We start from the raw sequence: 113,244 nt of genomic DNA on the forward strand, positions 1-113,244 counted from the left end.
GAAGTCCAAGCTTTCTCTGGCACGCCCCGGAAATCTTGCACAGGCAGCGCGTGTTGATGGGATGACACCCGCTGCTCTCGCGTTGCTCCTGACCTGGATCCGACGTGTTCCAGAGGCACGTCAAGCATGAGCGGCGAGGCCGGTTCTTCTGCAAACTTGGATGTTTCACGTGAAACAATGGATCGCTTGAACCGATTTGTGGCTGTGCTTGAGAAGTGGAATCCACGAATCAATCTGGTTTCGCGCAACAGCATTTCAGAGGTCTGGACGCGCCATATTGCGGATTCTCTTCAGGTTTTTCGATGCACAACCCCGATCGGGCATTGGGTTGATCTGGGCAGTGGCGGTGGATTTCCGGGCCTTGTTATCGCTATTCTCGCGCAAGAGATGGCCCCGGATTTGCGCGTAACGCTGGTTGAAAGCGATCAGCGAAAATCAGCCTTTTTGCGGACGGCGGCCCGTGAAGCGGGGGTCCGTTGCACAGTGATTACCGAAAGAATTGAAACTTTGGAGCCGCAAGAGGCAGATATCCTATCCGCCCGTGCCTTGGCCGATCTTGAGACGTTGATGGACTATACCCAGCGGCACCTGAAACCCGGTGGCGTGGCGCTGTTTCCAAAAGGCGTCACCTGGAAAAAAGAGTGTGTCGCGGCGCGCCAAAGATGGAATTTCAACGCTGAGCAGATTACCAGTAAAACAGATCCCGATGCCGTGATCCTGAAAATCGAAGGAGTGTCGCGTGCCTGACCTGTCCCGCCCACGAGGGCCGAGAATTATCGCCGTCGCCAACCAAAAGGGTGGTGTTGGCAAAACGACGACGGCGATCAATTTGGCAGCAGCGCTGGTCGAAACTGGAAAGCGGGTTCTGGTTGTGGACATTGACCCACAGGGCAATGCCTCGACCGGGTTGGGGATTGAGCCGTCAGAGCGTGACATGACGACGTATGAGCTTTTGGTGGAAGACCTGCCGCTTGACGAGGTAATCCAACCCACAAAAATCGATGGCCTGTCGATCATTCCGGCCACGGTCGACCTTAGTTCGGCGGATATCGAGCTGATGTCGAACGAAAAACGCAGCTTTCTGCTTCATGACGCCCTGCGACAGCCGGCAATGGATGGCTTTAATCTCGATTATGTCCTGATTGACTGCCCGCCGTCTCTGAATCTTCTGACGGTCAACGCGATGGTCGCCGCACATTCTGTTCTGGTTCCGCTTCAAAGTGAATTTTTTGCGCTCGAAGGGCTATCACAGCTGATGTTGACGATTCGCGAGGTGCGGCAAACAGCCAATCCAAATCTTCGGATCGAAGGTGTGATTCTTACCATGTATGACCGGCGCAACAATCTTTCCCAACAGGTGGAGCAAGATGCGCGGGAATATCTGGGTGACTTGGTTTTCAAGACGGTGATTCCCCGCAACGTCCGGGTGAGCGAGGCGCCTTCATATGCGATGCCAGTATTGAGTTATGATACCGGGTCGCAAGGGGCGATTGCCTATCGTGCTTTGGCGCGGGAAATGATTGGAAAGCACGAAAAGATTGCCGCCTGAGTGGCGCGGAGGGGAGCATAATGGCCGAGAAAAAGAATAGACCCCGTGGGCTTGGGCGTGGATTGTCGGCGCTGATGGCAGACGTCACCTCTGATCCGGCACATTCGGCGGATCAGGCGCTGCGTCGTGCCGATGGCCAGGTGCCGATCGAACAGCTCAAACCAAATCCAAATCAGCCGCGTCGGACTTTCGACCCCAAGAATTTGGAGGATCTCGCGGCCTCTATCCGTGAAAAAGGCATCCTTCAGCCTTTGATTGTGCGCCCGGATGCGAACGGTGGATATGAAATTGTCGCTGGCGAACGCCGTTGGCGCGCCGCTCAGCAGGCGCAATTGCATCAGGTTCCGGTTCTGATTCGCGACCTGGACGACACCGAAGTGTTGGAAATCGCGATTATCGAGAATATCCAACGCGCTGACTTGAACGCGGTCGAGGAGGCCTCTGGATACCGCCAGCTTATGGACAAGTTTGGTCATACGCAGGAAAAGCTGGCCGAGGCGCTTGGAAAAAGCCGAAGCCATATCGCTAACCTGTTGCGGCTGTTGTCTTTGCCCGAGGATGTGCAATCTCTGGTCAAAAATGGCGAGCTTTCGGCTGGCCATGCGCGGGCGCTGATCACGCTCGATAACCCTTCGGAACTGGCCAAGACCGTGGTGCGAGACGGATTGTCTGTCCGTGCGACCGAAGCGTTGGTCAAAAAACAACAGCAAGGCGATGCCGCGCCGTCCATCTCCAAACCGCGGCCCGGTAAAGCGTCGGAAAAGGATGCAGATACCCGCGCGCTTGAGGGGGATCTGTCAGCGATGCTGGGTATGAACGTGGCAATCAACCACGAACCGGGCGGCGAGGCGGGGGTCGTTACGATTCGCTATACCACGTTGGATCAACTGGACGATCTTTGTGGGCGACTCAGTCGTTAGGGCGGGTCCAGATAAAAATCAGGACGCCGCTCAGAACTAGCGCCTGAATCGCCAAGAGCGTGATTGAGAGCCCGAATAGCAGCGAAAGCATGAAAACGGCGACGATGGAGAGCGTAGCCAAGCGTTTCGCCCTTGGGTGAATTGCACCGCTGCGCGTCCAGTCTTCGATCACGGGCCCAAAACGAGGGTGGCTGAGGATCCAGGTATGCAAGCGGGGCGAGGATCGCGCGAACAAGAAACTGGCCAGCAGCAGGAATGGTACGGTCGGAAGCAGCGGCAAAAACACCCCGATCAGGGCGAGCCCGACGCAGAGTGTTCCCAAACCGGCCCAGACAAAGCGCATGTTTTACACCGCCAGTAGCTCGCGAAGGATCGCGTTCAAAACCGGGCGACCCTGTTTTGTGACTGTCAGCCGGTTTCCAGACAGCTGGGTCATACCCAAGTCCTCAAGATCGGCGATCCGGGCAGCGGGCAGGGCGGTGCCCGTAATCGCTGTGTACCGATCAATATCTATACCTTCAGTGAGTCGAAGACACATCATGACGTATTCGCACCCCTGATCTTGTGGTGAAAGGCTATATCGCTTCAATTCTCCGGTCTCACGGGCGACTGAATCGAGCCATGCGGTGGGGTTTCGGACTGATTCAGTCGCAAATCGGGCTGAATTCCGCGAGATCCGTCCGTGAGCCCCCGGCCCGACGCCGACATAATCGCCATAGCGCCAGTATACCAGATTATGTCGCGATTCTGACCCCGGCCGCGCATGGTTCGACACTTCATAGGACGGCATTCCGTGGTCTTCGCAGATCTCCTGCGTGGCGAAGTACATATCGGCAGACAGGTCGTCATCGGGCAGTCCGTGCAGTTTTCCGGCATTATACCGATCGCCAAACGCCGTTCCTTGTTCGACGGTGAGTTGGTAGAGCGACAGGTGATCGACCGCCATCGACAGTGCCTCGGTCAATTCTGCCCGCCAATCTGCCAGTGTTTGCTCTTGCCGGGCATAAATTAGGTCGAAACTGACCCTATCAAAGCAGTTCTGCGCGATATCAAACGCAGCACGGGCTTCTGCAACTGTATGGATTCGACCCAGCCGGCGCAGGTCGGTGTCATTCATCGCCTGGATGCCCATCGACACCCGGTTGACGCCAGCGTCGCGGAACCCGGCAAAGCGTCCGGCTTCGACAGATCCTGGATTGGCCTCCAGCGTGATTTCGATGTCGTTGGCGAAAGACCAGTGGTGACGGGCGGATTCGATCACGGCCGCGACGCTGTTGGGGGCCATCAAGCTTGGCGTTCCACCACCAAAATAGATCGAGGTTAAAACCCGGCCCTGGGTCTCGGTTGCTGCGCGCTCTAGCTCCCTCAGATAGGCTCTAACCCAGGCGGATTGGTCGATTTCACGTGAAACATGGCTGTTGAAATCGCAATAGGGGCATTTGGCCTGACAAAACGGCCAATGCACATAGAGACCAAAGCCCCCAGTGCGCCAATCTTCAACCAAAACAGCCGGCAACGAACTTCTCGACCGCGCGGGCGCGGTGACTGATCTTGTTCTTTTCCCAACGGTCCATTTCGCCAAAGGTGGTGTCATAGCCGTCCGGCACAAAGATCGGGTCATAGCCGTGGCCCTGATCGCCGCGCATTGGCCAGACGACCTGACCGGGCATCACACCCTCGAACACTTCGTCATGACCATCGGGCCAAGCCAGCACCAAGGTGCAGCGAAATTGCGCGCTGCGCGGGTGGGGGGCGTTGCAGGCTTCAAGCTCGTCATGGGTGCGGGTCATGGCCATGATAAAATCGCGGCCAGTGGGAGTTTCGGCCCAATCCGCAGTATAAACCCCCGGCGCACCGTTCAACGCGTCGATGCTGAGGCCGGAATCGTCCGACAGCGCCGGCAGATTGGTGGCCTTGGCCGCGGCATGCGCCTTGATCCGCGCATTGCCGACGAATGTATCTTCGGTCTCTTCCGGTTCGGGAAGGTTCAATTCACCGGCGCCCACAACCGAGACGCCAAACGGCGCGAGAAGCGCGCGCATCTCGTCGAGTTTGCCGGCGTTATGGGTCGCGACCAGCAGCCGATCACCGGTGAATTTCCGGGTCATGCGCAGGCGGCTTTTTGCAGTGCGACCAGTTCACTCACACCTTTTTCGGCGAGATCCATCAGTTGGTTCATCTGATCGCGGTTGAAGGTCGAGCCCTCGGCGGACATCTGCACTTCGATCAGGCGCCCCGATCCGGTCAGGATGAAATTGCCATCAACCCCGGCTTCGCTGTCCTCGGGATAGTCCAGATCAAGCACGGTTTGTCCGGCATAGATACCGCAGCTGACCGCCGCAACCGGGTCTATCAGCGGATCAGAGATGACATCGCCGGCCTTCATCAGCTTGTTCACCGCGAGCCGCAGCGCGACCCAACCGCCGGTGATCGAGGCGCAGCGGGTGCCGCCGTCGGCCTGAATCACGTCGCAGTCAATGGTGATCTGCCGTTCGCCCAGGGCCACGCGATCGACGCCGGCCCGCAGACTGCGCCCGATCAGCCGCTGGATTTCAACGGTGCGTCCGCCTTGCTTGCCTGCTGCGGCTTCTCGACGCATGCGGGTGTTGGTGGCGCGCGGCAACATGCCGTACTCTGCGGTGACCCATCCGAGGCCAGAGCCTTTGACAAAAGGGGGGACGCGCGCTTCGAGGGTCGCGGTACACAGCACATGGGTGTCGCCCATGCGGATCATGCAAGAGCCTTCAGCATGTTTTGTTACGTCCGTTTCGATTGAAACTGGCCGTAGTTCGCTTAAATCTCGTCCAGAGGGTCGCATGGGAATTCCTTTTCTGATCGGCGTCGGGATACAGTTGTGCCCGACCGGGATGCAACCCCGATTGACCTTCTGTATATGTGGTCTTTAATGGCGCACCGCCAGAGGTGACGCAGATGAGCGAAACACAAAGCATACTGCAAGAGCTGAACGACCGTTCGCGCGAGGTGTTCCGCCTAGTGGTGGAGTCGTATCTCGACAGTGGCGATCCGGTCGGCAGCCGGACGTTGACGCGGTCGCTGAACGAAAAGATCAGCGCGGCCACGATCCGCAACGTGATGCAGGATCTGGAATATCTGGGCTTGCTCGACAGTCCGCATGTCAGCGCCGGGCGCATCCCGACCCAGATGGGGCTGCGGATGTTTGTCGATGGCTTGCTGGAGGTCGGCGACCTGACACAGAGCGACCGGCAGAAAATCGATGCCACGCTGACCAGCAGCAATTCCAATGACGTGGGCGGCGTTCTTGATCGCATCGGCGCGGCGCTTTCGGGGGTGACTCATGGCGCGTCGCTGGTGCTGGCCCCCAAACACGAGGCTGAGATCCGGCATATCGAGTTCGTCTCGCTTGCGCAGGATCGGGCGCTTGTGGTGTTGGTGCTGGCGGATGGTCATGTGGAAAACCGTCTGTTCACGCCACCGCCGGGACAGACGCCCAGTTCGATGCGCGAGGCGGCGAATTTTCTGAACACCGTGATCGAGGGCCGCACGCTGACCAATGCGCGCGCGGTGATCCGCACCGAGATTTCGGCGCGGCGACAGGAAATCGACAGCCTTGCGCGCGAGATGGTCGAAAGCGGCTTTGCCGTCTGGGACGAGGGCGATGGTGATTCGGCGCGCCTGATCGTGCGTGGTCGCGCCAATCTTCTGGCCGAGAATGGCTATGGCGACGAACTGGATCGCATCCGCACCCTGTTTGACGATCTGGAGCGCAAGCGCGATATCGAGCAGTTCCTTGACCTGACTGAAGAGGGCGAGGGGGTGCGAATTTTTATCGGCTCCGAGAACAAACTTTTCTCACTTTCGGGTTCCTCTTTGGTTGTCTCTCCCTATATGAACGCAGATCGAAAAATCATCGGCGCGGTCGGCGTGATCGGCCCGACCCGCCTGAATTACGGACGAATTGTGCCCATCGTGGATTATACGGCGCAACTGGTCGGCAAGCTGATCGCTGACCGGAGTTAGAGGTGAAATATGGCAGAGCCCAAGAACGACGACTTTCTGGACGATATCGAAGCTGCGGAGGCAGAGGAGCTGTTGGAAGAGATGGCCGAGATTGATTCCGAGGCAGCCGAGATCGATGCATTGCGGGCCGAGCGGGATGAGCTGAAAGACCGGTTCATGCGCGCTTTGGCCGATACCGAGAACACGCGCAAGCGCTCTGAGAAGCAACGCCGCGAGGCGGAGCAATATGGCGGTTCGAAACTGGCCCGTGACGTATTGCCGGTTTATGACAACCTCAAGCGCGCGCTTGAAGTGGTCACCGACGAGCAAAAAGCCAGCGCCGGGGCGCTGATCGAGGGCGTCGAACTGACGCTGCGCGAGTTGTTGAATGTATTTGGCAAGCACGGGATCGAGCTTATCGCGCCCGAGGTTGGCGAAAAATTCGATCCGCAGGTCCATCAGGCGATGTTCGAGGCACCGGTTCCCGGAACCAAATCCGGCGACATCATTCAGGTGGCCGCCGAAGGGTTCCTGCTGCATGACCGGTTGTTGCGTCCGGCGCAGGTGGGCGTTTCGTCAACCCCGGCGACGTGATCTGAACGCGCCCCCGTTGGGGGCGTGTGCCTCCGGCGGGAGTATTTGGAACAAGAAGAAATGGCGCACGCGACTGGGGTCGGGGCGCCATTTGTCGTTTCTCGTGCTCAGCTCTTGGCCGCGTCTTTCAGCTTGTACAGCAGATCCAGCGCGGCGCGGGGGGTAAGCTCGTCCGGGTGGATCTCCTCCAGCATTTGCACCACGGGTGCGGCTGGTTTTGGCGTAGCGGGGGCCGGGGCTGGCATCGCGGCAAAGAGCGGCAGATCGTCGATCAGCGCCTTTTGGGTTGCACCGCCTTCGCGCTCGCCCTGCTCCAGCGCGTCAAGCACCACGCGCGCCCGTGCCACGACCGAGGCGGGCAGCCCGGCAAGCTGGGCCACCTGCACCCCATAGGAGCGGTCGGCGGCGCCCTTGCGTACCTCATGCAGGAAAATAACTTCGCCGTCCCATTCGCGCACGGCAACGGTGGCGTTTTCCACGTGATCAAGCTTGCCTGCCAGCGCCGTCAGCTCGTGGTAGTGGGTGGCGAACAGGGCGCGGGAGCGATTGACGTCATGCAGATGCTCCAGCGTTGCCCAGGCGATCGACAGCCCGTCATAGGTTGCGGTGCCGCGCCCGATCTCGTCAAGGATCACCAGCGCCCGATCATCGGCCTGATTCAGGATCGCGGCGGTCTCGACCATTTCGACCATGAAGGTGGAGCGCCCCCGCGCCAGATCGTCGGAGGCGCCGACACGGCTGAAAATCTGGCTGACAAGCCCGATATGGGCGCTGTCGGCGGGGACATAGCAGCCGATCTGCGCCAAAAGCGCGATCAGGGCGTTCTGGCGCAGAAAGGTCGATTTACCGGCCATGTTGGGGCCGGTCAGCAACCAGATCGCGGCACCGTTCTGTGCGGAGAGGTCGCAATCATTGGCGACAAAGGGCGATCCGCCCTGTTGCCGCAGAGCCTGTTCCACCACCGGATGACGTCCGCCGACAATATCGAAGGCGCGGCTGTCATCGACACGGGGGCGGCACCAGCTTTCGGCCCGCGCTAGATCGGCGAGCGCGGCGGCGAGGTCCAGCTCTGCCAGCCCGCGTGCGGTGACATTGAGGCGGGGCGCATGGTGCAAAATCGCCTCACAAAGCCCTTGGTAGAGCCGCTTTTCGATCTCCAGCGCGCGATTTCCGGAGTTCAGGATTCGGGTCTCGATCTCGGAGAGTTCGACGGTGGTAAAGCGGATCTGGTTCGCCGTGGTCTGGCGGTGGATATAGGTTTCTGACAGCGGCGGTTTCAGCATCTTTTCCGCGTGGGCCGCCGTGGTCTCGATGAAATAGCCCAGCACGTTGTTGTGTTTGATCTTCAGCGCGGAAACACCTGTGTGTTCGCTGTATTTCTTTTGCAGCGCCGCAATGACCGAGCGGCCCTCGTCCCGCAGGGTGCGCGCCTCGTCCAGATCTGTGTCATAGCCGGGGGCGATAAAACCGCCGTCCCGCGCGAGCATTGGCGGGTCGGCGACAAGCGCGGCCTCGAGCAGGGCCGAGAGATCGTCGAACCCGGTCAGCCCTTGGACCGCATCGGCCAGAAGCGGCGGCAAGGTGCGCGCGGCGCAGGTCTCGGCTAGGGCGGCGGCTTGCGCCAGCGCGCCCCGGATCGCGGTCATATCGCGGGGGCCGCCCCGCTCCAGTGCCAAGCGCGACAGGGCGCGGTCCAGATCGGGTGTTTTTCGCAGAGCGTCGCGCAGATCGGCCGTGAAGGTGCTGTCATCGACGCAAAACGCGATGCCATCCTGTCGGGCATGGATCGCGTTCAGGTCGCGCGAGGGGCTGGAGAGCCGTTGTTCCAAAAGGCGCGCGCCCCCCGGTGTGACGGTGCGATCCATGACCGCCAGCAAGGACCCGGCCTTGCCCCCTGACAACGCCCGCGTCAGTTCCAGATTGCGCCGCGTTGCGGCGTCGATCTGGACGATGCGATCCTGCGCCTCGCGTTGGGGCGGTTGCAGCAGCGGCAGCTTGCCTTTCTGGGTGATGTCCAGATAGGCGATCAGCGCCCCCATCGCCGAGATTTCGGCGCGGGTGAAACTGCCAAAGGCATCCAGCGCAGAGATGCTGAACAAGTCCAGAATGCGCTTTTCCGCCGAGGTGCTGTCGAAATTCGTGCGGGGAAGCGGTGTCAGCGCGATGCCCAGATCAGAGACTAACCCGTGCTTTTCCTGCTCGATCGTCTCTGGCACGATCAATTCGGACGGGGCAAGGCGGGCCAGTTCGGGCGACAGTCGCACCGGTGTCATCGCCATCACGTGAAACGCCCCGGTCGAGATATCCGCCCAAGCCAGCGCGGCCTGATCGCGGATCTCGCAATAGGCGGCAAGGAAATTGTGCCGCCGCGCCTCCAACAGCGATTCCTCGGTCAGCGTGCCGGGGGTGACCAGCCGGACCACATCGCGGTGAACCACCGATTTAGAGCCACGTTTCTTGGCCTCGGCCGGGCTTTCCATCTGTTCGCAGACGGCGACGCGAAACCCTTTGCGGATCAGCGTTAGAAGATAGTTTTCAGCGGCATGGACCGGCACGCCGCACATCGGGATATCCTCGCCCGCATGTTTGCCGCGTTTGGTCAGCGCGATATCAAGCGCCTCTGATGCGGCCGCGGCGTCATCAAAGAACATCTCATAGAAATCACCCATGCGATAGAACAACAGCGCATCGGCATTCTGGGCCTTGATTTCAAGGTATTGCGCCATCATCGGCGTGACGGTGGACAAGGCGGGCCTCCCCTCGGCTGATGGACCGGCGCGACCTTACAAATGCCGCCGGCGCAGCGAAAGGCGAAAACGCATTGCCGTTGAGATGCTTTGGCCCCTAGGCTAGAAGGTCTGCGCCCACCCGAGGAGACAGGTAGCATGGCCAAGATGAAGATCACCGATGATGAGGCGCTTGCCTATCATATCGAACCCACGCCGGGAAAATTCGAGATCCGCCCGACGGTCGCGATGACAACCCAGCGGGATCTGTCCTTGGCCTATTCCCCCGGTGTCGCGGTACCCTGCGAGGCCATCGCGGCAAACCCAGAAACTGCCTTTGATTACACCAACAAGGGCAATCTTGTCGCGGTGATCACGAACGGAACGGCGGTGCTGGGGCTTGGCAATCTGGGCGCGCTGGCCTCGAAACCGGTGATGGAGGGCAAGGCGGTTCTGTTCAAACGCTTTGCCGATGTGAACGCGATCGACATCGAGCTGGATACCGAAGACCCCGACGAGATCATTCAGGCGGTCCGATTGATGGGGCCGACCTTTGGCGGCATCAATCTTGAGGATATCAAGGCGCCGGAATGTTTCATCATCGAGCAGCGGCTCAAGGAAGAGATGGATATTCCCGTCTTTCACGACGACCAGCATGGCACGGCGGTGATCTGTGCCGCCGGGCTGATCAACGCGCTGCACCTTTCGGGCAAAAAGATCGAAGACGTGAAGATCGTGCTGAATGGTGCCGGCGCGGCGGGCATCGCCTGTCTTGAGCTGCTCAAGCGCATGGGCGCACGGCACGACAACTGCATCATCTGCGACACCAAGGGCGTGATCTACCAAGGGCGCACCGAGGGGATGAACCAGTGGAAATCGGCCCATGCCGTCAAGACAGAGCTGCGGTCTCTGGACGAGGCGATGGTGGGTGCGGATGTGTTCCTTGGCGTCAGTGCCAAGGGCGCGGTGACGCAGGACATGGTTGCCTCGATGGCGGACAATCCGGTTATTTTCGCCATGGCCAACCCTGATCCGGAGATCACCCCAGAAGAGGCGCATGAGGTGCGCATGGACGCCATCGTCGCCACCGGGCGCAGCGATTATCCCAATCAGGTCAACAACGTGCTGGGATTTCCCTATCTCTTTCGCGGGGCGTTGGACATTCATGCCCGGGCGATCAATGACGAGATGAAGATCGCCTGCGCCCACGCCTTGGCCGAACTGGCGCGCGAGGATGTGCCGGACGAGGTGGCGCTGGCCTATGGCCGCAACCTGAGCTTTGGTCGAGATTATATCATTCCCACGCCGTTCGATCCCCGGTTGATCCATCGGATCCCGGTCGCGGTGGCCAAGGCGGGGATGGATACCGGCGCGGCGCGGCGCCCGATCATCGACATGGATGCCTATGAGTTGGCGTTGAAAAGCCGGATGGACCCGACCGCCAGCATCCTGCGCAGCCTGAACGCGCGGGCCCGTGCGGCGCAGGCGCGGATGATTTTTGCCGAGGGCGACGACCCGCGTGTTCTGCGCGCGGCCGTTACCTATCAACGGTCGGGCTTTGGCAAGGCGCTGGTGGTCGGCCGGGCCGAGGACGTGAAAGCCAAACTGGAAATCGCCGGTCTGGGCGACGCGGTGCGCGAGATCGAGGTGGTGAACGCCGCCAACACCTCGCATTTGGACAGCTACAAGGCGTTTTTGTATAAACGGCTGCAGCGCAAAGGGTTTGATCAGAAGGATGTGCACCGGCTGGCGGCGCGCGACCGCCATGTGTTTTCGGCATTGATGCTGGCGCATGGGCATGGGGATGCTGTGGTGACCGGGGCGACGCGGAAATCGGCGCATGTGCTGGCCCAGATCAACCACGTGTTCGATGCCGACGCCGAACATGGGGCGGCCGGGGTGACGGCGCTGTTGCACAATGGTCGGATCGTTCTGATCGGTGACACCTTGGTGCATGAATGGCCCGAGGCCGAAGATCTTGCCAATATCGCGGAACGTGCGGCGTCGATCGCGCGCGGCTTGGGGTTGGAGCCACGGGTCGCCTTTGTTTCGTTTTCGACCTTTGGCTATCCGGTGTCGGAACGGGCAGAAAAGATGCATCTGGCCTCGGACGTGCTGGAACGGCGTGGCGTCGATTTTGAGTATGAGGGCGAGATGACCGTGGATGTCGCGCTGAACACGCAGGCGCAGAAATCCTATCCGTTCTCGCGGCTGACAGGGCCGGCAAACATCCTGATCGTGCCGGCGCGGCATTCGGCCAGCATTTCGGTCAAGCTGATGCAGGAAATGGGCGAGGCCACGGTGATCGGGCCGATCCTGACCGGCGTCGACAAGCCGATCCAGATCTGTTCGACGGTTTCAACCACCAATGATATCGTGAACATGGCAGTTCTGGCGGCCTGCGGGATCGGCTGAGCCGTGGCGATCTGGAACCTTGGGTCGATCAACGCCGACATGGTTTATGCGGTGCCGCATCTGCCGGCACCGGGCGAGACCTTGGCGGCGGTACGATATCAGAAGTTCCTTGGCGGCAAGGGGGCGAACATGTCGGTCGCGGCGGCCCGCGCGGCGGCCCATGTGCATCATCTGGGCGCCGTCGGCCCGGATGGCGGCTGGGCGGTCGAGCGGTTGTTGGAATATGGCGTCGATACCCGCCATATCGCGCAGGTCGACACCGCGACGGGGCATGCCATCGTGATGGTGGAGCCGGGCGGCGAGAACCAGATCGTGATCTATCCCGGCGCCAACCGAGAGATCCCGCAGTCGCTGGTTCAGGCGGCGCTGTCCGAGGCGGGCGCGGGCGATACGCTGTTGATCCAGAACGAAACCAATGCGCAAGCGCTCGCGGCCCGGATCGGGCGCGATTTGGGGCTGCGGGTTTGCTATGCGGCGGCGCCGTTTGATGCGGATGCGGTGTGTGAGGTGCTGCCGTTTCTTGATTTTCTGATCCTGAACGCGGTTGAGGCCGCACAGTTGCAGCAGGCCACCGGCCTGACGCCCGAGGCACTGCCGGTGCGCGATGTGATCGTGACGCTGGGGGCGCAGGGCGCGCGCCATTTCGACACGAACACAGGGGAAACCCGCGATTATCCGGCGCTCAAGGTGGTGGCGGTGGACAGCACCGGAGCGGGCGATACCTTTACCGGCTATGTGCTGGCGGGGCTGGATCGTGGGATGCCGATGGCGCAGGCCATTGCGCAGGCGCTGCGCGCGGCGGCCATCATGGTGACGCGGCATGGCACCGCCGATGTGATTCCGGATCTCAAGGACGTGCAGGCTGGTCCCTAGCTGCCAGCGAACGGGGCCGCCGCGCCCCAAAGCGCCCGCACGCGGGCATCGCGCCCACAGCCCTTGCGATACAGTTTATACGCAACATCCTGTCGCTTTGGGCCAAAGCGGGTCAGGACCAGTTTGGTTCCCGTGTGGTAATCCTGATGATAGGCCTCGGCGGGGTAAAACCGGACGGCGGGCAGGATCGGGGTGACGATCTTTTGGCCCAAATCGGCCTCGGCCTGTGCAATGGCGGATTTGGCCAGCGCTGTTTCCTCTGGGTTAGAGACGAAAATGGCACTGCGATAGCTGTTGCCGCGATCACAGAACTGCCCCCCCGCATCGGTGGGATCGACCGAACGCAGGAACAGCGCCAACAGGGTTTCGCGACTGACCGTTTCGGGATCAAAGGTGATCTTGACGGCCTCGTAATGGCCGGTGCCACCACGGGTGACCTGTTTATAGGTCGGGTTCGCCACATCTCCTCCGGTATAGCCCGAGACCGCATCGCTGACCCCGGCGACCGTTTCGAAATCGGCCTCGACGCACCAGAAACAGCCGCCAGCGACGACCATCACTTCGGTTCCGCCGGCGCGGGCGCCGCTGTGGCTGAGCAAAGTGCCGATGGCGATGAAAAACACCAGCGCGCAGGTTTTGAGCATTTCGAGCGGTTTCATACACAACACTCCTCAGGTGTCGAAAATTCGACTGTAGCCTGCCCCCGTCGGGTGAACCGGGCAAGCCGTTGTCATCGAATGTCACGAACAGGTGAGAGGATTTTACTGCTTGGGAGGGGCTTTGGGGGCCCCTGCGCGGGTGGGAGTCCGGGTTGCGCTTCCTTTACTATGAGGCGCGGGAAAAATGACAAATTTCCCCTTATTAGAGTCTATTTCAGCAGCGATCCCAGCTTCATGGCGACAGCCGGATTACCGCTGACCTTCAGCTTTCCCATCATCACGCCGGTCATCGGGTTCAGCTTGCCCTTGAGCAGCTTTTTCAGGTTCTCGGGGCTGAGTTTGATGGTGCAATCGGCATCGCGGTCTTGCGTGCTGGCGCGTCCGTCGGCCAGTACCAGCACCCCGTCGGCGCCGCAGTCGAATTTCAACGACCCGTCAAAGCTTTTGCCGTTGATGGCCTCGTTGATGGCGTCTGCGATCTTGTCCAGCATGTCTGGTCTCCGGTTCTGTGGGGGCTGCAATCAGGACATCAGACGGGTGCATCCCGCACCCCGCAAAAGAAAATGCCCGCCTCGATAAAGGCAGGCATTCTCGATCCGTTTCAATGGTGACGTGGGTGCAGGGGTTAGCCTTTGACCCGCGCGTTGCGCACCGCGATCAGTTTCAGGCGCAACGCATTGAGGTTGATGAACCCTTGCGCGTCTTTCTGATCATAGGCGCCTGCATCCTCTTCAAAGGTCACATGGGCCTCGGAATACAGCGAATGGTCCGACCAACGCGCCACGGTACGTGCCGATCCCTTGAACAGCATCAGCTTGACGGTGCCGGTGACATGTTCCTGGCTTTTGTCGACCAGGGCTTGCAGCATTTCACGCTCGGGCGAGAACCACAGGCCGTTATAGATCAGCTCGGCATAGCGCGGCATGATCGAATCCTTGAGGTGACCGGCGCCGGAATCCAGCGTGATCTGTTCGATGCCGCGGTGCGCCTCGAGCAGGATGGTGCCGCCGGGGGTCTCATAAACGCCGCGCGATTTCATGCCGACAAAGCGGTTTTCGACGAAATCCAGCCGCCCGATGCCGTGCTTGCGACCATAATCGTTCAGCTTGGTCAGGATCGTGGCGGGCGACATCGCCTCGCCGTTGATCGAAACCGCGTCGCCCTTTTCAAAGCCGACTTCGATGTATTCCGGGGTGTCCGGGGCGGTAACCGGATCGTCGGTGCGCTGATAGACGTAATCAGGCGCCATCTGGCCCGGATCTTCCAACACCTTGCCCTCGGACGAGGTGTGCAACAGGTTGGCGTCGACCGAGAACGGCGCCTCGCCGCGTTTGTCCTTGGCGATCGGGATCTGGTTCTGTTCGGCAAATTCCAGCAAGCGCGTGCGCGAGGTCAGCGACCATTCCCGCCACGGTGCGATCACCTTGATGGCCGGGTTCAGCGCATAGGCGCAGAGTTCGAACCGGACCTGATCATTGCCCTTGCCGGTGGCGCCATGGGCCACGGCATCGGCGCCGGTTTCCTTGGCGATTTCCACCAGCCGCTTGGAAATCAGCGGCCGTGCGATCGAGGTGCCGAGCAGATACAGCCCCTCATAAACAGCATTGGCGCGGAACATCGGGAAGACGAAATCGCGGACGAATTCCTCGCGGACATCCTCGATAAAGATGTTCTCGGGTTTGATCCCCAGAAGCTCGGCCTTTTTGCGGGCGGGGTCGAGCTCTTCTCCCTGACCGAGATCGGCGGTAAAGGTCACAACTTCGCAGCCGTATTCGGTCTGCAGCCATTTCAGGATGATCGAGGTGTCGAGGCCACCGGAATAGGCCAGGACGACTTTCTTGGGCGCGGACATGCGAATTTCCTTCTGCGAGAACCGCATCGGGGGTTACCGGGTTTTGTGCTGGGGGGCAAGGTGGCGGAAACAGCGGGCTTGCATCCGGCCCGTATCTTGGCGAGAGAAGCATATGACCGACATGAATGACGCCTTTCATACCGGAGCGCGGGCCGCGACAGAGGCCATGCGCGCGGTATTCCCGCCCACGCCGTTGCAGCGCAACGCGCATCTGTCCGATAAATTCGGCGCGGATATCTGGCTTAAACGCGAAGATCTGAGCCCGGTCCGTTCCTACAAGCTGCGCGGGGCGTTCAACGCCATGCGCAAGCAGCAGGGACAGGATCTGTTCGTCTGCGCCAGCGCTGGCAACCACGCCCAGGGCGTGGCCTTCATGTGCAAGCATATGGGCGTGAAGGGTGTGATCTTCATGCCGGTCACGACGCCGCAGCAAAAGATTCAAAAGACCCGGATTTTTGGCGGCGATCAGATCGAGATCCATCTGGTGGGCGATTATTTCGACGACACGCTGAGGGCCGCGCAGGACTGGTGCGCCCGCGAGGGCGGGCATTTCCTGTCGCCGTTCGATGATCTGGACGTGATCGAGGGGCAGGCCTCGATCGGGGTGGAGGTTGAGGACCAATTGGGTCGGATGCCCGATCACGTGATCCTGCCGGTGGGTGGTGGTGGCATGTCATCCGGTGTGTCGACCTGGTTCGGGGACCGGACCCATTGTGTTTTCGTTGAACCGGCGGGGGGCGCCTGTCTGCGCGCGGCGCTGGGGGCGCGGCAGCCGGTGACGCTGGACCATGTCGATACCTTTGTTGATGGCGCTGCGGTGGGGCGGATCGGCGAGAAGACATTCGAGCTGTTGCGCAACACGCGACTGTCGGATGTTCTGGTGCTGAGCGAGGATCGCATCAGCACCACCATCATCGAAATGCTGAACCTTGAGGGCATCGTGCTGGAACCCGCCGGGGCGCTGGCGGTCGAGGCGGTGGGCGATATCGCCAGCTTTGTGCGTGGGCGCACGGTGGTGTGCGTCACCTCGGGCGGGAATTTCGATTTCGAACGTCTGCCAGAGGTCAAGGAACGCGCGCAGCGCTTCAACGGGGTCAAGAAATACTTTATCCTGCGCCTGCCGCAACGGCCCGGCGCGTTGAAGGATTTTCTTGAGATCCTGGGGCCGGAAGACGATATCAGCCGGTTTGAATACATGAAGAAATCGGCGCGCAATTTTGGCTCGGTCCTGATCGGGATCGAGACGCAGCGCCCGGACAACTTCGCCCATCTGTTCGCGCGGCTTGATGCGGGGGGCTATACCTATACCGACATCACCAACAATGAAACGCTGGCCCAGTTCGTGATCTGAGCCAGCGTTTCAGGCCGCAAGATGTTCGCGCATCCCGTCAAAGAAGCAGACCTTTGAGCGGTCATAGCCGGTGACAATGGCGGCAAGATCAACGCTGTCGGCCTGTCCTGCGGCCGAGAGCCGTTCACCATCCTGACAAAGATCTGAAAACGCCGAGAAGCCGAGATTGAGCGCGCTGCCCTTGAGAAAGTGGAGATCCTGCTCCAACTGGCTGCGGTTGGTATCCGCGCGCAGCCGCTCAATCACCTCCTCGACTTCTTCCAGAAAGAGGTCGACCACCTCTTTGAAATCGTCGGGCCCCACTTCGTCGCGCAATTCGTTCACGCGTGACCATCGAATCATGACACACCCATTTATCTGAACCCCAACCCGGCACCGAGGGTAGGGCCGGGGGGTAAACAGCCGGTTAAGCCGGGAGAGCGCAACCGCAGCATCGGGTTTCACGCCCTGTTAATCGCTTGGCCCGATAGTGCCTGATGGGGATGATGAGATGGAAAGGTGATTCTGCGGGGCATGTTGGTGAAGAGCGATACAGGTCCGGCCACGGATGCGATCCAGCGGGTTCTGGTGGTCGATGACAGCCGGTTGCAGCGCCATATTCTGATCAGCTCGCTCAAGAAATGGGGGGTTGAGGTGATCGAGGCGGAAAGCGGCGAGCAAGCGATGGAGATTTGCCGCACCGCGCCCCCCGATGTCGTGCTGAGCGACTGGATGATGCCGGGGATGAGCGGGCTGGAGTTCTGCCGCGCCTTTCGCGCCCTGCCGAATGAGGGTTACGTCTATTTCATCCTGCTGACCTCCAAGAGCGAGAAGAACGACATCGCCAAAGGACTGGATGCGGGGGCCGATGATTTCTTGATCAAGCCGGTGAACTCCCATGAACTCAGGGCGCGGATCTCGGCCGGGGCGCGGATCCTGAGCATGCAGCGCGAACTATCGGAGAAGAACCGGGTGATTTCGGAAACGGTGGACAAGCTGCGCAAGGCGCATGATGCCATCGACAAGGACCTGATCCAGGCGCGCAAGATCCAGGAATCGCTGGTGCCGGAACTGACGCGGGACTTTGGCGCCTCGCGCGTGAGCCTGTTGTTGAAACCCTGCGGCCATATCGGCGGCGATCTGGTTGGCATGTTCTCGCCCGGTGGGGCGCGGATCGGGTTCTATTGTATTGACGTGTCCGGCCACGGTATTACCTCGGCGATGATGACGGCCAAACTGGGCGGCTATCTGTCCAGCACCTATTTCGATCAGAACGTGGCAATGGAAAAGCGGCACGAGAGCTTTTATGCCCTGCGCCCGCCGGCCGAGGTGGCGCGGATCCTGAATGATCGGGTCACCGCCGATGCTGGGGTCGAGGAATATTTCACGATGATTTATGGCACCGCCGATCTGCGCTCGGGTCATGTGGATATGGTGCAGGCGGGGCATCCGCATCCGTTGATCCTGCGGCGCGACGGCAGTGCGGCGTTTCTGGGCGATGGGGGCGTACCGATCGGGTTGTTGCCCGATCTGGACTATGACCAGTTCGAAACCGTGCTGGCGCCGGGCGACCGGCTGTTATTTTATTCCGACGGGTTCACCGAATGCAATCTGGCCTGTGGCGGGATGCTGGACAGCGACGGGTTCCAGAAATTGGTGCAATCCTGCGACGCCGGGCAAACCGGGCAGGAATTTCTCGACGATCTGTTCTGGCAGCTTCGCCAGATCATGGCGCCGGGGCAGGGCATGGAAGATGACGTCTCTGCCACCTTGTTTGAATATTGGGGGCCCTGACCGGGCCTTAGCCCGTGCGCAGTTGTCCCAACGCCAGACGGGTGGCGAAATGGCGATCGCCAGCATTGCCCAGCCGCTGTGCGGCGTCGACGGTGTCCAGCCAAACCGCAGCATGACCCGCCTCGGTCGGTGGGCCCATCGGGCGGATCGGGCGGGCGACATAGATCAGGCAGATCTTTTCCGCCCACAGATCATACTCTGGCATATAGGCAAAGCGGCGAAAGGCCCCGACCCGGCGCGGGGCGGCGATGCGCCAGCCGGTTTCCTCGAATACCTCTCGGTGCAGCGCGGCGGTGGGGGACTCACCGGGATCTATCCCGCCGCCCGGCAGTTGCAGATCGGGGCCGGTTTCGGTGCTTTGTTCGGTCACCAGAAGACCGCCCGCTTGCGGCAGCAGCGCATAGGCGCCGACGCGGCGGCGATAGGTTTGATCGGGGCGGGGTGTTTCGCCAAACCGTCTGATCATGCAACTGGCCCTTTTATCGCGAGGCGTTCCGACTATATTGCGCGGGTATGCCAACCCGTGGCGCGTAAGGAAACCCCATGACCATCGGATCGAAACTCGCGTGGGACGATACCGTCCTGCCCTTCCAACTGGACGTTTCGGACATGCGCGGGCGCGTGGCCCGGCTGGACGGCGTCTTGGACGGGATCTTGAAACAGCACGACTACCCGCCTCAGGTCGAGGCGCTGGTGGCCGAAATGGCGTTGCTGACGGCGCTGATCGGGCAAACCGTAAAGCTGCGCTGGAAGCTGTCTTTGCAGGTCCAGTCCAAAGGCCCGGTGCGGATGATCGCCACCGATTACTATGCCCCCACCGAAGAGGGCGAGCCGGCCAAGATCCGGGCCTATGCCAGTTATGACGCCGACCGGTTGTCGGGGGCAGAGCCCTTTGCGCAGATCGGGACGGGGTATTTCGCCATCCTGATCGATCAGGGCAAGGGGATGACGCCCTATCAGGGGATCACACCGCTGGAGGGGGACTCGCTGCGGCGCTGTGCCGAGGCCTATTTCGCCCAGTCGGAACAGTTGCCGACGCGGTTCAAGCTGAACTTTGGCAAATCCACCGAAAAGGGCGGTCGCGAGCATTGGCGCGCTGGTGGCGTGATGTTGCAGCATATGCCCAAGGCGTCGCCGTTCGCGGCGAAGTTGGAGGGCAGCGGCGACATCCTGCGGCCCGCCGATCTGGTTGACGGGGAAGAGGGCGAGAACTGGAACCGGGTGAATATCCTGCTGGATTCAGTAGAAGAGCTGGAACTGGTCGGGCCGGTGGTCACCCCCACCAGCCTGCTGGTGCGCCTGTTCCACGAAGAGCAGCCGCGGGTGTTTGACGCGCAGCCGGTGCGTTTTGGCTGCACCTGTTCCGAGGATCGCGTCCGCCAAAGCCTGTCGATCTATTCTGCCAAGGACATCAAGACGATGACCACGGACGAGGGGACCGTGACCGCCGATTGCCAGTTTTGCGGCGCCCATTATGTTCTCGACCCCGCCACCGTGGGGTTCGAGGCCGAGCAGACCGGGAATGCGTGATCCGATCGACATCTTGCAGGCCGCCTTGGCCCGACCGGGCGCTGAAACCTCGGATTTCGAGCTGAATCCGGGGTTCTTGCCCCCTGCCGGGCGCAAGTTGCGTCCTGCGGGCGTGCTTGTCCCGGTGTCGCTGGTCGGGTCGGAGCCACGGCTGATCCTGACCAAACGCTCCTCGGCGCTCAGGCATCATCCGGGCCAGATCGCCTTTCCCGGCGGCAAGCAGGAAGAGGCGGACGCCGACGTGACCGCCACCGCCCTGCGCGAAGCCGAGGAAGAGATCGGTCTGCCGCGTGGGCTGCCCAAGATCCTTGGCCATCTGTCCGAGCATGAGACCGGGACCGGGTTCAAGGTCACGCCGGTTCTGGCCGTGCTGGAGCGGGCGTTTGACCCGGTGTCCGAACCCGGCGAGGTCGAAGACGTGTTCTCGGTACCGCTGGCGCATGTGCTGAACCCGGAAAACTATCTGATCGAATCGCGGCAATGGCAGGGCGGGCGGCGCTATTACTTCACGGTGCCCTGCGGCCCCTATTATATCTGGGGCGCAACCGCGCGGATGCTGCGCGGGCTGGCGCTGCGGGCGCAGGCATGACCCGGATCAGCGAAGACTGGCTGTCCGAGCCCGCGACACAGGCGGTCTGCGCCGCGCTCGAGGCGGGCGGCGCGCAGGCCTTGTTCGTGGGCGGCTGCGTGCGCAACGCGCTGATGGGGGTGGCGGTCAGCGATATCGACATCTCCACTGATGCGGTGCCCGAGCGGGTGATCGCGCTGGCCAAGGCGGCCGGGATCAAGGCGGTGCCGACGGGGATCGACCATGGCACGGTAACATTGGTCAAGGACGGCATCCCGCATGAGGTGACCAGTTTTCGCAAGGACATAGAGACCGACGGGCGGCGCGCGGTGGTGGCCTATTCCACCCGTATCGAGGACGATGCGGCGCGGCGCGATTTCACCATGAACGCGCTTTATGCGCGGCCCGACGGCACCGTGTTGGACCCGTTGGGGGGCTTGCCCGATCTGCGCGCGCGGCGGGTGCGTTTCATCGGCGAGGCGCGCGACCGCATCCGCGAGGATTATCTGCGCAGCCTGCGCTATTTCCGTTTTCACGCTTGGTATGGCTGCGACGCACTGGGGTTTGACCCCGAGGCACTGGCGGCGATTGCCGACACGCTGGACGGGCTTGCCACGCTGTCGCGTGAGCGGGTGGGGGCCGAGCTGTTGAAACTGCTTGCAGCCCCTGATCCGGCGCCCTCGGTGGCGGCGATGCGCTCGACCGGGGCGCTGGGGCTGTTTCTGCCCGGGTCGGATGACCGAGCGCTGGCACCCTTGGTGCATCTTGAGCGTCAGGCGGGCGTTGCACCGGATGGGCTGCGGCGGCTGGCGGCGCTGGGCGGCGTCGATGTGGCCGAGGCGCTGCGGCTGAGCAAGGCGAAAGCGCGGGCGCTTGCGGCGATGCGCGAAGCGGCGGCGGATACGGCCGGGCCGAGTGAGCTGGGCTATCGGCTGAAAGGGTCAGCCGGGCGCGATGCGCTGCTGTTGCGCTGTGCCTGGTTGGAGCAGAACTGGCCCGAGGGCGCGGGCGCGCAGATCGACCACGGCGCGGCGGCGAAATTCCCGGTGATCGCGCGCGATCTGATGCCGGAATATACCGGCGCGGCACTGGGTAAACGCTTGGCCGATCTTGAAAAAATCTGGATCTCCGCAGGGTTTACCGGGGACAAGGTGGCGTTGCTTTCGGGTGACAGCGGGGCCGACTAAATACATGTCAAAGGCATGTAATAGGTGACAAGCCGATCGTGATTGGCTAGCCAAAGCATCGAAACCTTGTTGGAGGATGCGCATGTATCACGGGATCTGGAACAGCTAACGCTGAACGACCGGACCTTGTGCGGGTGGTGTTCAGTGCCGCCCTTATTGCATCTGCATTCTTTTCGCTCTGCCGGAGTAGTCCGACATGTTTCGTTTCTTTGAAAATCTCGTCGACCCCTATTGCGCCTATACGCAGGAGGATCGCCCCCCGACCCGGCTTTGGCCGTTCCTGCGCGCCTATGCCCGGCCGTTTCGCCGGGTGTTCATCTGGGCCGGGCTGTTGTCAGTTGCTGTCGCGGCGATCGAGGTCTGGCTGATCTATTATATGGGCCGGGTGGTCGATATTCTGGGCGGCACCCCGGCGCAGGTCTGGGCCGATCACGGGCTGGAGCTGCTGCTGGTCGTAGGGTTCATCCTGTTCCTGCGTCCGCTGATCCAGCTGTTGGACGTGTTGTTTCTGAACAATGCGATCCTGCCCAATTTCGGCACGATGATCCGGTGGCGCGCGCATAAACATGTGTTGCGCCAGTCGGTCGGCTGGTTCGAAAACGATTTCGCCGGCCGCATCGCTAACCGGATCATGCAGACCCCGCCCGCAGCGGGCGAGGTGGTGTTTCAGGTCTTTGACGCGATTTCCTTTTCTATCGCCTATTTCATCGGCGCCGGTGTGCTGCTGATCACGGCAGATGCGCGGCTGCTGGTGCCGCTGCTCGGTTGGCTGGTGCTATATGGTGTGCTGATCGGCTGGACCGTGCGCCGGGTTGGCCCGGCGTCCAAGGCGGCCTCGGACGCGCGCTCGGCGATCACCGGGCGGGTGGTCGACAGCTATTCCAATATCCATTCGGTCAAGATGTTCGCCCATGATGATCGTGAGTTGAACTATGCCAAGGACGCGATTGAAGAATCGCGCCGCACCTTTCAGGCCGAGATGCGGATCTTTACCATCATGGATGCGACATTGGTGATGCTGAACGGGTTGCTGATCGTCGGCGTGGTCGGTTGGGCTATCTGGCTTTGGATGCAGGGGCAGGCGAGCGTCGGGGTGGTCGCCGCCACCACTGCGCTGACCCTGCGGCTGAATGCGATGACCGGCTGGATCATGTGGGCGCTAACCACGTTTTTCCGCCAACTCGGCGTGGTGGCCGAGGGGATGGAAACCATCGCGCAGCCGCTTGATCTGGTGGATGCACCCGATGCGCGCGAGTTGGTCCTGACCAAGGGCGAGATCGAGTTGCGGGGCGTTTCGCACCATTACGGGCGCGGGGCGGGCGGGCTCGACTCCCTCGACCTGACGATCCGGCCGGGCGAAAAGGTTGGGCTGATCGGGCGCTCGGGGGCGGGAAAATCGTCGCTGGTGAAGCTGTTGTTGCGATTCTACGACGTGGAAAGCGGGCAAATCCTGATCGACGGACAGGATATCTCCAAGCTGACGCAAGACAGCCTGCGCAGCCAGATCGGCATGGTGCAACAGGACAGCGCGCTGATGCATCGCTCGGTGCGCGACAATCTTCTGTATGGGCGGCCCGAGGCGAGCGAGGACGAGATGATCGCCGCCGCCAAACAGGCCGAGGCGCATGAGTTCATCCTTGATCTTGCCGATCCGCAGGGGCGGCGCGGCTATGACGCCCATGTCGGGGAACGCGGCGTGAAACTGTCGGGCGGGCAGCGGCAACGGGTGACGCTGGCGCGGGTGATCCTCAAGGATGCGCCGATCCTGCTGCTGGACGAGGCAACCTCGGCGCTGGATTCCGAGGTCGAAGCTGCGATCCAGAAAACCCTGTATGGCATGATGCAGGGCAAGACCGTCATTGCCATCGCGCACAGGCTTTCTACCATCGCCGAGATGGACAGAATTCTGGTGATGGACCGGGGCCGTATCGTGGAACAGGGCAGCCATGCAGACCTGCTGGCCAAGGGCGGGCTATATGCCCGGTTCTGGGCGCGGCAATCGGGCGGGTTTCTGAACCCGGAGGCGGTGGAATGAGGCTTGGGCACTGGATCGACCCGTTTCGCCCGGCCGAGGGGGCGCCGCCGCAGACGCTGTTGGCGTTTATCCTGTGGTGCCTCAAGGGCGCTGGGCCGACGCTGATTTTCGCAACGGTGGTATCCTGCGCCGCGGGCGCACTGGAGGCTGGGACCGCGTATATCCTTGGGCTGGTGGTGGATACGGCGGTGAGCGGCGGGCCGGATCACCTGTTTGATCCGGCGAATATGGTGAAGCTCGCGGTCGCGGTGGGGTTTTTTCTGATCCTGCGGCCGCTGCTGTTCGGGCTGTCGTCGGCGGCCAACGCGATCGCGGTGGGGCCGAACGTGAACCCGATGGTTCTGGCGCGTCTGCATCGCTGGACGTTGGGCCAGTCGGTGCAGTTCTTTGACGATGATTTCGCCGGCCGGATTGCGCAGAAACAGATGCAGGCGGCAGGGGCTGTCACCAATGTGGCGGTAGAATCAATCAATGTCGTGGCCTTTGCCCTGGCCTCGATCCTTGGCTCGCTGGTTCTGATGACCTCGATCAGCTGGCATGTGACGCTGTTGTTCCTGCTTTGGCTTGTCCTCTATCTGATCATCATCCGCTGGTTCCTGCCCCGGGTGCGCGAACGTGCGGCGGGCCGGGCCGGGGCGCGGGCGGTGGTGTCGGGCCAGATCGTCGACACCATCACCAATATCAAGACGGTGAAATTGTTTGCCCATGCCGATCATGAGGATCGCGCGGCGCTGGGCGCATTGCGCGGCTTTCGCGATCGGGCGCTGCGCTTTGGCCGTTTGGCGGCGCTGTTCCGGTTCTGCCTGATGGGGCTGGCCGGGGTTTTGCCGGTGCTGCTGATCGGCGCGACGTTGCTGTTGTGGCGGCAGGGGCTGGCAAGCGAGGGCAATATTGTCGCCGCCGGCGCGGTGGCGATCCGGCTGTCGCAGATGACCGGCTGGGTCAGCTTCGCGCTGATGGGCATCTATTCCGACATCGGCGAGATCGAGGATGGTATGCGCACCTTGACCCCGCCGGTGCGCTTGCACGATGCGCCGGGGGCGACGGCGTTGCAGGTACCAGAGGGCGAGATCGTTTTCGACAAGGTGAACTTTGCCTATGGGCGCGAGGTTGGCGGCGTGTCGGACATCAATCTGACCATTCACGCGGGCGAAAAACTGGGCATCGTTGGCGCCTCGGGGGCGGGAAAATCGACCTTGGTTTCGCTGCTGTTGCGGCTCTATCAAGCGGAAAATGGGGAAATCCGCATTGATGGCCAGCCGATCCAGTCGGTGACGCAGGAAAGCCTGCGGCGCCAGATCGGCATGGTCACGCAGGAAACCGCGATGTTCAACCGCTCGGCCATGGACAACATCCGCTATGGCTGGCCCGATGCCACCGATGACGAGGTGATGCGCGCCGCCAAAAAGGCCGAGGCGCATGAGTTCATCCAGACCCTTGGCGATCATATGGGGCGCAAAGGCTATGACGCGCATCTGGGCGAACGCGGGGTCAAGCTTTCGGGCGGGCAGCGGCAACGGGTGGCCTTGGCGCGCGCCATTCTCAAGGATGCGCCGATCCTGGTTCTGGACGAGGCGACCTCGGCGCTGGATTCCGAGGTCGAGGCGGCGATCCAGACCGCGCTGGAACGGGTGATGCAGGGCAAGACGGTGCTGGCCATTGCGCACCGGCTTTCAACCCTGTCCGAGATGGATCGTATCATCGTGTTGGAGGCGGGGCGCATCGTCGAACAGGGCAGCCATGAGGTGCTTTTGGCGCGCAATGGACGGTATGCCCAGTTCTGGGCGCGGCAATCAGGCGGGTTTTTACGGACCGAAGAAACGGAATAGGGACTGTTGCCGCAGGGCCGCTGCGGCTATCACGCGCATATGACAAAGCAATTCACGATAGAACGGTTGGGCCATCAGGGCGACGGCGTGGCGCAGGGGTCGATCTTTGCGCCGCGGACACTTCCCGGTGAGGTGGTCAGCGGTGTGGTCGAAGGCGACCGGTTGACCGAAATCCGGATCGAAACGCCATCATCTGATCGGGTGAAGCCGGTTTGCCGGCATTATCAGGGGTGCGGTGGCTGCCAGTTGCAGCACGCTTCCGAGCCCTTTGTCGCGGGTTGGAAACAGGAGGTGGTGCGCCGGGCGCTGATGGCGCAGCGGATCGAAACGGTGTTCCGCCCGATCCTGACCTCGCCACCGCAATCGCGGCGGCGGGCCACGTTTGCCGCGCGGCGCACCAAAAAGGGCGCGCTGGCCGGGTTTCACGGTCGCGCCTCGGACAGCATTGTCGAGATTCCGGACTGTCAGCTGTTGCTGCCGGGGCTGCTGGCCGCCTTGCCGGTGGCCGAGGCGCTGGCCATGGTGGGCGGCAGTCGCAAGGCGGTGCTGGCCGTCACCGCGACGTTGTCAGAGGTCGGGCTTGATATCGCGGCGAGCGGCGGCAAACCGCTGGACGGGCCGTTGCAGGTGGTGCTGGCCCAGCTGACCGAACGCCACGGGCTGGCCCGCCTTGCTTGGGATGGTGAGGTGATCGCCATGCGCGCAGGTCCGGTGCAGCGGTTCGGTGCCGCCGCCGTGGTGCCGCCGTCGGGGGCCTTTCTTCAGGCCACACAACAGGGCGAGGCGGCGCTTTTGGCGACGCTGCGCGAGATCGTTGGCCCGGCCCGGCGCATCGTCGACCTGTTTGCGGGCTGCGGCACCTTTTCGCTGCCGCTGGCCGAGCGGGCCGAGGTGCACGCGGTCGAGGCCGACAAGGCGATGATCGCTGCGCTGGACGCTGGTTGGCGCAAGGCGCAGGGCCTCAAGGCGGTAAGTTCCGAGGCGCGGGATCTGTTCCGTCGCCCGCTGATGCCGGATGAGTTGGCCCCGTTTACAGCGCCCTTCGACGCCGCCGTTCTGGACCCGCCGCGCGCGGGAGCCGAGGCGCAGGTCGAGCAGCTTGCTTTGGCGCGGGTGCCGGTGATCGCCTATGTCTCGTGCAATCCGGTGACCTTCGCGCGCGATGCGGCGCGTCTGATCGCGGCGGGCTATAGCCTGAATTGGGTGCAGGTGGTGGACCAGTTCCGCTGGTCGGCGCATGTGGAGCTTGCGGCGTCGTTCACCTTGGATAAAACCAAGGATAAAATCAAAAAAGCCTAACAGGCAGGAGACGGGCAGATGCAATTCAGAACCCGACTTGAAGGTTTTCTGGAGCTCCCGGCGTTCGGCCGGTTCATCACCGGCGTCATCGTGGTCAACGCGGTGCTGCTGGGGATGGAAACCTCGGAAACGCTGATGTCGCGCATCGGACCGCTGATCGAGGCGCTGGACAAGCTGTGTCTGGCGATTTTCGTGATCGAGATCGCGCTCAAGATGGTGGCGCAGGGCTGGCGGTTCTTTGTCTATGGCTGGAACCTGTTCGACTTTTTCATCGTCGGCATTTCGCTGGTGCCCGGGGCGCAGGGGCTTTCGGTGCTGCGGGCGCTTCGGATTTTGCGGGTGTTGCGGGTGATTTCCGTGGCGCCGCGTCTGCGCCGGGTGGTCGAGGGGTTCATCACCGCACTGCCCGGTATGGGCAGCGTGTTCTTTCTGATGGCGATCATCTTCTATATTGGGTCTGTGATCTCCACCAAGCTGTTCGGTCCGGATTTCCCAGACTGGTTCGGCACGTTGGGGCTGAGCGCCTATACGCTGTTTCAGGTCATGACGCTGGAAAGCTGGTCAATGGGCATCGTACGCCCGGTGATGGAGGTGCATCCCCATGCCTGGGTCTTTTTCGTGCCCTTCATCATCGTCACGACCTTTGCGGTGGTAAACCTGTTGGTGGGCCTGATCGTGAATTCGATGCAGGATGCCCACCAGCAAGAGGCCGGGGATCGCACCGCCGCCTATCGGGACGAGGTGTTGGCGCGATTGCTGGCGATCGAGCAACGGTTGTCCGACGATACAGAGCTGAACGGCAAAAAGTGATTTTGAGAATCCGCCGCCCGAGGATATTGACCTTGGGGGGCGATCAGGCGGAGATCCGGGAATGAAGCGACGCACATTTACATTCGGGGCTACCGCGGCGCTGGCCGTGGCAGGATGCAGCAGTAGCAACCGATTCCAGACTTATCGCGGGCCAGAGGTCACCTCCGTCGTGGTGAACAAGGGCGCGCGCAGTCTGTATTTGTTGCATCACACCGAGATCCTCAAAGGGTACAATGTGCGGCTGGGGTTCGCCCCCGAGGGTCACAAGGAATATGAGGGCGACGGACGGACGCCAGAGGGCACCTATGTCATCAACCGGCGCAACCCGAACAGCGAATTTCATCTGTCGCTGGGCATTTCCTATCCGAACAGAGAAGATGTGGCGCGTGCGGCGGCGCTGGGTAAGAAGCCGGGCGGCGACATCTTCATTCACGGGCAACCGTTGACCTATCGGCCCAAGGGGGGCGATTGGACCGCAGGCTGTATCGCGGTGAAAAACCCCGAGATCGAAAAGATCTATGCCATGGTACGCGACGGTACCCCGATCACGCTCAGGGCCTGATCGGGAGCCTGAGCGGGACGGGCTGGATCAGCCGCCCATCACCAGTGTCCACCAGATCTTGCCATTGCCTTCCTGGAACCAGGCGAACCCCAGATCCGTCGCCTTCTTGTCGAGGATGACAGAGCGCGTGCCCGGCTCTTCCATCCAGGCGGCGAGGGTTTCAAGCTCGGTTTCGTAGGTTTCCGAGATATTCTCGCCCAGCATCGCGCGGTCATATCCGGCACGCTGAACCCGATCGAGCGGCGAGGAGCCGTCAGAGCTGAAGTGCCAAGGCCTGTTCTGGACTGACATATCGCGCGAATGGGTGGCGGCGGCGGCGTTGAGCCGCGCGTCCAGCTTCACCGGGGTGGTGCCGGCCGCCTGACGCAGGGCGTTGATCGAATCCAGCATACGGTACTGTACTTTCGACGTGTCGCCGCCGCGGATGCGATACACCTTTGTGGATAGCCCGCTGGCGCTGGAGCCGGTGCTTTGGGCGTCATAGCCGGTGTCACAGGCCGCGAGCCCCAGAAGGCTGACAAGCAGTATCGAAAGTATACGCACGATGTTCCACCCTGAAAATCACTCTGCCCTCCGGACTTAACGCGCCAAGGCGACGGGCGCAAATGCGCAGCGGGCCGGAGTCGGCGGTTTTGTCGGTTTGATTTGCGACTGCGACTTTCACGTCATAATATGCTTAATATTGGGGAGCGAAGAGTAAGGGTAGGTTGTATCATGTCGAAATCTTCATTCATGAGGCCCTCGCGCCGCAGCTTTCTCGTCGGGGGGGCGGCGCTGATCGGATCGCCCGCACTGGCGAGCGAAGAGGCAGAGGCCCCCGATCCGCTGCGCCCGGCCCCGGCCGCCGAACCGGCGGTCCGCCACAACATCTCAAGTTTCCGCTCGGTGAATTGGCAAGCCTATTTCAGCAACCTGCGCAACGGGGCGATTCTGGTCGATACCCGGTCGCGGGCGCTGCATTTCTGGGCAGAGGATCACGCGACCTACAAATTGTATCCGTCAAGCGTTCCGCTCACCGACGAGATGACCCGACGCGGACGCACCAGCGTGATCCGCAAGGTCGTCGGCCCAAGCTGGGCGCCGACGCCGTCGATGAAAAAGCGCAATCCGGAATGGCCGAACTTTATTCCACCGGGGCCGGACAATCCGCTGGGAACGCATGCATTGTATCTGAGTTGGAAATTCTATCGCATCCACGGGACCCATGATACGCGCAAGATCGGGCGTCGGTCGTCGAATGGCTGCATCGGGCTTTATAATGAACATATCGCCGAGCTGTTCTCGTTTGCCAAAGTGGGCACGCAAGTGTTGCTAATTTGACGACATGGTGGTGCTGCAAGCGCGAAAAGAAGAAACAAGCGTTTGCAATCGTGCCGTTAAGCTGCTTAAAAAAAGTCCACGAGGTAAAGTCTTGGGTGCGTAGATTCCGAGTGTTGGGTCTGCGCTAAATCTGGAGGTTAATTATGAAGAAACTTGTTCTCGCCGCTGCACTGGTTGGCGCCGCTTCGACCGCAACTGCTGGTTCGCTGGCCGAGCCGATCGTTGAAGCACCGGTTATCGTTGAAGAAGCCAGCAGCTCGTCGAATGGCATCCTGCTGCCCCTGCTGCTGCTGGTACTGGTTGGTGCCGCAGTCGCCGGTAGCTAATCGCTACACGTTTGACTACGAAAAAGGCGATGGGTTTTCCCATCGCCTTTTTTTATGCCCGGCTCTGATTGGTCGTTCGCGTCCCGGCGCGGTCAGGCGGTCCAGCCCGACAGATTTTCGCCGATCACCGTACACAGCGCCTCGATATGCGCATCATCGTCGTTCAGGCAGGGGATATAGGTGAAATCCTTGCCGCCTGCGGCCTCAAAGCTTTCCCTGATCTCGCCGTTGATCTCTTCCAGCGTTTCGATGCAGTCGGCGGAAAACGCCGGCGCGATCACCGCGATGTTGGTTTTGCCCTGCCGGGCCAGCTCGGCCACATGCTCAACGGTATAGGGTTTTAGCCACTCTTCCGGGCCGAATTTCGACTGGAAGGTCGTGATCAGATCGCTGTCCGCCCAGCCCAGCCGCTGTTTCAGCAGGCGCGTCGTTTTCTGACACTGACAATGATAGGGATCGCCCTGCATCAGATAGCGCTGCGGCATGCCGTGATAGGAACAGACCAGAATATCGGGTTTGCGCGCCGCCGTGGCATAGGCCCGCTCGACCGATTGGGCCAGCGCCTCGATATAGCTTGGGTGGTCGAAATAGGCCGGCACCGTGCGACTGGCGGGCTGCCATGGCTCGTCCATCAGGGCGCGAAAGAAGGCGTCGTTGGCGGTGGCGGATGTGGCCCCAGCGTATTGCGGATAGAGCGGAAAGAACAGGATGCGCTGGCAACCGGCCTTGACCATCGCGCGGACCTTGCTTTTGGTCGACGGGTTGCCGTAGCGCATGCAGAAATCGACCATGACCTGATCGCCAAACCGGGCCTTGAGGCTCTGCTCGACCTTGGCGGTCTGGTCCTTGGTGATGGTCATCAACGGGCTTTCGTTGCGCGCCTCGTTCCAGATCGACTTGTAATTGGCACCGCTGGAGAACGGGCGTTTGCTGAGGATAACGAGCTGCAATAGCGGTTGCCATTTCCATGCCGGATAGTCGATCACGCGCTGGTCCGACAAAAATTCGCTCAGATATCGGCGCATCGGCCAATAGGAATAGTGATCGGGCGTGCCGAGGTTGGCCAGTAGCACGCCGATCTTGGGTGTCGGGATCTCCGGATGGTCGGCAGGGGCATGCGCGGGGCGGGCGGCGTCGGTCATGGGAGCATCCTGATTTCTGGGGTCATGGGCGCAGATAAAGGGAATCGCCCGTTCGTCAATCTGACAGCGGGGTTTCCGTCGTGTTCAAGGCATCCGCCAGCCGCGTTCGCGCCGATCCCGGACGCAGCGGTTTGGGCTGGCTTTCCGACGGGGCCCAGCCGGTCAGGCTGACCAATTCGAAACTGGCCCGCAATCGGCCTGCGGGGGTGGCGAAATGTTCGGCGTAAAGCGCGGCGGCGCGGGCAAACACGGCGCGGCGGGTCGGGCGGCGCAACCGGTTGCTCAGCACGTTGGTTTCGCCCATGCCGCGCAGGTCGTGCATAAGATGGGGCAGATCGCGATATTCGGCGGTCAGTTTCAGGCTGTCGGCCACCGGCAGGGCTAGCCCGGCGCGTTGCAGCAGCGCGCCCAGCTCGCGGAGCTCGCCCATCGGGGCGATCCGGGGGGACAGCCCCCCGGTGATTTCGCTTTCGGCCTGACCAAGGGTCGCGCGCAACTCGCTCAGGGTCTCTCCGCCGAGCAGAAAGACAAGCAGGAACCCGTCTTCCTTCAACGCCCGGCGGCATTGGATCAACTGTCCGACCGGATCATTGGCCGTGTGCAGGCACATGGCGTGGATCACAAGGTCGTGCGTGTCGGGTGTCAGATCCAGCGTGTCGTCGTCTGCAACGATCCGCGCTTCTGGAAAGGCGGCGCGCCACAGATCGGGGCAGGGGGTGACGATGGCGGGCTGCGTGAAGGTTCTGTTAACCAGCGACAGGCGATCCTGAGCTTCGTCCAGCGCCGTATGGTGCAGGAACAGGCTGTCTTCGCGCATACGGGCGCGGCGGGCGGACAGGGCTTGCCTGTCGAACAGGGGGGGCGCGGATGTCATGGTTGCAAACTAAGCCTTTGCGTGCGGGGTTACAAACGGCTGTTGCATTGATTTACCCGCCGCGCTGTCTTGGCTGTGGCACCCAGGTCGAAAGCGATTTTGGCCTCTGTGGTGCCTGCTGGCGCGAGACGCCCTTTATCGGCGGCACGGTCTGCGACGGCTGTGGCCTGCCGCTTGATGGGGCAGAAGACGGGCACCGGATCGAATGCGATGCCTGCATGGACCAGCCGCGCCCGTGGCGGCAAGGGCGTGCGGCGCTTTTGTATGCGGATCGGGCACGACGTCTGGTTTTGGCGCTGAAGCATGGCGACAGATCCGATATCGCGCGCCCGGCCGGGCGTTGGCTGGCCCGTGCCGCGCGCCCGATGCTGCAGGCGGAAACGGTGATCGCGCCGGTGCCGCTGCATTGGTCGCGGTTGTTGCGCCGGCGCTATAATCAGGCGGCGCTGCTGGCACAGTCGCTTGCGGCACAGACGGGCGCGGCGTGTTGTCCTGACCTGCTGATCCGGCCGCACCGCACCCCGATGCTGGACCACGCCACCGCCGAGCAGCGCAAGACGATCCTGCGAGAGGCGATTTCTGTGCATCCCCGACGCCAGCATCGCATGATCGGGCGTCCGGTGCTTTTGGTGGATGATGTGATGACTTCTGGCGCCACCCTGACCGCCTGCGCCGAGGCTTGCCATGCGGCTGGGGCGGCCTCGGTTGACGTGGTGGTACTGGCACGCGTTGCAAAGGATGACTAAATCCAGCACAACGCAGTATATCCAGAGGATCAGATATGAAACCGGTCGAGATTTATACATCCCCGCTTTGCGGCTTTTGTCACGCGGCCAAGCGGCTGCTGACCCAAAAGGGTGTCACCTTTTCGGAAATCGATGTCTGGGCCAGCCCGGACCGCAAACCCGAGATGATCCAGCGCGCCAACGGCGGCCGCACGGTGCCGCAGATCTTTATCGGAGAGACCCATGTCGGCGGCTGTGACGAGCTGTACGCGCTGGAAAGGGGCGGCAAGCTTGACGCGCTGCTGGCCGAGTCATGAAGACCGCGCTGGTTCAACTTTGCTCCGGTGATGATCCGGGCGACAATCTGCGGCAGGTGCAATGGATGTTGGCCGAGGCTGCAGCCGAGGGTGCGGAATTCGTCCTGACGCCCGAGGTGACCAATTGCCTGTCCTCCAGCCGCGCCCGCCAGAACGAGGTTTTGTGTCTGGAAGGCGACGACCCCACGCTTGCCGCGCTGCGCCAGCAGGCCGAAGAACTGGGCATCTGGCTGTTGATCGGCTCGCTCGCGCTCAAGACCGGCGACCCCGACGGACGATTCGCCAACCGCTCTTTCCTGATCGGGCCGGATGGCGGCATCCGCGCGCGCTATGACAAGATCCACATGTTCGATGTGCAGGTCACCGCCGAGGAAACCTATCGCGAATCGGATGGCTTCCGGCCCGGGGATCGTGCGGTTCTGGCGCAAACGCCGTTTGGCGCGGTGGGGATGACGGTGTGCTATGACGTGCGCTTCCCGCATCTGCATCAGGCGCTGGCGCGCGCCGGGGCGCAGATCCTGACCGTACCGGCGGCGTTTTCTCCCGTTACCGGTGCCGCCCATTGGGAGCCGCTGTTGCGTGCCCGCGCGATTGAAACCGGCTGTTTCGTCCTCGCCCCCGCTCAGACCGGCACCCACCCCACCAGTGGGGGCAAGCAACGGCGCACCCATGGCCACAGCATGGCAATCTCGCCCTGGGGCGAGGTTCTGGTCGATGCTGGAACCAAGCCGGGCATTCATGTCTTTGACATGGACATGTCGCTGGTAGAGGATGCGCGCTCCAAGGTGCCCTCCCTGACCCATATCCGGGACTTTCATGGGCCATAAGCGCGGGACCGCATGACCGAAGATAGCAACAATCCTCTTGCGGTGGCCCTGTTCAGCGAGCTTTTGACCGCCGATCAGCTGATGCGCAACCGGCTTAGCCGGGTCTTGCCCAAGGGGATGGAAATCTCGCATTTTTCGGTGTTGAACCATCTTGCGTTCTTGCAGGACGAGCGCAGCCCGGCGCAGCTGGCGGATACGTTCCACGTGACCCGTGGCGCGATGACCAACACGTTGAACAAGCTGGAATGGGCAGGTTACGTGCATATTCGCCCCGATTGGGACGATGCGCGGCGCAAGATGGTGGCGATCAGCCCGGCGGGCAAACAGGCGCGCGATCAGGCTGTCGCGGCGATCACCCCGATGATCAATCAGGTGGTGGGCGAATTGGGCGCGGCCAAGGTGCGCGAAGTGCTGCCGGTGCTGCGTGATCTTCGGCTGCGGCTGGAACAGGTGGATTGACCGGTCGTCAGTGCGGAGCAGCCAGCCGCTGACCGATCGTGACGCGGCTTTGATCCGTCCCTAACCCGCGCCCAGATAGGCGCGCAGCGCGGGCGGCGGGGTGTCCAGCAGATCGGCGGTGGGCTGCGGCGGATGCGCCACGCCTTCGGCCACAAGGATCGCCAGATCGGCGATCCGGCGGGCATCGTCGGGATCATGGCTGATCATCATCAGCGTCGCGCCGGTCTCCTGCGCCAGTGCGGCAACCAGATCCAGCATTTCCGCTTTCAAGGCCGGGCCAAGCGCGGCGAAAGGTTCGTCCAGCAGCAGTAACGGGCGGTCCTGTAGCAACACCCGCGCCAGTGCGGCGCGGCTTTGCTGCCCGCCAGACAGCGCACCGGGCTTTCGCTCTTCCAATCCTTGCAGGCCGACGCGGGCGAGCGCCGTGTGCACGCGCTTCTTTTGCTCGGAGGTCAGCCGCAGATCGGGGCGCAGGCCAAGACCGGCGTTCTGTTCCACGCTCAGATGCGGAAACAGGTTGCCGTCCTGAAACAGCATGGCCACGGGGCGCGCGCCGGGGGCGTCGTGGGTGATGTCGCGCCCGTCCCAAAGGATGCGACCCCGCTCCAGCGGACGAAACCCGGCGATCGCCTCGATCAAGGTGGTCTTGCCCGCGCCAGAGGGGCCGATCACCGCGATTTTCGCGCCGGAGTCGATCACGAAATCCGCCGTTACGGTGAATACCCCGTTGCGGATCACCGCATCCTCAAGGTTCAGCATGCCAGCGCCCTCCACGGTCAAAGATCCAGAAGGCCAGCATCGACAGCCCCAGCAACAACAACGCCGCCCCCGCTGCCGCCTCCATACGGTAGGCGCCCATCAGACGATAGATCTGCAACGGCAGCGTTGCCATATCCTGATCGGCAAACAGCGCGATAACGCCAAGATCCCCCATCGACAGGGCCGCGGCAAGCCCGGCGGTAAAGCCGATCTGCGCCCGCATCCGGGGCAGCAGTACCAGCCGCAAGAACGGGCCGCCGCCCATGTTCAGGCTCAGCCCCAGCTGGCCAAAATCGCCGATCACCGCCCGTGCGCGCGGCACCAGAATGCGCAGCGCGAAGGGCAGCGCCATCACCGCGTTGACCAGCGCCGTGACCGGCAAGGCCAGCGCACGGGGATCGGCCAGCGGATAGATCACGATAAACAGCCCGGTGCCGATCACCAGCGGCGAAACGGCAAGCCCCAGCAGCCCGGCAATCTCGATCCACGCGGCGCGGCGCACCATGGCGATGCTCGCGGCCATCGGCACCGCCAGCACTAGCAGCACGCCGGTGCTGAGCAGCGCAATCAGGACCGAGGTGCGCGCGGCGCGAAAGACGCTTGCGGGCAGCTCTGTCAGCCCCGGCAGCCCGGCCATGGCGATCGCCGCCAGCGGCAGCAGCAGGAACAGCGCCGCAAGGGTGATTGCCGCGCCGTCCAACAGCCGCAGCGTGGGAGTATTGGCATCCCAGCGTTGCACCGCTCGGTCCAGCCCGGCGCCAAAGCCACCACCCGGCGCCGCGCGCAGGGCCAGCCCCGCCGCCAGCGCGGTCAACACGATTTGGATGCCCGACAGCAGCGCGGCGCGGCCAAGGTCGAAATCGAACCGAAACGCCTGATAGATCGCCAGTTCGACCGTGGTCGCGCGCGGCCCGCCGCCCAGCGTCAGCGCCACCGCAAAGGAGGTCAGGCAAATGGCAAACACCACCGCCAGCGCGCCGGGGGCGGTGCGGGCCAGCATTGGACGTTCCAGCAGCCGCCAGATCGCCTCCGGTCCGGCCCCCAGTTGGGCGGCCAGACGAAAGCGTTCGCCGGGGATCTCTTGCCAGCCCTGCAGGATCAGCCGGGTCGCCAGCGGCAGGTTGAAAAACACATGCGCCAGCACCACCCCGTGCAGCCCATAGATGCGCAGCGGTTCCAGCCCGAGCGCGCCCAACGCCTGACTGACCCAACCGGCGCGGCCAAACACCGCCAGCAGCCCCAGCACCGCCACGATCACCGGCAGGATGAACGGCGCGCCCAATAACGTGATCAGTGCGCCACGCCCGACAAAGCGTCGCCGCGCCAAAGCGCGCGCCACCGGCACCGCGAGTGCAACGCTCAGCCCCGCCGACAGCGCCGCCTGTATCAGGGTGAACCGCACCGCCTGCCAGTCGGACGGACCCAACCCAGAGCCGGGCTCGGCCCGCCAGACCACGGCGGCCAACGCCCCGAGGATCAGCGTGGCAACGCAAAGCGCCGCGCCGATCCCCGGTGCGCCGCTTACCGGCTGAGCGCGGTCAGCCATTCGGCCAGCGCCGGATCACGCAGCGCTGCCGCCTCTTCAGGCGACAACAGCAATGCCTTGCCCGGCGCGATCAGCGTGGCGAACCCGTCTGGCAGCCCGCCCTCGGGGGTTACGGCCGGATACATCCAGTTGGTGGTTGGAATGATCGACTGGAACGCGTCGGAGACCATGAATTGCAGGAACTGATCCGCCAATTCCGGCTGGTCGCTGGTGGCGAGCTTTCCGGCGACCTCGATCTGCATGTAATGGCCCTCATCGAACCGCGCGGCGGTCTTGCTGTCATCCTCTTCCGCGATCAGGTGGTAGGCGGGCGAGGTGGTGTAGGAGAGCACCATATCCGCCTCGCCGTCCAGAAACAGGCCATAGGATTCGGACCAGCCCTTGGTGACGGTCACGATATTGTCGGCCAGCCCCGCCCAGATCGCCGGCGCCTCATCGCCGTAAGCGGCCTTGACCCACATCAGCAGCCCCAGCCCGGGAGTGGAGGCGCGCGGATCCTGAATCACGATCTTGAGATCGCTGTCGGCCAGTGCGCGAAACGACGTCGGCGCACTTAGCGTCTTGTTCTGAACAAAGGCGAAATAGCCCCAGTCATAGGGCACGAAATCCGCATCCTCCCACGCGACCGGCATGTCGAACGTGGCGCTGACGGCATGGGGGGCGAACAGCCCGGTGTCGCGCGCGGCCTGAATCAGGTTGGTGTCCAGCCCCAGCACGACATCGGCGTCGCTGCGTGCGCCTTCCAGTTTCAACCGGGCCAGCAACGCCGCGCCGTCTCCAGCCGCAACCAGTTTGAGATCACAGCCGCACTGCGCTTCAAACGCCTTTTCCACCAGCGGGCCGGGGCCCCATTCGGTGGTGAAACTGTCATAGGTGTAAACGGTGAGTGTCGGGGCCTCGGCAAGGGCCGCCGTGGCCGAAAACAATCCCGCTGCAAATGTTAGATACTTCATGGCATCCTCCGATTGCGGCGACAGGGCAAGGGTGGAGGCAGGTCCATTAACCTTCCCTACGCCGGTATGAGCCGGGTCAGGTTCAACGGGTTCGCGCGATGCATCTCAGCCCTTTCAGGCACCCCGAGGTGGGGCAAACCCTAGTGGGGCGGCGCATCATCGGCAAGGCAAAACCCCTTGAGCGACCGGGCAGGCCCGGCTAGACCGCAGGGCAAAGGAGCGCCCGCATGTCCATCAACACCTTCGGTCATCTTTTCCGCGTCACCACATGGGGCGAAAGCCATGGGCCCGCGCTGGGCGCTACGGTCGACGGCTGCCCGCCGGGCGTGCCGGTGGACGCGGCGATGATCCAGCACTGGCTTGATCGGCGCAAACCGGGTACCAGCCGCTATACCACCCAGCGGCAGGAACCTGACGCGGTGCGGATCCTGTCGGGCGTGTTCGAGGGGCAGACCACCGGCACCCCGGTGCAGCTGATGATCGAGAACACCGACCAGAGGTCCAAGGATTACTCCGACATCATGGAAAAGTTCCGCCCGGGCCATGCCGATATCACCTATTGGCAGAAATACGGCATCCGGGATTATCGTGGCGGTGGCCGCTCTTCGGCGCGCGAGACGGCGGCGCGGGTGGCGGCTGGTGGGCTGGCGCGGGCGGCGCTGGCAACGCTGGCCCCCGATCTGCAGATCACCGGCTATATGACCCGGATCGGCCCGCAGGAAATCGACCGCGAGCGGTTCGATTGGGACACCATCACCCAGAACCCGTTCTGGTGCCCCGATGCACAGGCGGCAGAGGACTGGGCGACCTATATGAAGGCGTTGCGCAAATCCGGCAATTCGGTGGGGGCCGTGGTTGAAGTGGTGGCGCGCGGCGTGCCCGCCGGGCTTGGCGCGCCGGTCTATGGCAAGCTCGACACCGATCTCGCCGCCGCGATGATGTCGATCAACGCCGTCAAGGGCGTGGAAATCGGCGAAGGCATGGGGGCCGCCATGCTCACCGGCGAGGACAATGCCGATGAGATCTTCATGGGCAACGATGGCCGCCCGGTGTTTTCCTCGAACCACTCGGGGGGCATTCTCGGTGGCATCTCCACCGGGCAGGACGTTGTGGTGCGCTTTGCGGTGAAACCCACCTCGTCGATCCTCAAGACCCGCCAGACCATCACCAAATCGGGCGAGGCGGCCGAGATCATCACCAAGGGCCGTCATGACCCCTGCGTCGGCATCCGCGCGGTGCCGGTGGGCGAGGCGATGATGGCCTGCGTCCTGCTCGATCATATCCTGCTCAATCGCGGCCAGATCGGCGGCGCGGTGGGCGAGACGCGTGGGCGCATTGGCTGATCTTGGCGCTTTGCGGAGCCGGTTGCGGGCGATTACGCAGGCCCGTATGGCGGCGGACCCGGCCCATGATCTGGCCCATCTCGACCGGGTCTGGGCCAATGCCGAGCAAATCGCGGGCGACCCCCTTGATCGCCCGGTGCTGCTGGCGGCCTGCTATCTGCATGATCTGGTGAACCTGCCCAAGGATTCGCCTGACCGGGCCGCCGCCTCGACACGGGCGGCAGAGGCGGCCGCGCCGATCCTGCGCGATCTGGGTTTAGACGCGCCGCGCATCCGGGCCACCCAACACGCGATTGCCGCCCACAGCTTTTCCGCCGGGCTCACGCCCGAGACGCAAGAGGCCCGCATCCTGCGCGATGCCGATCGTCTCGACGCGCTGGGCGCCATCGGCATCGCCCGCTGTTTCTCGGTGTCCGGTGCGCTGAACCGGCGGCTTTATGATCCCGCCGACCCCTTTGCCCGGCATCGTGATCTGGACGACAAGGCCCATGCGCTTGACCATTTCCGCACCAAGCTGCTGGCGCTGCCGGGCCGCATGCTGACGGTGCGGGGTCGGGCGCTGGCGCAAACGCGCGCGGCGCGCATGGTGGTCTTTCTCAACGATTTGGGCGATGAGATTGGGGTACCTCTTCCTTCCAACTGGACAGTTACATGAGTGATATTCTCGGCATCACCTTCCCGATCTATGCCGCCGTGATCATCGGCTATTTGGTGGTGCGGATCGGCTGGTTCAAAGCGGCGGACATGCGCGTTCTGGGGCAATACGTGCTGAACGTGGCGCTGCCGGCGCTGTTGTTCAACGCGGTCGCCGGGCGCGATCTGGGTGAGGTGCTGCGCCCCGGCTATCTGCTGGTGATGGCGGTTGGCGGGTTGGTGACCATCGCGGTCGCCTGGCTGTGGTTCAGCGCCACCGCGCCCGACAAGCCACGCCGCGCCCTGGCGGTGATGGGGGCCAGTTGCCCCAATTCCGGCTTCGTCGGCTATCCGGTGCTGCTGCTGGTGCTGCCCGATCTGGCCGGGGTGGTTCTGGCGCTGAATTTTCTGGTTGAGAACGTGCTGATCATCCCGATCTGCCTGATCCTGATGGATCTTGCCGCCGGGCGTGCCGGGGTATCGCCGTTGCGGCTGGTGCGCGACGTGCTCCTTGGCTTGCTCAAGCGCCCGATGGTGATCGGTCTGTTGCTGGGGCTGGCGGTCTCGGCCCTTGGCGTGGCGATCCCGGCCCCCCTCACCCGGATGATGGGCATGTTGGCGGCCTCTGCCGCGGCGCTGTCCTTGATCGTGATCGGCGGCTCGCTGGTCGGGCTGCCAATGAAGGGAAACAAGACGCTGGCGACCCAGATCGCCGCGGCCAAGCTGCTGCTGCATCCGGCGGCGGTTGCCATGGCGGCGCTTGCCCTACCTGTGCTCGGGTTTGTCAGCCTGAGCGAAGAGATGCGCAGCGCCGCGATCCTGTCGGCGGCGATGCCGATGTTCGGTATCTATACGGTGCTCGCACAGGAACGCGGCCTTGGCGGTGCGGCTTCGATCGCCATGCTGGCTGCCACCGCTGCCGCGTTCTTTACCCTCAGTGTATTTCTGTTCTGGCTGACCTGAGCAGGAAAGGCGCTGCGCGCCTGGCCTCCGGCGGGAGTATTTTTACCAAGAAGAAGACGCGGACCGGCTTTGCTTCTTCTTGTCTAAAATACTCAAATCCCTTGTGCAGCCCCTTGGAGGCGGCTCACGTAAACAGCGCGCCATAGGTGTCGCGCAGCGCCTTTTTCTGCACCTTGCCCATGGTGTTGCGCGGCAGGGCGTCGACCATCACGATCCGTTTCGGCTGTTTGAACTTGGCCAGTTGCCCTTGCAGCGCGGCGGTGATGGCCTCTGGCGTGGTGCCTTCGCCCTCGGGCACCACCACGGCGACGACGCCTTCGCCGAAATCGGGATGCGGCACCCCGATCACAGCGCTTTCCAGCACGCCGGGCAGATCGTCGATCAGGCTTTCGATCTCTTTCGGATAGACGTTGAAGCCGCCAGAGATGATCATGTCCTTTTCACGCCCAACGATACTGACATAGCCGTCGGCGTCGATCATCGCCATGTCGCCGGTGATGAACCAGCCGTCCGGGCGCAACTCTTCCGCCGTTTTTTCGGGCATCTGCCAATAGCCCTGAAAAACATTGGCGCCGCGCACTTCGAGGCCGCCGATCTCACCGGCGGGGACCTCGGCACCGTCCTGCATCACCCGCACCTCGACGCCCGGCAGCGGAAAGCCGACGGTGCCAGCGCGGCGCTCGCCGTCATAGGGGTTGGAGGTGCTCATGTTGGTTTCGGTCATGCCATAGCGTTCAAGGATGCGATGGCCGGTGCGGGCCTGCCAGTGTTCATGGGTTTCCACCAGCAGCGGTGCCGAGCCGGAGATGAACAGCCGCATGTTGGCCGCGCGCTCTTTCGTCAGGCGCGGGTCGGCCAGCAGGCGGGTGTAGAAGGTCGGCACGCCCATCAGGGCGGTGGCGCGCGGCATCGCTTCGAGGATCGCGTCGACGTCAAAGCCCTTGAGGAAGATCACCTGCGCGCCGGCCAGCAACGCCACGTTGGTGGCGACGAACAACCCGTGGGTATGGAAGATCGGCAGCGCGTGGATCAGCACGTCTTGCGCGGTGAACTTCCAATAGTCGCGCAGCATTTCGGAATTGGAGGCGAGGTTGGCATGGCTCAGCATCGCACCCTTGGAACGCCCCGTGGTGCCGGATGTGTACAAAATTGCCGCCAAATCGTCCGGCCCGCGCTTGACGGGGGTAAAGCCGCCGCGCCCGACCACCGCGTCGATCAGCGTGCCCAGCCCCTTGGCGTCGAGCGTGACCACGCGGGCCGCACCGGCGATTTCCGAGATCGCGTCATATTTCGCCGGATCGCAGACCACCACGCGCGGGGTGGCGTCGCCCAGGAAATAGGCCAGCTCTGGCGTGGTATAGGCGGTGTTGAGCGGCAGGAACACGCCGCCGGCCATCACCGTGCCGAGGTACAACTGGATCGCCTCGATGGTCTTGTCGACCTGAACCGCCACCCGGTCGCCCGGCTGCACCCCCATCGCCACCAGCGCCGCCGCGTTGCGTTCGGCCCCGGCGAAGAGTTCGCCAAAGGTCATGCTGGCGCGGGCCGGGAAAGTTGCAAAATTTCGCGTCTCATGGCCGACCGAGGCCGCATGCAGGCGGGAAATCAGGTGGTTGTCGTCGTACATGGCTTGCCTCTTGCGCTGCTGTCGGGCCTATCTGCGCCTTGCGGGGCGGCGAAATCAACCCGTTGATCTTTCTCATGGCAAGAGGCAGGCTCCCGCTCATGGCGACATTGTTAACATCGCATCGACCCGGCCTTGCCGTGACCCTGAAACTCAGCGCCATTTTCCTGTTTTCGACCATGGCGGCGCTGATCAAGGCGACCTCTGGCGACGTGCCGCCGGGCGAGGCGGTGTTCTTTCGCTCGTTCTTTGCGATCCCTGTCATTCTGGTCTGGATCTCCATGCGGGGGGAGCTGCGCACCGGGCTGGTGGCGCGCCGGCCGATGGGGCATTTCTGGCGCGGGGTGATCGGCACCACCTCCATGGGGCTGACCTTTGCCGGGCTTGGCCTGCTGCCGCTGCCCGAGGTCACTGCGATCGGCTATGCCACGCCGATCTTTACCCTGATTCTGGCGGCGGTGATGTTGGGCGAACGGATCCGGCTGATCCGGATTTCTGCGGTCGTGATCGGGCTGGTCGGGGTTCTGATCATGCTTTGGCCACGTCTGGGGGGCGGGTTCAGCGGGCAAAGCACGGCGACGCTCGGGGCGATTTTGATCCTTGGCGCGACCGCACTTCGGTCGCTGGTGCAGATCCATATCCGCAAGATGGTCGCCACCGAAACGACATCGGCCATCGTGTTCTATTTCTCTGCGACTGCGGCGGCCTTGTCTTTGCTTTCGCTGCCCTTCGGCTGGGTGATCCCCAGCCCGATGGCCGCCACAATACTGGTGCTGGCGGGTTTGGTTGGCGGCACGGCGCAGATCCTGATGACCGCCTCTTATCGCTTTGCGCCGGCCTCGATGCTGGCGCCTTATGAATACGCCTCGATGCTGTTTGCGATCCTTATCGGTTATGTCTGGTTTGACGAGGTGCCCACCGCAATCATGCTGGCCGGTGCGGCGCTGGTGATCGCGGGCAATATTCTGGTGATCTGGCGCGAACATCAGCTTGGGCTGGAGCGGGCGCGCGTCCGCGCGGTGAGCGATCCGAAAGCGTGATCTTTACCCCGGCACGACCCGTCCTATGATCCGCCTGAACAGTCAAAGGAAAATGATGTGACCGACGCCGACGCGCATAAGAAGAACATGCAAGACCTGCAAGCCAAGCAGCGGGCCAAGGTGGCTGAGGCCGAGGATCCGGAACGCGGTCTGGTGCTGGTGCATACCGGCAATGGCAAGGGCAAGTCCTCGTCTGCCTTTGGCGTGGTGGTGCGCGCGCTGGGCTGGCGCAAGTCGGTCGGTGTGGTGCAATTCATCAAGGGCAGTTGGATCACCGGAGAGCGGCAATTCTTTGATCGGCTGGGCGGGGTCGATTGGCACACCATGGGCGAAGGCTTTACCTGGGACACCCAGGACCGGGAGCGCGATATCGCCGCCGCCAAGGCCGCATTCAAGCGCGCGCGCGAGATGATGGAGAGCGGCGACCTTGATCTGGTGGTGCTGGACGAGATCAATATCGCGCTGCGCTATGACTATCTGAGCGCGCAAGAGGTGTTGGACGGGCTCAAGGCGCGGTCGGATCGCACCAGTGTGATCCTGACCGGGCGCGACGCGTTGCCGGAGATTTGCGAGTATGCCGATCTGGTGACCGAGATGACCGAGGTGAAGCACCCCTACAACGCCGGGATCAAGGCGCAGCGCGGCTTGGATTTCTGATCTGCAAGGCGGGGACGCGGCCCCAGACTGAAAAAGCGGCGCCGGGTGTGCCCGACGCCGCTTTGGATCGCTTGAACCCGATGTCGGCTTAAGAGGCCGCTTTCATCAAGCCTTGCTCTTTGAGTTGGGCATGGCATTCGTCCAGCGCGCGGCGGGCCCGCTCGATCAGGACGTCGACCTCGGCCAGCGACAGGACCAGCGGCGGAGAGATCACCATGCGGTCGCCCACATGGCGCATGATCAGGTTGTTGGCAAAGCAGCGTTCGCGGCAGATCAAGCCGACAGTGCCCGCATCCGAGGCGAATTTCGCCCGGCTCGCCTTGTCCGGCGTCAGCGCGAGAGAGGCCATCATGCCGACGATTTGGGTTTCCCCCACCAGCGGGTGATCGGCCAGACCATGCCATTTCTCGGCCAGATAGGGGGCGGTTTCCTCGCGCACGCGGTCGACGATCCCCTCTTCTTCGAGGATACGCAGGTTTTCCAGCGCCACGGCGGACGCGACCGGGTGGCCGGAATAGGTATAGCCGTGGTTGAACTCGAGCCCGTCGATCGTCTTGGCGACCTCGTCGCTCACCACCGAGCCGCCGATCGGCTGATAGCCCGAGCTGAGCCCCTTGGCGATTGTCATGATGTCGGGGCGGATGTTCAGGGTCTGGCTGCCGAACCAGTTGCCGGTGCGGCCGAACCCACAGATCACCTCATCGACGATCAGCAGGATTTCGTATTTGTCGCAGATCCGCTGGATTTCCGGCCAATAGCTGTCGGGGGCCACGATCACGCCGCCGGCGCCTTGCACGGGTTCGGCGATGAAGGCGGCGACGCGATCCTCGCCCAGATCCAGAATGGCCTGCTCCAGCTCGCGCGCGCGGGCGAGGCCGAATTCTTCGGGCGTCATGTCGCCGCCCTCGGCCCACCAGTCGGGCTGGTTGATGTGGTGGATATCCGGGATCGGCAGGCCGCCCTGCGCATGCATGCCAGACATGCCCCCCAGCGAGCCGCTGCCGATCGACGAGCCGTGATAGGCGTTGTGGCGGCTGATGAGGATATTCTTGTCCGGCTTGCCCTTGGCCGCCCAATAGGTGCGTACCATGCGGATATTGGTGTCGTTCGCCTCGGACCCGCCAGAGGCGAAGAAGACGTGGTTCAGATCACCCGGCGCCAGTTCGGCGATCTTGTTGGCCAGCGCGATCGCGGGCACATGGGTGGTCTGGAAGAAGGTGTTGTAATACGGCAGTTCGCGCATCTGGCGGGCGGCAACCTCGGCCAGTTCGTCGCGGCCATAGCCGATATTGACGCACCACAGCCCGGCCATGCCGTCCAGGATTTCGACCCCTTCGCTGTCGGTGAGATAGACGCCATTGGCACGGGTGATGACCCGGGCGCCCTTGGCCGTCAGCTCGTCGCCGGTGGTGAACGGGTGCATGTGGTGGGCGCTGTCCAGCGCCTGAAGCTCGGCGGTTGGCATGTGGTTGGTGATGGCGGGCATCGTGGCGACTCCTGCGATTTCGATGGTTGCCGGTAGAATATGATCAAATTTTTTGGTGTCAATCGAATCAGGAAAGCGGGGCGCTATCCTCAAGCATCGCATCGACCATCTGCATCCCTTGTTCCACATCCTGCGCCATTGCCGCGCCCGCCGCGTCGCCATCCCCCGCGCGCAGCGCCGCAAGCAACTCCTTGTGGCGGTCGGGCAGGTTCTGGGTGCCGAAGCGGCCGCAAACGACCCGCAGCGAGGGGCCGAACCGCAGCCAAAGCCGGTCGGACAGATCGGTCATCACCGGTGCCCGCGCCTGGGCGTAAAGCGCAGAGTGAAAGCGATAATTCTGCAGCAGATAGCCGGGAACATCGCCCGCCACGATGGCCATATCCAGCGCCGCGTCGATCGCCTCAAGCTCGGCGATCAGGGCCGGTGTGACATGGCATGTGGCGCGCCGCGCCAGTTCGGATTCTATTGATTTCCTGACGAAAATCAGCTGTTCCACATCCGCGGCTGAAAGCACCGGCACGCTGACGCGGCGGTTGCCCTGAAACATCAACGCCCCGTCCGTGATCAACCGGCGGATCGCCTCGCGGACCGGAGTCATGCCCGCACCCAGCGAATCAGTCAGCCCCTGAATGGTCACCGGCTGGCCCGGGGCCATCTCTCCGAACAGAATTTGGGCCCGCAATTTCTGATAGACCTGTTCGTGAACCGGGGGGTCCGTTGCCGATTTCGTGGGTTTTGGTGCCGATTTTTTGATCAAATTCAACGAGCTCATTCCAATGTGAGTGACTTTACTTGCGCAAACCGAAGCTGCGTGAAAACATATCCCCTGTTGCCGCAGAAGGCAAAACTTGATCAAATCAGAATATGCGGGATCAACCCGCTCCTTCACAGGGAGATTACTATGAGCTTCAAATCGCTGAGTCTGACCGCGGTTCTTGCGCTGGGCGCAACCGTCGCGCAGGCCGAAGAAGTCCGCGTTTACAACTGGTCGGATTATATCGACGAAGAACTGCTGGCCAAGTTCGAGGAAGAGACCGGCATCGACCTGATCTATGACGTGTTCGACAGCAACGAGGTTCTGGAGACCAAGATGCTGGCCGGCGGATCGGGCTATGATGTGGTGGTCCCTTCGGGCACCTTCCTGCAGCGCCAGATTTCGGCGGGCGCGTTCCAGAAACTCGACATGTCGAAACTGCCGAACCACAAGAACGTGTGGGACGTGGTCGAAAAGCGCACCGCGCAATATGACCCCGACAACGCCTATTCGATCAACTACATGTGGGGCACCACTGGCATCGGCGTGAATGTCGGCAAGGTGCAGGAGCGGCTGGGCGAAGACGCCCCGATTGACAGCTGGGCGCTGGTTTTCGATCCCGCCAACATGGAAAAACTGGCAGATTGCGGCGTTCATTTCCTTGACGCACCGGCCGAGATGATCCCTGCCGCGCTGAAATATATCGGCGAGAATCCCGACAGTCAGGACCCCGATGTGATCGCCAAGGCCGAGGCCGTCTATATGGCCGTGCGCCCCTATATCCAGAAGTTCCACAGCTCGGAATATATCAACGGGCTGGCCAATGGTGACATCTGCGTTGCCGTGGGGTGGTCGGGAGACGTGCTGCAAGCGCGCGACCGTGCGGCCGAGGCCGACAATGGTGTCGAGATCGCCTATCACGCGCCCAAGGAAGGCGCGCAGATGTGGTTTGACCAGATGGCGATTCCGGTCGATGCGCCCAACCCTGACGCGGCGCACAAGTTCCTGAACTTCATTCTGGATGCCCAGAACATGGCGGCGGCGTCGAACTATGTCTACTACGCCAACGGCAACAAGGCATCGCAGGAATTTCTGGTCGAGGACGTGATCGGCGATCCGGCGATCTATCCTGATGCGGCGACGCTTGAAAACCTGTTCACCACCCGGCCCTATCCGGCCAAGGTGCAGCGGGTCGTTACCCGTCTGTGGACCAAGATCAAATCGGGCACCTGAGCCCCGATTTCGCGGGCGGGCCGATTGCGGCCCGCCCCGACCGAAGCTCAGACCAACGGGGGGCCACGTTGCAATCCACTATATTCGCGCCATGGGAAGACCCAGAGGCAAAACCGCTGATCCGTTTTCAGAACGTTACCAAGCGGTTCGGAACCTTCACCGCCATCGACGACCTGTCGCTGGACATCTATGAAAAGGAATTCTTTGCGCTGCTGGGGCCGTCAGGCTGTGGCAAGACCACGATGATGCGGATGCTGGGCGGGTTCGAAAACCCGACTGAGGGTCGGATCGAACTGGCCGGCAAGGATATTTCGGGGGTGCCGCCGAACAAGCGCGCGGTGAACATGATGTTCCAGTCCTATGCGTTGTTTCCGCATCTGAGCGTCTGGGACAATATCGCCTTTGGCCTGCGCCGGGATGGCCGCCCCAAGGACGAGGTTGCAGCCCGCGTCGCCGAGATGCTGAAACTGACCCGGCTGGAGAAATTCGGCCGCCGTAAGCCACACCAGATTTCCGGCGGCCAGCGCCAGCGCGTGGCGCTTGCCCGCAGCCTTGCCAAGGCGCCGAAACTGCTTTTGCTCGATGAACCGATGGGCGCGCTCGACAAGAAACTGCGGCAAGACACCCAGTTCGAGCTGATGGACATTCAGGAAAAGACCGGCACCACCTTTGTGATCGTCACCCATGATCAGGAAGAGGCGATGACCGTCGCCTCTCGTGTTGCGGTGATGGACGAAGGCAAGCTGATCCAGGTGGCGACACCGGACCGGATCTATGAATCCCCCGAAAACGTCTATGTGGCCGATTTCATCGGCGACGTGAACATCATCGAGGGACGCGCCACGCTTGAGGGCGAAGAGACCTATCGCATCGACTGGGCCGAGGGCGAAGCGCCGCTGCGGGCCACCTCGTCCACCCGGCTCGACAACGGTCAGAGCTGTTTTCTGGCGATCCGACCGGAAAAGGTGACGATCTCGCCCGAGCGCCCCGAGGGGGCGGTGAACGCGGTGCATGGCAAGGTGCTCGACATCGCGTATCTGGGCAATATCTCGACCTATCACGTCGAGTTGGCATCGGGCACGGTGATCAAGGCGCAGGCGGCGAACACGCGCCGGATCTCGCGCCGGAGTTTTACATGGGAAGATCCCGTCTGGCTGTCCTGGACGGTCACCGGCGGCGTTCTTTTGGCGGGGTGACGCGATGCGCCGTTTCCTCCTGATCGCGGTTCCCTACACTTGGCTTCTGGCGCTGTTTCTTGCGCCCTTTGTCATCGTGTTCAAGATTTCGCTCTCGGATATCGCGCTGGCGATCCCACCCTATACGCCGACGCTGGATCTTGGTGCCGGCTGGGAGGGAATCAAGACGTTTTTCTCGGGGCTGGATTTCGAGAATTTCGTCTGGCTCACGCAGGACGATCTGTACTGGAAAGCCTACCTCAGCAGCCTGAAGATCGCGGTCATCTCCACGGCGTTCACGCTGATGATCGGCTATCCGATCGCCTATGGTCTGGCCCGCTCGCCCGAGGAATGGCGCCCGACGCTGATGATGCTGATCATCTTGCCGTTCTGGACCAGTTTCCTGATCCGGGTCTATTCTTGGATGGGTATTCTCAGCCAAGAGGGGTTCCTGAACCAGTTCCTGCTGTGGACCGGCCTCATCAACGAACCGCTTATCATCCTCAACACCAGTATCGCGGTCTATATCGGCATCGTTTACACCTACCTGCCGTTCATGATCCTGCCGATTTATGCCACGCTTGACCGGCTTGATGAATCGCTGATCGAGGCGGCCGAAGATCTGGGCTGTTCGCGGCTTTCCGCCTTTTGGCTGATCACGGTGCCGCTGTCCAAGAACGGCATCGCGGCGGGCAGTTTTCTGGTCTTTATCCCGGCGCTGGGTGAATTCGTGATCCCCTCGCTGCTGGGTGGATCGAGGACGCTGATGATCGGCAAGGTTCTGTGGGAGGAATTCTTTTCCAACCGGGATTGGCCGGTGGCGGGTGCGGTCGCGATCGTGCTGCTGCTAATCCTTGTGATCCCGATCGTGCTGTTCCAGCGCAACCAACAAAAACAGGCGGAGGCCGAACAATGAACAGGCTGAGCTGGTTCAACACCGTATCGCTGACGCTGGGGTTTGCGTTCCTTTATATTCCGATGCTGATCCTTGTGATCTACAGCTTCAACGCCAGCAAACTGGTCACGGTTTGGGCCGGGTTCTCGACCCGGTGGTATGGCGAGTTGCTGCACAACGAGGCGTTTCTGGATGCCGCCTGGGTCACGCTGAAGGTGGCGGTTTTCTCGTCGTCCATCGCGACGGTACTGGGCACGATGGCGGCCTATGTGCTGGTGCGCGGCAGTCGGTTTCCGGGGCGGACGCTGTTTTCCGGCATGATCTATGCCCCGCTGGTGATGCCCGAGGTGATCACCGGCCTGTCGTTGCTGCTGCTGTTCATCGGCATCGGGCTGGATCGCGGGGTTCTGACCATCGTGCTGGCGCATACCACCTTTTCCATGTGCTATGTTTCGGTGGTGGTGTCCTCACGGTTGATTTCCTTTGATAAATCGCTGGAAGAGGCGGCGCTGGATCTGGGCTGTTCCCCGGCACAGGCGTTTCGGCTGGTCACCCTGCCGATCATTGCGCCGGCGGTGATCTCGGGCTGGTTGCTGGCCTTTACCCTGTCGCTTGATGATCTGGTGATCGCTTCCTTCACCGCCGGACCGTCCGCGACCACGCTGCCGATCAAGATCTTTTCGTCGATCCGACTGGGGGTCAGCCCCGAGATCAACGCGCTGTCCACCGTGATGATCGCCATCGTGGCGGTTGGCGTGATCGCCGCCTCGCTGGTGTCAAAGCGAAGTCTGGTCCGGCAGAAAAAGGACGAACAAGCCGCCGAGCGCGCGCAATGAGACGCATTTTCGGATCGTTCGCCTATTCCGATGGCCCGCGCGACAGCTGTTGGTGGGATGAAACCGCACCCCGGCCTGACTGGCCCGAGGCGCGGGGCGAATTGCGCGCCGATGTGGCGGTGATCGGCGGCGGTTTTACCGGGCTTTCCGCCGCGCTGCATCTGGCCGAGGCCGGGGCCTCGGTCGTGGTGCTTGACGCGAAATATCCCGGCTGGGGGGCTTCGGGGCGCAACGGCGGGTTCTGCTGCCTTGGCGGCGGGCATCTGAAAGACAGCAAAATCATCCATCGTTACGGACCGGATGCTGCCCAGAACTTTTACGACGCCGAGGTCGAGGCAGTGCATCTGGTGGCCCGTCTGTTGGATCGGCTGGGGATCGACGCCGATACCCATTCGCACGGCGAGACCCAGCTTGCCCACAGCCCGCGCGCGATGGCCCGGCTGCGCCGCGCCGCCGAGGGCAAGGATGGCGCGACCCTGACCGAACGCGCCGATCTGGCCGCCGAGGGGTTCAGCGGCCCGTTTCACGGCGCGCTTACGCTGCCGGTGGGATTTGGTCTCAACCCGCGCAAATACGTGTTGGGGCTGGCCTGCGCGGCTGCGGAGGCCGGCGCGCGGATTTATCAGAACAGCGCTGCGGGCCGGATCGAAAAGACCGGCGAGGGCTATCGCATCGCGCTGCCGCAGGGCCAGTTGCGCGCCGATACCGTGCTGATTTGCACCAATGGCTATTCCAGCGAGGATGTGCCGGACTGGCTGGCCGGGCGCTATATGCCGGCGCAATCCACCGTGCTGGTCACCCGCCCGCTGCGCGAGGACGAGCTTGCTGCGCAGGGCTGGACCAGCGATCAGATGGCCTATGATACCCGCAACCTGCTGCATTATTTCCGGCTGATGCCGGACCGCCGGTTCCTGTTCGGGATGCGCGGCGGGTTGATGTCGTCGCCCCGGGCCGAGGCCGCCGCACGCGCCCGCAACCGGCGTGATTTCGAACGCATGTTCCCGGCTTGGCGCGCGGTCGAGAGCGCGCACAACTGGTCCGGCATGGTCTGTCTGGCGCGCAACCGCATGCCTTATGTCGGGCCGGTGCCGGGTCGCGCGGGGATGTTTGCCGGGCTCGCCTATCATGGCAATGGCGTGGCGATGGGCAGCTATGCGGGTCGATTGCTGGCCGATCTGGTGCTGGGCGCGTCGGATCTGCCCTATCCTGCGGCGATGCGCGCGCCGATGGGCGTCTTTCCGATGGGCCGGGCACGGCGGTTGTTGATGCCGCCGACCTATGCCGCGCTGGCGCTGGGCGATCTCTGAGCAATCGTCACCCGGTGCGGTTGACAGAGCCCGCCGGATCGCCCATCCCTGAGCAAAATTCGGTTGTGAGGACGGGCATATGAAGATTGCAATGATCGGGACAGGCTATGTCGGTCTGGTATCGGGCGTGTGTTTCTCGGATTTCGGCCATGATGTCATCTGCGTCGACAAGAACCCGGACAAGATCGCGATGCTCGAGCGCGGCGACGTGCCGATCTTTGAGCCCGGTCTGGACGCGCTGATCCAAAAGAACGTCGAGGCCGGGCGGCTGTCTTTTTCCACCGATCTGCCGGCAGCGGTGGACGGCGCCGATGCGGTGTTTATTGCGGTCGGCACGCCGACGCGGCGCGGCGACGGGCACGCGGATCTGTCCTATGTGATGGCCGCAGCCGAGGAGATCGCGCAAGCGATCACCGCCTATACCGTGGTGGTGACCAAATCGACGGTGCCGGTTGGTACCAACCGGCAGGTCAAGCAGACCATCGCCAAGGCGAACCCGGGGGCCGAGTTTGACGTCGCCTCGAACCCGGAGTTCCTGCGCGAGGGTGCGGCGATCGAGGATTTCATGAAGCCCGACCGCGTTGTCGTCGGGGTTCAGAATGATCGCGCCGCCGCAGTCATGGCGGATATCTACCGACCGCTTTATCTGCGCGACTTTCCGGTCATTTCCACCGATCTGGAAAGCGCCGAGATGATCAAATACGCCGCCAACGCGTTTCTGGCGACCAAGATCACCTTTATCAACGAGATCGCCGCGCTGTGCGAACGGGTGGGTGCGGATATCAAGCAGGTGAGCAAGGGGATGGGCCGGGACGGGCGCATCGGCGACAAGTTCCTGCACGCGGGCCCCGGCTATGGTGGGTCGTGTTTTCCAAAAGATACCAAGGCCTTGGCGCGGATCGGGCAAGATCACGGGGTATCCATGCAGATCACCGAGACGGTCATCAAGGTCAACGACGAAACCCGCCGCCGCATGGTTGAAAAGATCTCTGACATGATGGATGGGAAGCTTGCCGGAAAAACGGTGGCGGTGCTGGGTGTGACCTTCAAGCCCAATACCGACGATATGCGCGAGGCGCCCAGCCTTACGGTCATTCCTGCGCTGATCGGGGCCGGGGCCCGGGTGCGGGTGGTCGATCCGCAAGGCCGGCGCGAGGGCGAGGCGCTGCTGCCCGGCGTGCAATGGGTCGAGGATGCCTATAAGGCCGCGCAAAACGCCGACGCGCTGGTGATCCTGACCGAGTGGAACGAATTTCGCGCGTTGAATCTCAAGCGGTTGGCGAAAAAGATGGCCACTCCGGCGATGGCCGATCTGCGCAATATCTATTCGGTACAGGATGCGAAACGCGCCGGGTTCCGGCGCTATGTTTCGATCGGTCGCAGCGATTATAGCGCCGAGGACTGAGCCGACAGCGCGGCGCGTTCAAGGTCGAGCCCTTGGGTATAGCCCGCGCGCCCGCGTTCGGACTGATACAGGCAATAGGCCGCCATGCGCCAATGATACCATGGCTGCAGCTCGAGGGCGCGCCCAACTGTGGCGAGATCCGGGTAAGCCCCTAGAAACGCGGCCTTTTCCCATGTGCTGAGCGGTGCGCCACGATAGACAAGTTGCATTGCGGGAGAGGTAAAGATCGCCAGATCACCCGCCGGATCGCCGCAGGCAGGGCATTGCCAATCGATCAATGTGGCGCGGGGTCCTTGCATCACGATATTCCCCGGCACCGGGTCGCCATGAACCAGTCTGTGCTGGCCCGAGGGGGCGACCGTGCCCGCAGGTTCCAGCACGCGCAACGCATGGGTCTGCGACGAGCGGCAAAGTGACAGGATTTCAAGGGTTTGGCGCGCCAGTTCCGCGCTGCCGTCGGGTGCGTTCGGAAGCCCAGAAGGGGCGGTCTGCGCGTGCACCCGGCCCAGCAACTCGGCGACGGCCTCTCCCCCGGTGGTCCAGCCTGTGCCGGGCAGATGGCGATAAAGGATCCACGGCGTTTGCGCCTGTGGATCGGCTGCGACCGGGGTGGGGGCGATGCCGCTGCCCGACAGCGCTGCAAGGCAGGCCGTTTCGCGCCGGGGATCATTGGCAAAAAGCGGTGTGGCCGCATCTGAAACGTAGAGTTTGAGGACCAGATCGTACAGTTGCCCCCGCAGCCGCCAAACCCGGTTGGTATGCCCCCCTGCCAGCGGCACCGGCCGGGGATCGGCGGCGACAAACCCGCGTCGGTGCAGAAGTGCGATCAGCTCCGGCGGCGGCAGCATGTCCGCGGGTGCGGCAGCGGGGGGCTGGGCAGGACGGTGGGGCAGGGTGTCGGGCTTTCTCTGGTTTCGGTGCCCGGCTCTGGCAGGACATCGCGACAGGATCGCCCGCCGCGTCAGGCGGCACAAGACCCGGCGGCGCCACAGTTGAGTTTGCCGGGCAAAGCGCCTATTTCGGCGAGGAACACCGGCCCGCACGGGCGACCGGCCGCAGCAAAGGAACCCGACGTGGCGAACCACCTCTATCAGAATGACCTGCCCGACGGGCTCGACCTTGGCCCCGTCGTGGCCATCGACTGCGAAACCATGGGGCTGCACCCGCATCGCGACCGGCTGTGCGTGGTGCAGATGTCGGGCGGCGACGGCAATGCGCATCTTGTGCAGGTGGCCAAAGGGCAAACTCAGGCCCCGAACCTGTGCCGGATGTTGGAAGACCCAAACGTTCTGAAACTGTTCCATTTCGGGCGCTTCGACATCGCGGCGATGTTCAACGCCTTTGGCGCCCTGGCCGCGCCGGTCTATTGCACCAAGATCGCCAGTCGGCTGGTGCGCACCTATACGGATCGGCACGGGTTGAAGAACCTGACCTCGGAGCTGATCGGTGTCGACATCTCCAAGCAGCAGCAGATGAGCGATTGGGGCGCCGACAAGCTGAGCAAGGCGCAGCTCGATTATGCCGCCTCGGACGTGCTGTACCTGCATCGGTTGCGCGCGGCGCTGGACAAGCGGCTGGCCCGCGAGGGGCGCAGCGAGTTGGCGCAGGCCTGTTTCGATTTCCTGCCCGCGCGGGCGCGTCTGGATCTAGAGGGATGGCCCGAAACCGACATCTTTGCGCATTCATGAGTACGGATTTTCAGGATATCGCCCGCCGGGTCATTGCGACCGAGGTTGATGGGCTGCGGCAATTGTCCGAGGGGCTGGATGACAGTTTCGACCGTGCGGTCGAGACCCTGCTCAAGGCGAAAGGCCGGGTCGTGGTCAGCGGCATGGGCAAATCGGGCCATATCGGGCGCAAGATCGCGGCGACGCTGGCCAGCACTGGCACGCCGGCACAATTTGTCCACCCGGCCGAGGCCAGCCATGGCGATCTGGGCATGATGGCGCAGGGCGATGTGGCGCTGGTGCTGTCCAATTCCGGCGAGACGCCGGAGCTTGCCGATCTGGTCGCCTATACCCGTCGCTTTGCCATTCCGCTGATCGGGGTGGCAAGCCGGGCCGAGTCGACGCTGTTGAAGCAATCCGATGTGGCTCTGGTGCTGCCGCAGGCGGAAGAGGCCTGTAATACCGGCATCGTGCCCACCACCTCGACCACGATGACGCTGGCGCTGGGCGATGCGCTGGCGGTGGCGTTGATGGAGCATCGCAAGTTCACCCCGGCGCATTTCCGCGAATTTCACCCCGGCGGCAAGCTGGGCGCGCGGCTGAGCAAGGTGCGGGACCTGATGCATAGCGACCTGCCGATCGTGCCCAGCGGCACCGCGATGGGTGAGGCGCTGCTGAGCATGAGCCAAAAGGGGTTTGGCGTGGTCGGCGTGACCGATGCGCAGGGCCGGTTGCGCGGCATCATCACCGACGGCGACCTGCGTCGCAATATGGAGGGGCTGTTGTCCTTGACGGTGGATCAGGTCATGACGGCGGACCCGCGCACCATCGGACCCGATGCGCTGGCCGAGGAGGCCGTGGCGCTGATGACCTTGCCCAGCCCCCGGATCACCTGCCTGTTCGTGGTTGATCCGGCGGGCAATGGCCGGGCCGAGGGGTTGCTGCATATCCATGACTGCCTGCGGGCCGGTCTGGGGTAAGCTGACGCGATGGACAGGTATTCACGCTTTGTGGCCTATCTGAAGGTCATCCTGCCGCTGGCGGCGCTGGCGCTGTTGTCGACGCTGTTCCTGTTGTCGCGGGGCTCTGATCCCGAGGTGACCCTGCCCTTTGCCCGCAAGGATATCGAGGAGCGTGTGCGCGCCCAGCAAATCACCGCGCCGTTCTTTTCCGGCACCACGGCGGACGGCGACGAGATTACCGTCAGCGCCCGGCTGGCGCGCCCCTTTGGCAGCGGCGGGCTGGCCGAGGCCGAGGAGTTGCACGCGCGGATGAAGATGGCGCAGGGCGGGTTGATCGTGCTGCGCTCGAACAGCGGCGCGGTCGATCCGGCCACTGACGCGGCGCAGTTTATCGGCGGCGTCGAAATCACCACGTCGACCGGCTTTGTCGTGCGGACCGAACGGCTGGACGCCACCATCGGCACGTTTCGCGCCAGCACCCCTGGCGAGGTGCGCGCGCTTGGCCCGGTGGGGGATCTGACCGCCGGACAAATGGAGATCGGGGCGAAAAACCCGGGCGAACCGATGCATATGGTTTTCAAAAACGGAGTGAAGCTGATATACGACCCCCAAAAACCCCCGGAGCAATAACAGTTGTCGTATCTTCGTGTCCTTTTTCTGTGCCTTCCTGTTGTTCTGAGCGCTGGCGCGAGCGCCGCTCAGGGAACCACGGTCGCGTTTGGCGCGACGCCGGCGGACCCTAGTCAACCCGTTGAAGTGACAGCCGAAAACCTTGACGTGAACCAGGCCGATGGCTCGGCCGAATTCGCCGGGGATGTGCTGGTGATTCAGGGCGAGATGCGGATGTCCGCAGACCGGGTCTTTGTGGTCTATGATCGGGAGGCCAGCCGTATAGCCCGTCTGGAGGCGAGCGGCGGGGTGGTGTTGATAAACGGTCCGGACGCGGCGGAATCCGACAGCGCGGTCTATAGCATCGACAGTGGCGTAATCGTGATGACCGGGAATGTGCTGTTGACCCAAGGTCCCAGTGCCATGAGTTCGAACCGGATGACCGTGAACCTGACCACGGGCACCGCGCAGATGGCCGGTCGGGTCAAGACGATCCTGAATCCGACTCCGCGTGGCGACGACTGATGCCCCCCCCCGACCTGACCGTGACCGAGGGCAACTTGGGCCTGCGTGTGGAGCGGGTGCGCAAATCCTATCGCAAGCGGGTGGTGATCCGGGACGTGTCGATGGAGCTGGGCCGCGGCGAGGTGGTGGCGCTGTTGGGCCCCAACGGATCGGGCAAGACCACGACATTCTATGCCATCGCCGGGCTGGTGTTCCCCGAGGCGGGGAGTGTGACGCTGGACGGGCAGGCGGTCACTGCGCTTCCGATGTATCGCCGCGCGCGGATGGGTATTGGCTATCTCCCGCAAGAGATGTCGATCTTTCGCGGGTTGAGCGTTGAGGATAACATTCTGGCAGTGCTGGATATTTCAGAGCGTGATCCGCATGCGCGGCGCGAACGGCTGGAAGAACTGCTGTCGGATTTCTCGATCGAACATCTGCGTCGGGCCCCGGCGCTGGCGCTGTCGGGGGGCGAACGCCGCCGGGTCGAGATCGCCCGTTGTCTGGCCGCCGATCCGAAATATCTGCTGCTCGACGAACCCTTTGCCGGGGTCGATCCGATCAGCGTCGGCGATATCCGTCATCTGGTGGCCGATCTGAGAAAGCGCGGCATCGGTGTGCTGATCACCGACCACAATGTGCGCGAAACGCTCGAGATCGTCGATCGCGCCTATATCCTGCATGACGGGCAGGTGCTGATGTCGGGCACCCCGGGCGAGGTAGTGGAGAACGAAAACGTTCGCCGCGTCTATCTGGGCGAGGGGTTCCGCATTTCGTGATCGCCCAGAGGGCGCGAGTCTGGATTGTCCGGCGGGCGCGAGTCTGGCCGCGAACAGGGCAGAATGCACGACCTGTTTTTATGCATTTCGATGCTGCGGTACGTTGACTCTTGGGCCGCATCTCGCCTCAAATGGAACCATGGTACGCGTGCAGTTCAATGCAGTTCACAAACCGGCCTTGGCCACAGGAGTCGGTGCAGCGCAACAGCCCGCGATGCCATTTCCCATCACCCGCAACTAATACAGGCCGGGTCAACCGGAGTGGCGGGTGTAAAATGAAAAGGAGAGCACATGCGTTACCAGATCAGCGGAAAACAGATTGATATTGGCATGGCCCTGCAAAATCACGTGCAGGAAGAATTGGACGTCGCGGTCAAGAAATACGCCGAGCGTCCGACCGATGCCAACGTGGTTTTTTCCCGGAGCGCGCATGAATATGTTTGCGAGGCGACGGTCCATCTGTCGACCGGGATGACGGCGAGCGCCAAGGCGAGCGCGACTGAAATCTATGCCGCCTTTGATGCCTGCCGAGACAAGATGGAAAAACAGCTGCGCCGGTACAAGCGGCGGCTCAAGGACCATTACCGCGACCGGCCGGAACCGGTTGAACTTTTTGGCGCGTCCTCGTATATCCTCGCCGCGGGCGAACAGACCGAGGAGGCCGAGCCAGAAACACTGCAGCCGATCATCATTGCCGAGATGGAGACAAAGATCGCGTCTCTTAGCGTTGGCGAGGCGGTGATGCAGATGGAGCTGACGGGTGCCCCGGTTCTGGTGTTCCGCAACGAGAAGAAGAATGGGGTCAACGTCGTGTATCGCCGCGACGACGGCAATATCGGCTGGATCGACCCGCAGTCTGACGGTTAATGGACAAAAATGCCCAAAGCGGCGCCAGAGCGGAGCAATACATTGATGGCCCTTTCGAGTATCCTCAAGCCTGAGGCTGTGAAGGTATTTTCCGCGGCGTCCAGCAAAAAGCGCCTGTTTCAGGAAATCGGCGATGTCGCCAGCGGTGCGTACCAGCTGGATCCGCAAGACACCGTCGAAGCGCTGCTTGAACGCGAAAGCCTTGGCCCCACTGGTGTGGGCCATGGCGTCGCCCTGCCACATGCGCGGATGCCGGGGATCGATGCCGTGATCGGCATATTCCTGATGCTGGAAAAGCCGATCGACTTTGGCGCGGTGGATCGCCAGCCGGTGGATATCGCTTTTGCGCTGTTCGCGCCTGAAGAAAGCGGCGTCGAACATCTCAAGGCACTGGCGCTGGTGTCGCGGACGTTGCGCGACCCGGCCCTGTGCATCAAGCTGCGTGCCAACCCGGATGCTGCCACGCTGTACACCCTGCTGACCGAAGCGCAGCCCGTCGCGGCCTGACGTCTTGCCTGAGCCGCAGTGACGCTGCGGCTCAGCTTGCCTTCCAGGGGCCGAATCCGAACATCATGTAATCCCGCTGATAGATCTCGGAGACCAGCGCCTCAAGCGCGGGGTCATAGATGGCGTCAAGCGCGATGGGGGTCTCTGCCAGCGGCTGTGGCGGGGGCGGCGGCGCGTTGTGGCCCACGCGGCGCGCCAAATCGGGCAGCAACTCGCTCAGCTCTTCCTCGCGCAGCACCAGATCGGGGGCGGCGAACTCGGCAAAGCCGGACAGCGCCTGTGCCTGACTGCCCCAGGCGGTGTCGCAGCGGATCGCGGTCTGGCCAGCCAGATTCATTTTGACGAAGGCGAGAAACCCTTCAAAGCCGGCGCGGTGTTCTTGCGGGGTATAGCCGCTGTCAGGGCTGGATTTCGGGATTGGCAGCTTGAACTTGCGGCGCAGCGTGTCGCGGATCTGGCGCAGGCTGCCCGGACCGTCGTTAAGGATACGGGTGCAGAACACGTGATGCGCCCGCGCCACCGGATGGCGCAGCACGGTAAAGCTGCGGTGTCCGGGGTTGCGGCGTTTCCACTGGCGCAGATCCTTCTGGGTCATCTTGCTTGGCAGCGCCTCGGGCGCGATGCCGTCCAGCGCGGCCAGCCATGCGGCGATCTCGGCCTCGGGACCGCCGCGCAGGGGCATGTACAGCAGCGGCGTTTCGGCTGCGGCCAGATAGCCGGGCACCGATGGCCCCCGGCGCGGTTCGAAATTGGGCGTTCGGGTCAGGTTGAAGCGGTCAAGCCCGGCCAGCGCCGCCGTCATCTCGTCCGGGTTGGTGACCTTGTCGGTGGCCGGGGCCGGGTTCTGTGGCTTGAGGCTTTGATCCAGTTTGTCGAGTCGCGCCGCGACCCCCAACCACTGTGCCAGCCCGTTCATCACCGCCAGATCCTGAAGATCCTCATAGGCGAGATAAAAGGCGGTTTGCCCGCTGGTCTGAAGCCGGTTCAGGAGCTGTTGCTGAAACGTTTGCAGCGCCTCGACATGCTGCGCGAATTCCTCGGCATCGAACCGCGCCGTCGCGGCCTTGCGCCGTTTCACATCCGTCAGCTTCCACTGCCCGGTTTCCTGCGCGATCTTCCACGACAGATAGCTGTCGAGCGGATTGCGCGTCAGCACGATCTTGGCACAGCGCGGATCATCAAGCATCCCGTCGAGCACGCGCGGGTCGTGATCGTGGAAATAGCGAAAGCCCCCCAGCACCCCCGCCTGATCGCGGATGGCGGCAATCAGGCGCTGGGGGTCGTCATCGCGCGCCGCGCGGTTGACGCCAAGGATGTCGTCGCGGTTGGGATAGCCGATGAAATGAGGATTGAACGCCTCGCCATGACAGGCGACGCCGTCGAGCGCATTCAGGTTCGTCTCAAGAAAGTTGGAGCCTGTGCGCATCTCGGCAACGACGGTGAAATAGTCAAAGTCAGACATGCCAGATCACCTTACCAGATAGGGTTTTCGGGTGGGGATCGAGGGGGGTGTCGGCCCTTGCTCCACCGGGAAGTCACCCATCAGATAGGGGTGCATCCCTTGGTTCTTGAGGTTTTGCAGGAATTGCCCGAACCCGGCCAGATCGACCATCTTGGGCGCTTCGGCAAGATGGCGCGGCGCGGCGGCGCCCAGCTCGCTCAGGATGGCTTGCAACGGCTCCATCGGCGCCTCGATGAATTCGGCCATGTTCCAGATGCGGACACGCGCCTTGACCTGGGTCGAGCGCAGGATCTCCAGATGTTTGCTTTCGATCCGCTGCAGGCGGGCGGCTTCTTTGCGCAGATCGGTGAAATTGCTGTTGGAGCGGAACAGCGGCACCGCCCATGCGCCCGAGATGACCGAGACCTGCGCATTGGGATCGCGGGCGATGGTCCAGTTGATTTTCTGGGTGTCGCGCGGGCCGAACTGGAAACATTGCCGTTCGCCCCGGGTGTTCCAGATCAGGCTGGTCAGAAAGGCGACCGGGTCATAGTCGCGCTTGAGCGCGCTGTCACACAGCGTGCCGTTGATCACCTTTTGGCCACCGGAAAATTCGACCCGTTCGGGGGCAAAGAGATGGCCGTGCACCCGCGCACCTGTGGCGCGCGCCAGCCAGGTCTCGAAATTCTCGAACAGTTCGGCAAAGCCCTGAAACACGGAATAGGGCGTTGCGGTTAGCCCGTTTTCCCAGCCCGGATTGGGGAACCGGCTTTGCATGTAAAGCCCGGGCCGCCCGCGCGTGCGCCGGTCCACCGCCTTGGCAAAGATGCGGTCGATCTTGCCGGGGTTGGGTTCGGCCCGTTTCATCGCGCCATCGCTGTCGGTCAGAAACGCCTGATACAGCCGATTGGCGCGCGGCCAGATCTTGCGTGCGACGAAACAGTCCGAGCGGCGCAGCAATTGCAGGTGATCGTCGTAAAAGATATGCGGCTTGCCCTGAAAATCGAACTTCGACAGCGTCAAGGACCGGCTTTCGATCTTGGTCGCATAGTGCCGTGCAAGGGTCTGGAAATAGCTTTCGTCGGGGATCCAGACGCGGCGGAAGTAGCGTTCATAGCTGGCGCGGGCAGGGTCTTCGAGGATTGCCGACAGGGTCTGTCGCGTCAGGCACCACCACTGGCTGCCCATATGCGGCACCAGCCCGGCGGGGATGCGGCGTTTGAAGCCGATCTTGCGCTGGATCTCCACATATTTGTCGAACAGTGCCCGCTGTCGTTTCCACGAGAAGGGAAAGCGCAGGGTGAAGCGTTCGGCGTCGAGCCCGCCCACGGTCCAGGGCACGTCCGCTGTGGTCACGCTTTCGATGAAATCGGTGCGTGGGCGGGCGGCGAGGTAATCGATCAATTCCTGCACCGGGCGCAGCGGCAGGCAGGAGCCCGAGGCAAGGTAGACGTGGCGCACATCCGCAAACTGCTCCAGCATCAGCTCGGCGGCCTCCTGAGTTGCCGCCACGATCCCCCAAGTGCCCCATTCGCAGCGGTGGCGCGGGCTGAGCAGGATGCCGGGATCGTCCGACAGGGCGGTCTTGAACCGCTGATAGGTGATGCGCGCGACATTCTGGTCGACATGGATCACCACCGGGCAGCCAGCCGCGCGCCAATGCCGCGCCACCTGTTCGGCCCGGTGCAGCGCGGTGTGCACCAGCATGACGATGCCGACGCTCATGCCCAGTTCCCCTTGGACATCAGGCCAAGGATCTCAAGCTGGCGCCAGTTGATGTATTTCTCGGACCATTTGCACCACAGTTCGGGGTCGTCCTTGAGGCTTTCGGCATAGGCGCGATATTCGAGCGAGGCGGCATAGTGCTGCTTGCGCTCCATCTCCTCGGCGGCCTTGGTCGAAAAGGTGTCGAGAAACTTGGCATGCAGCAACACGCCGCTGGCCTTTTCGCCGCCCCATTCGTCATAGGTCTGGTTCAGCCCGCGCGGCAGCAGCATATGGGTCGAGCTGACATAGGTGTACTTGCGGTCCCATTTCACCAGCGGGATCTTGTTCAGCGCCGGGGCCTTGGCCGGGGCATCGGCAAAGAACACCCGGCTGCGCGGTCCGCCCTGAATCCACAGGTTGTCATAGCGTTTGTTCTTTTTCAGGGTGTAATTGCCGCTGTCGAACCAGCGGGCGATGTCGATCGGGTTCTGTCCCTCTTGATAGGGCTGCGCATCAAGCCGCCCCTTGGGGTACATGTCCAGCAGCATCGCCGAGAAGGATTTGATCGACGAGGCATCAAGCCAGTCGGTCAACGCGCGCAAGGGGCGGGTGTCGCAGAACGGGTAGATCAGGAATTCGTCCGGATCGACCACAAGGCACCAATGGCCATGGCCGTATTTACGTTGCAACCAGTTCAGCCAGTCGACCCCGAAGCGGGCGCGTTTGTACCCGGCGCGCGTATGCCAAAGCGACACGTCGTCCTGATCGCGTAGATACGCCACCGAGTCATCGCTGCTGTCGTTGTCGACGATCACGAAGTGATTGACGCCTAGGTCGCGGTAATAGTCGAGGAAATAGGGCAGGCGGATGCGTTCATTGCGTTGGGTGCAGAACAACAGGATGTCGCCGCGCTGAATGGCGCCGGTGCGGTTCGCAACAGGGGTCAGTTCGCGCCGCTTTCGGAACGCACGGATGCGCCAGCGTTTCCGCTGCACCCGCAGGCGATATGTCTGCCATACGCCCAAAGCGCGCCCTTTTCACCCAATTGCAGGTTCCGTCCCTTCAGCGCCTATCAGGTTAACCTTAAGACGATGTTGAAGTGGTCCTCCCAACTCGGGGGGACAAATCCTGCGTTACTTGCTGCCTCTCGCGGTGCGCCTGGACCCATTGACAGGGCCTTGACGGCACTGAGCCATTGATACCGCTCAGAGTCTTTTACGTAAACTGGAATGTTCCCCAGGATTTCGCGGATAGAGGGCAAATCATTGCTGATCACCGGCACCCCCAGCGCCACCGCCTCGATCGGCGGCAGGCCATAGCCTTCGGCGTGGCTGGGAAAGAGCAGCCCGCGGGACTGGATCAGCAGCGCGGCGATTTGTTCGTCGCTCAGCCCCGACATTTCGCGGATCGGGCTATCGTGGGGCAGGCGGTCGAGCCGGTTGAAGACGGCCTCGTTGGCCCAGCCGCGCGCACCGCACAGGATAAGACCGGGGCGGTCTGCTGCCTCGCCCATCTCGTCCCAGAGATCGAGCAGCAGATCATGGCCCTTGCGTGGCTCGATGGTGCCAAGCACCACGAAATAGGCGCGCGCCGGGTCGATCCCCGGCGGCAGCTTGCCCGGCAGGGGACGCGGCACACCCAGATGCGCGATCACCCCGGCTGGCACCGGCCCCCAAGCACTCATCTGCTGTTCGGCGCGCGTGCAGGTATCGGCGGAATTGTAGATGATCAGGTCGGCATGGGTGCGGACCCGACCCAACATGGCGTGGAAGATATCTGGCGTGCCGGGGCGCTGATACTGTGGAAATTCAAGCGGGATCACGTCATGGACCAGAACCGCGATACGTCCCGCCCCGCCCCGGCGCACTCCGCGCAGCGTGCGCGCGCTCAGGTTGGAGTGGCCGACATTGAGATAGGCAAAGCCATCGGGCAGATGCCGCCGCAGCATCCGGGCAAGCGCCATGGGGCGACAGCGGGCGCAGGCGGCGCGGCGCAGGTCGCTTTCGGCGCGGCGTATCTGCGGCGGCAGGTGCCGGGCCAGTCGTGACAGCAGATCGGCGCGCCCCCAGTCGCGGGTCCCATCAAGGCGCGCGGCGATATCGGCGATGCCGGTCGCGTCCAGCAGAACATAGCCATAGGCACTGCGCGCCAGTGCGAACAGCGGCACAGGCGTGCGCAGCAGGTGATGCAGATAGGCCAGTTCGACCCGGTCGATGCCGGTCGGACGCCGCCCCGCCCGGCGGATCAGCCGGGTGAGGTCAAGCAGGCGCGCAGGTGGGTGGATCTGCGGACTGGTATGTTCGGGACTGGGCAGTGCGGGCTCCTCCATGCGATGGTGGTCTTCTGGGCCAGTCGAAGTTTTGTCTATTGGGCGGCTTTGTCGAGCGGGGTCACTTTGGTGCGTTCGAGCGGAAAAATCACCTTCGTTCCATTTTTGCGCATTGCTCACCCCCCAACAGAACCAGTCTTTCCAACGTGGTGCATCTTTACACCGCAATGGGCCTTCGCAAATGGGGCGAAAGCGGATTTTCGCGCCATCCTGCGGATTTCACGACAAGGCTCAGGTCGCGGCATCGAACCCACGCAGGCGGCTGACACGCTTGGCTTCGGCCCGGATGCGACCGGCAAAGGACCAGAGGCGGATCAGCGGCTGGCTGCGGTCGCTTTTGCCCCAAAGACCGCCGGTCTGTTCCCAGATCCCCTCGTCGGTAAAGGCAACCCGGTGGAACAGCGCGCTGGGCGAGAACCGGAACACGGTGACGCGGTTGCCTGCTGCGCGCTCAGTGCGCGCCGCTGTGCGCAGGCGCTGGCGTGACCACGGGCGGCCGGTCAGCAACACCGAGCGCGCCTGCGGGCGCTGCGGGAACGGCAGGAACGGCGCGGTTGGATCGGGCAGCGGTGACAGCGGCTTCGATGCCCGCGCAAGTCCGTCGGCATACCCGGCGTGCAACCCCGCCATCAGCCGCCGCACATCGCGCGGCTCCAGCCGACCGGCCACCATGTGGCGCAGGGCGCGGCGGCGCTCGCTGGCCTGAATATCGGCCCAGACCTGTGCACGGCGCGCCTTGGCGCAATGGCGGCCAAGGAACACCGCCCAGCTTGCGCCGATTTCGCTAAGGTCGCGCGGGGCGCGGTCGGCGCGCCGCGTCGCGCTGGCGTCAAACCCGTGATGCACCTGCGCCAGTGGCGCCAGCGCGGTCACGGCCCCGCGTTCGGCCAGACGCAGGTTCAGATCGGTTTCGTCGAGGAAAAAGCGATAGCAGGGATCGAACCCACCCAGCGCGGCGAGGGTTGATCTGCGAAAGGCCATATTGGTGCCCTCGGTCTTGATCGCGTGGCCCGGCGCGGCTCTCAGCAGTGTGATGCGCGCGGGGTCGAGGGGCAGCGGGGTTTCGCGGCCCGCCGCGTTCACCATCGCGCCACGCGACTGGAACGAGATACCGTTGCGCCCGCGCACAAAACCGCCCGCCGCCACCACGGCGGGATCGCGAAACCCGGCCACAAGATGCAAAAGCCAAGTTGGTTCGGGCACGGAATCATCGTCGATAAAGGCCACGATCGCGCCCGCCGCCGCCGCGATCCCGGCATTGCGCGCGGCCGAGATGTTGGCCGCGTCGAAGGCGATCAGTTTCACATGCGCGGCGGCTGGCACCCCGGGCAGCGCGGCGCGCCCGGCGGCGTCTGCTACCACCACCACCTCGAACGGGTCATAGCGCAGTTGCGACACCCCGAGCAGGCAGCGGCGCAGGGCGTCGGGGCGGCCCCGGCTGACGATCACGACAGAGACCGTCAGCGCGCCGCTCATGCGACGCCCATTTGCGCCATCATCGCCTCGATCCTTGCGACGTCTTCCGGGTTGTTCAGCTCCCAGAATTGCCGCCCGCGCGACTCTACCTCGACGCAAAGGATCCGGTGGCCGTGTTCGATGAAGCGGAGTTGTTCCAACCCTTCGAGCTGCTCCAGCGGTCCGGCGGGCCAGCGCGGATAGGCCCCCAGCGCCGAGGGGCGATAGGCATAGACGCCGACATGGTGGAACACCGGCGTCTGCGTCGCCGTGTCGGGATAGCGCGCGGGGGTATAGGGGATCACCTCTTTGGAGAAGTAGAGCGCGTGGTTGTCCTTGGTGAACACGGCGGTGGTGCCCCCCACGCGCCCGGCCTTGCGGTCATCGAGAAACCCGTTCAACGCCCGCCCGTCGCAGCGCAGCACCGGGGTGGCGACCTCGGACATCGGATCGGCCCGAAGACCCGCGATCAGCTCTTCGACGAACCACGCCGGTGTCAGGGGCGCATCGCCTTGCAGGTTGACCACGATGTCAAAGTCGCCGCCAAGCGCATCCAGCACCTCGGCGCAGCGTTCGGTGCCGTTGGCGCAGTCCGAAGAGGTCATCACCACCTCGGCCCCGAACGCTTCGGCGGCGCTGCGGATGCGGTCATCATCCGTGGCGACGACCACCCGGTCCACGCCCTGCACGGCGCAGGCCGCCTCCCAGCTGCGCTGGATCAGGCTTTTGCTTGCGCCCGAGGCGCCCTTGAGTTCGACCAGCGGCTTGCCGGGATAGCGGGTCGAGGCAAAGCGCGCCGGGATGGCGACCAGAACCGACATTACGCCTGCTTCAGCACGACGCCCGGGGCATGGGCGATGAAGAACGGGTTGGCATAGCCTTCCTTGCCATAGGTCAGCGGGGTGTGATCGTCGAACCGCACCACTTTGCCGCCCGCGCCCAGCAGAACCGCATGGCCGGCGGCGGTGTCCCATTCCATGGTGCGCCCGACGCGGGGGTAAAGATCGGCCTCGCCGGTGGCGACCAGACAGAATTTCAGCGAAGAGCCCGCGCTTTTGCTGTCCTTGACCGCATATTTGTTGATGTAATCGTCGGTGGCCTGATCGCGGTGGGATTTCGACGCCACCACCAGCAGGGCGTCGTTGTCGCTGTCGGCCACATGGATCGGGCGGATCTCGCCCATCGTGTCGGGATCAAACGCGCCGGTTTCCTCGACCGAGGTGCCATCGGCGAGGGTAAAGAACATCCGGTTGCGATCCGGGGCATAAACCACGCCACGGGTGGGAACACCGGCTTCGATCAATGCGATATTGACGGTGAAATCGCCGCGCCGGTTGATGAATTCCTTGGTCCCGTCCAGCGGATCGACGATCAGAAAGGTGTCGCCGGACAGCTTGTGAGAGGCCGCCTGTTCCTCGGTCACCAGCATAACATCGGGGAAGGCCGCGCGCAGCCCGGCAGAGATCAACGCGTCGGCTGCCTCGTCCGCTGCGGTCACCGGGCTGTCGTCGGATTTGACCTTCACTTCGAAGTCGTCGGAGTTGTAAATCGCCATGATTTCCGCCCCCGCTTCGATTGCGAGTTTGCGGATAACTGGAATTAAGGCATCATATTTCACAAAAAGGCTCCATTTTTGCGCCGGGTTGCTGCTAAATCTGATGCCACTTATGCTGCGGATAGTGCCGAACGGCAAGAATTCCGTGGCAGACCGAAACAGAGTCACAAGGCCGAGGTCGAATGTTCCAACAGCACATGCAGCGATCAAAATTGGCCGGCGCGATCACGATCCTTGAGTTGATCTTTCACTCGGTCGTGCGCAGCGTGCGGTCGGCGCACAACAATGCCTTTCTGGCCATCGGCAAGAACATGTTGCAGGTGGTCGTCTTTGTGCTGGCGTTCTATGTGATGTTCTCGGTGTTGGGCTTGCGCAAATCGGCGGTGCGGGGGGATTTCCTGCTGTATGTTATGTCGGGCATCTTCCTGTACATGTGCCACACCAAGGCCGTCGGCGCGATCGTGCGGTCCGAGGGGCCGAACCATCCAATGATGCAGCACGCGCCGATGAATACGGTGATCACCATCACCGCTGCGGCGCTCGGGACGCTATATATTCAGGCGCTGACCATGTTCGTGATCCTGTTCGTCTATCACGTCGCCTTTACCCCGATCACCATCAACCAGCCGCTTGCCGCCTTTGGCATGGTGCTGTTGTCCTGGTTCACCGGATGCGCGGTGGGGCTGGTGCTGTTTGCGGTGCGCCCGTGGTTCCCCACGGCGGTCAGCCTGATCTCGACCATTTACCAGCGCGCTAACATGATCGCCTCGGGCAAGATGTTTCTGGCCAATACGCTGCCCGCTTTCATGCTGCCGATCTTTTCATGGAACCCGCTGTTTCATACCATCGACCAGTCGCGCGGCTTTGTCTTTCTCAATTACAACCCGCTGAACAGCAACTGGCACTATGCCCTATGGGTTGGCATTGTGCTGGTGATGGTCGGTCTGATGGGCGAATTTTATACCCGTCGTCACGCGTCGGTAAGCTGGGGTGCGCGGCGCTAAGGCGGCGCGTTCACTCCACCACCCGCAGCGTCAGGTTCAGCCGCCCGCCCCGGGGCAGCAGGCGCGAGGATTTGAAGCGGATCCGATCCACCCCATGATAGCTGAGCCGAGCAGGACCGCCCATCACCACGACATCGCCCGAATTCAGCCAGAGCGATTCCGTGCGACCGCCCCGGGTGGGATTGCCGATGCGAAAAAGCCCGTCATCGCCCAGACTGACCGACACCACGGGATAAGAGAAATCCGCCTCGTCCTTGTCCTGATGCAGGCCCATCCGCGCGCCTTCGCCGTAATAGTTGATCAGACAGCAATCCGGGGTCCGCGCCAGCCCGGTAAGGTCGTGCCAGATCGCCAGAACCGGATCCGGGATCGCTGGCCAGTCGATGCCCTTGGGATGTTGCGCCGCATAGCGATAGCCGGTCTTGTCCGCGATCCAGCCCAGTGCCCCGGCCGATGTCATGCGCACCGACATCGGCTTGCCCAGTGGCGTTTCGGGGGTGAAGGGCGGGGCCGCTTTCAGTACCGGACGCAGCGCTTCGATCACCGCCGCCTGAGCCGCCGGTGACAGATAAGATTTCCGGATCACGAAATCGCGGACGAGCAACCGCGTCATCTCAACACTCCCTTTGATGTGCCAATTGATGTGCCAAACTCTGGAAACACCCGCGAAAAACCTTCACGGATTCGTGAAATCCACCCACCAAGGATGGTTGCAGGGTCTTTTCCCGCTCCCTATATACGCCGAGACGCGCGACAGACCATCGGCGCGCCACATCATCGGGGCCGGGATGCCATAACGGGTTCGGGTCTCGGGTAATCGCCTTGAACATCAAAAGGGATCGAAACGCATGAGCAAAGTTATTGGGATCGACCTTGGGACCACAAACAGCTGTGTCGCCATCATGGACGGCGCGCAACCCAAGGTTATCGAAAACGCCGAAGGGGCCCGTACGACACCGTCGATCGTCGCCTTTACCGATGACGAGCGGTTGGTTGGCCAGCCGGCGAAACGCCAGGCCGTCACCAACCCTGAAAACACCATCTTTGGCGTCAAGCGCCTGATCGGTCGTCGGGCCGACGACGCGCATCTGGCCAAGGACAACAAGAACATGCCTTTTGCCGTGGTCGATGGCGGCAATGGTGACGCCTGGGTCAAAGCCAGGGGCGAGAAATATTCGCCGTCGCAAATCTCGGCCTTCATCCTTGGCAAGATGAAAGAAACCGCTGAAAGCTATCTCGGGGAAGAGGTCACGCAGGCCGTGATCACCGTGCCCGCCTATTTCAACGACGCCCAGCGTCAGGCCACCAAGGACGCCGGCAAGATCGCCGGGCTGGAAGTGCTGCGGATCATCAACGAACCGACAGCTGCCGCGTTGGCCTATGGTCTGGACAAGCAAGAAAGCCACACCATCGCGGTCTATGACCTTGGCGGCGGCACCTTTGACGTGACCATTCTGGAAATCGACGACGGTCTGTTCGAGGTGAAATCCACCAACGGCGACACCTTCCTGGGTGGCGAAGACTTTGACATGCGCATCGTCAACTATCTGGCGGAGCAGTTCAAGAAAGAGCATGGCGTCGACCTGACCAAGGACAAGATGGCGCTGCAACGGCTGAAGGAAGCCGCCGAGAAAGCCAAGATCGAACTGTCGAGCTCGTCGCAAACCGAGATCAACCAGCCCTTCATCTCGATGGGGACGGACGGTCAGCCGCTGCACATGGTGATGAAACTGACCCGTGCCAAGCTGGAAAGCCTGGTGAACGACCTGATCAAAGCCTCGCTCAAGCCCTGTGCCGCCGCGTTGAAAGATGCCGGTCTCTCGGCTTCGGACGTGGACGAGGTGGTTCTGGTCGGTGGTATGACCCGGATGCCGAAAGTCGTCGAAGAGGTGACCAAGTTCTTTGGCAAGGAGCCGCACAAGGGTGTGAACCCTGACGAGGTCGTGGCCATGGGCGCCGCCATTCAGGCTGGCGTTCTGCAAGGCGACGTCAAGGACGTGGTCCTGCTCGACGTGACCCCGCTGAGCTTGGGTATCGAAACCCTGGGTGGCGTGTTCACCCGGCTGATCGACCGCAACACCACGATCCCGACCAAGAAAAGCCAGGTCTTTTCGACTGCCGAGGACAATCAGGGTGCCGTGACCATCCGCGTGTTCCAAGGCGAACGGGAAATGGCCGCCGACAACAAGATGTTGGGCCAGTTCAATCTGGAAAACATCCCGCCGGCACCGCGTGGCATGCCGCAGATCGAGGTCACTTTTGACATCGACGCCAACGGTATCGTTTCGGTTGGGGCCAAGGACAAAGGCACCGGCAAAGAGCAGCAGATCACCATTCAGGCGTCGGGCGGCCTTTCGGACGCGGACATCGAGAAGATGGTCAAGGATGCCGAAGAAAACGCCGAGTCCGACAAGGCGCGTCGCGAGCTGATCGAAGCCAAGAACCAGGCCGAAAGCCTGATCCATTCGACCGAGAAATCGGTGGAAGAGCATGGCGACAAGGTTGACCCGACAACTGTCGAGGCGATCGAGCTGGCCTTGGCCGCGCTGCGGGACGATCTGGAAAAAGACGACATCGGTGCCGAAAAGATCAAGTCCGGCATTCAGAACGTGAGCGAAGCGGCGATGAAGCTGGGTGAGGCCATCTACAAGTCCAGTCAGGACGAGGCGGCAGCCGATGAACCGGCCGCGGCTGATGCGGGCCCCGCCGAGGACGATATCGTCGATGCCGAGTTTGAAGACTTGGACAATGACAAGCGCTCCTAAGGTGTAACACCGGGCCTCGGCGGGCCGGTCCGGGTTCCGGGCCGGCCCGCCGTCGTTCCGGCAAAAGGAAAAGACCGATGTCAAAACGTGACTTCTACGACGTTCTGGACGTGTCCAAGGGCGCATCGGCGGATGAGATCAAGAAAGCCTATCGCAAGAAGGCCAAGGAACTGCACCCCGATCGAAATTCCGATAATCCGGAGGCCGAGGCGCAGTTCAAAGAGGCCAACGAGGCGTACGAGATTCTCAAGGATGCCGAGAAGAAGGCCGCCTATGACCGGTACGGCCATGCCGCCTTTGAAGGTGGCATGGGCGGCGGCGGGCAGCGCCCCGGCGGCCCCGGCTTTGGTGGGGGCGATTTCTCCAGCGCTTTCTCGGATGTGTTCGACGATCTCTTCGGCGATTTCATGGGCGGCCAACGCGGTCAGAAACGCGCTACGCGCGGCTCTGACCTGCGCTATAACCTGCGGGTGACTCTGGAAGATGCCTATTCCGGCGTGCACAAGACCATCAATGTGCCCACCTCGGTGGCCTGTTCTGTGTGTGAGGGTTCCGGTGCCGAAGGCGGTGCCGAGCCGACCACATGTCCAACCTGTTCCGGCATGGGCAAGGTCCGGGCGCAACAGGGCTTCTTTACCGTCGAGCGCACCTGTCCGACCTGTTCCGGCATGGGCCAGATCATCAAGAACCCGTGCAAGGCTTGCGGTGGCGCTGGCCGGGTCGAAAAAGACCGCGCGCTGAGTGTGAACATCCCGGCCGGTGTCGAAACCGGCACCCGCATCCGGCTTGCCGGTGAGGGTGAAGCGGGGATGCGTGGCGGGCCGTCGGGCGATCTTTACATCTTTGTCGAGGTCGCGCCGCATGAGCTGTTCGAACGCGATGGCGTGAATCTGTATTGCCGGGTGCCGGTCAGCATGCTGACAGCGGCCTTGGGGGGCGCGATCGAGGTGCCCACCATCGACGGCGGTCGTGGTCGGGTGCAGATCCCGGCTGGCAGCCAGTCGGGGCGGCAGATGCGCCTGCGGGGCAAGGGTGTGCCCGCGCTGCGCGGCGGCGGATCGGGCGACATGTTCATCGAACTGGCGGTGGAAACCCCGGTGAACCTGACAAGTCGCCAGAAAGAGTTGCTGCGCGAGTTCGACGAGCTGAGCGAGGACAACAACCCCGAGAGCAAAAGCTTTTTCTCCTCGGTAAAGTCCTTTTGGGACAGCATGAAGGGGTGAGGGCCGTTCTGGAAAGGCTCCGGTGGAGCCTTTCAGGCCCGAACGGGCGGAGCCCCGGCCCCCTGCCACAGAGTACCCAAAGAAAAAGGCGCCATTGGCGCCTTTTTCCTTATTTACCCCATCGTTCCCTATCCCCCAGCCTCAGCACCCAAGGTCGCGCCCTCCCATTAACCCGGCGTTTACCCTCGCGGCGCATCCTGTGGCGATGACCCAACGGCACGCCTTTGATGAAGCTTCCGGCTCTCTTTTCGCCCCTGACGAGGCGCCAGAGATGGCATTGCCTGCCGGGCGGCTGCCGTCCTATATCCGCGACCATCGACAGCGGCTGCGCGACCGGTTCATGGCCGGGGGCGCGGCGGCGATGCCGGATTATGAGTTGTTGGAGCTGGTGTTGTTCCGCTCGATCCCGCGCCGCGACGTAAAGCCCTTGGCGCGCGCCCTGCTGGACCAGTTCGGTGATTTCAACCGCGTCGTCTCCGCCCCGCCGGAACGGCTGAGCAAGGTCGCCGGAATTGGCCCGGCGGTGATTGCGGATCTCAAGATCGTCGAGGCCGCCGCGCATCGGATGGCACGGGCAAAGGTCTTGAAAAGACATGTGATTTCAAGCTGGGACGCGGTTCTGGACTACTGTCACACCACTATGTCTCACCGCGACACCGAACAGTTTCGGGTGCTGTTTCTGGACACCAAGAACACGCTGATCGCGGATGAGGAACAGGCGCGCGGCACCGTCGATCATGTGCCGGTCTATCCGCGCGAGGTGGCCAAACGCGCGCTGGAGCTGAACGCCTCGGCGTTGATTCTGGTGCACAACCACCCCTCGGGCGACCCGAGCCCGAGCAAGGCCGATATCAGCATGACCGAACGGGTGCAGGACGCCTGCGCGGCGCTGGGGCTGACGCTGCACGATCACCTGATCGTCGGCAAATCGCGCGAGCTGAGCTTTCGCGCCGAGGGCTACCTGTAGCGGCTCAGCGTAGCCAGACTTCGACTCGCCGGTTCACCTGTCGGCCCCAGTCGCTGTCGTCGCAGGCCATCGGCAGGACCTCGCCAAAGGCCTCGACGGCCATCTCCACCCGGATCGCGCCGGGGGTCTGGGCCGCCGCCTGAACCGCGTCGCGCACCGCCTCGGCCCGCTTCAGGGCGATGCGTTTGTTGCCCTCGGCGGGGCCTTCGCCGTCACTGAAGCCGACGAAGAACAGCGTCCGGGCGTCATAGGCGCCGATTTCGATGGCGCGGGCGAGTTGGGTAATATTGGCGCGCGATTGGGCGTCGGGGCGGGTCGAGCCGGTTTCGAACCGGAACGACGTGGTCAGCCGTGTCAGCGGGCCCAGCGTGGCGATCATGCGCTGCAACTCACCCAGCGGCACCTCCTCCCCGGCAGAGGCGATGGCATTGGACAGCCGGTCGCCTTGGGCGTTCAACGCGATGCGCTCGGGGGCCTGATCGACAAAGCCCGCGCGCCGGATCACGATCTGTGCCGCCGGGCTTTGCACATAGAGCAGGAATTCGCGCGCCGCCTTGGGCAGACGCCGCGCCGGAAGATACAGGAACATGGGCGAGGTCAGCGGATAATCCTCGGTCTTGATGGTGCGGCGGCTGGCCGAAAGGGAAAATCCGCAAGCCCCGGTCAGGGTCAACGCCCGCGCGGTGCCGGTTTCGGCAAAGCTGGCAATGCCGATGGCAAAGGGATCGGCGCTGACCGCGCGGGCCAATGCGCTGCTGCGTGGATGGCGGGCGATCCCTTCGGCAAGGGTCAGCCCGGCAGGCCGCAACAGCATGTCCTCGACCGCCTGCGTCAAGCCGGAGCCGGCATCGGGAAGATGCAGGTCGATGGGCGCATCCGGGCCGCCCAGACCGGACCAATTGGTGATCTCCCCGGCAAAGATGCGGGCAAGGTCGGGGGTTGAGATGCGCTGAACGGGGTTGCCGCGCGCCACGACCGCAACCATCGCATCCAGTGCCAGAACCCGGCTGCGATTGCCGTCCGTCATGTCGCCCATGCCGGCCTCGAACGCGCGGGTCCGTTCCTCGGCGCGGATTTCGCGCAGGGCGAGCACGATATCGGCCTCATTGGCCAGAAGATCGGCAAAGCCCTCATCGGTATTGCTGGCGCGAAAAGTGAAATGCGCCAGCGCCGCACCGGTATTGGGATGGATCAGGCTATAGCGGAAATGGCTGTCGTCGATGGTTTCGCGGGCGGTGTGCCAACCGTTGCGCAAGGCGAATCCCTCGACCAGCGCGGGCAGCAGGACCTCGACCATGGTCGAGGAGCCCGACAGCGCCAGTTCGGCGACGTAGTCGGTCAGGCTGGGGCAGCCCGGTCCGCCACAGGACACGCCAGAGCCATCAACTGTAAGCTCTCCGAATTTGGTATCGACGCGATAGAATTCACCGTCGAACCCAAGAAGCGTGCCGGAAATTTCAACCGCGCCGTCGGGCGAGGACAGGGTGACATCCTGAGCCGCGAGCGGCCGGGCAATCGAAAAAAGAAAAAGTGCGGCGAAGACCGCCGCACGAGATAAATACATGTGAGACCTAAATTTAGATGCGGATTATTTCGCCGCGATCTTCAGGTCATCGAGCAGATTATTCAACACCAGAAAATCACCAACAGCATCGCAATCCGGCACGGACAGGTCCAGTTCACGGGTCGTGATGCGGTTTGCGCCCTGACGCTGAAGAAGTTGGGCGGAAATGTCGCGGCCACAGTTGTCTGCGGTGACCTCGGCTTCGATGCTCAGCGCGATGGCGCCGCTGCGATCCGCCGCCCCGGCCGGGAAGGTATAGATTTCGGCGATCAGCGGCGAAAGAACATCGGCCTCGCCCAGCCGCAGAACAGAGCCGCTGGCATGATCTGTCGCCCCGGCGGCGGTCGCGCCCGACCAGACATGGCCCGGCGCACCATAACTTGCACCGAATTCGCGGGCGTGGATCTGGAACCCGGCGTTGCCCTGCCATTGCAGCGCAACGCGGTCAAACTCGGCGATACCGGGCACCCGCGCGGTGGCGACGGCGCCGTCGCCATTGTCAAAGGCGGCGATGAAAACCGCCCGTTCGGCCAGCGCCGGGATCTTGACGTTCAGGGAGCCCTCGGAATCGGTGACGGCGGAAAAGATCATCCCATTGTGATGCACGACCATGCGGGTATTGCCGAAGCAGGGCGCGGAAACACTGAAATCGACCATGGCCATCGGGCCGGGTACGGCCTGGGCTGTCACCTCGCAGCCAAGGCCGGGCATTTCCGGGTCCTCGGGTGGCGTTGGCAGGGCCGCATTGGCTGACGGGGCCGCAGCCACTTCCGACACTGTGGGATGCTGGTGCATCTCACTAACCGGAGTCGGGCCGGCGGCTTCGGCCGAGGTCAGGGCGATCTTTTCGATCTCCAGCGGGCCACTTTCAGCGGTACGCACCCGGGCCGGGGCCGGATCGGTCTGGCGGGGTTCGGTCGCTGGCATATTGGCTTCGGCCGGGCTGACCGCCGGTGTGGAGTGCGGCGGCGGCGCGGGTTGGCCGTGCTGCATGCCATAGCCAATGCCCAAGGCACAGGCCAAAGTGCCGCCAGTCAAGCCAATCAAACGCAATCTGGACATCACATCCTCCGTCACCATTCGGGTTGCGTCAGATGTGGCCCCGAAAGGCGGCCAGATCATGGCCGCCTGGGGGTGTCATTCGGGCATCTTCATGCCTGATCAGCCTATCCGACCGTGGCAATGCTTAAATTTTTTGCCACTGCCGCAGGGGCATTTCTCGTTCCGACCGGGGGTGCCCCAGGTGCTGGGGTCATCCTCGACGAAACCGGGGGCGGCGTCCGCCTCGCTCGGGGCGGGGGCAGCTTCGATTGCGGCCTCGGCATCGTCGGCCTGATGCTGCAACTGCGTTTGCTGTGCGGCGAACTGAGCCAGCATCTGGTTCTGCTCTTCCTCGCTCAGCGGGCGCACATGCGACAATTGTTGCGTCACCGTTTCGCGCAGCCCGTCCAGCATGTTTTCGAACAACTGGAAGCTTTCTGTCTTGTACTCGTTCAGCGGGTCGCGCTGCGCATAGCCGCGAAAGCCGATGACCGAGCGCAGATGCTCCAGCGTCACCAGATGTTCGCGCCACTTGGTGTCGATGGTTTGCAGCAGAACCTGTTTTTCGATCTGGCGCATGTTCTCAGAGCCAAAAGCGACCGCCTTTTGCGCCATCATCTCGTCGCTGGCCTTGACCAGACGATCGCGGATTTCTTCGTCGTCGACCCCCTCTTCGGCGGCCCATTCGATCACCGGTTCGTCGAGCCCCATCTTTTCGAGCACCTGCGCGTAAAGCCCGGCGGTGTCCCACTGGTCGGCATAGGATTTCGGCGGCATGTAGGTGTCGATCAGATCGTCGATTACCTGATGGCGCATGTCGGCGGCGATGTCGGACAGGTCTTTGGCTGCCATGATCTCGCGCCGCTGGCCAAAGATCACCTTGCGCTGGTCGTTCATCACATCGTCGAATTTGAGGATGTTCTTGCGCATGTCAAAGTTGCGCCCCTCGACCTTGGCCTGCGCGCGTTCCAGCGACTTGTTCACCCAAGGGTGAATGATCGCCTCGCCCTCTTTCATGCCAAGCGTCTTGAGCACCTTGTCCAGCCGCTCAGAGCCGAAGATGCGCATCAGGTCGTCCTCAAGGCTGAGGAAGAAGACGGTGCGCCCCGGGTCGCCCTGACGGCCCGAACGGCCACGCAATTGGTTGTCGATGCGCCGGCTTTCATGGCGTTCCGAGCCGATGACAAAAAGGCCACCGGCGTCGATCACCTTTTGCTTTTCTGCGGCGTGCTTGGCCTCTTCCGAAGCGCGGATTTCGACCGGGTCGGCGTCCGGGTTCTGTTCCAGCGCGGCCATGACCTTCATTTCGATATTGCCGCCCAACTGGATGTCGGTGCCGCGCCCGGCCATGTTCGTGGCGATGGTCACCGCGCCGAATCGACCGGCATCACCGACGATCTCGGCCTCGCGTTCGTGTTGGCGGGCATTCAGCACGTTATGCGCGACCCCCTCCTTGTCCAGCATCGCCGACAGCACCTCGGATTTTTCGATCGAGGTGGTGCCAACCAGAACCGGCTGGTTCTTTTCGTGGGCTTTCTGGATCTCTTTGATGATCGCTGTGTATTTCTCGACCGTGGTGCGAAACACCTGATCGTCTTCGTCAACCCGTGCGATGGGCCGGTTGGTCGGCACCTCGACAACGCCGAGTCCGTAGATTTCGGCGAATTCCTCTGCCTCGGTGCTGGCGGTGCCGGTCATGCCGGCCAGTTTGTCGTACAGCCGGAAAAAGTTCTGGAAGGTGATGCTGGCAAGCGTCACGTTCTCGGGCTTGATGTCCAGATGCTCCTTGGCCTCGATGGCCTGATGCAGCCCCTCGGACAGGCGCCGCCCCGCCATCATTCGGCCGGTGAATTCGTCGATCAGAACCACATCGCCGTCGCGGACGATGTAATCCTTGTCCTTCTGGAACACCTTGTGCGCGCGCAGACCCTGATTGACGTGGTGCACGATGGTCGTGCTTTCCGGGTCATAAAGGGTTTGCCCGTCTTCCAGCAGACCGCGTGCATGCAACTGTTGCTCAAGGAACTCGTTGCCGTCCTCGGTGAAGGTCACGCCGCGGGTCTTTTCGTCCAGATCGAAATGGTCATCCGACAGCAGCGGGATAATCTCGTCGATGGTGGAATAGAGTTCCGAGCGGTCATCCGCAGGGCCCGAGATGATCAGCGGCGTACGCGCCTCGTCGATCAGAATACTGTCGACCTCGTCCACGATGGCGAAATAGTGATCTTTCTGAAACAGCTCGCTCAGCTCGGACTTCATGTTGTCGCGCAGATAATCAAAGCCGAATTCGTTGTTGGTGCCATAGGTCACGTCGGCCTCATAGGCCGCGATCTTGCTCTCGTTGCTCATGCCGGAAAAGATCACCGCGGCGCGCATGCCGAGGATCTCAAAGACCTTGCCCATCCATTCCGAGTCGCGCGTGGCCAGATAGTCGTTCACCGTGACCACATGAACGCCTTTGCCCACAAGCGCGTTCAGATAGGCCGGGAAGGTGGCGACCAGCGTCTTGCCTTCGCCGGTCTTCATTTCCGAGATATTGCCTTGGTGCAGAAAGATGCCGCCCTTCAACTGGGTGTCGAAGGCGCGCAGCCCCAGCGCCCGGCGGGCGCCTTCGCGGACATTGGCAAAGGCCTCGGGCAGCAGGTCATCAAGGCTTTCGCCGCCCTGCGCGCGTTCGCGCAGCTCGGCGGTTTTTTCCTTGAGCCCCTCGTCGCTGAGTTTTTCAAACTCGGGTTCCAGTGCGTTGATCTTTTCGACCAGCGGCCGCGTCGCCTTGATTTTGCGGTCGTTCGGTGTGCCGAAGACCTTTTTGGCGAGTGTTCCGATACCCAGCATATTTTCTCCAGCGGCTCTGACTTCCTGATGGTTCTGTCAGACTTGCCCGCCCTGCACACAACCCATAGATACGGGGGGAAAGACGGTCCTGACGTCGGCCTTAAGGCGATGTAAGGGGCGGTGGAAACAGTGTCAACGCCGCGCCCTGTCGCGGCCCCATGATAGGATGATTCAATGCTTAAAGGCCTCACCTTCCTGCCCGCGCTGGCGGTTACTGCCCTGATGGCCCTGCCAGCCCTCGCCCAAGAGCCAGACGCCGACACGGTGGTGGCCCGGGTGAACGGTCAGGACATCACGCTGGGGCATGTGATCATTGCCCGCACCTCGCTACCGCAACAGTATCAGCAGCTCCCCGACGAGGTGCTTTATGACGCGATTGTCGAGCAGTTGATCCAGCAAAGCGCGTTGCAGCAGGCCTTTGGCACAGAGGTGCCGCACCGTGTCGAGTTGACGCTGGAAAATGAGCGTCGCTCGCTTCTGGCGGGGGAGCAGATCGAAACGATCATGTCCGCCGCCGCCAGCGACGAGGACATCAACGCCGCCTATGACGCGAAATACGGGGCAAGCTATGCGGCAAAGGAATACAACGCCTCGCATATTCTGGTCGAGACCGAGGACGAAGCCAAAGCGATCCGTGCCGAGCTTGAGGGCGGCGCCGACTTTGCCGATCTGGCAAAAGAGAAATCCACTGGCCCCTCTGGCCCCAATGGCGGCGAGCTGGGCTGGTTCGGCGCAGGCATGATGGTGCCGGAATTCGAAGAGGCCGTGAAGACCATGGCAGCGGGGGATATTTCGCAGCCGGTGCAGACGCAGTTTGGCTGGCATATCGTCAAACTGAACGAGACCCGCGACATGACGCCGCCGACGCTGGACGAGGTGCACGACGAGATTGCCGGTGAATTGCGCCAGCAGGCCGTGGTTGATGGCGTTGATGCACTGGTCGCCGAGGCCGAGGTCGAGCGCCCCGAGGTTGACGGGCTGGAGCCCGCAATGATCAAAGATCTGGACCTGTTGAGGAACTGACCCATGGCCAAGATTACCAAGGTTTCGCCTTTGGCGCCCGCCGCGTTTCCGGATCTGCCGCAGATCGGCGGATTGCGATTTGCCGCTGCCGCCGCCGGGGTTCGCTATGCGGGGCGCACGGATGTCATGCTGGCGGTGATGCAGCCGGGCACGGCGGTGGCGGGGGTTTTCACCCGCTCTGCCACCCGCTCGGCGCCGGTGCTGGATTGTCAGGCCAAGATCGGCGGCGCGGCCGAAGGTCCGGCGGCGGTTCTAGTGAACTCCGGGAATTCCAACGCCTTTACAGGCCATTACGGTCAAGCCTCGGTTGCGGCGATCACTGCTGCAGTCGCCGCCGCCACGGGCGTTCCGGTGACGCGGGTCTTTACCGCCTCGACCGGGGTGATCGGTGAACCGTTGCCGCATGAGCGGATCGTGGCGAAGCTGGACGAGCTAAACGGCGCGCTGTCTGACACCGCCATCGAGCAGGCTGCGCGCGCCATCATGACCACCGACACCTTTGCCAAGGGGGCCTGCGCCACGGTCGAGATTGCGGGCCAGCCGGTGCAGATCGCCGGCATCGCCAAAGGCTCTGGCATGATCGCGCCGGATATGGCGACGATGCTGGTCTATATCTTTACCGACGCCGCCCATGATCAGGCGGCGCTACAGGCGCTGCTTGCACGGCTTACCGACAAGACTTTCAACTGCATCACGGTGGACAGCGACACTTCGACCTCGGACAGCTTGATGCTGGCCGCCACTGGCGCGGCGGGGGTGGATGCCACCGGCAACGCAGCGTTCGAGGCGGCGCTGCAGGGTGTGATGCTGGATCTGGCGCAGCAGGTGGTGCGCGACGGCGAGGGGGCAACCAAATTCGTGGAAATCCACGTCACCGGTGCCGCCAGCGATGCGGACGCCAAGATCCACGCGATGGCGATTGCCAACTCCCCATTGGTCAAGACGGCTGTCGCGGGCGAGGACCCCAACTGGGGCCGCGTCGTCATGGCGATCGGGAAATCCGGCGCCGCCGCGGAGCGTGACCGTCTGACGATCCGGTTTGGTGATATTCTGGTGGCCGAAAACGGCTGGGTCTCCCCTGAGTACAGCGAAGATGAGGCTGCGGCCTATATGAAGGGGCAAGATCTTGTCATCGCCGTTGATCTGGGCTTGGGCGATGGCGCATCCACCGTCTGGACCTGTGATCTGACCCACGGTTATATTGAGATCAACGCGGACTACCGGTCGTGAAAACGCTCCTTGTTTCAGCGGTTGCGCTGATTGACGTCGATGGCCGGGTGCTGCTGGCGCAGCGCCCGGAGGGCAAGTCCTTGGCCGGTTTGTGGGAGTTTCCCGGCGGCAAGGTCGAACCCGGCGAAACCCCGGAGGCCGCCTTGATTCGCGAGCTGGACGAGGAGTTGGGGATCAACACCTGGTCCTCGTGCTTGGCGCCGCTGACCTTTGCGAGCCATAGCTATGAGGATTTCCATCTGTTGATGCCGCTCTACGCCTGCCGCAAGTGGGAGGGGCAGCCGCAGGGCTGCGAAGGTCAGCGTTTGAAATGGGTTCGCGCCGCCGATTTGCGCGACTATCCGATGCCGCCAGCGGACCTGCCACTGATCCCGATTTTGCGTGATTGGCTCTGATCCGGGCCGAAATTTACCGAAATGCCCACGGAATCTCACTTATTTTGACGTCGATGCACAAAAAAACACCATATTTTGTTGGTCCACACGGTCAATTGGCGAAACTTTGGGCGTTCTGTGTATAGGTAGATTCGTTAACCCGATGTATGATGAAGCCTCAGCGTGTATGAGGAGGATCTGACATGCTCCGGACCATCACAGTTGGAAGTTATGTATCGGTACAAGGCGTGTTTGTCCGATCATTGCCCAACGGCAAAATTGTCGTCCGGGTTGGTCGCAGTATTTATGAGGGCACGCCCGTCAAGACCGCGGCTTAGTGACCGTGCCCCATAGAACGTAAAAAAGGGACGACGCAATGCGCCGTCCCTTTTCTGTTTCTGCAAGCTTGCGCGGATCACTCCAGCGTGCGGGTCACTTCTTCGCGCTCGAAGATCTCGATCACATCGGCGGGACGGATATCGTCGTAGCTTTCGAACGCCATGCCGCATTCCTGACCGGACTGCACCTCGGCAACCTCGTCCTTGAAGCGTTTCAGCGTCTTCAGCGTGCCTTCGTGGATCACCACGTTGTCGCGCAGCAGGCGCACACCGGCCGAGCGGCGGGCGATGCCTTCGGTGACCAGACAACCAGCCACTTTGCCAACGCCGGTAACTTTGAACACTTCCTTGATCTCGGCATAGCCGATGAACTTCTCGCGAACCTCGGCCGACAGCAGGCCAGAAGCCGCCGCTTTCACATCGTCCACAAGATCATAGATCACCGAATAATACCGGATCTCCACGCCTTTTTGGTTGGCCGAGTTCCGCGCCGGTGCATTTGCCCGCACGTTGAAGCCGATCACCGGCGCCCCCGAGGCTTCGGCAAGGCCGATATCGCTCTCGGTGATGGCGCCGACGCCCGAATGCAGTACGCGCACACGCACCTCGTCGTTGCCGACTTTTTCCAGCGCCTGAACGATGGCCTCGGCAGAGCCCTGCACGTCGGCCTTCACCAGAATGGGCAGCTCGGCCACGTTCTGATCGTCCTTGGCCTTTTGCATCAGCTGTTCCAGCGTCGTGGCCGCACCTGCAACCGCGCGCTTTTCCTTGGCCTTTTCCTGGCGATATTCGGCGATTTCACGCGCCTGCGCCTCGGTGTCGACAACGTTCAACACGTCGCCGGCCTCTGGCGTGCCATTCAGGCCCAGAACCTCGACCGGAACCGACGGACCAGCTTCTTTGACGCGCTCGCCCTTGTCGTTCTCCATCGCACGGACCTTGCCCCATTGTTCGCCGACGACAAAGATGTCGCCCTGGCGCAGGGTGCCGTGTTGAATCAGAACCGTGGCCACGGGCCCGCGGCCCACATCCAGCTTGGCCTCGATCACGGCACCTTGGGCCGCGCGATCCGGGTTGACCTTGAGCTCAAGGATCTCAGCCTGCAGCGCGATCGCTTCAAGCAGCTCATCCAGACCCTGGCCAGTCTTCGCAGAAACTTCGACATCCTGAACTTCGCCGGACATCTTTTCGACGAGCACTTCATACTGAAGCAACTGGGCCCGTACCTTGTCAGGATCGGCGGCAGGTTTGTCGACCTTGTTGATCGCAACGATCATCGGAACACCGGCCGCCTTGGCGTGATTGATCGCCTCGATGGTCTGCGGCATCACCGAGTCGTCGGCAGCCACCACCAGAATGACGATATCCGTCACCTGCGCCCCGCGCGAGCGCATCGAGGTAAAGGCGGCGTGACCCGGCGTATCGAGGAAGGTCAGCTTTGCGCCGTCCTTGGTCTGCACCTGATAGGCGCCGATATGTTGGGTGATCCCGCCAGCTTCTCCGCTGGTCACGCTGGTGTCGCGGATGGCGTCCAGCAGCGAGGTCTTGCCGTGGTCCACGTGGCCCATGATGGTGATGACCGGCGGACGCGATTTCAGATCGTCGGGGTTTTCCTCGACCTCTTTGATCACGGATTCGACATCGGCATCGGAAACACGCACGACCCGGTGGCCGAATTCCTCGATGATCAATTCGGCGGTGTCGGCATCGATGGTCTGATTCTGCGTGACCATCATGCCCATGTTCATCAGCGATTTCACCACGTCAGAGACACGTTCCGCCATCCGGTTGGCCAATTCGCTGACCACGATGGTTTCGGGTAACTGTACGCCACGGACAACCTTTTCACGCTCAACATTGCCGCCCATGGCTTTTTGCCGGGCGCGCTCTTGCTTGCGTTTCATGGCGGCCATCGACCGTTGCCGACCGCCTTCGCCACCGGTCAGTGCCTGGTTCAGCGTCAATTTGCCGGCACGGCGGCCGCCATCGTCGCGAGTCTTGTTGCGCGGGGTGCGTGCAGGTTGTTCCCGCTCGCGTTCCACCTTGCGCGGTGTCTGCGTTGCCGCCGGTTTGCCACGAGACGGCTCTGCCGCTGCGGTCGGTTCGGTCGGCGCGGCGGCAGCCTGCTTGGCCGCATCTTCGGCCTCGCGCCGCTTGCGTTCTTCTTCTTCGGCCTTTTCACGGGCGCGCTCTTCGGCCTCGCGCTGTTCGCGCTCCTTGGCCTCGGCTTCGGCCCGGCGGCGTTCGCGGTCTTCGGCACGCTTGCGCTCGTCTTCCTCGCGCTGGAGCGCTTCACCGGCTTCGCGGGCCTTGGCGGCCTGCAGAGCCTTCAGACGACGCTCCATCTCGGCATCGGTGATTCCTGCGGGGCGGCGCGACGGAACGCCGATCTTGGCAGAGCCAAGCCCAGTCGATTTGGTCCCACCCGGCTTGGGCACGACAACGCGCTTCCGTTTGGTTTCCACCACGACATTCTTTGTCCGCCCATGGCTGAAACTTTGTTTCACGTTCCCCGAGCGGGGACCCCCATGCAGACCCAAAGTCTTTTTGCCGTCACTATCGCTCATAAAGCTCAATTTCCTTCCCGATGGCCGTTGCCATCGTTCGATTCACGCACTCCGCGCAAGCGTTGGGCTTCCTCTACAACACGTTTGCTGAGTCCACCAGAGGCGAGCGCCGCATGTACCACAGTTTCGCGGCCAAAGGCCATGCCCAGTTCATCCGTTGTCAGCCATCCAATATAGCTGCCAAAATGCGGTGTACTAAGTTTCGATTTACCCCGGCCCGATCCGTCGACTGCCTGTATCAGAATTTTGGCGTCTTCCCTGTCGAGCCAGGCTTTCACTTTTTCATATCCGGAGACCGCAGCGCCGGATTTGCGCGCCAGGCTGATCAGATCAACCACCCGGCGGGCCAACATCCGTTCCACGGTATTGACCAGATCCGGCGGCGTTTTCACCGGTTGCTTCAGCGCACGGGCAAACAGGTTCTTGTCCTCTGCCCGCTGCAACGCCGCGCGGTCCGCGGCAACATACACACCATGGCCTGGCAGCTTGCCCAGTATATCGGGCACCACCATGCCGTCGGGGCCGGCTACGAACCGGATCAGGCCGCCCTTGGGCTGCGTCTCGCCCGTGGCGATACACTTCCGTTCGGGACCGTCCTGCCGGTCTTTCGAGGCGCCACCGCGACTCATGTCGAACCCCCCGGGGCCTGCATTCAGGCCCCGGCCTCCTCGTTTGTTTCGTCGATTTCGTCTTCGCCTTCGGCGTCGTCCTCTGTTCCGGCGTCAAGTTCGGCGGGATCAACCCAGCCAAGCTGAATGCGCGCGGTCATGACCAGGGTCTGTGCCTCTTCCAGCGTCATGTCGAAGGGTTCGAGGATACCGTCATCCTTGACCCGTTCGCCATCGACCGTGGTCCAGCCGCCGGCCAGCTCCCAGTCGGCGCAGGTGGCGAAATCTTCCAGCGTGCGGACGTCGTCCTTGGCCAGCGCCTCGATCATCTGGGGTGTCAGGCCTTCGAAATCAATCAGGCTGTCCTCGACACCCAGCGCGCGGGCGTTGTCGAGCGCCGCCTTGGCCTGGGCTTCAAGGTAATCGCTGGCGCGGGCCTGCAGCTCTTCGGCGGTGCTTTCGTCGACACCGTCGATCACCAGCAGCTCGTCGCGATCGACATAAGCGACCTCTTCAAGGTTGGTGAACCCTTCCGAGACCAGAAGCTGGGCAAAGAATTCGTCCAGATCGAGGGTTTCCATGAAGAGACCGGTGCGCGCTTCGAATTCCTTCTGGCGGCGCCCGCTTTCCTCTTCCTCGGTCATGATGTCGATATCCAGCCCGGTCAGCTGCGATGCAAGCCGCACGTTCTGACCGCGCCGGCCGATGGCCAGGCTCAGCTGTTCCTCGGGAACCACGACCTCGATCTTGCCGGCTTCCTCGTCCAACACCACTTTCGACACTTCGGCCGGTTGCAGCGCGTTCACCAGGAAGGTCGGCATGTCTTCGGACCACGGGATGATGTCGATCTTTTCGCCTTGCAGTTCGTTCACCACGGCCTGCACACGGCTGCCGCGCATACCAACGCAGGCGCCGACCGGGTCGATCGAGCCGTCATAGGAAATCACGGCGATCTTGGCGCGGCTGCCCGGGTCGCGGGCCACGGCCTTGATCTCGATGATGTTGTCGTAGATCTCCGGAACTTCCATCTTGAACAGCTCGGCCATGAATTCCGGTGCGGTACGGCTGAGGAAGATCTGGGGCCCGCGCGGTTCGCGGCGCACATCCTTGATATAGCAGCGGATGCGATCGTTCGGACGATAGCTTTCGCGGCCGATCTTTTCGTTGCGACGCAGGATCGCTTCGCCCGAGCCGACATCGACGATGACGTTGCCGTATTCTTCGCGCTTGACGACGCCGTTGATGATGGTGCCGGCGCGGTCCTTGAATTCTTCGTATTGACGATCCCGCTCGGCTTCGCGAACCTTTTGCAAGATCACCTGCTTGGCCGATTGCGCCGCGATGCGGCCCATTTCGACCGGCGGAACCTCTTCGACGAACTCATCGCCCACTTTGGGCTCGGCCATGTATTGCTTGGCCTGCTGGACCGTGAATTCCGACTGGTAATTCTCCAGATCGTCATCCTCGACCACGGTGCGCACCCGGGTAAAGGTGGCCTTGCCGGTCTTGCGGTCGATGTGGACACGGATGTCCATCTCGGCGCCATAGCGGCTTTTCGCGGCACGTGAGAGGCTCTCTTCCATGGCCTCGACCACGAGGCCGGGTTCAATCATCTTTTCGCGGGCCACTGCCTCGGCGGTCTGCAAAAGCTCAAGCTGGTTTGCGGAAGTGATAGCCATCACATGTCCTCCTCAACGGACCCTTCGGTCTCTATTTCGTCAAACTTGTCTTCGTTCAGGGTGCCGGCCGCCTTGCGTTGGCGCAGCATCTCCTTGATCAGGTCTTCGGTCAGCACCAACTTGGCATCGCTCAGCCAGTCGAAATCAAGGCCGATGGTGACCTCTTCGCCGTCCTTGTCGATATTGATCAGCACCTCGTTGCCTTCAAGTCCGGCCAGCATGCCCTTGAAGCGGCGGCGGCCCTCAATCAGCTCGGTGGTTTCGATCTTGGCCTCATACCCCTCAAAGGTGTCGAAATCCTTTGGCCGGGTCAGGGGGCGGTCGATGCCGGGGCTGGAAACCTCAAGCGTATAGGTGTCAAGGATCGGGTCCTCGACATCCAGAACCGCACTGACCGCATGGGAGATCGCGGCGCAGTCATCCACCTCGATGCCGCCGCTTTCCTTGTCGGCCATCACCTGCAAGACGGTGGACTTGCCCGACATCAGGCGCACGCGCACCAATTCGAACCCAAGATCCTCGATCACGGGGGTGATGATCTCGGCAAGACGCCGGTCAATCGCAGCTTTTGCTATCAGGTCGTTGTTCATATCGTCCAAACACAAAAAAACGGGCACACGGCCCGTCATAAATCATCCGGAGGAGCCCCAGGCCAGAGCCTGACGCGCCGCTGTTGAGGGCCATATACGACGTAGGACTTGAGTCTTCAACCCCTTGCGTGGGCGCGTTCGGATTTACCGCTACCCGATCCACCAGCGCTCGGCGATTCGCCCATCATCAAGCGCGGCACGGGTGCCGATCTTGGACGGCACGCCAACGCCCCGGCGGGCGGCGAGCGCCATGTTTTCGGCCGAAGGGTGATAGCGGAACGCACCGCGCTCCAGCAGCCCCTCGGGCTGTGGCAGGGCGGCGATATCGACGAACCCGTCGCGCAGGGCTTCGGCGCGCACGGTCGCGTCGGGGATCACGATGATTTCAATGCTGTCGGCCCAGCCGGCCTGACCTTGCTTGTAATGGTCCGCGACCTTGCTGGCGCGGAAATGGCGGCTGTCGCGGGCGCTGTCGGGGCGATAGGCACCGGTGCCCATGGCCTCACCGGGCGTCCTGTCGATCCGGCCCGCCGCGGCGATCACACGTTCGGGGGCCGCCAGATGATAGGGCAGATCGGGGTCGCCGGTGGCCAGTTCCAACAACAGCGTGCGGGGGCGTTCGGCCTCCACCCGGATCAGGCCGGGAACCTCCCACGCCCGGACCGAGGCCAGCGCATCAGTGATGCCAAGCGCTGTGCCGTCATGAAACACCACCCCGTCGCGCAGCTCGAATCGCCACTGGCGTGCATCGGCGCTGCCGGTCCAACCTGTCGCCAGCTCCGGGCGCAGCACCCCGTCGGGGCCGATCTCGGTCAAGCCGTCGAACACGGCGCCGCGGGCCACCTGCTCAAGGCTGCCGTCGCGCGGCACCGCTAGCCGCAGCCGTCCACCCGGACGCGGCGCGGCATCCAGCGAGACGCCGGTCGCCGCCAGCAGTGCCGCCGCGGCACCCGAGGTAAACAGCGCGCGTCGGTCCAACCGGGTCATGCCGCAGCCTTTGCGATGTGGTTCATCACCCGCACCAGTTCGGCGGTGATTCCCGGTTCGGACAGCGCATGGCCCGCATTGCGCACCATCGTCAGCTCTGCCATCGGCCAGAGTTCGCTCAGCTTCCACGCGGCGCTGGGGGGGCAGATCATGTCATAGCGGCCTTGGACGATCACGCCGGGAATGTGCGAAATCCGGCCCATATTGGCCAGAATCTGCCCGTCGAATTCCAGAAAGCCGGCATTGACGAAATAATGATTCTCCAACCGGGCAAAGGCGTGGGCGTAATGGCCGGGGCTTTCGCCCGAATGGCCGTTGGACAGGATCGAGGCCAGCGCATTTTCCCAAGCCGACCAAGCGCGGGCATATTTCGTCTCTTCCGCCAGATCCCCGGAAAACAGCCGTTTGTTGTACGCTTTGATCAGGTCACCGCGTTCGTTCTCTGGGATCGGCGCCACGAAGCGCGCCCATGTTTCCGGCCAGAACCGACCGGCGCCGCCGCCATAGAACCAGTCCAGCTCGGCCTGGGTCATCAGGAACACGCCGCGCAGCACCAGTTGTGTCACCCGGTCGGGATGGGTCTGGGCATAGATCAACGCCAGCGTCGCGCCCCAGCTTCCGCCAAAGACGATCCAGTCGTCGATTCCCAACAGCCGCCGGATCCGCTCGATATCGGCGACCAGATGCCAAGTGGTATTGTCGGTGACCGAGGCATGCGGTTGCGAGCGTCCGCAGCCGCGCTGATCAAACAGCACCACGCGATAGATGTTTGGGTCGAAAAAACGCCGCATGATCGGGCTGCTGCCGCCGCCCGGACCGCCATGCAGCACCACGACGGGGATGCCCTGAGGGTTGCCGCATTGCTCGACATAGATGCTGTGACCCTGCCCGACGTCGACCATTCGCCGGTCGAATGGTTCGAAGGGCGGATGAAGATATTGCACCGCGCGCTTTTGATCGGGGGACTTGTCCATTACTGACCTATATAACCTCTCAGGATAAAAGAGCGAATGGTGAACGGAATGCAAGTGTCTCAAACCACGGTTGACCCCTCGGAAATCGCAAAATTCGAGGCGATGGCCGCCGAATGGTGGGATCCCTCGGGCAAGTTCAAGCCTTTGCACATGCTCAATCCTTGTCGGCTGGACTATATAACCGGCCAGATCGCCGCCGAATTCGACCGCGACCTGTCAGCGCAACGGCCCTTTGCCGGGCTGCGGCTGCTGGATATAGGCTGTGGTGGCGGGTTGCTGTCCGAACCGATGGCGCGGCTCGGGGCCGAGGTGGTGGGGGCGGATGCCGCCGGGGGCAACCTGCCGGTCGCCCGCATCCATGCCGAACAGTCGGGGCTGGAGATCGATTATCGCCATACCACGGCCGAGGCGCTGGCCGAGGCGGGCGAACAGTTCGACGTGGTGCTGAACATGGAGGTGGTCGAACATGTGGCCGACCCGCTGTCCTATCTCACCGCCTGCCGCCAGCTTCTTAAGCCGGGCGGGCTGCACATCTGTTCGACCATCAACCGCAATCCGAAATCCTTTGCCGTCGCCATTCTGGGGGCCGAGGTGGTGATGCGCTGGCTGCCGCGTGGCACCCATGAGTGGTCGAAATTCATAACCCCGGACGAGCTGATCGAATTGCTGAAAAACTCTGGCGTCACGCCGGTGGATCGCAAGGGGTTCGTGTTCAACCCGGTCAGCTGGCGCTGGAGCCTGTCCGACCGCGATCTGAGCGTGAACTACGTCACCGCCAGTATAAAGCAGGGCTGACGAAACGGCGGCGGCCCGGGTCCTCGGGGGTGATGGACAGGTGCCGCGCGCGCGCCTAGGCTACCGCTGATACCAGCAACCGGAGAGCCATAATGAAACTGATCATGTCCCCTGCTTCGCCCTTTGTCCGCAAGGTGGCGGTGCTGATTCTGGAAACCGGCCAGCAGGGCGATATCGAGCAGGTGGAGGTGGCCACCACACCGGTCAACACCGCCGAGGCGGTCTGGGCCGCCAACCCGCTGGGCAAGATCCCGGCGCTGGTGCTGGAGGATGGCCGTGCTCTGTATGACAGCCGCGTGATCACCCGGTTTCTCGACGACCGCGTCAAAGCCGGGCTCTATCCCGAAGATCGGCTGTGGGATGTGCTGACGCTGGAGGCCACGGCGGATGGCATTCTCGAAGCGGCGGTGCTGATGGTCTATGAGGGCCGGGTGCGCCCGCCGGAATTGCGCTCTGACCTCTGGGTCGAGGCGCAGTGGACCAAGGCGATGACGGCGCTCAAGGCGGTGAACGACCGCTGGCTGGCGCAGTTGGAGGGACCGCTCGATATTGCGCAGATCGCTATGGGCTGCGCGCTGGGCTATCTCGACTTTCGCCATTCCGACCGCGATTGGCGCAAAGGCAACGCTGCGCTGGCCGAGTGGTACGCCCGGTTTGAAGCGCGCCCTGCCATGGTGGCGACGCGTCCCCCCGTCTGAGTCGCGTCTGAGTCGCACCTGAGTCGTGCGGGGGGTCTTGGTCGGGGTTTGACACAGGTCATGTTCCGCCCCCGGCTGTCGGGGCGAGGATAGCAAGACAAGGGGAGATCGCCGATGTCTGAGAAAGCGCAAACCGAACACGGCCAGCTGGTCGGCGTCGAAAAGCTGCGGTCGTCCTGCGATCCCGCCAGCCTCGGCTTTGCCACCACGGCAGAGCTGGAGCCGCTCGACGGGCTGATCGGGCAGGACCGGGCGATGGAGGCGATCCGCCTTGCCGCGGGCATGCGCGCCAGCGATTTCAACCTGTTCGTGCAGGGGCCGCCGGGGATGGGGCGGCATGATTCGGTGACGACCTATCTTCGCGAACATGCCGCCACTTTGGCGGAGCCCGACGACTGGGCCTACGTCAACAACTTCGACGCACCGCACAAGCCCTGCGCGCTGCGCCTGCCGCCGGGGGTCGCGCGCAAGCTGGCGTTGGAAATGCAGGACGTGGTGGATGATCTGGCGATCGACATCGCGGCACTGTTCGAATCCGACGATTATCAGGCCGCCAGCCGCGTCATAAACGAGGAATTCGGCGAACAGCAGGAACACACGATGGCGGCCTTTGCGGAAAAGGCCAAGTCCGAAGATGTGGCGATGATGCGCACGCCGATGGGCATCATGCTGACCGCGATCAAGGATGGCGAGGTGGTCAAGACCGACCGGTTCGATGCGCTGCCGGAGGACGAACGCAAAACGATCGAGGAAAAGATCAACCGGTTGCAAGTCGAGCTTTCGGAAATCCTGCGCAACGCCCCCAAGCTTGACCGCGAACGCCGCCGCCGGATCGAGGCGCTGAATGCCGGGATGGTGGGCGAAGTGGTGTCGTCGCGCCTGCGCGAGGCGCGCGACGCCTTTGCCGATATCGAGGTGGTGCAGGCCTATCTGGCCACGGTCGAGGAGGACATGATCGGCAATGCCGAGATGTTCCTTGCTGTGACCCAGCAACAGCCCGACGGGCCGTTCCCCGAATCAGTGCACAAGGCGCACAGCAATCCGGCGTTCCAGCGTTATATGGTAAACGTCATGGTCACCCGCGAGGGGGACGCGCCGCGCGGCGCACCGCTGGAGACCGAGGATCTGCCCACGCTCGACCGACTGGCGGGCAGGATCGAGCATGTCTCGCAGATGGGCGCGCTGATGACCGATTTCACCATGATAAAGCCCGGTGCGCTGCATCGTGCCAATGGGGGTTATCTGATTTTGGACGCGCGCCGCCTGCTGTCCGAGCCGATGGCATGGCCGACGCTGAAGCAATGTCTGCAAAGCGAATCGATTCCCATCACCTCGCTGGGGGAACGGCTCAGCCTGATCTCCACCACCTCGCTGGAGCCGGACCCGATTCCGATGAACGTGCGCGTCGTGCTGATCGGGGATCGGATGCTTTATGCGATGCTGATCACGCTGGACCCGGATTTCGGCGAACTGTTCAAGCTGCAGGCCGATTTCGAGGAAAGCATCGCGCGCAGCGATGATACTCAGGCGCTGTTTGCCCGGGTGATCGGGACGCGCGCCGCTAGGAACGGGTTGCGCCCGGTCTCGGCCGGGGGGGTGGCGCGGCTGATGGACGAGGCGGTGCGACGGGCCGAGGACGCCAGCAAGCTCAGCCTGCATCTGGGCGCGCTGGCGGATCTGCTGCGCGAGGCCGACCATTATGCCGGTGAGGGCGCGCGGGACATCGTCATCGCCGAGGATGTGGAGCACGCGGTGCAGCAGGCCGACCGTCGCGCCTCGCGGATCAAGGACCGGATGCGCGAGATGGTGCGCCGCAAGACCCTCCTGATCGACACTTCGGGCGAGGCGGTTGGTCAGGTCAACGGGCTGTCGGTGATCGGGCTGGGCGGATACCTGTTCGGGCGACCGGCGCGAATCACCGCCCGCACCCGTATGGGCAGCGGCAAGCTGATCGACATCGAACGCGAGGTCGAGCTGGGCGGGCCGCTACATTCCAAGGGGGTGTTGATCCTGTCGGGCTACCTGAGTTCGACCTATGCGCTCGACGTGCCGTTTTCGTTGCAGGCCAGTCTGGTGTTCGAACAAAGCTATGGCGGCGTCGACGGCGACAGCGCCTCGGCGGCGGAACTGTTCGCGCTGATTTCCTCGCTGTCGGGCGTGCCGATCCATCAGGGCTTTGGCGTGACCGGATCGGTCAACCAGAATGGCCAGATTCAGGCCATTGGCGGGGTCAACGAAAAGATCGAGGGCTTTTTTGAAACCTGCCTTGATCAGGGGCTGACCGGCGATCAGGGGGTGATGATTCCTGCGGCGAATGTCGATCATCTGATGTTGCGTCAGGATGTGGTCGAGGCGGTGCGCGACGGCCAGTTCCGGGTGATTGCCATTTCAACCATAGACGAGGGGCTGGGGGTGCTGACCGGACGCGATCCGGGCGCACGGGGGCCGGACGGGGGCTTTCCGCCCGACACGGTCAACGGGCTGGCCGAGGCCCGGTTGCGTGGCTTTGCCGAGCAGCGGTTGAAATTCAGCCAATCCGCCAAGCCGACGGGGCAGGGGGGCTGATCATGGCGGCGCCGGGCCCGGGTCATAAACGCATTCTGGTGGGGGCAGGCAGTTTCGCCGACGCCCGCGCCGCGCTGGCGATCCTCGATCTGTTGTCCGGCGTCGGCATCACCGATATCGGCGGGCTGTTCCTTGAGGATCGCGAGGTGATGGAGGCCGCCACCCCACGGACGAGCGCGTTGGTCAGCCCGCGCGGGGCAATCGGCACCGCCCCGTCGCGTCAGGTTCTGCGCCTGATGTGGCGCAGCGATGCCCGTGCCTTTCGCGACCGACTGATCCAACTCGCCGCACGCCGCGCCCTGCGCTGGAGCTTTGAGCGCGCGCCGGGGGAACCGGTTGCCGGGCTTTGCAATGTTGCCCATAGCTGGGACTGGCTGTTGATCGGCCATCTGCCCTCGGGCGCGCATGCGGGCCGGGTGGTCGGCGTCTTTCACGGTGCCGCTGCGGGCGGCGACGGTGTCGGGGAGTTGACCGAAGGCTTGGCGCGATCGCTGGGCACCGGGGCCGAGTTGATCGCGGATACCCTGCCCGAGGCCGACATTCTGGCGCGGCTAGAACGGGTCCATGCCGCTGCGGTAGTGATCGACGCCGGTGCCGGGCCATTTCGCACCGCCGCGCAGATCCGCGCGCTGCTGGCCGCCGCGCGCTGCCCGATCCTTGTTCTGGGGGCCGCGGGCATCCCCAGCCTGGTCGAATACAGCACGCAGATTCCCCAACCACCGCCGGGGCAGGCGGGCTAGTTTTCCGGCGTGTTCGGGGCTCATTCGGGGGCCCGAGACCTGATGCGCCGGGCCGGGATGCTGCCAATGCGGTGCCAATGGTGTGACCAAACTGCGTCAAACGGCCACGTATGCGACTTCTTGAACCGCCAAACACGCTGGACGAACCGGTTTCACAGCGTTAGATACCCGCGGTGAGACACCGTCCTTAAGCATGGGTATGCAGCGGTGTACGCGCATATTTGCCCCTTGCGGGCGCAGGAATCGGAGAAAACCTCGTGTCCCACGCAGAAGACCACGAAGGCACCCGGAGGGATTTCCTCTATTACGCCACTGCAGGCGCTGGTGCCGTGACCGCCGGGGCTGCCATCTGGCCGCTGGTCAACCAAATGAACCCTTCAGCTGATGTGCAGGCGATGTCGTCGATCCGCGTCGATGTGAGCGGCGTCGAGACCGGCACCCAGATCAGCGTGAAATTCCTTGGCAAGCCGGTGTTTATTCGCCGCCGCACCGAGGAAGAGATCGCGCAAGGCCGCGAAGTGGCGCTGGCCGATCTGGTCGATCCGCTGTCTGAAAACCCGAACAAGCCGGGCACCGATGCCTCGGACCAGAACCGCACCCTCGACGAGGCGGGCGAATGGCTGGTGATGATGGGGGTCTGCACCCATCTGGGCTGTGTGCCGCTGGGCGATAACTCGGGCGACTTCAATGGCTGGTTCTGCCCCTGCCACGGCTCGCACTACGACACTGCGGGGCGTATCCGCAAAGGGCCGGCGCCGCAAAACCTGCATATACCGATGACCGAGTTCGTCGACGACACCACGATTAAGCTGGGTTAAGGGAACGCAAATATGTCCGGAATTCCGCACGACCATTACGAGCCCAAGACCAAAGGCGAAAAGTGGCTGGACAGCCGCCTGCCGATCGTCGGGCTGCTTTACAACACCATCATGATCCCGACCCCGAAAAACCTGAACTGGTGGTGGATCTGGGGCATCGTTCTGGCATTCTGCCTGGTGCTGCAAATTGTCACCGGCATCGTTCTGGTGATGCACTACACCCCGCACGTGGACATGGCCTTTGCCAGTGTCGAGCATATCATGCGCGACGTGAATGGCGGCCACATGCTGCGGTATCTGCATGCCAACGGCGCGTCGCTGTTCTTTGTTGCCGTCTATATCCACCTGTTCCGCGGCCTGTTCTACGGCTCGTACAAAGCCCCGCGTGAGATCACCTGGATCATCGGCATGTTGATCTATCTGGCGATGATGGGCACCGCCTTCATGGGTTATGTGCTGCCTTGGGGTCAGATGTCGTTCTGGGGCGCCACCGTGATCACCGGCCTGTTCGGGGCGATCCCGCTGGTCGGCGAATCGATCCAGACCTGGTTGCTGGGTGGGCCAGCCGTGGACAACGCCACGCTGAACCGCTTCTTCTCGCTGCACTATCTCCTGCCCTTTGTGATCGCGGCGCTGGTTGTCGTGCATATCTGGGCCTTCCACACCACCGGCAACAACAACCCCACCGGGGTCGAAGTGCGCCGCGGCTCGAAGGAAGAGGTCAAGAAAGACACGCTGCCGTTCTGGCCGTATTTCGTGATCAAGGATCTTGTCGGCCTGTCGATCGTGCTGGTGATCTTCTGGGCGGTCGTGGGCTTCATGCCGAACTATCTGGGCCACCCCGATAACTATATCGAGGCAAACCCGTTGGTGACGCCGTCGCACATCGTGCCGGAATGGTACTTCCTGCCGTTCTACGCAATCCTGCGGGCCTTCACCTCTGAAGTCTGGGTGGTTCAATTCGCCTCGTTCATCACCGGCGGTATCGTCGACGCCAAGTTCTTTGGTGTGATCGCGATGTTCGGTGCGATTTTGGCAATGGCGCTGACGCCTTGGCTCGACACCTCTTCGGTGCGGTCCGGGTCCTATCGGCCGATGTTCAAATGGTGGTTCTATCTGCTGGTCATCGACTTCATCACGCTGATGTGGCTCGGGTCCATGCCGGCAGAGGAACCCTATGCCTCGATCTCCCTGATCGCTTCGGGCTATTGGTTCGCCTACTTCCTGGTCATTCTGCCGATCCTCGGCGTGATCGAAAAGCCAAGCGCAATCCCGGCCACGATCGAAGATGATTTCGCGGCTCATTATGGCAAGTCGTCGGACGCTTCAGCGCCCGAAGTCACCGCCGCCGAGTAAGAAAAGGGACCGACTAAAATGTTCAAGAAACTTGCAATCGGTGCCGCCTTTGCCTTGGCTCTTGCCCCGGCCGCGTCTATCGCGGCCGGCGCGGGTGGCCACGTCGAAGATTTCGCCTTCTCGTTCGAGGGGCCGTTCGGCAAATACGACCAGAACCAACTCCAGCGCGGGTTGCAGATCTATACCGAGGTCTGCGCCGCCTGCCATGGGATGAAACAGGTTCCGATCCGGTCGCTGTCTGATGCGGGCGGGCCGAACCTGCCCGCGGATCAGGTCCGCGCCTATGCGGCGCAGAACTTTGAAGTGTTCGACGCCGAGCTTGACGATTTCCGTCCGGCCAAACCGGTCGACCACTTCCCGGCCAATACCTCGGCCGGCGCTCCGGATCTCAGCATGATGGCCAAGGCCCGCGCCGGGTTCCACGGCCCTTACGGCACCGGGATCAACCAGTTCCTCAGGGGGATCGGCGGGCCGGAGTACATCGCCTCGATCCTGAACGGCTATGCGGACGCCCCGGATTGCGCACCTGAGGATTTCACCGGCTATTACAACACTGTTTTTGCCCCCGGTGGCTATCCTGACGAGTGCAAGATCTATGACGAGCACGGGATCGAGATCGGCCGCAAGGCACCGGGATCGTGGATCGCAATGGCGCCGCCCCTTTCGGGCGAGGATATCGATTTCGCCGATGGTCACTCGAACGAGCTGCACCATGAGACACAGGACGTCGCAGCGTTCCTGATGTGGGCGGCAGAGCCCAAGATGATGGCGCGCAAACAAGCTGGCCTTGTTGGCGTATTGTTCCTGACCATCCTGTCGGTTCTGCTTTACCTGACCAACAAGCGGATCTGGGCCCCGATCAAGGGCAAGCGCAACGACCACTGATCAGGGTCGCTACGACGCACACGGTTTGAACCCCTGCCCATTGGGCGGGGGTTTTCTTTGTCTGGGGCTTACTCTGTCGCCACCCGTGGCCGCCCGCTGGCCTCGGCCGTGAGGGTCGCCTCGACGAAGACGGCGCGCGCCTCTACCTGCGCGGTGCGGATGTCGTGGGCGACGCTGACATGGACTCCTTGCGCCCCAGCGGCACGCGCGGCACGCGCGGCCTCGGCCCGCAGGGCGGCTTCAAGATGGGCCAGTGCCGCCTCCGGGTCCGGGAAATCTTCCGGCCCCGTCTCCAGATGGGCGCGAAACCGCCCTTCGGACGGCACCGTGATCGTACCGCTGCGCCGCACCGTCACCCGCCCAACCACTGCGCCGATGGCATTGGCCACGCCCGCATGGGGTGGTAGCACCATCGTGCAGCGCAGGCGCGTGCCCACCGCCGGGTAATAACAGGCGGCCGAGGCCCCCAGCCCGATCACGTCGCAGTTTAGCCGGGCATCCAGCGCCAGCAAACCGCGATGCCCGTCCAGCCCTTTGCGCAGCAGCACATGGCGCGCCAGATCCGCCGGAGCCTGGGAAAAGCTCTCGCCCTCCTCGGAAAAAGAAGTCTCTAACAGGGCCAATACAGTCTGTTCGGTAAGCTGATCGACAATCATCCGGGCGAGCGGCTCTGCCCCGTCGGCTAGCTGCCCACCATCGCCGGTGCGCTTGCGCGCCATCAGTTCCAGCGCCACCCGCGCCGCGGTGCCGTCCCAGCTGTCGAGCTGGCCCAGTACATGGCTCGCGTCCGTCGGGGTGACGCCGGCAAGCTGCACCAGACCCCGGTTCACCAGCCGGTCCAACGCGCTCTGATCCATGCGTGTGCGCAACAATCGCGACAGCGGCAGCACCGTATCGCCCAAACGCTCCAGTAGCAGCGCCTCGCGCGGTCCCAGCCGCTCCGCCTCCATGCCGGGCACCGCGCGAGCAAAGCGGGCGTCGTGCTCGCCCGCAACCGGATTGCGCAATTGTGCCTCCAGTGTTGCAAAAACCTCTGCGCCCGTCTCTGTCGCGATCAGCGCGATAGGAAGCACGCGGCGCGGGCCAAGCGTGACGCCCCCTGCCAACCCCATGGCGCGCATCCGCACCTCGCTGTCGCCGCCCAGACCGGTGGTGCGCATCGCCACCGCTTCGACCATGGTGCGGTGCCCGCCAACCTGCGCCCCGTCCGGGTCGATCGCGGGCCGTCCGTTCCGAATCACCGCGACATCCGTGGTGGTGCCCCCGATGTCGGACACGATGGCCTCTTGCGCGCCGGTCAACCAGCGCGCGCCCACGATCGAGGCCGCCGGTCCGCTTAGAATCGTCTCTATTGGCCGGGTTCGGGCCTGTTGCGCGCTCATCAACGCGCCATCGCCGCGCACCACCATCAGCGGCGCCGTTACCCCGATCTCGCGCAGCACATCGCTCGCGCGCCCGATCAGCCGGTCGATCATGCCAATCAACCGGGCGTTCAGCACCGCCGTCACCGCCCGTTTCGGCCCGTTCAGCCGCGCAGAAAGCTGGTGCGAACAGGTGACTGGGCGGCCGGTTCGCTCGGAAATGATCTGCGCGACGGCCTGTTCATGCGCTGGGTTGCGGGTGGCGAACAGCCCGGCAACGGCATATCCGGAAATGCCGGATTCAGTCTCTAAAAATTCATTCAGAGTCGCAACATCCAAGGGCGCGGCCTCGGTTCCGGCGTGGCTGTGCCCGCCCGCGATGACACATGCGGGATCTCCCGCCAGTGCCTCGCGCAGGTCGGGGCGTTCGGGGTCCGTGGGGCGAAACCCGACAAGGATCAGCGCCACGCGCCCGCCTTGGCCTTCGACCAGCGCATTGGTGGCCAATGTGGTCGACAGCGCGGCCAGCCCGATGTCGCCCGGGCCCACCCCGGCCTCGGCCAGAACCGCGCGCACCGCCGCGCCGACCCCCAGCGCCAGATCGTGGCGGGTGGTCAGGGCCTTGGCACTTGCCACGACGACGGCCTCGTCGCGGATCAGCACCGCATCGGTATAGGTTCCGCCCGTATCCACACCCAACGCCAGCGCCATGCCAGATCCTCCAATGTTTGTCTCTGAATTCGATCTCTAAACGGGGCGTTCGCGCTGCGTCGCGCCCGTTTGCGTCATCGCGCAAGCCGTCGTGCCGCCCACTGCGCGGCGTCGGCCACCGCCGCGTCAGGATCGCCCATCAGGCCCTGCGCGACCTCGGTCAATGCCACATCCCCCGAATTGCCAATGGCATAAAGCACATTGCGCACAAACCGGTCGCGGCCGATCCGTTTGACCGGGCTGCCGGAAAACAGCGCCCGGAATGCGGCATCATCCAACTGCGCCAGGTCTGCCAGGCGTGGGGCTTCCAACTCTGCCCGCGCGGCATAGCGTATGTCGCTGGCGGCGACCGCGAATTTGTTCCACGGGCAGGCGGCCAGACAATCGTCACAGCCATAGATCCGGTTGCCGAGCTTTTCGCGCAGATCTTCCGCCACCGGTCCGTGATGTTCGATCGTAAGATACGAAATACAGCGCCGCGCATCGAGCCGATAGGGCGCCGGAAAGGCATCGGTCGGACAGGCCGTCAGACAGGCCCGACATGATCCGCAATTGTCCTGTTCCGGCGCATCCACCGGCAGTTCCAGCGTTGTAAAAATAGACCCTAAAAAGGCCCAGTTGCCAAAATCCCGACTGACAAGATTGGTGTGCTTGCCTTGCCAGCCCAGCCCGGCGGCCTGCGCCAGCGCCTTTTCCGGCACCGGGGCGGTATCGACAAAGACCTTGACCTCTGGCCGCGCGTCGCCGCCTTGGGGCAGGGGGCTCCACTTGCCGGTCGTGCTGTCGCGGTTGCCGCCCTTTTCCACAGTGTCTATTAGCCAGCGCGCCAACCGCTTGAGCCGTTTCTTGACGATGTCATGATAATCGCGGTTCTGCGCATAGACCGAGATCGCGCCGCGATCGCGCAGACCCAAAACCGCTGTCGGATCATGTCCGGGCGTATAACTTTCGGCAAGCATCAGGACCGAGCGCGCCTCGGGCCAGAGCGCATGCGGATCGCCGCGCCAGTGCATCCGCTCTTCCATCCAGCCCATTTGCCCATGATACCCGGCCTCGACAAAACGGGCGAGCCGCGCGGGCACCTCGGGCACGTCCCAAGGGCGGCAGATCCGCGCCGCGACGAATCCCTCTTCCCGCGCCTGCGCCAGCAAGCGGGCTTTCACCTCATATGTCGGATCATGTTCCAAGCTCACCTCGTCGGGATCGGGCGCACCGCGTGTCGCGCCAAAAGGGCCCAGTGCGCGGTGAAAATCAACCCCCCGCGCCGGGGCTTGCAAGCGGCCCCCGTGCCACGCATCTAGGGGGGTATGAGCAACACGCTTCTTTGTCTTGGCGCGGGATACTGCGCGCGCGCGCTGGCGCGTCACCCCCTGATGGCGCAGGGCTGGCGCATTCGTGGCACCACGCGGAGCGGGGAAAACGCCGCCGCGCTGGCCCGGCTGGGGATCGAGCCGTTGATCTGGTCCGGCACGGACCCGCTGCCGGCGCTGCGAGAGGCCAGCCATCTTCTGATTTCCGCATCCCCGGGACAAGAGGGCGATCCGGTGCTGGCCGCGCTGGGGGATGAGATTTCGCGCGTTGCCCCGCGCCTGACATGGGTTGGTTATCTCTCCACCACCGGGGTCTATGGCGACCATCACGGCGGCTGGGTCGATGAGCAAACCCCGCTCGTCCCGTCCACCGCGCGTGGCAAGATGCGGGTGCGGGCCGAGGCGCAATGGGCTGCCGTCCCGAATCTGGCGCTGCATATCTTTCGCCTCGCCGGGATCTATGGCCTCGGACGTGGCCCCTTTGCCAAGGTTCGCGCCGGCACCGCGCGCCGTATCGTCAAGCCGGGACAGGTGTTCAGCCGCGCCCATGTGGACGATATCGCGCAGGTGCTCGCCGCCTCCATCGCGCATCCCGACCCTGGCGCGATCTATAACGTCTGCGATGATGACCCGGCCCCGCCCGAGGACGTGATCGCCGAGGCCGCCCGCCTGCTGGGGCAGGAGATCCCCCAGGAGGAGCGGTTCGAGACCGCCGAAATGTCCGACATGGCGCGCAGCTTTTATGCCGAGAACAAGCGGGTTAGAAATGAGCGGATCAAGCGCGATCTGGCTGTGCGCCTGCTGTACCCAAGCTACCGCGAGGGGTTGGCGGCCCTGCTTGCGCAGGAGCAAACCGGATGAGCAGCGCGGGCCAGCCCCGCAGCCTGACCGGCCTGCTCGATGCGCTGGACGCGGCCGCGACCGGCCCCAGCGTCAGCGTGGCTGACGTGCTCACCCATGTGGGCGAGCGATCCTTCACCCCGGTAATCCTGGCCGTTGCGCTGCTGTTGGTCTCGCCCGCCTCGGGCATTCCCGGTGTGCCGACGCTCTCGGCGTTTTTGATCGTGCTGGTGGGGGTTCAGGGTCTGGCGAGGCGGCGGCATCTGTGGCTGCCTGGCGTACTGATGCGCCGACAGATCGGGTCCGAGCGGTTCCGCAGCGCGATTGGCTGGCTGCGCCGCCCGGCGGGCTGGATCGACCGGCATTCCCACGCCCGCCTGCGCGGGCTGACATGGGGGCCGGCGCGGCTGGTGGCCTTTACGCTTTGCGTGGTGATCCCGATGATGTGGCCGGCGCTGGAACTGGTGCCCTTTGTCACCTCCATCGGCGCGGGGGCGGTGGCGCTGATCGCCTTTGGCCTGCTCACCCGAGACGGGCTTTATGTGCTGCTGGGCTATGTCATGTGCGGCGCCGGGGTGGCGGCGGTCATGGCGCTGGTGTGAGGCGCTGACGCCCGGTCGCCGCCTTACGCTCGCTTGCCCGCGATCGAGGCCACGCCCAGAACCTCCAGCACCTTGGCTTCGATCTGCGCCGCGTTCATCCCGGCCACCGCATACATGTCTTCGGGGCTGGATTGGTCGATAAAGATATCCGGCAGCACCATGGAGCGGAATTTCAACCCGGTGTCGAACACGCCCTCTTCGGCCAAAAGCTGCGCCACATGGCTGCCAAAGCCGCCGACCGCACCTTCCTCTATGGTGATCAACGCTTCATGCTCGGCGGCCAGCGACAGGATCAGATCTCGATCCAGCGGCTTGGCGAATCGGGCATCGGCCACGCTCGGCGCGATTCCCCGTGCCGCCAGCGCCTCGGCGGCCTTCTGAACCTCGGCCAGCCGGGTGCCAAAGGACAGCAGCGCCACGCGGCTGCCCTCGCGGATCATCCGGCCCTTGCCGATCTCCAGCACCTCGCCGCGCTCGGGCAGCTCCACCCCGACACCTTCGCCACGTGGATAGCGAAAGGCGATCGGCCCTGAATCATGGGCGACGGCGGTGGCGATCATGTGCTTCAGCTCGGCCTCGTCGGCGGCGGCCATCACCACCATGCCCGGCAGATTGGCCAGAAAGGCGACATCGAACGCCCCGGCATGGGTGGCGCCATCGGCCCCGACCAACCCGGCCCGGTCGATGGCAAACCGCACCGGCAACCGCTGGATCGCGACGTCATGCACCACCTGATCATAGCCGCGCTGCAAGAACGTCGAATACATGGTGCAAAAGGGCTTCATCCCGCCCGCTGCCAGCGCGGCGGAAAACGTCACCCCGTGCTGCTCGGCAATCCCGACATCGAAACAGCGCGACGGATAGCGTTCCGCAAACAGGTTCAGCCCGGTGCCATCCGGCATTGCCGCCGTCACCGCCACGATCTTGTCGTCGCGCGCGGCCTCGTCCACCAACGTCTCACCGAAAACCGAGGTATAGCTGGGCGCGTTCGACGGCGTCTTTTTCTGCACACCGGTCACAACGTCGAATTTGGCGGTCGCGTGGCCCTTGTCGCGCGCTGCTTCTGCCGGCGCGTAGCCCTTGCCCTTTTTGGTCAGCGCATGGATCAGGATCGGCCCGGTGCCGCGTGCTTTGACCATGCGCAGGATCGGCAGGATCTGGTGCAGGTCATGGCCGTCGATCGGCCCGATATAGGAAAACCCCATCTCCTCGAACAAGGTGCCGCCCATCGCCATGCCTTTAAGCATGTCCTTGGCGCGCTTGGCCCCCTCGCGGAACGGTCCGGGCAGCAGCGACACCGCGCCTTTGGCCGCCGCTTTCAGCTCTTGAAACGGTTCTTCTGCATAAAGGCGCGACAGATAGGACGACAGCGCGCCAACCGGGGGCGCGATGCTCATCTCGTTGTCGTTCAGGATGACGATCATGCGCTTTTTCAGATGCCCGGCGTTGTTCATCGCCTCGAAGGCCATGCCGGCGCTCATCGCGCCATCCCCGATCACGGCAATCGCATCGCCCAGCCCCTCGGGCACCACGCCGCCCAGATCGCGCGCCACGGCAAAGCCCAGCGCGGCACTGATCGAGGTCGAACTATGCGCCGCCCCGAACGGGTCATAGGGGCTTTCGCTGCGTTTGGTGAAGCCGCTCAGCCCGTTTTTCTGCCGCAGGGTGCGGATGCGGTCGCGCCGCCCGGTCAAGATCTTGTGCGGGTAACATTGGTGCCCGACGTCCCAGATCACCTTGTCGCGCGGGGTATCGAACACCGCGTGCAGCGCCACGGTCAACTCGACCACGCCCAGCCCGGCGCCCAGATGGCCGCCGGTCTCGCTGACCGCCGAGATGGTCTCGGCGCGCAGCTCCGCGGCCAGCTGGATCAGCTGGTTGTCGCTCAGCCGCTTCAGGTCTGCCGGGCTATGGATCTCGTCCAGCAGCGGTGTATTCGGTCGGTTTGACATCTGCGCCTCCTCCGGCAGCAGGGGTTTAGCTGTCGCGCGAGATAACGAAGCGCGCAGCCTCCCGCAAGGCATCGGCCCGCAGGCCATAAGGGTCAAGCGCGGCTTCGGCCTTGGCCACCAATTCATTCGCGCGCGCCCGGGCGCCCTCCAGCCCCAGCAGCGAGACAAAGGTCGCCTTGCCCGCCTCGGCATCCTTGCGCAGGCGTTTGCCGGCCTTTTCCATGTCACCCTCTTCATCAAGGATGTCGTCGGCGATTTGAAAAGCAAGGCCCAGCGCGCTTGCGTATCGGGCAAGCGGCGCGATCTCGGCCCCGGCAAGCCGGGCCCCCGCGCAGGCCGCCCATCCGATCAGCGCCCCGGTCTTGCCCGCCTGCAACCGGGTGATCTGTGCCAGTGTCAGCGGCTCGGGGGCCTGTTCGGCGGCCATGTCCAGCGCCTGACCCAGCACCATGCCCTGCGCCCCCGAGGCGCGCGCGAGGCTCAGCGCCAGATCGGCCCGCACCGATGCGGGGCCGCAGTCGGGATGCGCCGCCAGCTCAAAGGCCAGCGCCTGCAAGGCATCCCCGGCCAGAACCGCCGTGCCCTCGTCCCAGCGCCGATGCACCGTGGCGCGCCCCCGGCGCAGATCGTCGTCATCCATGCAGGGCAGGTCGTCATGCACCAGACTATAGGCATGCAGCGCCTCGATCGCCGTCGCGGGCCAGATCGACCGATCCGGGGCCACCTCGTGCAGCCGCGCGCTCTCCAGCACCAGAAAGCCGCGCAGCCGCTTGCCGCCCTCGGTGGCATAGGCCATGGCCTGCGTCACCGGCAGCGGATCGGCCCCGGCCAATACGTGATCAAAATGCGCCTGGATGCGCGCGGCATCCTCGGCCAGCCGCCTGGCAAACATTTACGCGCCTTCGACCGGCTTGGTCCCCGTCGGGTTGCCCTCGCCATCCAGCGTGATTGCCGCGACCTTTTCCTCGGCGCGCTTCAACTCGTCCTCGCAGCGTTTCTTCAGCTTGGCGCCGCGGTCATACAGCGCGATCGATTCCTCCAGCGCGACATCGCCGCGCTCCAGCCGGTCAACCACCGACTCCAGCTCTTTCATCGCCTGTTCAAAGCTCATCTTTTCGACGGGGGTGCTCGGGGGGGTGTCAGTCATGTCGCGGCCTTTATCAATTCTTCCACATGGCGCCTTGCCAGTCTGGCAAGCGTGTTCAGATCATACCCGCCTTCAAGAGTCGAGACGATGCGCCCGCCACAAAGCTCATCCGCCAAGGCGCACAGATGCGCGCTAAGCCAGCTGTAATCCTCGTCTTCCCATTCCAGCTGGGCCAGCGGGTCGTTGGCATGGGCGTCGAACCCGGCCGAGATCACGATCAGATCAGGCCGGAACGCGCGCAGCCGCTCGGTGGCGGCCCCGCCCCAGACGGCGCGCATCTCGGCGCTGCCGCTGCCCGGCGGCAACGGCAGGTTCAGCACGTTATTGTGTCCGCCGGTCTCATCCGCCGCGCCGGTGCCGGGCCAAAGCGGCACCTGCTGGGAGGTAATCACCAGCGCGCGCGGCTCACCGCTCAGCAGTTCCTGCGAGCCATTGCCGTGATGCACGTCGAAATCCACGATGGCGACGCGCGCCAGCCGGTGATGGTCCAACGCATATTGCGCCGCCAGCGCGGCGGTCCCGAACAGGCAAAACCCCATCGGTTTCTCGGCCTCGGCGTGATGCCCCGGCGGGCGGGTGGCGCAGAACGCGTTGCCGACCTCGCCAGCCAACACCATGTCAACCGCCCGCAGCGCCGCGCCGACCCCGCGATAGGCGGCATTCAGCGATCCGGGCGACATCCAGGTGTCCTCGTCCAGCTGCAAAAGCCTTGGCTCGGCCCCCTCTTCGGGCAGCTTTTCGCGCAATTCGTCCAGATAGGATTTCGGATGCAGCCGCAGAATATCGTCGTCCGCCGCCAGCGGCGCGCGCACCCGCAACAGGTCCAAAGGCTCCAGCGCGGCCAGCACATGCTCAAGCCGCGCTACCTGCTCGGCGTGGCCTTCCGGGGTTTCATGCCGCAGACAGTCGGCGTGGGTGATCAATGCGGTGGTCATCAAGGCTCCCAAGGGTACGCGCGATCCGGCGCCCTTTTTCTGGCGGAAAATACTCTCGCCGAAGGCGAAACGGGCCACCCAGCGGCACCGTGACGCTCAGTCCGGCGCCAGCATATAGCCCGCGCCGCGCACGGTCTGCAAATAGCGCGGCTGTTTCGGGTCGGGCTCGATCTTGCGCCGCAACCGCGTGATCTGCACATCCACCGCGCGTTCCTGTGCCTGCCCCCGGTCGCGGCCCAGATCCTCGACCAGCTTGGCCCGGTTCACCGGCTCGCCGGGGCAGGCGGAAAAGATCCGCATCAATTGACTTTCGGTGGCGGTCAGGCGCACCAGTTGATCCCCTCGCCACATCTCGCTGCGTTCGATGTCATAGCGGATCGGACCCAGATGCAGGATCTTGGGCACCGTCTGCGCCACCGGCGTGTCGGGCATCCGCCGCAGGATCGCGTTGATCCGCAACAGCAGCTCCTTGGGCTCGAAGGGCTTGGCAAGATAGTCGTCGGCGCCCGCTTCCAGCCCGGCGATACGATGCTCGGTCTCGCCGCGCGCGGTCAGCAGCAGGATCGGCGTGGTGATGGTGTCGCGCAGCGATCGGGTCAGGCTGACCCCATCCTCGCCCGGCATCATCACATCCATCACGATCAGGTCAAACTCCAACCCCGCCAGCACCCGGCGCGCATGCGCCGCATCGCGGGCAGTGCTGACCAGAAACCCGTGCCGCATCAGAAATTTGCGCAGCAGATCCCGGATCCGCTCATCGTCGTCCACGATCAACAGGTGTGCGTCCATCCGGCTCATCCCGCGCTGTCCCGCAGGCGCGCATAGCTGCGGCGCATATCGGTATCCATCATCGCCTCCAGCACCTTGCGAAATCCGGCCACCGCCTCGGGTCCGGTGTCGCGAAAGGCGGCGCGCATCCGGGCGCGCTGGGCGTCGGACAGCTTCGATTCCAGCTCATGACCCGCCTCGGTCAGGTAGAGATGACGCTCACGCTTGTCCAGATTCCCGACCCGGCTTTCGACCAGCCCGTCGGCGATCAGCGTGCGCAGCACCCGGTTCAGCGACTGTTTTGTGACGCCAAGGATCGTCAGCAGGTTGTTCACCGTGGTGCCCGGCGCGCGGTTGATGAAGTGGATCGCCCGGTGATGCGCCCGGCCATAGGACATATCGGCCAGAATGCGATCCGGGTCGGCGGTAAAGCCGCGATAGGCAAAGAACATCGCCTCGATGCCCTGACGCAGTTGCTCGTCGGTGAGGAACAGCAGGCTTTCACCGCTGTGGATCTGCGCCGTGCGCCCTGCCGTCATTGGTTTTCCATCCTTGTTGCGGGCCCCGGTGTTGGCCTGCTCCGACTTTACGTCAGTCTTATTGACATTCCAAGACCGAACCGATATCGAATCGCATCTTTCGCGCAACTTTATGTCCGTTTCGGACGTAACAATGCAACAAATAGAAACCACGCAAGAAAATGGAGAGCGTGACATGTCGGGATATGATGACCGCGACGGCAAGATCTGGATGGATGGCAAACTGATCGACTGGCGCGAGGCGAACGTCCATATTCTGACCCACGCCCTGCACTATGCCAGCGCCGTCTTCGAGGGCGAGCGCTGTTACAACGGCAAGATCTTCAAAGGGGTCGAGCATTCCCATCGCCTGCGCAATTCGGCGCAGCTTCTGGATATGGATATCCCGTTTTCGGTCGAAGAGATCGAGGCGGCGAAATATGCCATGCTCAAGGCCAACGGCTGGACCGATGCCTATGTGCGGGCGGTGGCCTGGCGCGGCGCGGGCGAGGACATGGGCGTTTCGGCGGCCCGCAACCCGGTGCGTCTGGCGGTGGCCGGTTGGGAATGGGGCAACTACTATGGCGATGCCAAGATGACGGGCGCCAAGCTCGACATCGCGAAATGGAAACGCCCCAGCCCCGAAACGATCCCGGTGCACGCCAAGGCCGCCGGTCTTTACATGATCTGCACCATGTCGAAACATGCGGCCGAGGCCAAAGGCTGTTCTGACGCGCTGTTCATGGATTATCGCGGCTATGTGGCCGAATGCACCGGCGCCAACATCTTTTTCGTCAAGGATGGCGAGGTGCACACACCGCTGCCCGACAGTTTCCTGAACGGGATCACCCGCCAGACCGTGATCGCTCTGCTCAAGGAAAAGGGCATCCGGGTCTATGAGCGTCACATCGAACCCTATGAGTTGGAAGGCTTCGAGCAATGCTGGCTGACCGGCACCGCCGCCGAGGTCACCGCCGTGGGCCAGATCGGCGATTATACCTTTGAGGTCGGCGCGCTGACCCGCGACATCTCCGCGAGCTATGAAAAATTGGTGCGGAGCTGATATTCAGCGCGGAATTTGAGTATTTTTAACAAGAAGAAGCAGGGGGGCGGTTTTGCGCCCCCCTGTCGTTTGCTCTCGGTCGGGAGTGTTACGCCTGCCCGTCGTTGCCGAGCAGCGCTGCCGACCGGCCGAGCCGCGCCAGCATGTCCAGACAGGCCTGCATCTGATCCAGGCTGACGAATTCGTCCGGCTTGTGCGCCTGATCAATCGAGCCCGGCCCACAGACCACCACCGACATGCCGAATTTCTGGAACAACCCGGCCTCGGTGCCGAACGGCACCACATGCGCCCCGTTCGCCCCGACCAGCCGCGCCACCAGATCGCGCGCCGCGTTCTCCTCCATCGGGATCAGCCCGGCGACCTCGCCGATCACCTCGGTTTCGATCCATGCCTCTTCGCTGACCGCGCGCATCGCCGGCAGCAGTTCATGATCGACATAGGCCGCCACCGCCTCTTTGATGAAATCCACGTCGCTGTCCTGAACCGGGCGCATTTCCCAGTCGATCTCGGCCTTGCCGGCGATCACGTTATGGGCCACCCCGCCCGCGATTCGTCCGACGTTCAGCGTGGTCCAGGGCGGATCGAACCGGCTGGGATCGGGGGCGCGCAGCATCAGCGCCTGGCGCAGCTCGATCAGCCGGGTGACATAGCGCGCCGCATATTCCGCCGCGTTCACCCCGCGTTCAGGTGACGAGCCGTGCCCCTCGAGCCCGGAAAACCGCACGGTATATTCGCAACAGCCCTTGTGCCCTTCGATCACCTGCATCGAGGTCGGCTCGCCGATGATGGCCATCGCCGGGCGCAGCCCGCGCCGCTCCAACTCGGGCACCAAGGCGCGGGCACCAAGGCAGCCGACCTCTTCGTCATAGGTGAAGGCGAAATGCACCGGGCGGCGCAGATTTGCCTGTGCAAAGTCCTGCGCCATCACCGTGGCGGCGGCGATGAACCCCTTCATGTCGCAACTGCCACGCCCGTACAGCAGCCCGTCGGTTTCGCGCAGGGTGAAGGGATCGCTGCTCCAGTCCTGATCCGCCACCGGCACCACGTCGGTATGCCCTGACAGCACGATGCCACCGGGCACGTCCGGCCCGATACTGGCGAAAAGATTGGCCTTTTTCCCGGTTCGGTCGCTGAACAGCTCGACCCGCGCGCCACAGGCCTCCAGCCGCTGCGCCAATTCGGCGATCAACGCCAGATTGCTGTCCGCCGAAACGGTCGGATAGGCGATCAGACGCTCCAGCAGCGCCACGCTTTCGGCCAGTCGCGCGCTCATGGTTTGACGAACATCTTTCTGGGGCGGTTGCAAAAGGTCTCGGCCGCGCCCTCGTCGCGGATCAGGATGCTTTCGGTGATCTCAAGCCCCCAGTCGAACATCCACAGCCCCGGCATGAAATGAAAGGTCATGCCCGGTTCCAGCACGGTTTCATCCTCCGGACGCAGCGAAATCGTCCGCTCGCCCCAGTCGGGCGGATAGCTCAGCCCGATAGGATAGCCACAGCGCGCACTGCGCTCGATCCCGGCGCGCTCCAGCGGTTCGGCCAGCGCATTGGCGATGTCACAGGCGCGGTTGCCCGGCCGCGCGGCCTCTAACCCGGCTTCCAGCCCTTCGATCAGCGCCGCCTCGGCCCGCAACAGGAAATCCGGTGGCGTGCCAAGGAAGATCGTGCGGCAAAACGGCGTGTGATAGCGTCGATAGCAGCCGGAAACCTCGAAGAAGGTGGCATGCCCGGTTTCGAACGGGCGACCGTCCCATGTCAGGTGCGGCGCGGCGGCGTCCGGCCCCGAGGGCAACAGCGGCACGATCGCCGGGTAATCGCCCCAGGCCCCCTCGACGCCGCGAATCGCATCGCGAAAGATTTCCGCCACCACCTCGTTCTTCGGCGCGCCGGGCTCGACCCGTTCCAACAGCCCGTCGATGATCTTTTCCGAAATCTGCGCCGATTTGCGCATGAAGGCGATTTCGGGCGCCGATTTCACCGCGCGCTGCCAGTTCACCAGCGCGGTCGCATCGACCCAGAACACCTGCGACAGCGTCGACGAGAGGGTCTCGAACGCCTTGGCCGAGAAATAGTAATTGTCCATCTCGACGCCGATCCGGGCCTGCTCCAACCCCAGCCCGGCCAATCGCGCCGACAGATCCTGCATCGGGTGGCGTTCCGTTGATTGCACGTAATTGTCGGCATAGCTCCAGATCCGGTCTTCCGCCATCCAGACGGTGCGCAGCGCGCCATTTGCGTCCTGATTGCGGCCCCACCAGATCGGATCGGCATCCGGCAGGATGATCACGCCCTGATGCACATAAAACGACCAGCCGTCATATCCGGTCAGCCAAGCCTGATTCGACGGATCGGTGACAAACAACGCATCCAGACCCCGTTCGGTCATCTCATGACGGGTCAGATCCAGACGGCGCTGGTATTCGGAAAGGGAAAACGGCAGGTCATTCGCAGTCATTTCGCGCCTCGTTAAACAGACAGGGAGTCGGCCCATAAGGGCACAAGCTACGGCCCGGACAAATAACTTTCTCACCTAATGCAGAGCGCGCGAAACGCCCTCTGCAACTGCCTAATTAAGCGGCGTCGCATCATGTTGTGGCGTGGAATATTTCAACCACTATAGAGCCTGTTGTGGGAGCCGGAGAATAAAACCGAATTGGCCATTTTTAGTAAACGGGTTGCACAACGGGCGCTAACAGGGTTTATTTCATTATAGAAAGCGGCGCAGATCGCGAACTTAACGATTACACGGGGAGCCACCTTTGGCCGATACATCAAGCAACGATGCGTTCGTCGAATTCGAACGTGTGCAGAAAAGCTATGATGGCGAAATTCTAGTCGTCAAAGATCTCAACCTGCAAATACCGAAGGGCGAGTTTCTGACAATGCTTGGCCCCTCGGGCTCTGGCAAGACCACCTGCCTGATGATGCTGGCCGGGTTCGAAACCGCCACCCATGGCGAAATCAAACTCGATGGTCGGCCAATCAATAACATCCCACCGCACAAACGCGGCATTGGCATGGTGTTCCAGAACTACGCCCTGTTCCCGCATATGACGATCAACGAAAACCTGAGCTTTCCGCTCGAGGTGCGCAAGATCGGCAAGTCCGACCGCGAGGCCAAGGTCAAGCGTGCGCTCGACATGGTCGAGATGGGCGATTTCGGCGGTCGGCGTCCGGCACAGCTTTCGGGCGGTCAGCAACAGCGGATCGCGCTGGCCCGGGCGCTTGTGTTCGAACCCGAGTTGGTGTTGATGGATGAACCGCTGGGCGCGCTCGACAAGCAGCTGCGCGAAAAGATGCAGTTCGAGATCACCGACCTGGCGCACCGTCTGGGCATCACCGTGGTCTATGTGACCCACGACCAGACCGAGGCCTTGACCATGTCCGACCGCGTCGCCGTGTTCGATGATGGTCGCATCCAGCAGATCGCACCGCCGGATGAGCTTTACGAGAGCCCGCAGAACAGTTTCGTCGCCCAGTTTATCGGCGAGAACAATACGCTTGAAGGCACCGTGAAGGAACTGAGCGAAGGGCTGGCCCTGGTCCAGCTCGACGATGGCGAGATGGTTGATTGCATGCCCGTCAACGTGTCCAAAGTGGGCGAGCGTACCAAGGTGTCGATCCGCCCCGAACGGGTCGAATTCCAGAAAGAGCGTCTGAAAGAAGGCGCGCATATGCTCAAGGCGACGGTCAAGGAGTTCATCTATATGGGCGACGTGTTCCGCACCCGCCTCAGCGTCGCCGGCAATGATGATTTCATCATCAAGTCGCGCAACGCCCCGGATCAGGTTCGCTTGAAACCGGGACAACAGATCGAGATCGGCTGGCTTCACGAAGATTGCCGGGCGCTCGACGCTTAAGGCACGAATGTGCCGCAACCCCGGCGACCAGACCGGGGGTGTTCAAGAAAACGCGACCCTAAATCGCGATAACCACAAGGAGAGTCTGACATATGAAAACCAAATTTATTGCTGCACTTGCTGCCAGTACCGCCCTGCTCGCCCCGATGGCGATGGCCGAAGACATGGCAACTGACATGACCCTGGTCAGCTGGGGCGGCGCATATCAAAAGTCTCAGGTCAACGCCTATGCCGTGCCCTATATGGACATGCACCCCGACGTTAAGGTGGTCTGGGACGAAAGCTCGAACGAGGCCGTGGCCAAGCTGCGCGCCATGAACGAGGCCGGCAATGTCACCTGGGATCTGGTCGACGTGGTCGCCTCCGACGCCATCCGTCTGTGCGACGAAGGTCTGGCGATGGAAATCGACCCGGACACCGATCTGGCCGCTGCGCCCGACGGCACCTCGGCTGCGGATGATTTCGGCGACCTGCTGGTCTCCGACTGCTTCATCCCGCAGATCGTCTATTCCACCACGTTTGGCTATCGCACCGATCTGGTGGGCGACACCCCGCCGACCAAGATCTGCGACGTGTTCGACCTCGAAGCCTATCCGGGCAAGCGCGCGCTGGAAAAGCGTCCGATCAACAACATGGAATGGGCGCTGCTCTGTGACGGCGTTGCCAAGGACGAGGTCTATGACGTGCTGGCCACGCCGGAAGGTCAGGAAAAGGCCCTGGCCAAGCTGGACACCATCAAGGACAGCGTCATCTGGTGGTCTGCCGGTGCTGACACGCCGCAGCTGCTCGCCGATGGCGAGGTAGTGATGGGCTCGACCTATAACGGGCGCCTGTTCTCGGTGATCGTCGAGCAGAAACAACCGGTCGCCATGCTGTGGGACGCACAGGTGTTCGATCTGGACGGCTGGATCATCCCCGCCGGTCTGCCTGCGGACCGTCTGGCCCGGGTGAAGGATTTCGTGATGTTCGCCACCGACACCCAGCGTCTGGCAGATCAGGCCAAGTACATCTCCTATGGTCCGGCCCGTGACTCCTCGGCACCGCTGGTTGGCAAACATGCC

The 113,244-nt window shown here is 63.0% G+C and carries 108 protein-coding genes and 1 riboswitch (2 of these 109 running past the window's edge); of the genes, 61 read left to right on the top strand and 47 right to left on the bottom strand.

Annotated elements, in window-relative coordinates; all coding sequences use genetic code 11:
* The 4 genes in view from mnmG to E1B25_RS12980 are tightly spaced (at most 20 nt apart) and all read left to right on the top strand, a layout consistent with a single transcriptional unit that may run on beyond the window.
* A protein-coding gene (mnmG, locus tag E1B25_RS12965) for a tRNA uridine-5-carboxymethylaminomethyl(34) synthesis enzyme MnmG (RefSeq protein WP_132829913.1) crosses the window boundary here: on the top strand, positions 1-130 show its 3' portion. It extends 1,739 nt beyond the left edge of the window; only the last 130 of its 1,869 coding nucleotides appear in the window; the start codon falls outside the window, past its left edge; it ends in the stop codon at positions 128-130.
* Positions 127-747, top strand: coding sequence for a 16S rRNA (guanine(527)-N(7))-methyltransferase RsmG (gene rsmG, locus E1B25_RS12970; protein ID WP_132829915.1), 621 nt, complete (start codon positions 127-129; stop codon positions 745-747). The genes mnmG and rsmG overlap by 4 nt, the downstream gene beginning before the upstream one ends.
* The gene (locus tag E1B25_RS12975; protein WP_132829917.1) at positions 740-1,549 is read left to right on the top strand and encodes a ParA family protein; all 810 of its coding nucleotides are present in this window, start codon (positions 740-742) and stop codon (positions 1,547-1,549) included. The genes rsmG and E1B25_RS12975 overlap by 8 nt, the downstream gene beginning before the upstream one ends.
* 20 nt (positions 1,550-1,569) lie before the next feature.
* Complete coding sequence (locus E1B25_RS12980; protein WP_132829919.1) at positions 1,570-2,469, top strand: ParB/RepB/Spo0J family partition protein; 900 nt, start codon at positions 1,570-1,572, stop codon at positions 2,467-2,469.
* Here the strand turns inward: E1B25_RS12980 and E1B25_RS12985 are convergent.
* From E1B25_RS12985 to rph, 4 genes are read right to left on the bottom strand one after another with little or no spacing between them, the layout of a single operon-like run.
* Positions 2,459-2,812 carry a YbaN family protein gene (locus E1B25_RS12985; RefSeq protein WP_132829920.1) on the bottom strand — a complete coding sequence of 118 codons (354 nt, stop codon included), beginning with the start codon at positions 2,810-2,812 and terminating at the stop codon, positions 2,459-2,461. The genes E1B25_RS12980 and E1B25_RS12985 overlap by 11 nt on opposite strands.
* A gap of 3 nt (positions 2,813-2,815) precedes the next feature.
* Positions 2,816-3,973: a radical SAM family heme chaperone HemW gene (gene hemW / locus E1B25_RS12990; RefSeq protein WP_245510716.1), complete on the bottom strand. Its 1,158-nt coding sequence runs from the start codon at positions 3,971-3,973 to the stop codon at positions 2,816-2,818.
* Positions 3,966-4,577 carry an RdgB/HAM1 family non-canonical purine NTP pyrophosphatase gene (gene rdgB, locus E1B25_RS12995; protein WP_132829924.1) on the bottom strand — a complete coding sequence of 204 codons (612 nt, stop codon included), beginning with the start codon at positions 4,575-4,577 and terminating at the stop codon, positions 3,966-3,968. Before rdgB ends, hemW begins: the two co-directional genes overlap by 8 nt.
* Complete coding sequence (rph, locus tag E1B25_RS13000; protein WP_132829926.1) at positions 4,574-5,287, bottom strand: ribonuclease PH; 714 nt, start codon at positions 5,285-5,287, stop codon at positions 4,574-4,576. The genes rdgB and rph overlap by 4 nt, the downstream gene beginning before the upstream one ends.
* A 113-nt stretch (positions 5,288-5,400) precedes the next feature.
* On the opposite strand from rph, the gene hrcA reads away from it, so the two are divergent.
* Both hrcA and E1B25_RS13010 read left to right on the top strand, forming a co-directional pair.
* Positions 5,401-6,468, top strand: a complete 1,068-nt coding sequence (gene hrcA, locus E1B25_RS13005; protein ID WP_132829928.1) for a heat-inducible transcriptional repressor HrcA — start codon at positions 5,401-5,403, stop codon at positions 6,466-6,468.
* A 9-nt stretch (positions 6,469-6,477) separates the two neighbouring features.
* Entirely contained in the window at positions 6,478-7,041 is a 564-nt protein-coding gene (locus E1B25_RS13010) for a nucleotide exchange factor GrpE (protein ID WP_132829929.1), read from the top strand.
* A 107-nt stretch (positions 7,042-7,148) separates the two neighbouring features.
* On the opposite strand, the gene mutS is transcribed toward E1B25_RS13010, so the two are convergent.
* On the bottom strand, positions 7,149-9,770 hold the full coding sequence (gene mutS / locus E1B25_RS13015) for a DNA mismatch repair protein MutS (RefSeq protein ID WP_206338550.1): 2,622 nt from the start codon (positions 9,768-9,770) through the stop codon (positions 7,149-7,151).
* Positions 9,771-9,926: 156 nt separating this feature from the next.
* Between mutS and E1B25_RS13020 the strand changes: the two genes are divergently transcribed.
* Together E1B25_RS13020 and E1B25_RS13025 are read left to right on the top strand one after the other, a co-directional pair.
* A complete protein-coding gene (locus E1B25_RS13020; protein WP_132829933.1) occupies positions 9,927-12,182 on the top strand; it encodes an NADP-dependent malic enzyme in 2,256 nt (751 codons plus the stop codon).
* Between the two features lie 3 nt (positions 12,183-12,185).
* A complete protein-coding gene (locus E1B25_RS13025) occupies positions 12,186-13,055 on the top strand; it encodes a ribokinase (RefSeq protein WP_132829935.1) in 870 nt (289 codons plus the stop codon).
* On the opposite strand, the gene msrA is transcribed toward E1B25_RS13025, so the two are convergent.
* From msrA to E1B25_RS13040, 3 genes are all read right to left on the bottom strand, one after another.
* Complete coding sequence (msrA, locus tag E1B25_RS13030) at positions 13,052-13,714, bottom strand: peptide-methionine (S)-S-oxide reductase MsrA (RefSeq protein WP_132829937.1); 663 nt, start codon at positions 13,712-13,714, stop codon at positions 13,052-13,054. The genes E1B25_RS13025 and msrA overlap by 4 nt on opposite strands.
* A gap of 209 nt (positions 13,715-13,923) precedes the next feature.
* Positions 13,924-14,205: an SCP2 sterol-binding domain-containing protein gene (locus E1B25_RS13035; RefSeq protein ID WP_132829938.1), complete on the bottom strand. Its 282-nt coding sequence runs from the start codon at positions 14,203-14,205 to the stop codon at positions 13,924-13,926.
* A gap of 134 nt (positions 14,206-14,339) precedes the next feature.
* Positions 14,340-15,566, bottom strand: coding sequence for an argininosuccinate synthase (locus E1B25_RS13040; protein ID WP_132829940.1), 1,227 nt, complete (start codon positions 15,564-15,566; stop codon positions 14,340-14,342).
* Between the two features lie 121 nt (positions 15,567-15,687).
* Here E1B25_RS13040 and ilvA point away from each other — a divergent pair, with 121 nt between their 5' ends.
* On the top strand, positions 15,688-16,917 hold the full coding sequence (gene ilvA / locus E1B25_RS13045; RefSeq protein WP_132830092.1) for a threonine ammonia-lyase IlvA: 1,230 nt from the start codon (positions 15,688-15,690) through the stop codon (positions 16,915-16,917).
* 9 nt (positions 16,918-16,926) lie between these two features.
* Here ilvA and E1B25_RS13050 read toward each other — a convergent pair whose 3' ends face one another.
* On the bottom strand, positions 16,927-17,259 hold the full coding sequence (locus E1B25_RS13050) for an Hpt domain-containing protein (protein WP_132829942.1): 333 nt from the start codon (positions 17,257-17,259) through the stop codon (positions 16,927-16,929).
* Between the two features lie 171 nt (positions 17,260-17,430).
* On the opposite strand from E1B25_RS13050, the gene E1B25_RS13055 reads away from it, so the two are divergent.
* On the top strand, positions 17,431-18,690 hold the full coding sequence (locus E1B25_RS13055; RefSeq protein ID WP_132829944.1) for a PP2C family protein-serine/threonine phosphatase: 1,260 nt from the start codon (positions 17,431-17,433) through the stop codon (positions 18,688-18,690).
* A gap of 7 nt (positions 18,691-18,697) precedes the next feature.
* On the opposite strand, the gene E1B25_RS13060 is transcribed toward E1B25_RS13055, so the two are convergent.
* Positions 18,698-19,156 carry an NUDIX hydrolase gene (locus E1B25_RS13060; RefSeq protein WP_132829946.1) on the bottom strand — a complete coding sequence of 153 codons (459 nt, stop codon included), beginning with the start codon at positions 19,154-19,156 and terminating at the stop codon, positions 18,698-18,700.
* Positions 19,157-19,233: 77 nt separating this feature from the next.
* On the opposite strand from E1B25_RS13060, the gene hslO reads away from it, so the two are divergent.
* The 8 genes from hslO to E1B25_RS13100 all read left to right on the top strand — a co-directional run bounded on the left by hslO (position 19,234) and on the right by E1B25_RS13100 (position 28,510).
* A complete protein-coding gene (gene hslO / locus E1B25_RS13065; RefSeq protein WP_132829947.1) occupies positions 19,234-20,220 on the top strand; it encodes an Hsp33 family molecular chaperone HslO in 987 nt (328 codons plus the stop codon).
* Positions 20,213-20,809 (top strand): CoA pyrophosphatase, encoded by a 597-nt coding sequence (locus E1B25_RS13070; protein WP_132829949.1) that lies wholly within the window; start codon positions 20,213-20,215, stop codon positions 20,807-20,809. The genes hslO and E1B25_RS13070 overlap by 8 nt, the downstream gene beginning before the upstream one ends.
* Positions 20,806-21,975 (top strand): CCA tRNA nucleotidyltransferase, encoded by a 1,170-nt coding sequence (locus E1B25_RS13075; protein WP_132829951.1) that lies wholly within the window; start codon positions 20,806-20,808, stop codon positions 21,973-21,975. The genes E1B25_RS13070 and E1B25_RS13075 overlap by 4 nt, the downstream gene beginning before the upstream one ends.
* 196 nt (positions 21,976-22,171) lie before the next feature.
* Complete coding sequence (locus E1B25_RS13080) at positions 22,172-24,010, top strand: ABC transporter ATP-binding protein (protein ID WP_132829952.1); 1,839 nt, start codon at positions 22,172-22,174, stop codon at positions 24,008-24,010.
* Positions 24,007-25,839: an ABC transporter ATP-binding protein gene (locus tag E1B25_RS13085; RefSeq protein ID WP_132829954.1), complete on the top strand. Its 1,833-nt coding sequence runs from the start codon at positions 24,007-24,009 to the stop codon at positions 25,837-25,839. The genes E1B25_RS13080 and E1B25_RS13085 overlap by 4 nt, the downstream gene beginning before the upstream one ends.
* A 39-nt stretch (positions 25,840-25,878) precedes the next feature.
* Positions 25,879-27,138: a class I SAM-dependent RNA methyltransferase gene (locus E1B25_RS13090; protein ID WP_132829956.1), complete on the top strand. Its 1,260-nt coding sequence runs from the start codon at positions 25,879-25,881 to the stop codon at positions 27,136-27,138.
* A gap of 18 nt (positions 27,139-27,156) precedes the next feature.
* On the top strand, positions 27,157-27,948 hold the full coding sequence (locus E1B25_RS13095) for an ion transporter (RefSeq protein ID WP_132829957.1): 792 nt from the start codon (positions 27,157-27,159) through the stop codon (positions 27,946-27,948).
* 61 nt (positions 27,949-28,009) lie between these two features.
* Positions 28,010-28,510 carry a L,D-transpeptidase family protein gene (locus E1B25_RS13100; RefSeq protein ID WP_132829959.1) on the top strand — a complete coding sequence of 167 codons (501 nt, stop codon included), beginning with the start codon at positions 28,010-28,012 and terminating at the stop codon, positions 28,508-28,510.
* 27 nt (positions 28,511-28,537) lie between these two features.
* Here the strand turns inward: E1B25_RS13100 and dalA are convergent, their stop codons facing one another.
* Complete coding sequence (gene dalA / locus E1B25_RS13105; RefSeq protein WP_132829961.1) at positions 28,538-29,056, bottom strand: divisome-associated lipoprotein DalA; 519 nt, start codon at positions 29,054-29,056, stop codon at positions 28,538-28,540.
* A gap of 168 nt (positions 29,057-29,224) precedes the next feature.
* On the opposite strand from dalA, the gene E1B25_RS13110 reads away from it, so the two are divergent.
* Positions 29,225-29,830, top strand: a complete 606-nt coding sequence (locus tag E1B25_RS13110) for a L,D-transpeptidase (RefSeq protein ID WP_132829963.1) — start codon at positions 29,225-29,227, stop codon at positions 29,828-29,830.
* A 143-nt stretch (positions 29,831-29,973) separates the two neighbouring features.
* The gene (locus E1B25_RS13115; RefSeq protein ID WP_132829965.1) at positions 29,974-30,156 is read left to right on the top strand and encodes a hypothetical protein; all 183 of its coding nucleotides are present in this window, start codon (positions 29,974-29,976) and stop codon (positions 30,154-30,156) included.
* A 92-nt stretch (positions 30,157-30,248) separates the two neighbouring features.
* On the opposite strand, the gene hemH is transcribed toward E1B25_RS13115, so the two are convergent.
* Positions 30,249-31,298: a ferrochelatase gene (hemH, locus tag E1B25_RS13120; RefSeq protein WP_132829966.1), complete on the bottom strand. Its 1,050-nt coding sequence runs from the start codon at positions 31,296-31,298 to the stop codon at positions 30,249-30,251.
* A gap of 55 nt (positions 31,299-31,353) precedes the next feature.
* Positions 31,354-32,172 carry a methyltransferase domain-containing protein gene (locus E1B25_RS13125; protein ID WP_132829968.1) on the bottom strand — a complete coding sequence of 273 codons (819 nt, stop codon included), beginning with the start codon at positions 32,170-32,172 and terminating at the stop codon, positions 31,354-31,356.
* Between E1B25_RS13125 and E1B25_RS13130 the strand changes: the two genes are divergently transcribed.
* The 4 genes from E1B25_RS13130 to E1B25_RS13145 are packed head-to-tail and all read left to right on the top strand — an operon-like array spanning position 32,166 to position 34,500.
* Positions 32,166-32,918 carry a double zinc ribbon domain-containing protein gene (locus E1B25_RS13130; protein WP_132829969.1) on the top strand — a complete coding sequence of 251 codons (753 nt, stop codon included), beginning with the start codon at positions 32,166-32,168 and terminating at the stop codon, positions 32,916-32,918. The two genes, E1B25_RS13125 and E1B25_RS13130, sit on opposite strands and share 7 nt — an antisense overlap.
* 35 nt (positions 32,919-32,953) lie before the next feature.
* On the top strand, positions 32,954-33,214 hold the full coding sequence (gene grxC, locus E1B25_RS13135; RefSeq protein ID WP_132829970.1) for a glutaredoxin 3: 261 nt from the start codon (positions 32,954-32,956) through the stop codon (positions 33,212-33,214).
* Positions 33,211-34,041: a carbon-nitrogen hydrolase family protein gene (locus E1B25_RS13140; RefSeq protein ID WP_132829971.1), complete on the top strand. Its 831-nt coding sequence runs from the start codon at positions 33,211-33,213 to the stop codon at positions 34,039-34,041. The genes grxC and E1B25_RS13140 overlap by 4 nt, the downstream gene beginning before the upstream one ends.
* Positions 34,042-34,053: 12 nt before the next feature.
* Positions 34,054-34,500 (top strand): MarR family winged helix-turn-helix transcriptional regulator, encoded by a 447-nt coding sequence (locus E1B25_RS13145; RefSeq protein WP_132829972.1) that lies wholly within the window; start codon positions 34,054-34,056, stop codon positions 34,498-34,500.
* A 60-nt stretch (positions 34,501-34,560) separates the two neighbouring features.
* On the opposite strand, the gene E1B25_RS13150 is transcribed toward E1B25_RS13145, so the two are convergent.
* Genes E1B25_RS13150 through thiB form a run of 3 tightly spaced genes read right to left on the bottom strand, consistent with a single transcriptional unit; the run spans position 34,561 to position 37,758 of the window.
* A complete protein-coding gene (locus E1B25_RS13150; protein WP_132829973.1) occupies positions 34,561-35,259 on the bottom strand; it encodes a thiamine ABC transporter ATP-binding protein in 699 nt (232 codons plus the stop codon).
* Positions 35,246-36,805 (bottom strand): thiamine/thiamine pyrophosphate ABC transporter permease ThiP, encoded by a 1,560-nt coding sequence (locus E1B25_RS13155; RefSeq protein WP_132829974.1) that lies wholly within the window; start codon positions 36,803-36,805, stop codon positions 35,246-35,248. Before E1B25_RS13155 ends, E1B25_RS13150 begins: the two co-directional genes overlap by 14 nt.
* Positions 36,781-37,758: a thiamine ABC transporter substrate binding subunit gene (gene thiB / locus E1B25_RS13160; RefSeq protein WP_132829975.1), complete on the bottom strand. Its 978-nt coding sequence runs from the start codon at positions 37,756-37,758 to the stop codon at positions 36,781-36,783. The genes E1B25_RS13155 and thiB overlap by 25 nt, the downstream gene beginning before the upstream one ends.
* Positions 37,759-37,794: 36 nt before the next feature.
* A riboswitch (TPP riboswitch) is annotated at positions 37,795-37,894 on the bottom strand.
* Positions 37,895-37,985: 91 nt separating this feature from the next.
* Between thiB and aroC the strand changes: the two genes are divergently transcribed.
* The 3 genes from aroC to E1B25_RS13175 are packed head-to-tail and all read left to right on the top strand — an operon-like array spanning position 37,986 to position 40,697.
* Positions 37,986-39,101 (top strand): chorismate synthase, encoded by a 1,116-nt coding sequence (gene aroC, locus E1B25_RS13165; protein WP_132829976.1) that lies wholly within the window; start codon positions 37,986-37,988, stop codon positions 39,099-39,101.
* A gap of 46 nt (positions 39,102-39,147) precedes the next feature.
* Complete coding sequence (locus E1B25_RS13170; protein ID WP_132829977.1) at positions 39,148-39,756, top strand: HD domain-containing protein; 609 nt, start codon at positions 39,148-39,150, stop codon at positions 39,754-39,756.
* Positions 39,753-40,697: an AEC family transporter gene (locus E1B25_RS13175; RefSeq protein ID WP_132829978.1), complete on the top strand. Its 945-nt coding sequence runs from the start codon at positions 39,753-39,755 to the stop codon at positions 40,695-40,697. Before E1B25_RS13170 ends, E1B25_RS13175 begins: the two co-directional genes overlap by 4 nt.
* Before the next feature lie 124 nt (positions 40,698-40,821).
* Here the strand turns inward: E1B25_RS13175 and E1B25_RS13180 are convergent, their stop codons facing one another.
* Positions 40,822-42,324 carry a malonate--CoA ligase gene (locus E1B25_RS13180; RefSeq protein ID WP_132829979.1) on the bottom strand — a complete coding sequence of 501 codons (1,503 nt, stop codon included), beginning with the start codon at positions 42,322-42,324 and terminating at the stop codon, positions 40,822-40,824.
* Positions 42,325-42,422: 98 nt separating this feature from the next.
* Between E1B25_RS13180 and E1B25_RS13185 the strand changes: the two genes are divergently transcribed.
* Positions 42,423-43,361, top strand: coding sequence for a DMT family transporter (locus E1B25_RS13185; protein WP_132829980.1), 939 nt, complete (start codon positions 42,423-42,425; stop codon positions 43,359-43,361).
* Positions 43,362-43,418: 57 nt separating this feature from the next.
* On the top strand, positions 43,419-44,018 hold the full coding sequence (cobO, locus tag E1B25_RS13190; protein WP_132829981.1) for a cob(I)yrinic acid a,c-diamide adenosyltransferase: 600 nt from the start codon (positions 43,419-43,421) through the stop codon (positions 44,016-44,018).
* 88 nt (positions 44,019-44,106) lie between these two features.
* Here the strand turns inward: cobO and E1B25_RS13195 are convergent, their stop codons facing one another.
* Together E1B25_RS13195 and E1B25_RS13200 are read right to left on the bottom strand one after the other, a co-directional pair.
* A complete protein-coding gene (locus E1B25_RS13195) occupies positions 44,107-45,504 on the bottom strand; it encodes an aspartate aminotransferase family protein (protein ID WP_132829982.1) in 1,398 nt (465 codons plus the stop codon).
* Between the two features lie 67 nt (positions 45,505-45,571).
* Complete coding sequence (locus E1B25_RS13200) at positions 45,572-46,276, bottom strand: GntR family transcriptional regulator (RefSeq protein WP_132829983.1); 705 nt, start codon at positions 46,274-46,276, stop codon at positions 45,572-45,574.
* Positions 46,277-46,405: 129 nt separating this feature from the next.
* On the opposite strand from E1B25_RS13200, the gene E1B25_RS13205 reads away from it, so the two are divergent.
* The 6 genes from E1B25_RS13205 to E1B25_RS13230 all read left to right on the top strand — a co-directional run bounded on the left by E1B25_RS13205 (position 46,406) and on the right by E1B25_RS13230 (position 53,109).
* Complete coding sequence (locus E1B25_RS13205; protein WP_132829984.1) at positions 46,406-47,491, top strand: polyamine ABC transporter substrate-binding protein; 1,086 nt, start codon at positions 46,406-46,408, stop codon at positions 47,489-47,491.
* 68 nt (positions 47,492-47,559) lie between these two features.
* Positions 47,560-48,687: an ABC transporter ATP-binding protein gene (locus tag E1B25_RS13210; protein WP_132829985.1), complete on the top strand. Its 1,128-nt coding sequence runs from the start codon at positions 47,560-47,562 to the stop codon at positions 48,685-48,687.
* A gap of 4 nt (positions 48,688-48,691) precedes the next feature.
* Complete coding sequence (locus tag E1B25_RS13215; RefSeq protein ID WP_132829986.1) at positions 48,692-49,582, top strand: ABC transporter permease subunit; 891 nt, start codon at positions 48,692-48,694, stop codon at positions 49,580-49,582.
* Positions 49,579-50,397 (top strand): ABC transporter permease, encoded by an 819-nt coding sequence (locus E1B25_RS13220; protein WP_132829987.1) that lies wholly within the window; start codon positions 49,579-49,581, stop codon positions 50,395-50,397. The genes E1B25_RS13215 and E1B25_RS13220 overlap by 4 nt, the downstream gene beginning before the upstream one ends.
* On the top strand, positions 50,394-51,704 hold the full coding sequence (locus E1B25_RS13225; RefSeq protein ID WP_132829988.1) for an NAD(P)/FAD-dependent oxidoreductase: 1,311 nt from the start codon (positions 50,394-50,396) through the stop codon (positions 51,702-51,704). The genes E1B25_RS13220 and E1B25_RS13225 overlap by 4 nt, the downstream gene beginning before the upstream one ends.
* Before the next feature lie 79 nt (positions 51,705-51,783).
* Complete coding sequence (locus E1B25_RS13230) at positions 51,784-53,109, top strand: UDP-glucose dehydrogenase family protein (protein WP_132829989.1); 1,326 nt, start codon at positions 51,784-51,786, stop codon at positions 53,107-53,109.
* Here the strand turns inward: E1B25_RS13230 and E1B25_RS13235 are convergent.
* On the bottom strand, positions 53,091-53,957 hold the full coding sequence (locus E1B25_RS13235) for a phosphotransferase family protein (RefSeq protein WP_132829990.1): 867 nt from the start codon (positions 53,955-53,957) through the stop codon (positions 53,091-53,093). The two genes, E1B25_RS13230 and E1B25_RS13235, sit on opposite strands and share 19 nt — an antisense overlap.
* A gap of 225 nt (positions 53,958-54,182) precedes the next feature.
* Between E1B25_RS13235 and E1B25_RS13240 the strand changes: the two genes are divergently transcribed.
* The 7 genes from E1B25_RS13240 (at position 54,183) to E1B25_RS13270 (ending at position 59,004) form a co-directional block, all read left to right on the top strand.
* The gene (locus E1B25_RS13240) at positions 54,183-54,797 is read left to right on the top strand and encodes a ribonuclease D (RefSeq protein WP_132829991.1); all 615 of its coding nucleotides are present in this window, start codon (positions 54,183-54,185) and stop codon (positions 54,795-54,797) included.
* The gene (locus tag E1B25_RS13245) at positions 54,794-55,756 is read left to right on the top strand and encodes a KpsF/GutQ family sugar-phosphate isomerase (protein ID WP_132829992.1); all 963 of its coding nucleotides are present in this window, start codon (positions 54,794-54,796) and stop codon (positions 55,754-55,756) included. Before E1B25_RS13240 ends, E1B25_RS13245 begins: the two co-directional genes overlap by 4 nt.
* A gap of 9 nt (positions 55,757-55,765) precedes the next feature.
* Positions 55,766-56,368 (top strand): hypothetical protein, encoded by a 603-nt coding sequence (locus tag E1B25_RS13250; protein WP_132829993.1) that lies wholly within the window; start codon positions 55,766-55,768, stop codon positions 56,366-56,368.
* A 3-nt stretch (positions 56,369-56,371) separates the two neighbouring features.
* Positions 56,372-56,872, top strand: a complete 501-nt coding sequence (locus E1B25_RS13255) for an LptA/OstA family protein (protein WP_132829994.1) — start codon at positions 56,372-56,374, stop codon at positions 56,870-56,872.
* Positions 56,872-57,630 (top strand): LPS export ABC transporter ATP-binding protein, encoded by a 759-nt coding sequence (gene lptB, locus E1B25_RS13260; protein WP_132829995.1) that lies wholly within the window; start codon positions 56,872-56,874, stop codon positions 57,628-57,630. Before E1B25_RS13255 ends, lptB begins: the two co-directional genes overlap by 1 nt.
* A 291-nt stretch (positions 57,631-57,921) precedes the next feature.
* Entirely contained in the window at positions 57,922-58,497 is a 576-nt protein-coding gene (hpf, locus tag E1B25_RS13265) for a ribosome hibernation-promoting factor, HPF/YfiA family (protein ID WP_132829996.1), read from the top strand.
* A gap of 45 nt (positions 58,498-58,542) precedes the next feature.
* Positions 58,543-59,004 carry a PTS sugar transporter subunit IIA gene (locus tag E1B25_RS13270; RefSeq protein WP_132829997.1) on the top strand — a complete coding sequence of 154 codons (462 nt, stop codon included), beginning with the start codon at positions 58,543-58,545 and terminating at the stop codon, positions 59,002-59,004.
* A gap of 31 nt (positions 59,005-59,035) precedes the next feature.
* Here the strand turns inward: E1B25_RS13270 and E1B25_RS13275 are convergent, their stop codons facing one another.
* The 7 genes from E1B25_RS13275 to cysQ form a co-directional block, all read right to left on the bottom strand.
* A complete protein-coding gene (locus tag E1B25_RS13275; protein WP_132829998.1) occupies positions 59,036-60,466 on the bottom strand; it encodes a nodulation protein NodH in 1,431 nt (476 codons plus the stop codon).
* A gap of 6 nt (positions 60,467-60,472) precedes the next feature.
* Positions 60,473-62,170, bottom strand: a complete 1,698-nt coding sequence (locus E1B25_RS13280) for a DUF5927 domain-containing protein (protein ID WP_132829999.1) — start codon at positions 62,168-62,170, stop codon at positions 60,473-60,475.
* Positions 62,167-63,177: a glycosyltransferase family 2 protein gene (locus tag E1B25_RS13285; RefSeq protein WP_132830000.1), complete on the bottom strand. Its 1,011-nt coding sequence runs from the start codon at positions 63,175-63,177 to the stop codon at positions 62,167-62,169. Before E1B25_RS13285 ends, E1B25_RS13280 begins: the two co-directional genes overlap by 4 nt.
* 47 nt (positions 63,178-63,224) lie before the next feature.
* A complete protein-coding gene (locus tag E1B25_RS13290) occupies positions 63,225-64,481 on the bottom strand; it encodes a glycosyltransferase (RefSeq protein WP_132830001.1) in 1,257 nt (418 codons plus the stop codon).
* Between the two features lie 231 nt (positions 64,482-64,712).
* Positions 64,713-65,957, bottom strand: coding sequence for a glycosyltransferase family 2 protein (locus tag E1B25_RS13295; RefSeq protein WP_132830002.1), 1,245 nt, complete (start codon positions 65,955-65,957; stop codon positions 64,713-64,715).
* Complete coding sequence (locus E1B25_RS13300) at positions 65,954-66,757, bottom strand: 3-deoxy-manno-octulosonate cytidylyltransferase (protein ID WP_132830003.1); 804 nt, start codon at positions 66,755-66,757, stop codon at positions 65,954-65,956. The genes E1B25_RS13295 and E1B25_RS13300 overlap by 4 nt, the downstream gene beginning before the upstream one ends.
* Positions 66,757-67,554: a 3'(2'),5'-bisphosphate nucleotidase CysQ gene (gene cysQ, locus E1B25_RS13305; protein WP_132830004.1), complete on the bottom strand. Its 798-nt coding sequence runs from the start codon at positions 67,552-67,554 to the stop codon at positions 66,757-66,759. The genes E1B25_RS13300 and cysQ overlap by 1 nt, the downstream gene beginning before the upstream one ends.
* A 119-nt stretch (positions 67,555-67,673) precedes the next feature.
* Here cysQ and E1B25_RS13310 point away from each other — a divergent pair, with 119 nt between their 5' ends.
* Positions 67,674-68,495 carry an ABC transporter permease gene (locus E1B25_RS13310; RefSeq protein WP_132830005.1) on the top strand — a complete coding sequence of 274 codons (822 nt, stop codon included), beginning with the start codon at positions 67,674-67,676 and terminating at the stop codon, positions 68,493-68,495.
* Between the two features lie 10 nt (positions 68,496-68,505).
* Here E1B25_RS13310 and E1B25_RS13315 read toward each other — a convergent pair whose 3' ends face one another.
* Positions 68,506-69,108 carry an alpha-ketoglutarate-dependent dioxygenase AlkB family protein gene (locus E1B25_RS13315; protein ID WP_132830006.1) on the bottom strand — a complete coding sequence of 201 codons (603 nt, stop codon included), beginning with the start codon at positions 69,106-69,108 and terminating at the stop codon, positions 68,506-68,508.
* 235 nt (positions 69,109-69,343) lie between these two features.
* Here E1B25_RS13315 and dnaK point away from each other — a divergent pair, with 235 nt between their 5' ends.
* The 3 genes from dnaK to radC all read left to right on the top strand — a co-directional run bounded on the left by dnaK (position 69,344) and on the right by radC (position 73,450).
* Entirely contained in the window at positions 69,344-71,260 is a 1,917-nt protein-coding gene (dnaK, locus tag E1B25_RS13320; protein WP_132830007.1) for a molecular chaperone DnaK, read from the top strand.
* Between the two features lie 77 nt (positions 71,261-71,337).
* On the top strand, positions 71,338-72,483 hold the full coding sequence (dnaJ, locus tag E1B25_RS13325; RefSeq protein ID WP_132830008.1) for a molecular chaperone DnaJ: 1,146 nt from the start codon (positions 71,338-71,340) through the stop codon (positions 72,481-72,483).
* A gap of 205 nt (positions 72,484-72,688) precedes the next feature.
* On the top strand, positions 72,689-73,450 hold the full coding sequence (gene radC, locus E1B25_RS13330; RefSeq protein ID WP_132830009.1) for a RadC family protein: 762 nt from the start codon (positions 72,689-72,691) through the stop codon (positions 73,448-73,450).
* 4 nt (positions 73,451-73,454) lie between these two features.
* Here the strand turns inward: radC and E1B25_RS13335 are convergent, their stop codons facing one another.
* The 3 genes from E1B25_RS13335 to secA form a co-directional block, all read right to left on the bottom strand.
* A complete protein-coding gene (locus tag E1B25_RS13335) occupies positions 73,455-75,014 on the bottom strand; it encodes a phosphate ABC transporter substrate-binding/OmpA family protein (RefSeq protein ID WP_132830010.1) in 1,560 nt (519 codons plus the stop codon).
* A gap of 24 nt (positions 75,015-75,038) precedes the next feature.
* Complete coding sequence (locus E1B25_RS13340; RefSeq protein WP_132830011.1) at positions 75,039-76,076, bottom strand: hypothetical protein; 1,038 nt, start codon at positions 76,074-76,076, stop codon at positions 75,039-75,041.
* Between the two features lie 99 nt (positions 76,077-76,175).
* Positions 76,176-78,890: a preprotein translocase subunit SecA gene (gene secA / locus E1B25_RS13345; protein ID WP_132830012.1), complete on the bottom strand. Its 2,715-nt coding sequence runs from the start codon at positions 78,888-78,890 to the stop codon at positions 76,176-76,178.
* A 174-nt stretch (positions 78,891-79,064) separates the two neighbouring features.
* Between secA and E1B25_RS13350 the strand changes: the two genes are divergently transcribed.
* From E1B25_RS13350 to mutT, 3 genes are read left to right on the top strand one after another with little or no spacing between them, the layout of a single operon-like run.
* Positions 79,065-79,913 (top strand): peptidylprolyl isomerase, encoded by an 849-nt coding sequence (locus tag E1B25_RS13350; protein ID WP_132830013.1) that lies wholly within the window; start codon positions 79,065-79,067, stop codon positions 79,911-79,913.
* Between the two features lie 3 nt (positions 79,914-79,916).
* Positions 79,917-81,143: a bifunctional glutamate N-acetyltransferase/amino-acid acetyltransferase ArgJ gene (argJ, locus tag E1B25_RS13355; protein ID WP_132830014.1), complete on the top strand. Its 1,227-nt coding sequence runs from the start codon at positions 79,917-79,919 to the stop codon at positions 81,141-81,143.
* Positions 81,140-81,538, top strand: a complete 399-nt coding sequence (gene mutT, locus E1B25_RS13360) for an 8-oxo-dGTP diphosphatase MutT (RefSeq protein WP_132830015.1) — start codon at positions 81,140-81,142, stop codon at positions 81,536-81,538. The genes argJ and mutT overlap by 4 nt, the downstream gene beginning before the upstream one ends.
* A gap of 394 nt (positions 81,539-81,932) precedes the next feature.
* Here mutT and infB read toward each other — a convergent pair whose 3' ends face one another.
* The 6 genes from infB to pip all read right to left on the bottom strand — a co-directional run bounded on the left by infB (position 81,933) and on the right by pip (position 89,260).
* Positions 81,933-84,422: a translation initiation factor IF-2 gene (gene infB, locus E1B25_RS13365; RefSeq protein WP_132830016.1), complete on the bottom strand. Its 2,490-nt coding sequence runs from the start codon at positions 84,420-84,422 to the stop codon at positions 81,933-81,935.
* A 5-nt stretch (positions 84,423-84,427) separates the two neighbouring features.
* Complete coding sequence (locus tag E1B25_RS13370) at positions 84,428-85,051, bottom strand: RNA-binding protein (protein WP_132830017.1); 624 nt, start codon at positions 85,049-85,051, stop codon at positions 84,428-84,430.
* Between the two features lie 23 nt (positions 85,052-85,074).
* The gene (gene nusA, locus E1B25_RS13375) at positions 85,075-86,709 is read right to left on the bottom strand and encodes a transcription termination factor NusA (protein WP_132830018.1); all 1,635 of its coding nucleotides are present in this window, start codon (positions 86,707-86,709) and stop codon (positions 85,075-85,077) included.
* Positions 86,709-87,299: a ribosome maturation factor RimP gene (rimP, locus tag E1B25_RS13380; protein ID WP_132830019.1), complete on the bottom strand. Its 591-nt coding sequence runs from the start codon at positions 87,297-87,299 to the stop codon at positions 86,709-86,711. The genes nusA and rimP overlap by 1 nt, the downstream gene beginning before the upstream one ends.
* Before the next feature lie 150 nt (positions 87,300-87,449).
* Positions 87,450-88,286 (bottom strand): ABC transporter substrate-binding protein, encoded by an 837-nt coding sequence (locus E1B25_RS13385; protein ID WP_132830020.1) that lies wholly within the window; start codon positions 88,284-88,286, stop codon positions 87,450-87,452.
* Positions 88,283-89,260 (bottom strand): prolyl aminopeptidase, encoded by a 978-nt coding sequence (gene pip / locus E1B25_RS13390; protein WP_132830021.1) that lies wholly within the window; start codon positions 89,258-89,260, stop codon positions 88,283-88,285. The genes E1B25_RS13385 and pip overlap by 4 nt, the downstream gene beginning before the upstream one ends.
* A 48-nt stretch (positions 89,261-89,308) precedes the next feature.
* On the opposite strand from pip, the gene ubiG reads away from it, so the two are divergent.
* The 7 genes from ubiG (at position 89,309) to E1B25_RS13425 (ending at position 97,117) form a co-directional block, all read left to right on the top strand.
* The gene (gene ubiG, locus E1B25_RS13395) at positions 89,309-90,055 is read left to right on the top strand and encodes a bifunctional 2-polyprenyl-6-hydroxyphenol methylase/3-demethylubiquinol 3-O-methyltransferase UbiG (protein ID WP_132830022.1); all 747 of its coding nucleotides are present in this window, start codon (positions 89,309-89,311) and stop codon (positions 90,053-90,055) included.
* 92 nt (positions 90,056-90,147) lie between these two features.
* Entirely contained in the window at positions 90,148-90,753 is a 606-nt protein-coding gene (locus E1B25_RS13400; protein WP_132830023.1) for a glutathione S-transferase, read from the top strand.
* A 114-nt stretch (positions 90,754-90,867) separates the two neighbouring features.
* Complete coding sequence (locus tag E1B25_RS13405) at positions 90,868-93,318, top strand: Lon protease family protein (RefSeq protein ID WP_132830024.1); 2,451 nt, start codon at positions 90,868-90,870, stop codon at positions 93,316-93,318.
* A 2-nt stretch (positions 93,319-93,320) separates the two neighbouring features.
* Positions 93,321-94,058: a hypothetical protein gene (locus E1B25_RS13410; protein ID WP_132830025.1), complete on the top strand. Its 738-nt coding sequence runs from the start codon at positions 93,321-93,323 to the stop codon at positions 94,056-94,058.
* A 257-nt stretch (positions 94,059-94,315) separates the two neighbouring features.
* Positions 94,316-94,876, top strand: a complete 561-nt coding sequence (petA, locus tag E1B25_RS13415) for a ubiquinol-cytochrome c reductase iron-sulfur subunit (protein WP_132830026.1) — start codon at positions 94,316-94,318, stop codon at positions 94,874-94,876.
* Positions 94,877-94,888: 12 nt separating this feature from the next.
* Complete coding sequence (gene petB / locus E1B25_RS13420) at positions 94,889-96,232, top strand: cytochrome b (RefSeq protein ID WP_132830027.1); 1,344 nt, start codon at positions 94,889-94,891, stop codon at positions 96,230-96,232.
* 18 nt (positions 96,233-96,250) lie between these two features.
* Positions 96,251-97,117 (top strand): cytochrome c1, encoded by an 867-nt coding sequence (locus E1B25_RS13425; RefSeq protein WP_132830028.1) that lies wholly within the window; start codon positions 96,251-96,253, stop codon positions 97,115-97,117.
* Positions 97,118-97,185: 68 nt separating this feature from the next.
* Here E1B25_RS13425 and E1B25_RS13430 read toward each other — a convergent pair whose 3' ends face one another.
* Both E1B25_RS13430 and queG read right to left on the bottom strand, forming a co-directional pair.
* Positions 97,186-99,189, bottom strand: a complete 2,004-nt coding sequence (locus tag E1B25_RS13430) for a hydantoinase/oxoprolinase N-terminal domain-containing protein (RefSeq protein WP_132830029.1) — start codon at positions 99,187-99,189, stop codon at positions 97,186-97,188.
* A gap of 74 nt (positions 99,190-99,263) precedes the next feature.
* Positions 99,264-100,376: a tRNA epoxyqueuosine(34) reductase QueG gene (gene queG / locus E1B25_RS13435; RefSeq protein WP_132830093.1), complete on the bottom strand. Its 1,113-nt coding sequence runs from the start codon at positions 100,374-100,376 to the stop codon at positions 99,264-99,266.
* A 120-nt stretch (positions 100,377-100,496) separates the two neighbouring features.
* Here queG and E1B25_RS13440 point away from each other — a divergent pair, with 120 nt between their 5' ends.
* Complete coding sequence (locus E1B25_RS13440; protein WP_132830030.1) at positions 100,497-101,360, top strand: SDR family oxidoreductase; 864 nt, start codon at positions 100,497-100,499, stop codon at positions 101,358-101,360.
* Positions 101,357-101,941, top strand: a complete 585-nt coding sequence (locus E1B25_RS13445; protein ID WP_132830031.1) for an exopolysaccharide biosynthesis protein — start codon at positions 101,357-101,359, stop codon at positions 101,939-101,941. Before E1B25_RS13440 ends, E1B25_RS13445 begins: the two co-directional genes overlap by 4 nt.
* 23 nt (positions 101,942-101,964) lie before the next feature.
* Here the strand turns inward: E1B25_RS13445 and dxs are convergent, their stop codons facing one another.
* The 6 genes from dxs to E1B25_RS13475 all read right to left on the bottom strand — a co-directional run bounded on the left by dxs (position 101,965) and on the right by E1B25_RS13475 (position 107,282).
* Positions 101,965-103,893, bottom strand: a complete 1,929-nt coding sequence (dxs, locus tag E1B25_RS13450; RefSeq protein WP_132830032.1) for a 1-deoxy-D-xylulose-5-phosphate synthase — start codon at positions 103,891-103,893, stop codon at positions 101,965-101,967.
* A gap of 25 nt (positions 103,894-103,918) precedes the next feature.
* On the bottom strand, positions 103,919-104,785 hold the full coding sequence (locus tag E1B25_RS13455) for a polyprenyl synthetase family protein (protein ID WP_132830033.1): 867 nt from the start codon (positions 104,783-104,785) through the stop codon (positions 103,919-103,921).
* Positions 104,786-105,040 (bottom strand): exodeoxyribonuclease VII small subunit, encoded by a 255-nt coding sequence (locus E1B25_RS13460; RefSeq protein WP_132830034.1) that lies wholly within the window; start codon positions 105,038-105,040, stop codon positions 104,786-104,788.
* Positions 105,037-105,975: a histone deacetylase family protein gene (locus tag E1B25_RS13465; RefSeq protein WP_132830035.1), complete on the bottom strand. Its 939-nt coding sequence runs from the start codon at positions 105,973-105,975 to the stop codon at positions 105,037-105,039. Before E1B25_RS13465 ends, E1B25_RS13460 begins: the two co-directional genes overlap by 4 nt.
* Before the next feature lie 96 nt (positions 105,976-106,071).
* Positions 106,072-106,773 carry a response regulator gene (locus E1B25_RS13470; protein WP_132830036.1) on the bottom strand — a complete coding sequence of 234 codons (702 nt, stop codon included), beginning with the start codon at positions 106,771-106,773 and terminating at the stop codon, positions 106,072-106,074.
* Positions 106,770-107,282 (bottom strand): MarR family winged helix-turn-helix transcriptional regulator, encoded by a 513-nt coding sequence (locus tag E1B25_RS13475; protein WP_132830037.1) that lies wholly within the window; start codon positions 107,280-107,282, stop codon positions 106,770-106,772. Before E1B25_RS13475 ends, E1B25_RS13470 begins: the two co-directional genes overlap by 4 nt.
* 175 nt (positions 107,283-107,457) lie before the next feature.
* On the opposite strand from E1B25_RS13475, the gene E1B25_RS13480 reads away from it, so the two are divergent.
* Positions 107,458-108,324: a branched-chain amino acid aminotransferase gene (locus E1B25_RS13480; RefSeq protein WP_132830038.1), complete on the top strand. Its 867-nt coding sequence runs from the start codon at positions 107,458-107,460 to the stop codon at positions 108,322-108,324.
* An 88-nt stretch (positions 108,325-108,412) separates the two neighbouring features.
* Here the strand turns inward: E1B25_RS13480 and argE are convergent, their stop codons facing one another.
* Positions 108,413-109,597, bottom strand: a complete 1,185-nt coding sequence (gene argE, locus E1B25_RS13485; RefSeq protein ID WP_132830039.1) for an acetylornithine deacetylase — start codon at positions 109,595-109,597, stop codon at positions 108,413-108,415.
* A complete protein-coding gene (locus tag E1B25_RS13490) occupies positions 109,594-110,778 on the bottom strand; it encodes a M24 family metallopeptidase (protein WP_132830040.1) in 1,185 nt (394 codons plus the stop codon). The genes argE and E1B25_RS13490 overlap by 4 nt, the downstream gene beginning before the upstream one ends.
* 304 nt (positions 110,779-111,082) lie before the next feature.
* On the opposite strand from E1B25_RS13490, the gene E1B25_RS13495 reads away from it, so the two are divergent.
* Positions 111,083-112,183, top strand: a complete 1,101-nt coding sequence (locus E1B25_RS13495) for an ABC transporter ATP-binding protein (protein WP_132830041.1) — start codon at positions 111,083-111,085, stop codon at positions 112,181-112,183.
* 92 nt (positions 112,184-112,275) lie between these two features.
* Positions 112,276-113,244, top strand: the 5' portion of a protein-coding gene (locus tag E1B25_RS13500) for an extracellular solute-binding protein (RefSeq protein ID WP_132830042.1). 138 nt of this gene lie beyond the right edge of the window; only the first 969 of its 1,107 coding nucleotides appear in the window; its start codon is at positions 112,276-112,278; the stop codon falls past the right edge of the window.

It is taken from the genome of Antarcticimicrobium sediminis (genome assembly GCF_004348975.1).
GTDB classification, from domain to species: Bacteria; Pseudomonadota; Alphaproteobacteria; order Rhodobacterales; family Rhodobacteraceae; genus Antarcticimicrobium; species Antarcticimicrobium sediminis.

Coding starts and splice junctions, on each gene's coding strand:
- dnaJ (WP_132830008.1), top strand. CDS start 71,338: ATGTCAAAACGTGACTTCTACGACGTTCTGGACGTGTCCAAGGGCGCA.
- ubiG (WP_132830022.1), top strand. CDS start 89,309: ATGCAAGTGTCTCAAACCACGGTTGACCCCTCGGAAATCGCAAAATTC.
- E1B25_RS13475 (WP_132830037.1), bottom strand. CDS start 107,282: ATGACGGCAGGGCGCACGGCGCAGATCCACAGCGGTGAAAGCCTGCTG.
- hemH (WP_132829966.1), bottom strand. CDS start 31,298: ATGACCGACGCCGCCCGCCCCGCGCATGCCCCTGCCGACCATCCGGAG.
- E1B25_RS13155 (WP_132829974.1), bottom strand. CDS start 36,805: ATGGCTGACCGCGCTCAGCCGGTAAGCGGCGCACCGGGGATCGGCGCG.
- E1B25_RS13460 (WP_132830034.1), bottom strand. CDS start 105,040: ATGACTGACACCCCCCCGAGCACCCCCGTCGAAAAGATGAGCTTTGAA.
- E1B25_RS12985 (WP_132829920.1), bottom strand. CDS start 2,812: ATGCGCTTTGTCTGGGCCGGTTTGGGAACACTCTGCGTCGGGCTCGCC.
- E1B25_RS13275 (WP_132829998.1), bottom strand. CDS start 60,466: ATGTCTGACTTTGACTATTTCACCGTCGTTGCCGAGATGCGCACAGGC.
- petB (WP_132830027.1), top strand. CDS start 94,889: ATGTCCGGAATTCCGCACGACCATTACGAGCCCAAGACCAAAGGCGAA.
- E1B25_RS13490 (WP_132830040.1), bottom strand. CDS start 110,778: ATGACTGCGAATGACCTGCCGTTTTCCCTTTCCGAATACCAGCGCCGT.
- E1B25_RS13180 (WP_132829979.1), bottom strand. CDS start 42,324: ATGTACGACGACAACCACCTGATTTCCCGCCTGCATGCGGCCTCGGTC.
- E1B25_RS13085 (WP_132829954.1), top strand. CDS start 24,007: ATGAGGCTTGGGCACTGGATCGACCCGTTTCGCCCGGCCGAGGGGGCG.
- E1B25_RS13335 (WP_132830010.1), bottom strand. CDS start 75,014: ATGTATTTATCTCGTGCGGCGGTCTTCGCCGCACTTTTTCTTTTTTCG.
- E1B25_RS13115 (WP_132829965.1), top strand. CDS start 29,974: ATGAAGAAACTTGTTCTCGCCGCTGCACTGGTTGGCGCCGCTTCGACC.
- pip (WP_132830021.1), bottom strand. CDS start 89,260: ATGGACAAGTCCCCCGATCAAAAGCGCGCGGTGCAATATCTTCATCCG.
- E1B25_RS13020 (WP_132829933.1), top strand. CDS start 9,927: ATGGCCAAGATGAAGATCACCGATGATGAGGCGCTTGCCTATCATATC.
- E1B25_RS13125 (WP_132829968.1), bottom strand. CDS start 32,172: ATGACATCCGCGCCCCCCCTGTTCGACAGGCAAGCCCTGTCCGCCCGC.
- E1B25_RS13310 (WP_132830005.1), top strand. CDS start 67,674: ATGTTCCAACAGCACATGCAGCGATCAAAATTGGCCGGCGCGATCACG.
- radC (WP_132830009.1), top strand. CDS start 72,689: ATGACCCAACGGCACGCCTTTGATGAAGCTTCCGGCTCTCTTTTCGCC.
- E1B25_RS13470 (WP_132830036.1), bottom strand. CDS start 106,773: ATGAGCCGGATGGACGCACACCTGTTGATCGTGGACGACGATGAGCGG.
- E1B25_RS13060 (WP_132829946.1), bottom strand. CDS start 19,156: ATGATCAGACGGTTTGGCGAAACACCCCGCCCCGATCAAACCTATCGC.
- secA (WP_132830012.1), bottom strand. CDS start 78,890: ATGCTGGGTATCGGAACACTCGCCAAAAAGGTCTTCGGCACACCGAAC.
- E1B25_RS13400 (WP_132830023.1), top strand. CDS start 90,148: ATGAAACTGATCATGTCCCCTGCTTCGCCCTTTGTCCGCAAGGTGGCG.
- E1B25_RS13410 (WP_132830025.1), top strand. CDS start 93,321: ATGGCGGCGCCGGGCCCGGGTCATAAACGCATTCTGGTGGGGGCAGGC.
- argJ (WP_132830014.1), top strand. CDS start 79,917: ATGGCCAAGATTACCAAGGTTTCGCCTTTGGCGCCCGCCGCGTTTCCG.
- E1B25_RS13095 (WP_132829957.1), top strand. CDS start 27,157: ATGCAATTCAGAACCCGACTTGAAGGTTTTCTGGAGCTCCCGGCGTTC.
- E1B25_RS13250 (WP_132829993.1), top strand. CDS start 55,766: ATGGACAGGTATTCACGCTTTGTGGCCTATCTGAAGGTCATCCTGCCG.
- E1B25_RS13080 (WP_132829952.1), top strand. CDS start 22,172: ATGTTTCGTTTCTTTGAAAATCTCGTCGACCCCTATTGCGCCTATACG.
- argE (WP_132830039.1), bottom strand. CDS start 109,597: ATGAGCGCGCGACTGGCCGAAAGCGTGGCGCTGCTGGAGCGTCTGATC.
- hslO (WP_132829947.1), top strand. CDS start 19,234: ATGACCATCGGATCGAAACTCGCGTGGGACGATACCGTCCTGCCCTTC.
- E1B25_RS13455 (WP_132830033.1), bottom strand. CDS start 104,785: ATGTTTGCCAGGCGGCTGGCCGAGGATGCCGCGCGCATCCAGGCGCAT.
- E1B25_RS13270 (WP_132829997.1), top strand. CDS start 58,543: ATGGCCCTTTCGAGTATCCTCAAGCCTGAGGCTGTGAAGGTATTTTCC.
- E1B25_RS13035 (WP_132829938.1), bottom strand. CDS start 14,205: ATGCTGGACAAGATCGCAGACGCCATCAACGAGGCCATCAACGGCAAA.
- rimP (WP_132830019.1), bottom strand. CDS start 87,299: ATGAACAACGACCTGATAGCAAAAGCTGCGATTGACCGGCGTCTTGCC.
- rph (WP_132829926.1), bottom strand. CDS start 5,287: ATGCGACCCTCTGGACGAGATTTAAGCGAACTACGGCCAGTTTCAATC.
- E1B25_RS13300 (WP_132830003.1), bottom strand. CDS start 66,757: ATGTCGGTTCTGGTCGCCATCCCGGCGCGCTTTGCCTCGACCCGCTAT.
- E1B25_RS12980 (WP_132829919.1), top strand. CDS start 1,570: ATGGCCGAGAAAAAGAATAGACCCCGTGGGCTTGGGCGTGGATTGTCG.
- E1B25_RS13130 (WP_132829969.1), top strand. CDS start 32,166: ATGTCATGGTTGCAAACTAAGCCTTTGCGTGCGGGGTTACAAACGGCT.
- E1B25_RS13425 (WP_132830028.1), top strand. CDS start 96,251: ATGTTCAAGAAACTTGCAATCGGTGCCGCCTTTGCCTTGGCTCTTGCC.
- thiB (WP_132829975.1), bottom strand. CDS start 37,758: ATGAAGTATCTAACATTTGCAGCGGGATTGTTTTCGGCCACGGCGGCC.
- E1B25_RS13185 (WP_132829980.1), top strand. CDS start 42,423: ATGGCGACATTGTTAACATCGCATCGACCCGGCCTTGCCGTGACCCTG.
- rsmG (WP_132829915.1), top strand. CDS start 127: ATGAGCGGCGAGGCCGGTTCTTCTGCAAACTTGGATGTTTCACGTGAA.
- grxC (WP_132829970.1), top strand. CDS start 32,954: ATGAAACCGGTCGAGATTTATACATCCCCGCTTTGCGGCTTTTGTCAC.
- E1B25_RS13370 (WP_132830017.1), bottom strand. CDS start 85,051: ATGAGTCGCGGTGGCGCCTCGAAAGACCGGCAGGACGGTCCCGAACGG.
- ilvA (WP_132830092.1), top strand. CDS start 15,688: ATGAATGACGCCTTTCATACCGGAGCGCGGGCCGCGACAGAGGCCATG.
- E1B25_RS13220 (WP_132829987.1), top strand. CDS start 49,579: ATGAACAGGCTGAGCTGGTTCAACACCGTATCGCTGACGCTGGGGTTT.
- E1B25_RS13295 (WP_132830002.1), bottom strand. CDS start 65,957: ATGAGCGGCGCGCTGACGGTCTCTGTCGTGATCGTCAGCCGGGGCCGC.
- E1B25_RS13175 (WP_132829978.1), top strand. CDS start 39,753: ATGAGTGATATTCTCGGCATCACCTTCCCGATCTATGCCGCCGTGATC.
- hpf (WP_132829996.1), top strand. CDS start 57,922: ATGCGTTACCAGATCAGCGGAAAACAGATTGATATTGGCATGGCCCTG.
- E1B25_RS13440 (WP_132830030.1), top strand. CDS start 100,497: ATGAGCAACACGCTTCTTTGTCTTGGCGCGGGATACTGCGCGCGCGCG.
- dnaK (WP_132830007.1), top strand. CDS start 69,344: ATGAGCAAAGTTATTGGGATCGACCTTGGGACCACAAACAGCTGTGTC.
- E1B25_RS13480 (WP_132830038.1), top strand. CDS start 107,458: ATGTCGGGATATGATGACCGCGACGGCAAGATCTGGATGGATGGCAAA.
- E1B25_RS13200 (WP_132829983.1), bottom strand. CDS start 46,276: ATGAGCTCGTTGAATTTGATCAAAAAATCGGCACCAAAACCCACGAAA.
- E1B25_RS13430 (WP_132830029.1), bottom strand. CDS start 99,189: ATGGCGCTGGCGTTGGGTGTGGATACGGGCGGAACCTATACCGATGCG.
- E1B25_RS13385 (WP_132830020.1), bottom strand. CDS start 88,286: ATGACCCGGTTGGACCGACGCGCGCTGTTTACCTCGGGTGCCGCGGCG.
- E1B25_RS13070 (WP_132829949.1), top strand. CDS start 20,213: ATGCGTGATCCGATCGACATCTTGCAGGCCGCCTTGGCCCGACCGGGC.
- E1B25_RS13195 (WP_132829982.1), bottom strand. CDS start 45,504: ATGCCCGCCATCACCAACCACATGCCAACCGCCGAGCTTCAGGCGCTG.
- E1B25_RS13290 (WP_132830001.1), bottom strand. CDS start 64,481: ATGGAGGAGCCCGCACTGCCCAGTCCCGAACATACCAGTCCGCAGATC.
- E1B25_RS13205 (WP_132829984.1), top strand. CDS start 46,406: ATGAGCTTCAAATCGCTGAGTCTGACCGCGGTTCTTGCGCTGGGCGCA.
- mutS (WP_206338550.1), bottom strand. CDS start 9,770: ATGATGGCGCAATACCTTGAAATCAAGGCCCAGAATGCCGATGCGCTG.
- E1B25_RS13100 (WP_132829959.1), top strand. CDS start 28,010: ATGAAGCGACGCACATTTACATTCGGGGCTACCGCGGCGCTGGCCGTG.
- hrcA (WP_132829928.1), top strand. CDS start 5,401: ATGAGCGAAACACAAAGCATACTGCAAGAGCTGAACGACCGTTCGCGC.
- rdgB (WP_132829924.1), bottom strand. CDS start 4,577: ATGACCCGGAAATTCACCGGTGATCGGCTGCTGGTCGCGACCCATAAC.
- msrA (WP_132829937.1), bottom strand. CDS start 13,714: ATGAAACCGCTCGAAATGCTCAAAACCTGCGCGCTGGTGTTTTTCATC.
- E1B25_RS13465 (WP_132830035.1), bottom strand. CDS start 105,975: ATGACCACCGCATTGATCACCCACGCCGACTGTCTGCGGCATGAAACC.
- E1B25_RS13040 (WP_132829940.1), bottom strand. CDS start 15,566: ATGTCCGCGCCCAAGAAAGTCGTCCTGGCCTATTCCGGTGGCCTCGAC.
- infB (WP_132830016.1), bottom strand. CDS start 84,422: ATGAGCGATAGTGACGGCAAAAAGACTTTGGGTCTGCATGGGGGTCCC.
- dxs (WP_132830032.1), bottom strand. CDS start 103,893: ATGTCAAACCGACCGAATACACCGCTGCTGGACGAGATCCATAGCCCG.
- E1B25_RS13050 (WP_132829942.1), bottom strand. CDS start 17,259: ATGATTCGATGGTCACGCGTGAACGAATTGCGCGACGAAGTGGGGCCC.
- E1B25_RS13245 (WP_132829992.1), top strand. CDS start 54,794: ATGAGTACGGATTTTCAGGATATCGCCCGCCGGGTCATTGCGACCGAG.
- E1B25_RS13225 (WP_132829988.1), top strand. CDS start 50,394: ATGAGACGCATTTTCGGATCGTTCGCCTATTCCGATGGCCCGCGCGAC.
- E1B25_RS13350 (WP_132830013.1), top strand. CDS start 79,065: ATGCTTAAAGGCCTCACCTTCCTGCCCGCGCTGGCGGTTACTGCCCTG.
- E1B25_RS13140 (WP_132829971.1), top strand. CDS start 33,211: ATGAAGACCGCGCTGGTTCAACTTTGCTCCGGTGATGATCCGGGCGAC.
- E1B25_RS13405 (WP_132830024.1), top strand. CDS start 90,868: ATGTCTGAGAAAGCGCAAACCGAACACGGCCAGCTGGTCGGCGTCGAA.
- E1B25_RS13280 (WP_132829999.1), bottom strand. CDS start 62,170: ATGAGCGTCGGCATCGTCATGCTGGTGCACACCGCGCTGCACCGGGCC.
- E1B25_RS13110 (WP_132829963.1), top strand. CDS start 29,225: ATGTCGAAATCTTCATTCATGAGGCCCTCGCGCCGCAGCTTTCTCGTC.
- lptB (WP_132829995.1), top strand. CDS start 56,872: ATGCCCCCCCCCGACCTGACCGTGACCGAGGGCAACTTGGGCCTGCGT.
- E1B25_RS13055 (WP_132829944.1), top strand. CDS start 17,431: ATGTTGGTGAAGAGCGATACAGGTCCGGCCACGGATGCGATCCAGCGG.
- E1B25_RS13170 (WP_132829977.1), top strand. CDS start 39,148: ATGGCGGCGGACCCGGCCCATGATCTGGCCCATCTCGACCGGGTCTGG.
- E1B25_RS13230 (WP_132829989.1), top strand. CDS start 51,784: ATGAAGATTGCAATGATCGGGACAGGCTATGTCGGTCTGGTATCGGGC.
- E1B25_RS13075 (WP_132829951.1), top strand. CDS start 20,806: ATGACCCGGATCAGCGAAGACTGGCTGTCCGAGCCCGCGACACAGGCG.
- E1B25_RS13090 (WP_132829956.1), top strand. CDS start 25,879: ATGACAAAGCAATTCACGATAGAACGGTTGGGCCATCAGGGCGACGGC.
- nusA (WP_132830018.1), bottom strand. CDS start 86,709: ATGGCTATCACTTCCGCAAACCAGCTTGAGCTTTTGCAGACCGCCGAG.
- E1B25_RS13145 (WP_132829972.1), top strand. CDS start 34,054: ATGACCGAAGATAGCAACAATCCTCTTGCGGTGGCCCTGTTCAGCGAG.
- E1B25_RS13445 (WP_132830031.1), top strand. CDS start 101,357: ATGAGCAGCGCGGGCCAGCCCCGCAGCCTGACCGGCCTGCTCGATGCG.
- E1B25_RS13235 (WP_132829990.1), bottom strand. CDS start 53,957: ATGCTGCCGCCGCCGGAGCTGATCGCACTTCTGCACCGACGCGGGTTT.
- E1B25_RS13010 (WP_132829929.1), top strand. CDS start 6,478: ATGGCAGAGCCCAAGAACGACGACTTTCTGGACGATATCGAAGCTGCG.
- E1B25_RS13315 (WP_132830006.1), bottom strand. CDS start 69,108: ATGACGCGGTTGCTCGTCCGCGATTTCGTGATCCGGAAATCTTATCTG.
- E1B25_RS13340 (WP_132830011.1), bottom strand. CDS start 76,076: ATGTCCAGATTGCGTTTGATTGGCTTGACTGGCGGCACTTTGGCCTGT.
- E1B25_RS13215 (WP_132829986.1), top strand. CDS start 48,692: ATGCGCCGTTTCCTCCTGATCGCGGTTCCCTACACTTGGCTTCTGGCG.
- aroC (WP_132829976.1), top strand. CDS start 37,986: ATGTCCATCAACACCTTCGGTCATCTTTTCCGCGTCACCACATGGGGC.
- E1B25_RS13150 (WP_132829973.1), bottom strand. CDS start 35,259: ATGCTGAACCTTGAGGATGCGGTGATCCGCAACGGGGTATTCACCGTA.